Below are 115,343 nucleotides of genomic sequence, written 5' to 3'. Positions count from 1 at the left end.
ACTTGCATCTGTTGCAACTTTTTCTATGGCAAAGCCTGTAGCATATCAAATTGATCCAACACATACGGCAACTGTATTTAATTGGAATCACTTTGGTTTTTCTACACCATCTGCAAACTTTAGTGATATTCAAGGTACGATTAACGTAGATAATGCAAAACCTGCAAATTCATCTGTCGATGTAACTATTCCATTGTCTAGCTTAAATACTAACGTGAAAGCTTTGGATGAACATTTAAAAACAGCGGATTTCTTTAATGCTGAAAAATATCCAAACATCACTTTTAAAAGTACGAAAGTACAGGCTTTAGGTAAAAACAAATACAAAATTACAGGTAACTTAACCATTAAAGATGTAACTAAGCCTGTAGTGCTGGACGCTGTATTGAATAAACAAGGCGTACATCCTATGACAAAAGCTGAATCTATTGGATTTAACGCAACAACTTCATTTAATCGCTCTGCCTTTGGTGTGGGTGCATACGTACCAAACGTAGGTGACAAAATTACTGTAAACATTACAACTGAAGCTTCTGTACCTGCCACAAAATAAAGCTTGATGTAAATGTCTCATTACAGTGTCTGAGCATTAAAAAGCACCTCATTATAGAGGTGCTTTTTTTATTGGAATACGGGGGCGTTGTTTAGCTTAATCACGATTTAAAATGAGCATGCAACCAAAGCTAATAAATATTCCGCCAGTAATGCCATCAATTTTCTGACTTATTTTTTGATAGTAATGATTAATTTTAGATGTAGAAAACAAGACTGCAACTAATGCAAACCACAATAAGCTTTCAAAAAAGATTAATGCCAGTACGGAGCTTTGTTGAAGTAGTGTGGCGTCAGTATTAATTGCAAGGGCAAATACACTGCTAAAGTACACCAAAGCTTTGGGATTGGCCATGTTGGTTAAAAAGCCTTGTAGAAGTAATTTTTTACGTGATTTTAGGGCATTTGTTGCGGTGTGTTGTGCAGGTGTGCTTATTGCTGGTTTAAATGCTGACTTTAATAATTGATAGCCTAAGTAACAGAGATAAATGCCCCCGCAGACCATGAGCACTTGTTGAAGCCAGCCTATTTTTTGAAATAAATAATGTAAACCACTCACCGCGCAAATGGACCAAACCAGAATACTTAAAGCAATACCGAGCGCAGCACAAAGAGCATGTGATCGTGATTGACGAATAGCACTTTGCGTGACAAAGAAAAAATCAGGCCCAGGACTCATTAATGCAAATAGATGAATAAGGGCAATACTAATGAGCGCAGTCATGGTTGTTCGTCTTATGATTTAAGGTTGTTGAAGTTATAGGCGCTTTAAGAAGAAAAATAAAGTATTTGTTGAATTGCGTTATGCTGAAGTTGCAATTTTAGAAGTCGAGCATCATATTCTTGCTCCACCTATAAAAGGTGAAGACAAGACTAAATTTAAAACAAGACTAAGTTGAAGCGTGATATCTGAATTAGAGCGATTAAGTATTCGGATTGAGTGCTTGAAGCCATTGGCTAAATATACGACTTGCAATAACTTCTAACTGTGGCGCGTGAGCAATATTCTCTTGGCGTAGTGCAGGAATATTGATTTTGGCCTGAGTTAATTCGGCAGTATGACCAATCAGCCATTTTTCTAAGCTGTTACTGAGTACTTCCAAATGAAACTGTAATGCTAAAATTTGTGAGCCAACTGCAAAGGCTTGGTTTGGGTAAAGTTCAGAACTTGCAAGCAAAGTTGCCTGTGGGGGTAAGTCAAACGTATCACCATGCCAATGTAATACGGGCTGATGGGCTAAGGGTGCTAAGAGATTATTTTCAGTAGGATGGATGGAGAGTGTAGACCAGCCGATTTCTTTGCTATGTCCCGCATATACTTTTGCACCCAAAGCATGTGCAATTAACTGAGCACCTAAACAAATCCCTAAAGTAGGTAGATTTTTTTCCAAACGAACTTTGAGTAAGTCTATTTCTTGTTGTAAGAAAGGATAATTCTCAGTTTCGTATACACCAATAGGACCACCTAAAATAATGGTTAGGCCTTCATGTTCTAGTGCTTTACGTAGGTCATCTACACCTGCTTCAAAATAACGTACGCGATAACCCAATTGATAGCAGACGTCTTCAAAACTACCGAGGTCTTCAAAGGCAAGGTGTTGGATGGCATAAATAGTGTCTGAAAATACGTTACTCATGGTGTTATCTACATGAATAGGAGAGGTGAATAATGTAACGTGCTCGGCTAAAAATAAAAAGTGTAAGCATCTATGTATGTGTGATTTTATGTATGACGAATGCATTATGTCGTGAAGGAGTTGCACTGACTTGAAAAATGGCACAATTTTTATAGGGTTTTACAAATATTAAAAATTAAGCACAAGTGTATATGTATTTTAAATACATGAAGTGGCGAAAAAGTATACTTTTGATGTCAAACAAGCGAATTGGAATTAAAATTGCAACTGTTAATATGAACGCATAATTTCATATCTTAAGATTGACTTAAGGTGAATTAATAAATATATGAATAGTATAATAAAACCTAGAGAAAATAGTATGCGAAGAGAGGTTGAGCAGAATCGCGATGCGAGCTTGTTGCATGCGATTCATAAAATTTTATTAAAGGATTGGGATCCGCTTGGTATTGGATCACGACCTGCTATGTGTGATGAATACGACGAATTCTTACCTAAAATTTTTATGCTCATAAAGTCTGAGGTGAGTGAATCAGAAATTTTTGAATATTTGTGGCGTTTAGAAACAGTTGTTATGGAAAAGCGTGGTAATAAAGCACATACAGCACGCATTGCATCTTTACTCAAGCATATTAAAATTGATCCTTAACTGATTTTTATTTATCACTATATATTTTCAACTATTGTCCTATCCTATAAAAAAACCGGCATATCAAATGCCGGTTTTTTTATAGGTTTAAATATGATAAGGATTAGAATTTTTTCTCTACAGTTAGCATATAGCTTGGAATAGATTCATTTAAACGTGCTTGATATAAGCTACCGTCACTTACTTTCACTAAGCGTTCTTTATAATCTGTGCTAAAGATATTACGTGCATTTAATGAAGCTGACCAGTTGTTATCAAAACGCTTAGTAAAGCTTAAGTCTACCTTGACCCGTTCATTACGGGTACGGTTGTAGTTTTCTGCATTACTGCTGTTATTCAGTAGGCGTGTGTACTCAGGTGTGTAGTTGAGGTTTAAGCTACTAGAAACTCGCCAAGGTTGATAGTTATACGAAACACCTGTACTTGCCGTATAGGGCGCAACATCACTGGCTAAGCGTTTGGCACCATTTTCCTCTTCAATTTCGGCACGAACAGTTGATAATTGTGCATTTAACATGAATGAATGCCCATTATCAGTTTGTTTAAGCGCGTAACGACCTGCAAGTTCAACGCCGTATGTGGTTGCATTGTTTTGGTTGGTTGGGCGTTGTACAAAACGGCAACTAGGATCATTTGCTGTTGTACATACACCGCCTTGCGCATTTTCACTACGAATACTATTTTCAATATAGTCACTAATTTGACGATAGTAGGCCGTTAAATTCACACCACCTGCGGGCGTGTTGTAACCCAGGGTGGTTTCGTAAGCACTGATTTTTTCTGGACGTAAGAGTGGGTTACCACCTTGGTCAGGATTATTTAATGAGCCAGCATCAGCATCAGTAGAGACAGAAACAGTCGGCATTAATTGCTCAGCTCTTGGGCTACGGAAAGCTTGGCTTAAATTGGTTTGTAAAGACCATTGCTCCGTGAAGTCAAAGCGATGTGCAAGTACGGGGCTAAGGTTTTGGTCGCTGTAACTTACTAAGCCAGAACGATTAATCCATTCTTGGCGTGCGCCTAAAGTAAGGGTTTGGCGATCCGTAAACTTCCAACTACCTTCTGCATAAAGTGCGTAGCGCTGTTCGTCTAGGGTTTGTGCAATATTGCTGTCAAGCTCACTGCTTCGAAGGTCCGTACCAAATTTAATTTGCTTGGTTTCATTAAATTTACGTACACCATCATAAGCCAAACCATATTCATTGATTTGCTCATCTATGTAGCTTTGGCGTTTGCTTGAGCGCGTCGACTCAGTCTCATTTTGCTGTTCTATAGATAGGCGGATTTTGTCTGAATCACCTTTATCTTTGCGTTCATAGCGGGTGTTTAAACGAATACTGTCGTTTTTATCATTTTGAATTTGGTCTTGAGCATTACCTTCGCTTTCATTGTTACGATAGAACAATTCAGCAACCAGTTTCTGTTGATCATCAATTTGGTATTCGCCACGCGGTGCAAGCATTTGTGAGCTACGGTTGGTCGTGCGTGTTTGCGTTGTGGTTGTACCTGTTGCATTGGTTGTTTTGCTTACAGAGGTTGTGTCATTCCATGAACTATTTGCAGATAAGCTATACATCCAAGGATCTGTACGGCCATCCATTTGAATGCCAATATTTTTACGTTCTTCTTCTTTGCCTTTTGCCTTGGCTAAACCATATCCCGCACGAACAGAGCCACTGATACGGGTGTCATTTAATGGCTGTTTTAAAATAATATTAATCACTGCAGAGCTAGCAACAGAGGCTTGAGCTACGCTTGGCTGTTTCACAATTTCAATGCGGTCAATCATGTCGGGTGTGATGCTGTCGACCACAGACATACCGCCACGTGGGCCACCTTGTACAGGCTCACCATTAATTAAAAATACAGGTGCACCGCCACCACGGAAACGAATACTGCCATTACCGCCACGTGGGCCTTGACCTGGACTTGGTAGTTGAAAACCTGCAGCACGACGCAAGGCATCATTCACACTTTGGTCGCCAAATTTTTCCATTTCTTCACGGCTAATCACTGTTTTGGCTACAGCACTAATATCAGGGTCTTTCACTACGGCTGGTGCTTTTGCCACTTGAAAGGTCATGGTCGATAAAGTCTGGACAGGTGCAGGTGTAGCCTGAGTTGCAGTTGCTTCTGCATCTACAGCCCAAAGTGCTGGTGAAACTGCAAAAAGTGCACAGCTGAGTGCGCTATATTTAAATGATGTTGGCATGCATTTCATTATTGGATATACCAAATGTAATTTTGCGTAAGATTAGCTGAAAACTGTGGAGAAAAATGGAGGAAATCGGATTTTAAGCGACAGAATGCATAAAAAATTCACTCATAAAATCCATACAAATCTTAAGGATATGAAGTCTAAAAATACTGAACACGTATTTCGATTTATGGTCTTTAGCTCAAATGCATTGGCGCCGTAAAGGGTTTAGTAATGGATTCACAGCATGGCTGAATTGAAGCTGAAATTTAGGGTGGAGATATAAGTATTCAATTTTACATCTTGCTAAACCGTTGCTGATTTATAAGGTATATACAACGAACCAAAAAAAGTTCGCAGAATTAGTCACTATTTTTTCTGTGAAAACTTTATGAAAAATAGTGCTTAGGTTAAGATGAGCCATCATTTCGTAGAAGCATTTTGAAAAGCTATGCAACCTTTTGTTCTATATAACTCAGAGCAACGTAAAAAAGTTGAATTTGTACCTCGTAAAGAAGGTCACATCGATATGTATGTATGCGGCATGACTGTATACGACTATTGTCATATCGGTCACGCTCGGGTGATGGTTGCATTTGACTATATTATTCGCTTTTTGCGCAGTCAGGGATGGAATGTAAAATACGTACGTAACATTACCGATATTGACGACAAAATTATTAAGCGTGCCAATGAAAATGGCGAAAGTATTACGGCGCTAACTGATCGCTTTATTCAAGCAATGAATGAAGATGCAGAAAACCTAGGCTGTTTACACCCAGATGAAGCACCGCGTGCGACAGATTACATTGACCAAATGCAAAATATGATTGGTAATTTGGTTGATAAAGGTACAGCGTATCCATCTGCAAATGGCGATGTATATTTTGAAGTTGAAAAATTTGCCAAATATGGTCGTTTATCTGGTCGTAAGCTTGAAGATATGCAAGCGGGTGCATCTGAGCGTGTTGATGTAGAAGTTGAGAAAAAGCATCCGTTTGACTTTGTACTTTGGAAACATGCCAAAGAAAATGAACCTTCTTGGGCATCACCTTGGGGCAATGGTCGTCCGGGTTGGCATATTGAATGTTCGGCAATGTCGACTTGTTGCTTAGGCAACCATTTTGATATTCATGGTGGTGGTTCGGATTTAACTTTCCCACATCATGAAAATGAAATTGCACAATCAGAAGCATCTACGGGTGAACAGTATGTAAACTACTGGATGCATGTAGGTTTTATTAATGTTGATGGCGAGAAAATGTCGAAGTCATTGGGCAACTTCTTCACTATTCGTGATGTGATGGATAAGTTCCATCCTGAAGTTATTCGCTACTTTATTGTGTCTTCACACTACCGTAGTCCTGTGAATTTCTCAGACTTTGCACTTAAAGAAGCCAAAACTACGCTGACACGTTTCTACCATTCATTTAAAGCATATCAAGCGCTGTATGGCGATAAACTGGTTGAAACTTTAGATGAAGCACTGGTGGAGCGTTTTAATGCTGCCATGCGTGATGACTTTAATACAGCAGAAGCGATTGCGGTATTGTTTGAAATTAACAAAGCCTTGAATACTGCTGTAAAAGAAGAAAATGCATCTCAAGCAGAAATCTACTATGCAACTTTACGTCATTTGACCAATGTGTTGGGGCTAGTACAGTACAATGTAGATGAGTTTTTAAAGTCTGATATTGGCCAAGAAGCATTAGGTTTGTCTGAAGAGCAAATTGCAGATTTAATTCAACAACGTGTTGATGCGAAAAAGGCAAAAGAATTTGCGCGTGCAGATGAAATTCGTCAATCTTTGCTAGATCAAGGGGTTGTATTGGAAGATACACGCCAAGGTACAGTATGGCGTCGTGCTGATTAATTCAGCAAACGAATGAAAAGAGTGTTGACAGTAATGAAAAAATCTCTATAATTCGTTCCCATATTGCGGGAATAGCTCAGTTGGTAGAGCACAACCTTGCCAAGGTTGGGGTCGCGAGTTCGAGTCTCGTTTCCCGCTCCAAAATTTAAAAAACCTTAGTCTTACGGACTAAGGTTTTTTTTTGCGTCAAATTGTTAAAACAAGGTGTGAAGTCTTAAAAGTTGAACATTTAGAAACGTTCAATTTCAGGAGATATGCTAAAATAGCCAAAATTATTCTTAGTTTATGACAACAACTCAGACCTGATTATTGGGAATGAGTGAAAAAGGTAAACCGACTTTGAATCCACAAAATATGCCAAATCAAATTGATTTCCAGAAAACAGCTCTAGAAACACTGAGCATCGAGCGCCATGCACTAGAAGTATTGGCGAATGAAATAGATGATCGCTTTAGCAAAGCCTGTGAAATCATTTTGCAGTGTAAAGGCCGATTAGTCATTAGTGGTATGGGTAAGTCAGGCCATATTGGCCGTAAAATGGCTGCGACTTTTGCCTCTACAGGCACACCTTCATTTTTTATGCATCCTGGTGAAGCGGGTCATGGCGATTTAGGCATGTTGGTGAAAGGCGATGTGCTCATTGCAATTTCATACTCAGGCAAGAGTGATGAAATTATGATGCTGATGCCATTGATTAAGCATGTGGGCGTACCACTTATTACTATTTCAGGCCATGACCGTGGCCCAATGCCACAAAATGCTGATGTTGCTTTAACTTTGGGTGATATTCAAGAAGCATGTCCACTTGGTTTAGCACCGACATCAAGCACGACTGCCACTTTGGCATTGGGTGATGCTTTAGCAGTTGCCTTACTTGAAGCACGTGGCTTCACTTCAGATGATTTTGCACGATCTCATCCTGCAGGTGCTTTGGGTAAGCGCTTGTTGTTACATGTAAAGCATTTAATGCATACAGGTGATGAGTTACCAAAAGTATTACCAGAAACACCAATGAATAAGGTGTTGTATGAAATTTCAAATAAGCGTTTAGGCTTAACCACAATTGTTGATGCCAATGATAAGTTGTTGGGTATTTTTACAGATGGTGACTTGCGTCGTTTAATTGATAAACAACAAGGTTTTGATGTGAATTTACCTGTATCCGAGGTTATGATTCAGCATCCTTCAACGATTTCAAAAGAAGCGCGTGCTGTAGAAGCACTTGAGCAAATGAATGTGAAGAAAATTAACCAATTTGTTGTTGTGGATGACGAAAATAAAGTCATTGGTGTCATTGGTATGCATGATTTGATTCAAGCTGGGGTAAATTAATTAATGGCATCTTATGTGTTATTAGAGCAAGCGCGTCATGTAAGTGCGTTGGTGCTAGATGTAGACGGAATTCTAAGTGATGGTTTTGTAACACTCACCAATACAGGTGATGAGCTGAAATCATTTGATATTCGTGACGGATTGGGCATGAAATTGGTTCAGCAAGCTGGAATCAAAGTCATCATCATTACAGGCCGTAAAAGCAATATCGTTGAAAAGCGTATGTCTGATTTGGGTGTGGACTTGGTGTACCAAGGCCGTGAAGATAAAGGCGTGGCACTACGTGAAGCATGTGCACAGCTGAATCTTGACCCACAAGAATGCTTGTATATGGGTGATGATTGGCCGGATTTGTCTGCTTTTGCAATCGCTGGAATGAAAGTCACTGTGCCGAATGGCCATGTTGAAGTTCGTCGCCGTGCTGATTTAGTTACACAAGCAACAGGCGGTCGTGGCGCAGTACGTGAAATTTGCGATATGTTGTTGGTAGCCAAAGGGGTTTATCAAGAACTACTTGAAAAATATGCCAGTGCCCCGAATTAATAAACTAAACATTCATTAAATGTGGATAAATGCCCCGCTTATGGATACAAAATTTTTATATGTGACTGCTATTGCAATTGCAGCTGTAAGCGGTGGTTATTACTACTACAGTGGTAAAGGCAATAAACTTCAGGCTGAATCTTCACGCAGTATGAATTATTCTGCGGACAATATTCATCTGACACAAACCGATGAGAACGGCAAGCTATATGTCCGTGCTCAAGTCGATCGACTTGAGCAAAACGTACAACAGAAAACCGCACAATTGTCGAATTTAAATGCTTCTACTTATACCAATGGTCAAGTTGACGCGACTTTTTTTGCAAAAACAGCCAATGGCTATAATGACAATGAAAAAGTTGTGCTAAAAGATCAAGTAAAGGCAACAAAATTGATGGCTGAAGGGCAAATGCAATTTACAACTGATGAGTTGACGGCATTTCCTAAAACCCGTGAAATTGAAACCAATAAACAAGTTTTGGTGCAATCACCACAGGCTGAGTTCGTTAGTAATGGACTTAAAGCAAATCTAAATGATGGGCAGTACGAATTTTTTAATATTCGAGGAAAGTATGAACCTAAATCTTAAATCAAAATTATCAACAGCATTCTTAAAGCGAGTTGCGTTATTAGGTTCATTGGCTGTCGTTTCTGTGGGCGCATTTGCTTTACCTTCAGACCGTAATCAGCCAATTTCATTGGTTGCAGACCGTGCAACTTTTAATGAAAAAACAGGTGTAACCACCTATTCAGGAAATGTGATTATTGAGCAAGGTACAATGAAGTTACAGGCTAACTCGATTGTAGCCAACCTCAATAGCGGTCGCAAAATTAGCTCTATTACGGCTACAGGTAGCCCAGCGTATTTCCAACAAAAGACTGATCCAGTAAAAGGCCTAGCAAAGGGCCAAGCGCAAAAAATTATTTATAATGCCGAAACAGGTATTATTACCTTATCTGGTAATGCTTTATTAGAGCAAGAAGGTGCATCTATTCGTGGTGCTAACCTCAAATACAGCATGAACAAAGGCGATATTGTTGCCGAAGGTACCCCAAATAAAACGGGTTCTGAAGGTGGTCGTGTGAAAATTGTGATTCCACCATCAAGCGCTAAATCATTCCCAGGAGCAAGTGATTAATGGATCAATCTGCTCATAAGGTACAGACTTTATGCATTAAGCATTTAGCAAAAAACTATAGCAAACGTTGGGTGGTAAAAGACGTTTCTTTCAATATGCAAAGTGGTCAAATTGTTGGCCTGCTTGGGCCAAATGGTGCAGGTAAAACCACGAGCTTTTACATGGTGGTCGGGCTAGTAAGAATGGACAAAGGTGAAATTCATTTAGATGATTTAGACCTGTCTGATCTAGCCATGCATGAGCGTGCTCGTAAAGGAATTGGTTACTTACCGCAAGAAGCTTCTATTTTTAGAAAATTGACAATTTCTGAAAATATTATGGCGATTTTGGAAACGCGTAAAGACCTGAATAAACAACAACGTCAGCAACGTTTACAAGAGCTTTTGGCGGATTTCAAAATCACGCATATTAAAGATTCTTTAGGTATGAGTGTGTCGGGTGGTGAGCGTCGTCGTGCTGAAATTGCACGTGCTTTAGCAGCCGATCCAAAGTTCATGCTATTGGATGAGCCATTTGCTGGTGTCGACCCTATTTCGGTGGGGGATATTAAAGACATTATTCGCACCTTAAAAGACCGTGGAATTGGTGTATTAATCACGGATCATAATGTACGTGAAACTTTGGCAATTTGTGAGCATGCTTACATTGTGAGCGAAGGTGCAGTGATTGCTGAAGGCTCGCCAACTGAAATTCTAGAGAATGAAATTGTTCGTAAAGTTTATCTTGGAGATGACTTTACCGTTTAGATACATAAAAAACCTCAAAAATGTGACTTATGTCATTGTTTTGGGGTTTTTAAATTATTAGAATAATAAGAATAATCAGTAAAAAGATAAAAATATTTGCTGATACAGTATACACTTGATTAAAAAATAGAATTGTTCAAAAGAGCGTTAATAAAAGTAGAAAGGATTGGGGGCATCATAAAATATGATAACTAAAAGAGGGAGCTTTGTTATTTTGCTTTTACCATTCTCTATATCTATGGTACATGCAGAGTCGACAAGCAAAGATTATTTACACTCTTTTAAAGACGGAATTAGTCAGATTTTTTCACCAAAGCCGACTCGTTCAGCCGATAAAATAGACATTACTGAGCTCAGTAAGTTTCCACTTGATACATCTCGTGTAGCTGAACTTCCAGTGATTGGGCGTGCAGACAATGCATCATTAACACAATATGGAAATATTGCGCCACGTCGATTAAGTTTTAAAGAAGCTGTACACATAGCTGTACAGCGACGCCCAGAAATCACTCAATCTATTTCGTCTGTAGCAGAGCAGGCGTCAAATATCGATTTAGCAAAATCTAAATACTATCCACAACTTTCGGGTGGCTTGCAAACAGCCGATCTCACCAAAGGTGAGCGTGGTGGTCAGGTCGTTTCATTGAGTGCGTCACAAATGCTTTACGATTTTGGTAAGGTTAAAAGTGGCGTAAATATTGAAGAAGCCAAGATGTTGCAGCAGCAAGCACGAGTATTGGTCAGTTTAGATGAAATTTCTTATGATGTTGCAAGTGCAATTGTTAATGCAAAACGCTATCAAGAAATCACCAACATTGCTCGACAACAGATTAAAGGCATTGGGCGTATTGCAGAAATTGCAAATCTACGTGCAAAAGCTGGGATTAGCAGTCAAGCCGATCCAATTCAAGCACAGTCAAATTTAGAAGCTGCTGAATCTAATTTAGTGGTACAAGAAACCCAGTTAAAACAGTACCAGCAACGCCTTAGAACCTTACTAGGTTTTGATGTATCCAATGTTGAGTGGGATATTCCAGATGAATTGGTGCGCAAAGCAGAATTGTACCAAGATCCAGATTTCACTCAAATTCCAAATATGATGTTGGCGCAATCTGGGGTAGAGGTCGCTAAACTTCAAAAGCAACAAGCCAAATTGAGTGCTTATCCAACCATTAATGTGCGTGGCAGTTTAAGCCAAGCTATAAATGGTCGTAACCCCAATAATAACAAGGATGATGGTTTCTATAATTCCATCATGCTTGAAGCAAGCAGTAATTTTTATCAAGGTGGAGCGATTGCAGCACAAACTCGTGCAGCGAGTTATGCTGAGGAAGCAGCACGTGCACAGGTCAATACATCTTATTTGGACGTATTGGATCAAGTTCGTTTAATCCGTGAACAAATTGAAAACAAAAAGCGTCAAATGTCTATTTTGGTACAGCGTCGTGAGACTACAGTGCGTACCAAAGAACTTTATCAAGAACAATATAAGCTAGGCACTCGAACTGTCGTTGATCTATTAAACGCAGAACAGGCCATTCATAGCGCAGCTCAAGAAATCGTTTCTTCTCAGTACGATGTTTATGCAGCACTTGTGCAATACATACAAGTGACAGGGCGTACACGTGCAACTTACGATTTAAATAATACGACTATTCAGGGGTTTGAAGTCCAGCCATGAGTAATACAATAAATTATCAGCCGTGGCTTCAAGCGGTGTTAAACATCGCTAAGCACTACCGCATAGAACCATCAGAAGAGCGTATCCGTTTACAATTGGATTGGAACCAGCACGCCAATGTAGATGAAATGCTCGGTGTTATGGCGAAGCAAATCGGCCTCAATGTACGTAAAAATAAATTTGATAGTAGTTTTTTAAATCCGTGGCGCTTGCCGTTGCTGATTGAGTTTAACAGTGGTGAAGTGGGGATTATCGAACGCATAGATGTGGACGGTAATGCTAGTGTGCAACTCAGTGGAGATGAAGGCTTATCTCAAGTTTTTCCAATTGAGCGTTTAAGTCATGGTGTGCGAAATATTTATATTTTGCGCCCTGAATCCTCTGTGCCAGACATGCGTGTCGATGAGTACATTAAGCCATTTGAAAAGAACTGGTTTTGGTCAATTGTACTAACAGACTGGAAGCGCTATATCGATATTATGTTTGCATCTTTAATGGCAAATATTTTAGCGCTTGCTACGGTCGTGTTCTCCATGAATGTGTATGACCGTGTAGTGCCATCGCAATCTATTCCAACGCTATGGGTCTTGGCAGGTGGTGTACTCATTGCAGCTATCTTTGAGTTTGCCTTACGTGTTGCACGTATTCACTTATCAGACATTATTGGTAAGCGTTCCGACTTACGTATTTCCGACCGTGTATTTGGTCATGCATTACGTATTAAGAATAATGAACGCTCAAAATCTACAGGTACTTTCATTTCACAAATTCGTGAGCTTGAAGGTGTACGTGAACTGGTGACTTCAACTACAGTTACAGCCATTGCAGACTTGCCATTCTTCTTCCTGTTCTTGGGGATTTTCTGGCTCATAGGTGGTAACCTATTTTGGGTGATGGTAGCCATTGTACCTTTAATGATTTTGCCAGGCATTTTTGCACAAAAACCATTGGCGCGTTTGGCACAAATGGGTATGCGTGAATCCGCTATTCGTAATGCGATGCTGGTAGAAGCTGTACAAGGTATTGAAGATATTAAGCTTTTGCGTGCAGAATCACGCTTCCAAAACCAATGGAATCACATGAATGAAGTGTCTGCCAGTGTCAGTATGGAACAACGTAAAATCGTTGGTCTGATGAGTGCATGGACACAAAAAGTACAAGGTTTGGCCTTTGCAATTGTGGTTTTGGTGGGATGTTTTGCGGTAATGAAAGGTGAGATGACCACAGGTGCATTGGTTGCTTGTTCAATTTTATCTTCACGTATGTTGGCACCTATTTCACAGCTCACAGGTGTATTGGGTCGCCTACAACAAGCCAAAGTTGCAAAAACGGGCTTAGATGAACTGATGAAACGTTCAGTCGATCAACCTGACTATTCACATTTGGTACATCGTCCAGTGATTCAGGGGAACTATGAGCTGAATGGTGTAGTTTTCAAATATGGTGAAGATGACCCACGTCCTAGCTTGGTCATTCCAAAACTTGAAATTAAACCAGGTGAAAAAATTGCAATCTTAGGCCGTAACGGCGCGGGTAAATCAACCCTATTGCAATTGCTATCTGGTATGCAAACGCCAATTCAAGGCAAGGTCAAACTTGATGGTATTGATTTGGGCCTAATTGATCCATCTGACGTGCGTCGTGATATGGGTTTATTGAATCAAAACTCACAATTATTTTATGGTTCTATACGTGAAAATTTAACTTTAGGCGCGCCGTTGGCAACCGATGAGCAAGTGATGCAAGCATTACAACTCACAGGTGCATTGGCATTCGTTCAAGAGAAAAAAGAAGGTCTCGACCACGTTATTTTGGAAGGTGGCGTTGGTTTCTCTGGCGGTCAGCGTCAAGCTTTACTCCTTGCGCGGTTATTAATTCGTCAACCCAATATTTTGTTATTAGATGAACCAACAGCAGCAATTGATGATGTCTCTGAAAAGCAGTTGATCAATCATTTGAAGCTGTACCTACGCAATAGAACGATGATTGTGGCAACGCATCGTCGTGCTGTGTTGGAGTTGGTTGATCGAATTATTGTGGTCAATGACGGAAAAATTGTGATGGATGGTCCACGTGACCAAATCCTTAACCAATCTGGTGGTGCGCAAAACCGCGGTACGGGAGCAAGCACATGAGTGAAAATAATCAAGAAATACAGCGCTCAAACAAAGTTTCGTATCAAGAGCCACCATTACCTAAAGCCAGTCTGATTATTTGGATTATCTGTATTGGTTTATTGGTGATATTGGTTTGGGCGTGGTTGTTTAAGTTGGAAGAAGTGTCAACGGGCACAGGTAAAATTATTCCATCTTCAAAAGAACAAGTTATTCAGTCTTTAGAAGGCGGTATTATTACCAAAATGAATGTGCGCGAAGGCCAAATTGTGGAGCAAGGTCAGGTTCTTGCACAGTTAGACCCAACCCGTTTAGAGTCCAATGTAGGCGAGTCAGAGTCTTTATTGATAGCTTCACGTGCAACCTCGGCGCGTTTACGTGCGGAAGTAAATGGTACGCCTTTAAGCTTTCCACCTGAAGTACAGCGTGATCCAAAATTAGTACGTGAAGAAACCGCGCTTTACCAAAGCCGTCGTGACAACCTTGAACAATCACTGGCGGGTTTAAAGCAGTCTTTACTATTAATTGAAGAAGAATTAGCAATGACAGCACCACTTGTTGCTAAAGGTGCAGCCAGTGAAGTGGAAGTGATTCGTTTAAAAAGTCGTGCCAATGAATTACGCAACCAAATGAATGACGTGCGAAATCAATATTATGTGAAATCGCGTGAAGAGTTGTCTAAAGCCAATACTGATGTGGAAACACAACAACAAGTGGTACGTGGTAAGTCTGATACTTTAAGTCGCACCACCTTTAAGTCGCCTGTACGCGGTGTAGTGAAAGAAATTGATGTGATGACCTTGGGTGGTGTTGTACCACAAAATGGCAAGCTGATGACTATTGTACCGTTGGATGAGCAACTCTTGGTTGAAGCGCGTATTTCACCACGAGACATTGCATTTATTCATCCGGGTCAAGAAGCCTTGGTAAAAATCACCGCTTATGATTATTCAATTTTTGGTGGACTAAAAGGTAAGGTAACTGTTATTTCACCAGATACACTGCGTGATGAAGTGAAACAAGATCAGTTCTATTACCGTGTTTATATTCGTACAGACAGTGATAAATTAGTGAATAAAGCTGGCAAAAGCTTTGCAATTACACCAGGTATGGTGGCGACTGTAGATATTCGTACAGGCCAAAAAACAGTATTGGATTATTTGGTTAAACCGTTTAACAAGGCACGTGAAGCATTGCGTGAACGTTAATCCAAACTAAGTTAGCTTTGTTTTTATACAGCCTCCGCATGCGGGGGCTTTTTCATCTCTGCCAAAAATAAAAACACGTTATAATTAGGCGTTTGGATTTTACTTTGTAGACGTTATGCCATTTACCATTGCCAGTCAGGTCAGCTTTGAAGAAGACATAAAAAAAAGTCGCTTTCAAGCGATTGCTGTGCCTGTTGAAAATGAACAGGACGTTAAAGATTTTTTAGAATTAAACAAAGATGTGAGTACAACACATCAATGCTGGGCATGGAAAATTGGTCATCATGTACGATTTAATGATGATGGTGAACCTTCGGGTACAGCAGGACGTCCAATTTTAGCGACGATTGAAGGCAATGAGCTGACCAATATTTTGGTTTTAGTCAATCGTTGGTATGGAGGCATCAAATTAGGCACAGGTGGCTTGGTGCGTGCTTATGGCGGTTGTGCTGGGCAGTGCTTACTACTGGCAGAAAAAATTGAATTAATTGAAAAGAAAAAAGTAAGTTTCAGCTGTCAGTTTAATGAATGGGCAATTTTTCAATACGAATTGAATCAGCAACAAATTGAATATACTGAAGAATATACTGCAACTGGTGTAAGCGTCATTGCGCTGTTGCAAGTCCATCAAATTGAGCCACTGACTTTAAAAATTCAAGATGTAAGTCGAGGCCGTGAGCAATTAAAAGTGATTGAAGACATACAAAATGACTGAGCAAGATCCTTTACTGAAATATCGTGAACAGCATAAGCATCGTTTAAATTATATGCCTTGGTTGTACTGGAACTTAAAACCGAAAAACCGCGTATGGGCAGAGCAATGGCAGCAAGAATACCAAGCTTATCTGATGGAGATGGAAACAGTAGAAATTGGCAAAAACTGTTTTATTTCACCGTTGGCACATATTTTTGCTGAACCTGGCCGTAAAATTATTATTGGTGATAATACCTTTATTGCAGCGGACTGTACCTTGCATGGCCCATTGGATATTGGGAATGAAGTTGCCATTAACCACCATTGCATTTTAGATGGCGGTCGAGCAGGGATTAAATTACATGACCAAGTTCGTATAGCTGCTTATAGCCATCTATATGCGTTTGACCATGGTATGGATTTAGAGCAACCTATTTATCAGCAAGCTGTTCGTTCGCAGGGTATTGAAATAGGGCGTGATGTATGGCTTGGGGCGCATGTGGGCATAAAAGATGGCGTGACCATACATGAACAAGCCGTGATTGGTATGAATAGCATGGTGACCAAAGATGTAGAAGCTCGTACGATCGTGGGAGGAAATCCTGCGAAATTTATACGTTTTCGGGATTAAGCATGAAAAAAGGCGGGTGCAAGCTAGGAAAATCATACACAAAAGCCTGCACAGTCTTAAAAACTTGTGATACTTTAAAAATAACAACAACAGATAGCCCAAAAGAAGCAAGAGAGGCTAATGATGAAGCGTGTTATTGCTTGTATAGATTCTTCGCCGTGTATAAATGCATTGGCTGAAGCTGCCGTTTGGATTGCCAAACAAACCCAGCGTGAACTGGTGTTACTGCAAGTACTGGACTACTATCCAGCCAGTTATCACTTGGGTGAAATCAGTGGCGTGATAGGTTTTGAAAGTAATGCAATGCTCCTTAAAGAGCTGGCAGAGCTAGAACAAAAACAAAGCGAATTGGCACAAGATTATAGCAATAACTTGCTTAAGCACATTTCAGAACTCATTCATGAAAAACATGACCTACAACCTGCACATATTCAGCTCAAGGGTGATTTTTTAGAACAAAGCTTTAAGGAACTCCGAAGTGACGATATTGTTGTCATTGGTCGAGTAGGTGAGCGCTCTGCGGAACGCAATAAGCCAATGGGGAGCAATGTTGAAAACTTCATCCGTGGTGCCAAATGCACAGTCATGACCGTGGGCGCTAGCTTTAAACCACCGACACGGTTTATTTTTGCCTACGAATATTCACCTACTTGTGTAGATCTCATGAAGCGTATTGCACAAAGTGATTTACTGCGTTTATTGCAATGCCATTTACTCTACGTTGGCGATCATCCTGAAATTTTAAATGAACCTTTGCAGTATCTGCAAAATTCGGGACTGGATGTGGTCACTGAGTATCGCTATGGTGATGTAGCTGAAAATATTTTGTCTTATCAGCAAGAACATGCGATTCAACTGATTGTATTAGGCGCCTTTAGTCACAGTAAAATTCATCAATTCTTTTTGGGAAGTATTACGACGACAATTTTCCGTAACTCAACAGTTCCTTTGCTAGTGGTAAAGTAAACTTGATTTAATTGAATTGAGTGATTTATTGAATTTTTGGTGTAAATAATAGCCAAAGTTATCCTCACTTACTGTGGATAACTTTGTGACTAATATTTGTAAGCTAATGTTTTTAAATAAATAAAAACAAAAGTTTGTTTTTTGTACAATTGTGTTATTTTACAATTGCAATTGCAAAACCGTCATGGCCTTTGCTACCAATTGTTTGCAAAGCAGTGCTTGATAATAAACGTGGATGGTTTTGCATTGCGCGGAACATGTCGCGAATACCTTCAATACTAGGCTTATGATTTTCTGGATTTAAGATTTCACCGGCACGAATCACATTGTCTAATACAATAATTGTTCCTGAGTGCGAAAGCTTCAAACTCAGTTCTAAATATTCAGGATAGCTTTGTTTGTCAGCATCGATAAAAATAAAATCAAAGGCTTCAGTGTCATCAGGTAGAGAACGTAAAATATCTGCAGCACGACCACATTTAAGCTCAATGGTTTGAGCTAAATTGGCACGATCAATATTTTCTTGGCCTAAGGCTGCATGTGTATCACGACCTTCAATCGTCAGAATATAACCATCTTCAGGTAGGGCACGCGCCAGCCACATTGTGCTATAAGCCGCAAATGTTCCAAGCTCTAAAACACGTTTGCATTTGTTCATTTGAATGAGCATTTGCAATAGCATCCCTTGATTGGGTGCAACAGCAAGGTGGTCTGGGAAGCCACGTTCTTCTGTGTGTTTTAGAGTTTGAGTCAGAATAGGATCTTCTGGAATTAAATGTGAATCGATATACGTATCAATGTCTGTCCACATTTGTTGCATAACTTGAGCACCTCATTTTTGATGCAGACATTTTAAACCTTTCCCGCTGAAGCGCAATTTTTTGAAGCGGATCTCTGCGTATATACACAAAAAAATAGCCTCCGAAGAGGCTATATCATCACATTGTCATGCATTAGTAATTACACATAGAGCTACGACTACTTAAATCAGGCCCCCAGGTACGATAACCTTGGGTATCAATATGAATTTGCCCAGATGCATATAAACCTAATCCCATATTTAGGCTTTGTCCATGTTGTGACCAGAATTGGCATAATTTGAATTTGGAGTTTTCAATATATGCATAATCTTCTGGCTGCGGATATTCTGGGCCAATACGGAAATCGATGGCTGAGTTATAAAGGTGACGTGAAGAACTTGCACCACCAGCACATTGGTTTAAAGGCAAGTCACGATATACAGAGGTCACGCTAAAGTCGGTCAGTACGTTGGCTGCGATTAAGTATTTAAATACACGAAGCGTTGGAATTTGATTGGCCCAAAGCTCACGACTGGGCACCATGTATTGTTCTCGACCACATTTTTGCCAATCTCGCGCAGTACGCATTAATTCAAAGCTAGGAATAATATTTCCCACGCCATTTTTTTCTAAAAAAACTTCATATTCCCGCACGCGACGTAAATGATCTGCAACAGCAATCCAGTTGTTATACGCATAGGGCACAGTTTTAGGAGGAATGGGGCGCTGAAAACTAACACGCTCTTGTGGTATGAAAATACGTTTTCCTGATGGATCTGTAATGATCTGTCCTTTTTTAGGAGAAGATGTACAGCCAACAAAAACGATAGGGACTAATACAATACCGAGTAGTCCCTTTATCAAATTCTTCATTATAGAAAACAATTATTTATAAACTCTTATTATTTTAATCCAAATTAAGTGAAAAAAATGGAAAATATTGCAATCAAATGTGTGCTTTGGGTATAAAAAAGATCAGCAGAGGCTGATCTTTTTTATGACTTGGTAACGGACGATTACTTTTCTAAGTATTGTAATTTGTCTGTTTTACCATTCCACTCTTCACGGTCAGCTGGCTGATCACCAATTTGTGTGATGTTTGGCCATTTTTGTGAAAGTTCAGTATTCAGCTCAAGGAACACTTCTTGACCTTCTGGAAGCTCATCTTCAGAGAAAATAGCATTTGCAGGGCACTCTGGTTCGCATAGTGCACAGTCAATGCATTCATCTGGATTAATTACAAGGAAGTTTGGACCTTCATAGAAACAGTCTACTGGGCAAACTTCTACGCAGTCTTGATATTTACATTTAATACAGTTTTCAGTGACAACAAAGGTCATGGCGACAGCTACCTAAAAATATGGTTCTAATAACTAATGCTGTATTTTAGGCAAAAATACCCCTAACTAACAATTCCTTTTATTGATATTTATTATATGCAAGGCTGTTAAATTTGATAAAAACTGAACAATTTGATCGAAAAGTGCCTGTAATGAGAATCATCTGCAAAACCTACGGATCATTTGAAGATACGTAGGTTTTTGTTACATATTAATTAGGCTTTGAGTTGGTCCTTTAAAGCATAGAGTTGTTGTAACGCCTCACGGGGACTGAGATTATCGACATCTAAGTTCTTAAGAATTTCAAGCGCAGGCGATGCTACTTCAACTTCGACCACACGCTCTATAATTTCAGGCGTTGCAAGCGCGCTAAACAAGTCATTTTGTACGCCTTGATTGAGCTGTTGCTTCTGCTGTTTTTCCAAAATATGTAAACGATTTTGTGCATCTTTAATTACACTGTTTGGAATACCTGCTAATTTTGCCACTTGTAAGCCATGACTCTGACTTGCAGGGCCGTGTTGTACTTTATGTAGCAAGATTAAATTACCATTCAATTCCTTGGCTGTAACATGGAAGTTTTCAATGGCAGCTTCTTTGCCCAGTTCGGTCAATTCAAAATAATGCGTAGCAAATAAACATAAGCATTTAATGCGCTTAGTCAGATCATTTACACATGCCCATGCTAAAGATAAGCCATCATAAGTACTGGTACCACGGCCAACTTCATCCATGAGCACCAAAGACTGATTTGTCGCGTGGTGCAAAATTTGTGAAGTTTCCGTCATTTCCACCATAAATGTCGATTTGCCTGTAGATAAATCATCTGCTGAGCCAATACGTGTAAAGATACGGTCGATTGGACCCAATAGCGCCGATTTTGCAGGAACATAACTACCACAGTAGGCCAGTAAAGCAATCAGTGCCGTTTGACGCATAAACGTCGATTTACCACCCATATTTGGCCCTGTAATAATGGCCATACGGTGATTGAAATCAAGACTGGTGTCGTTGGGGGTGAAGGCAGCTTTGCTGAGTGCTTCGACCACAGGATGACGGCCTGCTTGAATTTGCAAACCAATTTCAGGACTAAACTCTGGTCGTGCCCAATTTCGCAAACGGGCTTGATGAGCAAAGTTGGTCAACAAATCAATTTGAGCAATGGCGCTGCTCATCATTTGTAAGTGTCCAATATCTTGGCGTAGCTCTTCGAGTAGCATTTCAAAGAGCATTTTTTCACGCGCCAAAGCACGTGATTCACTAGAAAGAACCTTGTCTTCAAAAGATTTGAGCTCTGGGGTGATATAACGCTCAGCATTTTTTAAAGTCTGTCGACGAATATAATGATCTGGTGCTTGTTCGGCTTGAGCCCGTGTGAGCTCAATATAATAACCACTGACACGGTTATAGCCGATTTTTAAGGTAGAAATTCCTGTATTTGCACGCTCTTGGATTTCGAGATCAATTAAGTACTGGCCAGCATGATCACGAATTTTACGTAATTCATCTAGCTCGGTATCAAAACCTTCGGCGATCACATTACCATCACGAAGCAGTACAGGTGGATTCTCCACAATAGCGCTCATAAGGCGTTCATGTAGACCGTGAAAATCACCTAACTCAGTATTTAATTCAAGCAAAAGCTGAGATTGCTTTTGCTCGATCAGTGGCAATAAGGCATGGCGCAAATAAGGGATTTGTGCACAGGCTTGACGTAGTTGAACCAAATCACGTGGGCGTGCACTGCCTAAGGCCACTCGACTGAGGACGCGTTCAATATCGCCAATCTCTTTAAGTACTAAACGCGTAGGGACTTCATGGCAACCTTGTAAAAGTGCCTGCGTTGCATCGAGGCGGGCATCCAGTAGAGCTGTATCACGAAGTGGTTGCATCAGCGTTCGACTGAGTAGACGTCCGCCCATTGCAGTTTGGCAGTCATTAATCAATTGAAATAACGAGGTGCCATGTTCAAATAAGGGTTCAATCAGTTCTAAATTACGACGTGTAACTGGATCAAGCGCAATAAAGTCTGTGCTTTGTTCTAACTGAATTGAGCGAATATGTGGCAAAGCGGTTTTTTGAGTCTCTTTGGCATAATGAATAAGCGCCGCTGCAGCCGCTTTTGCCAAAGGTAAATGATCAATACCAAAGCCTGAAAGTGTAGATACACCCAATTGGTCGCATAAAGTTTTTTGAGCATTGTTCAGATTAAAATCGACATTTGGGCGCTTAGTTACAGGGCAGTCTAGTTGGCGTTTGGTCTGCTCTATGATGTTTTGGTCAATGACGTTTTCATCAATAATAATTTCACTTGGCATTAAACGTGAAAGTTCAATGCTCAGTTGTTCGATATTAAATTCGAGTTGCTGTACTTTAAAAATACCAGCACTCAAGTCAAGCAGTGCAATGCCAATTTGATTTTGTTGGATGCATAAAGACACTAAGTTTGAGCTTTGATGTGCGGTTAATAGCGCATCGTCTGTCAGTGTGCCTGGTGTAATAATACGGACAACGCCGCGCTCTACAGGGCCTTTACCTGTCACTTCACCAATCTGTTCACAAATTACAACGGTTTCTCCTTTTTTAACCAGTCGTGCTAAATAACCTTCAGCAGCATGATAGGGTACGCCTGCCATTGGAATAGGTTCACCATTGGCTTTGCCACGATGTGTAAGCGTGATGCCTAAGATTTTGGCTGCTTTGTGGGCATCTTCAAAGAACAGTTCATAAAAGTCACCCATACGGTAGAACATTAATGAATGCGGGTGCTGCATTTTGACGCCCATGTATTGTTGCATCATTGGGGTCAAGCTGGAAAGATCAGCCATAAGTTCTGAACTGGTCATTGAAAAAAATCCTTCATCCTTTGTAAAGTGAGTACAAACTCAAATATGACGTAGCGTACAGTACAGCGGAGTCATTGCTCAGCTAGTGCAATTACTGTATTGGCTTTTTCATTTATTTGTAGCGCAAAAGCGAATGTGCAAGTTTAGCAAAATTCAAAACAGAGCAACATGCTCGTTTTATGGGAAATATAGAGTGCTTTGAATGGCGGGTGAAAAACCATTCACTCCTGCGAGTGATAATTGATTTGTTGTGCACGTTTGCATTGTATGATGATGTGCCTCATACAATGCAAAGTTATGATGTGCTAATGCTTAGGCAGCCGTTTTTTTCGCAATAAAATATTGGTTGCGCCCGTGTGTTTTAGCGTAGTAAAGCGCTTGGTCTGCTTGTTGAATAAAGGCAGTCATGTCTTGATCAACCGTTGGAATAGTACTGGCAATACCAATACTGACGGTCACTAAGCTTGAAATCGGGCTCGCTGGGTGTGGTAAGGCTAATTTTTGAATCCGTTGAATTAAAATGCGAGCGAGTGCTTCAACTTTTTTTTCGTCAAACATTGGGAAAAGAAGTAAAAACTCTTCACCGCCATAGCGGGCTGCCAAATCATTACTACGAGAGCTTAAATTATCAAGCTCTTTCGCAATGATCTGTAGGCATTCATCACCTGCAATATGCCCTAAGTGATCGTTATAATTTTTAAAGCAGTCAATGTCGACCATGAGTATGCTAATGGGGGTTTGATGTCGTATTGCATAGCGCCATTGCTGATCCAGAATGAGCGATAGATGACGACGATTCGCTAATCCTGTGAGAGAGTCAATTTGTGAAAGGTGCTCAAGTTGCTTAGCTTGCTCATCCATTTCTAATTTGTTGAGCTCGATAATACAGTTTTGCAAATAGTTTTCACGGTGCTGACGGTCAATCGCGTATGCCAAAGACATACCTAAAAAGCTACTAAACGTGTAGGTACGGTGTAAAAAAGTCCAATCAATGTCATATTGTAAAAAATGTGTACCCGCAATCCCAATAAGACCGCCGACCCAGCCCGCAATGAGAGCTGTATAAAACCGTAGCCCTACAAAGCCATAAATGATCACAACGGCATACATCATGGCTGCATGTAATAGTGAGTTGTCATTTCCATGACCAATAATGGTGACAGTCATAAAAGATATAGTGACCGCACCCATACAGCCAAAGCCTGTATAGAGGTCAAAATAACGGTTTAAACATTTAAAAAAAGACAGAATCCATGCAAAGAGGACGATGACGCCAACCCATGAATAGAGCGCAAACCAACGAAACACAATGGGATCATTTTGAATGGTTTGATAAATACCATAACTTAAGAAAGCATATAAAAAGAAGATAATAGGGGCGCGGAAGCGAAATTCATAAGCAGCCTCTGCTCGATATTGTTGCCTGTAGGCTTGTTCTAGGCTGGGTGAAAAATGTACATAATTAAGCCCTTTGGAAATAATTTCTTCAATTTTGTCGCGACTTAAAAGTTTTGACCCATATAGTTTCATTGGATACTGCCAAATTTACACTAATTTTATTTGTAGGTACGGGGTACAGCTCCGTACCTCCTTTTTATCTTCATGTATTACTTATGCTTAGTATTAACATAAAGCTTCTTGAGTTAACAAGCGCAAAAAATAGCAAAACAAAACATAACATATCAAATTAGTGTGAATTACTTAATGGAAAGCGATTGAAATTGAATTTATTGCTGATTAAAAGTAAAAATATAGCGATAAATGGTCAAAAATAGCTGAAAATGTCCTTGTTTAATCTAGTGTTTGGATTATGATCGAAAACAGATCCGCAATAAGAAATCAAATGAGGGCAGGGATATGACTTCAGTCGTGCGTGGTTACGAAAACCAACTAGAAATTACACCGCATAACACGTGGTCACAGCAATTCTGGGATGAATTGATTCCACATAAAAATAGAATTAGTGAGCACCCATTCTTTAACGATATGGCCAATGGGCAGTTAACGCTCGAAAGTTTCCGTTTTGCTTTATTACAGTTTTACCCATTGGTAGCGCATTTTCCATCTTACATGGGATTAGGGCTGTCTAAAGCCACCAATTTCTCAGATGCAGGTGTAACAGAAGCGCGTGATTGGCTAATTCAAAATATTAAAGTTGAAGAGCGTCATCTGAACTGGTATCGCGACTGGGCTGGCGGTTTTGGTATAACGGTTGAAGAGCTAGATCAGGTACAACCGACAGCTGCAATGAATGCAGTAAATCACTTTTTGTGGAATATCAATACGCGAGGGAGTCTGGTTGAAAGCCTAGCTGCAACCAATCTTGCAATTGAATGGGCGACAGGCGACTGGAGCGGTAAAGTGTATGCTGGAATTAATGCCTACACAGATCATCCTGAAGTTAATATTAATAAACGTAGCATTGCGTGGTTACGTGCGCATGCACATTATGATGATTTACATCCTTATGAAGCAATGGAGCTGATTAAACGAATTTGTGATAATAAGCCGGCCTTGCAACAACAAGCCCTACGTGCAGTAAAAGAAGGGTTGGCGTATTATGAATTGGCTTTGGATGAATGCAGTAAAGTGCAGGCTCGAACTTTGAAGCTAAATTAATTTATACTTAAAGCTACGACATAAAAAAACCGATCAAAAGATCGGTTTTTTTATTTGCGATCCAATAGGCTATTTGGGTTTATATAGGCCAAGTTCTGTTAAATGTAGACGTAAAATACGGCGTAGTTCGAGTACTGCTTCGGGTGTTTCTTGAATAGAATGTCCACCTTTTAACACCACTTCAGAAACGGCTCCGTTTAAATGAGCACTTTTATAAGGAACAATGCCATCTGTAATCAGTGCTGGGTCATTACTACCGCTAATATTGCCAATAATTGAGTGAAACTTTAAGCCTGGACGTGGATTAATATCGTCTGTAAGTTGCATGAAGTTTGATTTATGGCTTAAGTCACTTGGACCATTTTGTATTAAGCCTTGGTCGACTTGTTTTAACAAGTCTTTCAAATCTTCTTCCTGCGTCAGTACATCTGCAAAAGCAGATAGAAATGCGCCTGGTAATTTAATCACTTTACGGGCAACTTTGGTAAACCAGCGGTCTGCATAGTCTGTTCCGCGGTGCGGTGATGCCAAAAAGATTGCACGATTGAAGTTAGGAATGTCGTTCATCACCATGCGTTGTTTGACTACAGGTATTTTTTGATATTGATGCAACTGGCGAGAGCTCATTTTTTTGAGTGCTTCATTGCTAATATCTGCGTCACTCACTAAAAGACGCGCAATAATACCTCCCATACTATGACCAATTAAAACTGCATCTTTTTTTGCCGTACTTTTAGGATCGACTCTTGCAAAAGCTTGGGTTAGAAGTGCATAAATTTGGAAGCGACTTTCAATAATTGGCATATTTGTGGAATAGAACACTTGCCAGACTTGATAATGCTCCCTTAAAACATTATCTCCCATAATATCATTGGTCAGGCGGATCCATGCTTCTGGACTACTGGCTAGACCGTGTACCAATACAATCACTTTTTTATCTGGATTGTAGGGTTCTAACATATAGAGTTGTGGCATCGTGATATTTTCATCACGGTCAATTAGCGATAAATAGGCGGCTTTACCGAGGTTATTTTCTGCTAACCATAAACCATAGGGTGCTGAGAAATTGGCCGCCAATGGGTAGTTTTTGGATGCAACATTCAGTGTTTCATATTTATAAGGATCGTAAACCTTAATCACGAAATCTGGGCTATTTAAAATAGCATCAATGGAGTTGCCTTGTAGGGGTTCTGCGGTCAAGGTGGCAGCCAGATAACGCGCCGTATTGATGTTGGGGTTAATGTTATTTGGATATTTATAATCCATTGGATTAATAATGTATTTGTTTTTAGTTCCTTCAGGTTTTTTATCTTCAGGTAACACAATTAAGAACTCGGCACCAAAACCATCTCGGCGGGTGATAGAGCGTAAGCCAGAGAAGTTAAGATTATAAGTTGACATTAACTGCTCAACTTTGCTGTTTTGTAGGCCAGCATAATGGCTGTAATCGATACGATAGCGACTTTTCCCTACTTGAATTTGTGTAACAGCCTCAGCTTGAGCATGGTAGGTGGTATACAGTCCAACGAGTTTTGCAATTCCTTGATTATAGAAATCGCGGATTTGAACTTGTCTGTTGTCAAAAATACGGTCTTGTGGCGCACGCTGGGTTTTGAACATATAGGCATAGCTATAACGAATGCTACGATCGAGCATATTCATTTGTTCTATTACACAGTTCTGTAAATTTTGCTTTTCAATGGCCTTTTTTTCTTCTGAACGGGTACTAGACAGCACACTAGACTTACAGGCAGAAGAATCACCAAGTGCGATAGCTTTTGCTAAATAGAGTTCACTGGCTGCAGAGTAAATTTGCTCATCTTGTATTTGGGGGATTTTTTTAATTTCACCAATACATTGTTCTGGTGTGTCGGTACAGCTTTTGGCTTCACGTCCACTCATAGACAAAACGTTGAGTGTTGCTTCACTGAGTTTACTGCGTGACAAAATACTGTCACGTTCATTAGCAATACTGACATTTAAGGCTTGGTTCTTCACGCTGACGACCTGACAGCCAGACAGTAAAGAAGTTGTTAATAATACGCCGAGCAGTAATTTATTCATTTTATGCTGCATCTTCATGCGATTTTGAGGGGAATTATTTTAAATCATACTGCAAGTTGAATTTTTTTCAATTCGCCATAAATAAAAATAGGCCAAAAAATGGCCTATTTTTAACAATATAGATTAACCCGCTTTTGGTGGGTTCAATACTTGCCACACATTCCAGCGACCTTGCTTTTCAATTTCTTGAATCAAGCGGTCAGCTACGTCAGCTTCTTGAGGGTATTTAATTTTGTAATTACGCAAGATTTGAACAGCATTTTTCTTTTGTTCCATTGCGATGTAGTTGTTAGCTGCAGAAAGATAAGCTTCTTGTACGCCAGCTTTCATTGCTTTGTCTAGGTATGGAATTGCTTCGCGTTGACCGCCACCTTCAGATAAACCAAAACCAAACCAGAAGTTTGCTTCGGCATCATCTTTGTTAATTTTTAAAATACGCTGTGCATAGTTTAATGATTTAGTGGTGTAAACAGAACCTAAGTCTAGGTTACGTGCCATAACGCTTGCTTTGAATGCGCGAACTAGAATGTCAAAAGAAGCATTATCTTTTGATGCTAGCGTATCAAGTTGCTGAGTCACTTGTTTAAGTTTTAACTCAAAACCTTTGCGTTCATTACGTTGCACAAAACGTGGTGGATAGTGGCGTGCTTTGCCTTCTACTAATTGTAAGAAATCATCAATTTCTGTGATGTCAATTTCGTTGTCACCAGCAAGGACTGCATATTTCATTGTGCGTACTTTGCTGTTGACGGTTGGAATAATTAAACGATTGGTATCTAGCGTTAATGTTTTTGATGGATCGCTTGCTAGATTAACATTCATTTTTGTTACGGGTTGCGCCGCAGCTTTTTGTAGATTGATTTCAAATGGAGGTGGTGCATCATAATTAAATGGATTAAGTGCATAGAATGGTGGTGTAAGTTCAGGTTCTACAAACACCATTGAACCTTTAGGTACATTATTATTTTTATTGGTTGGTGCGCTTCCACATGCAGCAAGGGTTAAAGCAAGACAAGCAACTGCCAAGGGCTTAAGCATCATAAGAAATCTTCCATTTAAATTATTTTAAAATGTTCATCAATTGCATATTCGCCAGTCTATTTAAAGTCTGGCGAACATGCAAGCCAGCAACTTGATCCTTCCTGATCATTTGCTGTAAAGCTAGGCTTTTGATTGTTTACTTTGTGCTTCACACTCACGTCGTGCTTCTTCAATGATTTTTAACTCTTCTTCACTGAAGGGCTGTTCATCTAAAGCTTGTGTTTTAAAGCTCGGATCAAGCAAAGATAAGCGATGGCACAAGGAGTTCATGCGCTGTTCATTTAGCTGAATCCGCTCCAATAACACGCGCATACCATCTAAGATTGGATCTGACTGATCCTGTGTGGTGGCATAAGCTTGGAAACCAATGCTTTCGGCGTAGTTATTGCGACGCGCTTCTTTGTCGTCTTTTGATTTGTCTTTGGTAATAAAACGTGCAGGACTGCCCACAGCTGTCGTTTCTGGTGGAACTTCTTTGGTCACCACAGCATTTGAGCCGACTTTGGCATTTTTACCCACAGTAAATGGCCCAAGGATTTTTGCCCCTGCACCAATCACAACACCATCTTCTAAGGTTGGGTGACGTTTACCCTTGTTCCATGTTGTACCGCCTAGGGTAACACCATGATAAAGGGTAACATCATCGCCAATTTCAGCTGTTTCACCAATCACGACACCCATGCCATGGTCGATAAAAAAGCGTCTACCAATTTTAGCGCCAGGATGAATTTCAATACCAGTTGCAAAACGACTAAAAGAGGAAAGTAAGCGTGCTGAGCCTTTACAGTCTTTTTTCCACAGTTCATGTGCAACGCGGTGCATAATGAGTGCGTGAATACCTGGGTAGGTGGTTAAGACTTCAAGTGTATTGCGAGCGGCAGGATCGCGCGCAAATACAGCTTGTATATCCTCTTGGAGCTGTTTAAGCATTAGTGTTGATCCTCATCATTTTTTGATTTTTTCCATGTGCCATTATTGAGTGCTTGTACACGGCTAAAAATACCACGGAGCAAATGATATTCCATACGGTCTAATTGAATTCGGCCAAATAAACGACGCAAACGCAAAGGCAATAAGCGTGGATTTTTTGGGTCCATAAATTCAATGTCTGCCAGCATTTTTTCAATATGCGGGTAAAACTGTTCCATTTGCTCATGTGTTACCAGTGGCTCATCCCATTGCATATCAACATCATCTGTCACATGCATTTTGGCTTCTGGATCTGCAATTTTAGCAGTAAATTCCATGGCTGCCATCCGCATTTCATAACAAATCACTTGAATTGCTTGTGCAACATTCAGTACGCCGTAATCGGTGTTTACTGGAATGGTGACATGGTAGTTCGCCATCGCCAATTCTTCATTGGTTAGACCGCGGTCTTCACGACCAAAGATGACAGCCACTTCTTGTTGTTGGGTGGCTACAGCTTTCAGTGATAATTCTGCTGCAGGACGTGCATCCAGTAATGGCCAAGGAATGGTGCGACTACGTGCGCTGGTACCAAATACAATATGACAGTCTTTGATCGCATCTTCTAAGGTTTCAACAATTTCAATTTGTTCAATTAAATCGGTTGCGCCAGCAGCCAAAGCATCAATGTCAGGATGTGGGTAGGTTTTAGGTGCGACTAAAACCAACTTTACTAAGCCCATCGTTTTCATAGCACGAAGGGCACTACCAATATTGGCAGGTAAAGTGGTGTTTACCATAACGATGCGGACATGGGAGAGATGCGCTGAAACAGCTGCATTGTCAATTTGACTCATTATTGTTCCAAATTAAATAATTAAACATTTAAATTTTGCTGTGAATGGCAGTAAAGCTTATGAAAATTGATTCATCGTTTCAGCCTGATATTGATCCATCGCATCATCCATCGTCATATTTGACGGTGGGGGCGGAATTTGTACTGGCTGAGCTTGCTCATAGCTGACGGCTTTGGCTGCTTTTGATTTCACATGGTATTCGATATGCAAAGATGCTTTACCAAAATAATCACGTAGCTTTGATAAAAGCTCATCAAGAGGTGCAACTTTCCAGTCTATGCCCAAATGCAGTTCTGCGCTGGCATAGTCAAAGTCGACCAATAAATGCACAGGGATGTGGGTAGACATATCGACATTGCAATAAGGATGCAAAATGTTTTGCATGTCTTTGCTCAGGGTAGCACTCAGGTGCTCTTTGTCTAAAGTAATCTGAATACTGTTGGCACGCTTTTGGCGAATTTCATTTAAGCTAAAGGCTTTGGTTAAACGGCCCATAGGACGATCATAACCTTCGCGTTCATAGATTTCGCCTTCAATGACGACGACTTTTTCATTTTGAACAATATCTTTAAAGCGTTGGAAGCGTTCGTGATTTGCTGAAACTTCAATTCGTGCTGTGCCGTCATCCAAGGTAATCATCATGCGATTTGGGAAGTTGGCTACATCGACCACGAGACCTGCAAATACTGTGGTGACACCACGACGTGTAGGCGTAAGTTCATTAATGCGCTGTGAAATAAATGATTTCAATTCAGGACGATAAACATCGATCGGGTGGCCAGTCAGGTAAAGACCAAGTGTGTCTTTTTCACCTTTTAAGCGAACTTCATCCGACCAAGGTTTTACAGGCTTAGCAGGCTTACGTTGAACTTCTTCAACTTCGCCAAATAAGTCCATAATGCCAGTTTCTCGGTTTGAGCGTGCTTGTTCGGCTGCTTGCACGGCTTCTGGCAATTGTGCCATGAGGCTTGAGCGTTCTATGCCTAAGCAGTCGAGTGCACCTGCGCGAATGAGTGCTTCTAAGGTGCGCTTATTAATTTTCTTTAAATCAATACGATGACAGAAATCAAATAAGTCGCGATATGGGCCTTCTTGCTTGCGTGAGTCAATCACGGATTGCATTGCGGCTTCACCCACACCTTTGATTGCGCCTAAACCATAGACAATCGTTTGTGGGTCACTGGCATGGAAATTATACAAAGACATATTGACTGAAGGTGGTAATACTTCCAGTTTATTGCTACGACAGTCATCAATTAAGAACACCACGTTGTCGGTGTTTTGCATTTCCGAAGTCATTACTGCAGACATAAACTCTGCAGGATAGTGTGCTTTTAACCATGCTGTTTGATAAGCAACAAGGGCATAAGCTGCAGCATGTGATTTGTTAAAACCATAGCCTGCGAATTTTTCCATATAGTCGAAGATATGGTTGGCTGTATCTGTATCGATGTCTTTAAGCGCCGCACCTTCAATAAAGATTTGACGCTGTTTTACCATTTCTTCAGGTTTTTTCTTACCCATGGCACGGCGGAGTAAATCGGCGCCACCAAGTGTATAGCCAGCACAGAACTGTGCTGCCTGCATTACCTGTTCTTGATACACCATAATGCCGTAAGTCGGTTCGAGTACTTTTTCGAGCAATGGATGTAAGTATTCAAACTCACCGCCGTGCATACGGAAAATAAAGTCTGGAATCAGATCCATTGGGCCTGGACGATACAGCGACACGAAGGCAATAATTTCTTCAAATTTGCTTGGACGCGCTTCCTTCAGCATTTTTTTCATACCGACGGATTCAAACTGGAATACCGCGGTCGTGTTTGCATCGGCAAACACAGCGTATGCATCTGGGTCGTCTAGTGGAATATAAGAAATGTCGATTGGATCAGTAATATCTGGACGTGCATTAATATGCTTAATGGCATCTTCAATTACGGTCAGGTTTCGTAGACCCAAAAAGTCGAACTTAACTAAACCTGCGGACTCAACATCGTCTTTATCAAATTGGGCAACACGGGCAGTACCATCGGCATCACACATAACCGCTGAATAGTCAGTTAGTTTGGTTGGTGCAATAACCACACCACCTGCGTGTTTACCCGTGTTACGTGTAATCCCTTCGAGTTTAAGCGCCATTTCCCAAATTTCTGATGCATCATCAAAATCTGGGTTAGAAGGATTGGTCACCACATCTTTAAGCTGTGGCTCAGCTTCAATTGACTCTTCTAAGCTCAAGCCCAAAGGTTTCGTTGGAATGAGCTTAGAGATTCGATCGGCCAAACCGTAAGATTTACCCAAGACACGTGCCACGTCACGAATCGCACCTTTGGCCGCCATCGTACCAAAGGTTGCAATTTGCGATACTGCATCACGTCCATAAGTACGTGCTACATAGTCAATGACACGGTCACGACCTGCGATACAGAAATCGACGTCGAAATCGGGCATCGATACACGCTCTGGGTTTAAGAAACGTTCGAATAGTAGGTCATAACGCAGTGGATCAAGGTCGGTAATTTTTAAACTATAGGCAACCAATGAGCCGGCACCTGAACCACGCCCCGGGCCTACAGGTACGCCATTTCCTTTAGACCATTGAATGAAGTCCATGACAATCAGGAAGTAGCCAGGGAATCCCATGTCTAAAATAATTTTAATTTCAAACGCCAGACGTTCATCGTAAGGCTTGCGAATGTCTGCCCAATCATCGCCACGTTGTGCGAGTGGGTAGAGGAATTCTAGGCGTTCATCTAAGCCGACTTCACACAAGTGTGCAAAATAAGTGTCGATGGTGTGACCATCTGGAATTGGGTAATCTGGAAGGTCATGGAAACCTAAGCGGAGTGTGACATTACAACGCTGAGCAATATAAAACGTGTTTTCAATGGCAGTTGGGATGTCGGCAAATAACTCCGTCATTTCCGCTGCAGTTTTGAAATATTGGTCTGGGCTGTAGTTTTTAGGGCGACGGCTGTCTCCTAAAACATAACCATCGGCAATACATACACGCGCTTCATGTGCTTCAAAGTCTTCGGCTGTAATGAAGTGCACATCATTATGTGCAACTACGCCAATATTGTATTTTTTTGCGAGTTTTACAGCTTCTTGAATAAAGTCTTCTTCACCCGAACGATTGGTACGTGTTAAGGCTAAATAAACACGATTGCCAAATTTTGAAATCCATTCTTCCAGTAAAGGCTCGGCTTTTTGCGGATTGGATGTCATGAGCATTTTGCCGACATCACTGTGCTGGCCAAGCAAAACGATTAAATCGTCGTGTTGCTCTAAAATCCAGTCTTTTTGTACGCAAGGAATATCAAGTTGTTGGCCACGAATATAGCCTTCAGAGACTAATTCTGTCAGGCTACGCCAACCTTTTTTGCTCATGGCCAATAAGCTAACACGATGCTCTGCATCATTTAAACGAAGGGTAGAGCCAAAAATTGGCTTAATGCCTTTGTCTAAACATTTTTTATAGAATTTAACAGATGCATGTAAATTGGACAGGTCTGTAAGGGCCAAGGCTGGCATTTCATCTGCAGCTGCAGCTTTTACTAGATCAGGTATACGTACAATAGATTCGGTGATTGAAAATTCTGTATAAATACCAAGATGTACAAAGTGCATAGATGAGTCCCAGCGAAAACAGCTGATTATTTTAGCATGCTCTAGAGTTAAACTTACGTTTATTGCATGGCTTTCTACAGTTTTATCGGTTCACTGTTTACGCAATAAACGCAGATCGAAGTTGGTGTTCAGCAAGCAACTCCTTGATTAATTGAAAATGCGCTTAATTTTCCATTTTTAAAATTAAAAGCTAAGTTGCTTATATAGGGTAAATCATAGTTTTGCGGTTCTTTTAAAACCCTTTTAGCCTTTTGGGGTGGGAGTAAAATGACATAAGCGATTTCATTTGAATTGGCTAATTTTGCGCTCTTGGGAAAATCTTTTTGAAATTGCTGAAAGGTATATCGGGGCGTAATAGAAATTTGACCCATTTGAATTTTATCGTAGATTTGAGAGCTATTACTCCATTCCATCCAAACCTTTCCTTTGGTTTGACCTAATTGGGTAAAACTGTTTTTATTTTTATAAAATGATTCATTTTTAATTTGAGGATTATCCTCAGCATAAATTTCAAACCTTAAAAACTTAGCTTGGGTTGATGCGTGGAATTCGGTATTACTCGTACAATCAGAATATTCATACTTGAGTCTGACGGGATTTTTGCCGATTAGAACATTTGCTTTTGCTGCAGTTACAGGTGATGCTAAATCTTCGCCATTGACTTGAATACTGGTGACATAATTATAGTCAGCGATTGAGGCAGAAATTGTTGTGCAAATGGTTGAACCAATAATGAGTGCTGGAAAGAGTTGATAGGTGAGTCGCATAACTGTCCTTTTTTTAATTTTGTTGGGTAGGTGTTTCAAAGCATAAGTCTATTTATGTTAGGTCTATTGATTCATTCATTGAAGGAATTTTGGACTTTAGGCATAAACATGAAAATGGCAGAAAAATGATATATTTTTGCTCAGGTCTTGAAATATATTTGTTTTTGAAGTCTTCGCGGAATTCGGATTTATTATTTTATAATTCATGTATTTATAGTGATTTAAGTGAGGGGTGAGTGATATTTTTTCTAATTTACATAAATTCTGAAAGAATAAAATAATATCGACAAAATTAAACCCTCCGAAGAGGGTTTTAAAATGCAAGGGCTGACGGCTTAACGCATTTTAGATAGCCAGTCACCCAAACTTTGCACAATCTGCACCAAGATTAATAGGACGATAACGGTCAAAATCACCACGCTGGTATCGAAGCGTTGATAACCATAAGAAATGGCCAAATCACCAATACCGCCAGCACCTACAGCACCTGCCATAGCAGTTGCACCAATTAAACTAATGGTGGCTGTTGTAAGATTTAAAATGAGCGAACTACGTGATTCAGGCAGTACAAATTTAAAAATAATTTGTAATGGTGTCGCACCCATCGCTTGAGCAGATTCGATAATCCCTTCATTTACTTCAAGTAAAGAAGTCTCAATTAAACGACCAATATAAGGACCGACATAAATCGTCAACGGAACAATGGCTGCCCACGTACCGATCGAAGTGCCCACAATCACTTTGGTTAATGGAATGACCGCAATTAACAAGATAATAAAGGGCAAAGAACGTAGCGCATTTACAATCGGGTTAAGGCCATGATAGACCACGCGGTTAGGTAAAATACCTGTAGGGCGAGTCACAAATAAAATAATGGCTTGAATAAAGCCCCAAATACAACCAAACAACATGGCAAAAAACACCATGTGGAAGGTTTCTTGCAGTGCTGTTACAAACTGATCAATTGAAAGTGAACTTTTCCAAAAAGGAGCCGTTACTTCAGTGAGCCATTGAACAATCATATCTCTCATGCTTGGACTCCTGATTGTTCAACTTGTACACCACTATTTTCAAGGAACTGTAGGGCTTGCTGAATTTGACTTGCATCGCCAAGTAATTGAATAAACATTTGTCCAATTACAGAACCATTAATTTCAGTCATGTTGGCAAATAGAATATTTAGGCTGACATCAAAGGTTTTAATCACGGCTTGAATAACAGTTTCTTGAGCAGAACTGCCTAAAAATTTTAAGCAATAAATACTATTATGATTTTTATTTTCAAGATTATTCAAGATGTTAATCGGCAGTTGTTGCTGCAGTACAGTTTGAATAAAGGTGCGGGTAGTTGGGTGCTGTGGTTGGCTGAAAATGTCCAATGTAGAGCCCATTTCAATGACTTTACCTTGTTCCATCACCGCGACATAGTCACAAACACTTTCAATCACATCCATTTCATGGGTCACCATGACAATGGTAATGCCTTGCTCTTGATTAATCTTTTTTAATAAAGCTAAAACAGACTGAGTGGTTTGCGGATCTAGTGCAGAGGTTGCTTCATCACATAATAAAATTTTAGGATGATTAGCAAGCGCACGGGCAATCCCGACACGTTGTTTTTGACCGCCAGAAAGTTCATCTGGGTAGGCATTTTTCTTGTGTGTAAGATCAATAAATTCGAGTAATTCTTCTAAGCGTTTTTGACGTTCAGCTTTAGAAACACCCAATAATTTGAGGGGGAGTTCAATATTTTCTGCAACGGTTTTGGTTTGCAGTAAATTGAAATGCTGGAAGATCATACCAATGTTGGTACGTTCTTGGCGTAATTCAGAAGCACTTAAGGCAGTAAAATCTTTATTGTTAATAAAGATTTGCCCTTGGCTTGGGCGTTCCAAAAGGTTGATTAGGCGAATAAGCGTACTTTTGCCTGCACCGCTGTAGCCAATCAGACCAAAAATACAGCCAGCCGGAATCTCAAGATTGATTTGATCCAGCGCCTTAACAGTTTGACCTTTAAGCTCAAAGTGCTTAGAAATGTCTTTAAATTGAATCATATCGTCAAAAGCTTTAAATAAAAGAAAAACAGGCAAAGTAAATTTGCCTGTTTAGATGTGCAAAGTATATTACTATTTTGCGTCTGTAAGATAGCTTACAGGTTTATTTACATCAACTTTTGTACCGCCAAAGTGATCTTGTACATATTTGCCTACAGCAGCAACATGGTAAAGCTCACCAACTTTTTTCAATACTGGGTCATTTTGACGATCAGCTGCAACCGCTAAAACGTTAACGTTCATTTTTGTGCTTTGGTCAATTGGCTCATAATAAATCGCATCTTTTAATACGTTTAAGCCACCTTCCATTGCCAATGTATTACCCAATACAATCGCATCTACTTCGTCTTTAACACGTACAGCAGTTGCCATTTGAATTGGTTTAATTACAATTTTCTTCGCATTTTCAGCAACATCTGCTGTTGTACCTTTAACGTTGTCAAAGTTAGCTTTTAGTTTAACTAGGCCAGCAGATTGTAAAAGTAACAATGCGCGAGATTCGTTTGCACCATCATTTGGAATGGCAATGGTTGCACCTGTTTTAAACTCATCCAATTTTTTTACTTTGCTTGAGTAAATACCCATTGGCTCTAAGTAAGTTGTAGAGAGTGGAGCAATTTTTTCTTTGTTACTGTCATTGAATGCAACCATATATGCGTATGATTGGAATGCATTGACATCCATTTCATGGTTCGCAACTGCTGTGTTCATAGACACATAATCGGTAAAGTTTTTAACTTCAAGCTTAATGCCTGCAGCTTTAGTTTCTGGCAATGTTGCAATATAGCGCCATACATCTGCGTCTGAGCCTGTAGATGCCATAGTTACTGTTTGAAGTTCAGCTTTTTTTTGTGCGGTATCTGTAGCAGGGGCTTCTTGTTTACCACAACCTGTTAGAACAACAGATGCACCGAGCACTAAACCAAGTAACTTTTTCATGTTTTCACCCAAGTAAATTAAATTTTGGCGTTCAACTTACATATCATAAATGTAGAGAGATTAAATTAAGCGTGAAATCAGTCAAACTGACTTATAACCGCAAATTGTATATGGCTCAAATATTGTTGCAATTAGATTTCAGTCTAAATAAAAGAGAGAGTTTTATATACAAAGTAATTGTAAATAAAAGAATTTAATTAGGCTGAGCCCTAAATTGCTGAAATATAATAGCAATAATTTAATATGCAATATAGTGATGAAAAAATCTATATTTAGCACTAATAGTGCATAAAAGCTTTGAAATTTAAGTAAAATAATATGAAAAACAATATATTGTCTTTATTGAATTTGATAAGTGGATGAAATATGAGCTTATTTGGTGCTTTATAAGATTTTTGGCATTGTTATGCAGAAAAATGCATATCATCACGATATGTTTATTTTGAGTCTTTTATTTTCTTTACTTATTTGTTTAAGCCATTCGCAGAGTTCGTATGAGAAGGCCTTAATTTTATGTATAGAGATGGATCCGTAAATTTGAACAACTCCTATAAGTGATATTCTGCTCCTCAAATGATGTTATAAACATCAATATATGGAGTATTTTATGGCACGTAGACCAAGAAGAAATCATTCAAATGATTTTAAAGCTAAGGTAGCACTTGCTGCGATTAAAGCAGAAAAAACACTTGCTGAATTGAGTGCTGAGTTTGATGTTCATCAAAACCAAATTATTGACTGGAAAAATCAATTGATCTCAGCTTCCTCGCAAGCTTTCGATCAATCAAAAGCTCCAACAGAACCACCCATCGATCTAAAAAAACTACATGCAAAAATCGGTGAGCAGGCATTAGAAATTGATTTTTTAGAAGGTGTGTTGAAGAAACTGGGCCGCTTCAACCACAAAAGTTAATCGACGACTCACTTCAGATTTCAGTATCTAAGCAAGCTAAGCTGCTGAAAGTCTCCCGTGGTTGTTATTACTATCGCCCAAAACCTGTGAGTGCATCAGATCTGAAGCTGATGCGATGTATTGATGAATTACATATGCAATATCCTTTTGCAGGCAGTCGTATGATGCGTGATTTGTTGAATCGTCAAGGACATCATATAGGACGACGTCATACACGTACTTTAATGAAGAAAATGGGTATTCAGGCGTTATATTGCAAACCAAATTTAAGCCAGGCTAATCAAGCTCACCGTAAATATCCATATCTGCTCAAAGGATTGGCTATTCAGCGCAGTAATCAAGTGTGGTCTACGGATATAACGTATATCCCTATGGCAAAAGGCTTTGTTTATTTATGTGCTGTGATTGATTGGCATAGCCGCAAGGTACTTGCGCATAGAGTATCGATTAGTATGGAGGTGGATTTTTGTATTTCGGCTTTAAATGAAGCGATTGAAAAATATGGTCGACCTGAAATATTTAATACAGACCAAGGCAGCCAGTTTACCAGTGATGCATTTATTGATGTATTGAAATCAAATGGCATTCAAATCAGTATGGATGGTAAAGGTCGATGGGTAGATAATGTGATGGTTGAACGATTATGGCGGAGCGTTAAATATGAAGAGGTGTATCTCAAAGCTTATAGCAGTGTCACAGATGCGAAAAAGCAATTAAGTGCATATTTTGAGTTTTATAATTTGAAACGACCTCATTCGAGTCTAGACAAAATGACACCAAATGAGTTTTACTATGATCAGCTACCCCAACAAAACAAGGTGGCTTAACTAGAGCGGAATATCACTTATAAATACGCTTTTAGTTGTTCAAACAAGTGGGACCACCTCTTATCACAGAGTTTCAATCGAAGGTCGTGCAACTCGGTGTGAGTTGAGTTGCACTTAAAACGCTACTTATTTTATTCAATCATTTGTATGCGTAACATGAAGAAATTAAACCAATTTAATCATGATCACTGACGGGTAGAAAATTAAAAGCAGGTGTAATCTTGAAAGCATCATTTGATTTACCTGCATAGATTTGGGATTGATCTTGTCCTAATTGCAATACTTTGCATTGACCATTACTGAAATCAATCTCTTTTAAATCGACCCAAAATACATTTGGCGATACTGCCGACTCAAAGAAATACAGCATTCTTTTGTGATCGGCCACGGTTCGCCAGCGCGTTGAAGAAATATTTGGTTCTTCCGCTGTATTTAGCCCAAAAGGCACAGAGGCATTGCGGATGACACTGAATACACTGGCCAATGCATCGTTTGGCTCGGCTTTTTTAGGAATAGCGTTGATATAAAAAGACGCACGTGCAAAACGGTCAGCTGCACGGTTAGTACCTGGAAGCATGACTGTGCCACCAATTTGTTTCCAATACTGATTGAGTGCCAGTTGTTGGTCAAAAGTAGGGGAATAGGTCATCACTTGATATTCACGGTTATGGTGAATCACTTGTTTACCTTGAATATATTCAATAATTGCACTGTCGCCACTGGCATCGGAAATAGATAGGTGCAACGATGCTAAGCGGTTTTGCCCTGGAACTTGGTCTGAGATCACTGCAAAAGGTTCAGTTTCCATAAATTGTATGGCTTCTGCGACGGTTGCAAAATTATCTAAGACATATTGCGCCCATAGTGAAATGCTCAGCGTGGGTTTTGTATTTTTAATGCGTTTCGGGTATTCGGATTCGACCAGCCAGAGCAGGTTGGCACATAAGCCTTTTTCGTTCATTCCATCTGTGGTGGCAATGTCATAGCCAGTGGCAACCACTGATCCATATTTTGCTGTCCATTCAATCGAGTTTGCGCCAGCTGATCCATTTCTTTTAATGTTATTGGCTAAGATCCATAAATTGGTGCCTACATCGACTTTCTAATCCATAGAACGATCTGTCATATTTTGTTGTTCGTCACCTAAATATACGACACGTGTACACGCCATAGTGATCTCTATTGTAATTAAGCATCTATTTCATAATAGTGCTTTTTTTATGATTTTTGCATTATTTTGCTTGATTTATAATCGTTATTTTTTTGAGCAGATTGGCTAGATCTATTTGGCTGTATCCACATTATAAATTTCGCAAAACGAGTGTTTTATATATTGATACAGCACTGCAAAAGATGATTGTCTTGATTGTTTTGTTAAAGCGAGAAGAATGACTTCTAGCAAAATGGAATGTGTAAATAGTCACTGCGCTGAACTTCATAGAGTACATGACGGTTTAATGGGTGATCCGCTGGTACTAGCGGATGATTAAACTCACGTACTTTTTCCATGCCAATACGTTGCATGACACGTTCTGATGGTGTGTTTAAACTTGCCGTAAATGAAATGACCTTATCTAATCTTAGGTTTCTAAAAGTGTGTTTCAGTACGGCTTTTGCACCTTCGGTGGCATAACCTTGATGCCAATATTGTGGCAGTAAGCGCCAGCCAATTTCAGGGGCATCGGCTATTTCAAACTTAGGGGGATGTACATGTAAGCCGATAAAGCCAATAAATTCACCTGTGGCTTTCAACTCAACGGCATATAAACCCCAACCGGGTGTTTCGATTGCATCGCGTAGGTGCTGCATAAAAGCAGTAGCTTCTGAAGCATTGAGTTTTTTTAGAAAATAACGCATGACGTCGTCATCTGCACACATTTGGAGGAATGGAGCAGTGTCAGAGTCTTGCCGTTGGCGGAGGATTAGGTGAGGGGTTGTATTTTAAAAATCATTAAAGCTGAGTCTAGGGAAGCTTCATTAAATAGAATGTGATTCACTATGCTAATAGCAAAGTAAGATGATTTTATAGTGAGCTATTTGGTCTTTAGAAAGGGATTTTTGGGTCTCTGAAAATGAACTGATTAGGATGTAAATCTGATTCTACAGCTTTTAGAGTTCTTGAATTTAAGAGTCTTTCTGGGTCTTTCTTTATTGAATCCATAATTTTTTCGCTTTGAGTTTTTGAAATTTTATCCGTGAATTCATTTGCAATGAAATTTAGTTTATCTTGCAAGTATTTATAAAATTCAGGTGGTAGAAGGTAATTTTTACTAATAATAGCGCCTTGTTTTAGAGTAATACGGCTTGGGCGCATCTTATTTATGTGTGTATAATTTATATTTGAAATCAAAATAAAATTAGGTAATTTAATATAGATTAGATGATCTCTATCCGCTATTGTCAGTAAGTCAATATCAATAGTTCTTGTAAAGTAGGCATTAAGGTTTGACTTTGTACATTTAAAATCAGCTATAGCACCACCTTCTAATGGTATTAGATGTTGTTCATATATACCTAAGTTACTTGAATTCCCTAATATATATTCTCGAAGAGTTGATTCAGCATTTTCAATCTCTGAACTCTTATCTGTGTCATGAATTTCAGTTAAATATATTAAAACTCTCCAAGATAATCCTGCACAAAATCTGCTTAACTGTTTGCTGTATGGAAGGTTATAAGTATGAGATTTTCTGTTCATGTAAGGATGAAAGATAGTATCTGCAAAATATGATTCGTCATTGGATAGAAGATCCTCACATTCTTTACACAATAATTTGGTTTTAATGATGTCTTGGCATCTAAGATTTGGTTTGTTTATGTCCCTTAAATATCCTGTCGCAGAGGTTTTGATTAGCCAACGACCAATAAATTTGGGGATAATATGACTCTCAATGAGCACTTTTTGTTTTTTACATAGTCGACAAGGTTTCATTTTTAGTAATTATGATTTTATATAAGGTATTAAATTAACACTTTAGCTTCATCAAAAAAACCCGCATTTAGCGGGTTTTTTTAGACTTAATCTTCTGCGAGAAAAAATTAAGCATTTTCGCGAGCAATTGCACGGTAACCAATATCTTTACGGTATTGAACACCATCAAAAGTCACTTTTTGGCAAAGCTCAAGCGCTTTCGCTTGCGCTTCACCAATTGTATTGCCAAGAGCCGTTACGCAAAGTACACGACCGCCAGCAGTTACAATGTCACCATTCTCAAGTGCTTTTGTACCTGCATGGAATACTTTTGCATCCGCCATTTCTGTGTCTAAACCAGAAATCACATCACCATTGCTAGAAGTTTCTGGGTAGCCACGTGACGCAAGTACGATACCTACAGTCTTACGCTCATCCCACTGCGCTTCCGCAGGTAAGTTACCTGCAATACCAGCTTCAACCAAATCAACTAAAGATGATTTTAAACGCATCATAATTGGCTGAGTTTCAGGGTCGCCAAAACGACAGTTGAACTCGATCACTTTAGGTTGACCTTGTTCATCAATCATCAAGCCTGCGTATAAGAAACCTGTATACACGTGACCGTCTTTTTTCATACCTTCAACGGTAGGACGCATCACTTCATTCATGGTTTTTTCAAATACGTCAGCCGTCACAACAGGCGCAGGAGAGTAAGCACCCATACCGCCTGTGTTTGGACCTTGGTCGCCTTCAAAGATACGTTTGTGATCTTGTGAAGTTGCCATAGGCAAGATGTTGTCGCCATCAATCATACAAATGAAAGATGCTTCTTCACCAGCAAGGAATTCTTCGATCACAACGCGTGAGCCAGCATCACCAAATTTGTTGCCTGCAAGCATGTCATCAATCGCATCAAATGCTTCTTGATTTGTCATGGCAACGATCACGCCTTTACCTGCAGCAAGACCATCAGCCTTGATTACAATTGGCGCGCCATTTTTTTCTACAAATGCTTTCGCTGCATCTACTTCTGTGAATACGTCATAGAAAGCAGTTGGAATGTTGTGGCGTTTTAAGAAGTGCTTGGCAAATGCTTTAGAACCTTCAAGCTGCGCAGCAAATTGAGTAGGACCCCAAATTTTTACACCCGCTTCACGGCAAGCATCTACAACGCCATTTACAAGCGGTGCTTCAGGACCAACCACGATTAAATCAACTGCATTGTTTTTTGCAAAGTCGATAATCGCTGCATTGTCTAAAATGTTAAGCGCAACATTTTCGCATTTATTTTCAGTTGCAGAACCCGCATTACCCGGTGCTACAAATACTTTTGCGACTTTGTCATCTTGTGCGATTTTCCATGCAAGTGCATGTTCACGACCGCCATTACCCAAAACTAAAATATTCATCGGTTCATACTCCATGAATCGAAAATGACATAAAGTCCTCAGCCTAAAAATAGGAGAGGACTTTATGCAAGATTAGAAATCTTTTAGCCCTAAATTGATTAAGGCTTTTTTGAAACGTCTTTGCTTGATCGGCACGTCGGAATCTTTCCAGTATACATTCAGATAAGGGAACAGACCTTCGGTTGGACCTACTTTTGTTAAGGCAAAAGTAGGCAAAACCATTGTCATCCGCAAAACTCGTCATATTTGATCTATGACCTCATTTTTCGCAGAAACAGGATATATTGAAATAAATCCTGCCTCAAACAATTGCGGATGACGGGTACGCGTATCAACTTAGATCTTGTTCCACAAAATCATGTATTAGTGGCGGAAGTGACGCATGCCAGTGAAGACCATTGCAATACCAGCTTCATCAGCAGCAGCAATCGTTTCTTCATCACGCATAGAACCACCCGGTTGGATAATGCATTTGATACCAGCTTTGGCAGCGTTATCAATACCATCACGGAATGGGAAGAATGCATCAGATGCCATTACAGCGCCTTCAACCACTAAACCAGCATGTTCAGCTTTGATTGCAGCAATACGAGCAGAGTTCACGCGGCTCATTTGACCTGCGCCCACACCAATCGTTTGACGGTTTTTAGCATAAACAATTGCGTTTGATTTAACGTATTTCGCAACTTTCCAAGCAAAGATCATGTCATCGATTTCTTGTTCAGTTGGTGCACGTTTAGTCACAACTTTTAAGTCATCTTTCGTGATCATGCCTAAGTCTTGGTCTTGAACCAATAGACCACCATTTACACGTTTGTAATCTAACTGAGCTTTACGTTCAGTGATTGCAGGAAGTTCGCCACATACAAGTACGCGTACGTTTTTCTTCGCGCCAGTTACTTCAAGCACGCCTTCAGCAACGCTAGGAGCGATGATCACTTCAACGAATTGACGGTCAACAATTGCTTGAGCAGTTGCAACGTCTAATTCACGGTTGAATGCAATGATACCGCCGAATGCAGATTCAGGGTCGGTTGCGTATGCAAGGTCATAAGCAGCTTGAATGCCGTCAAGTGATACTGCAACGCCACATGGGTTTGCGTGCTTAACGATTACACAAGCAGGTTTAGCGAATGATTTAACACATTCAAGTGCAGCGTCAGTGTCTGCAATGTTGTTATAAGATAATTCTTTACCTTGTAACTGTTTTGCAGTTGAAACAGATGCTTCAGTTGCTGTGTCTTCTACATAGAAGGCAGCAGATTGATGCGGGTTTTCACCGTAACGTAGATCTTGAGCTTTGTTTAATTGCGTGTTGAATGTACGTGCAAATTTGTCAGCAGTACCTTCTTCTTTACCTACGCGAGCGCCTAAGTAAGATGCGATCATACCGTCGTATTGAGCAGTATGTTCGAATGCTTTAACTGCTAAGTCAAAACGTGTTGCGTAAGATAAAGCACCCTCAGCTTTAAGCTCAGCAATCACAGTTGCATAGTCAGCAGCATTTACCACGATACCTACAGAAGCATGGTTTTTAGCAGCAGCACGAACCATTGTTGGACCGCCAATGTCGATATTTTCAATCGCATCTGCAAGTGAACAGTTTGGTTTAGCCACAGTCGCAGCGAAAGGATAAAGGTTAACAACAACTAAATCGATTGCATCGATGTTGTGTTCAGCCATCACAGCTTCGTCTAGACCGCGACGAGCTAAGATACCGCCATGAATTTTCGGATGCAATGTTTTAACACGGCCGTCCATCATCTCTGGGAAACCAGTGTGCTCTGAAACTTCAACTACAGCCACATTATTGTCTTTCAACAATTTGTATGTGCCGCCAGTAGATAAAATTTCTACCCCTAGAGCAACTAGGTTTTGTGCAAATTCAACAATTCCGGTTTTATCGGAAACAGAGATTAAAGCGCGTTTAATAGTCATGATCTTCGTCACAGTTATCAAGGAACAAATTAAATCAAAAAAGGCAAATGCAAGATAAAAAAAATGCCTGCGGAAGCCGCAAGCATTTTATCACTTATTCGCTCATTAAACCGTGAGCTTTTAACTTTTTACGTAAAGTGCCACGGTTCAAACCGAGAATCTCGGCAGCGCGTGTTTGATTACCACGCGTATACTCTAGAACTACAGATAAAAGAGGTTTCTCCATTTCTGCTAGCACCATGTCGTACACTTGAGAAGGTTGCTCACCTTGCAATTGTGCGAAGTAATGGCGAACTGCGCGATCTACGTGAATACGAAGAGCGACATCAGATTGTGCAGTAAAAATAGGAGATTTGCTATTCATGCGAATTAATCCGAAAAATCAAAATATCACTTGGGTAAAGTGATAGTTATAAAGTGGTCTAAAATTTAAATGAACTCCGTTTTAGATCCTAAAACGGTTGGTTCTAAAACTGTACATTTAGCATGCCACAATCTGTCAACTTGGTCGAAAAATAAGCGTAACAATAGTTAAATATATGTTACGGACCATTTTAAAAACAAAAAAATCTGCTCTATACGCGATATATATATAAGGCGCATTTCGCTGATGTTCTATTTGTATTAAAAAGACTGAAGAGATTGCAGCACAAAGCTTTCGTGGCGCGTATCATACCATTGTCTAAGAAAAAGTGAGCAAGAAAACTGCATTTTTTTTTAATTTTTTTTGCAATTTTTAATAGTTTTTTTCAATTTTACGGGCGAATGATTTCTAAAGTATAGCTGTCGAAGCTTTTACGTGCATGCGAGAGCTTAAAATTGAAGTTATATGGTGTGTTGCTTGGTATGCGTTGAATACCTGTAAGGCTGTCTGTGAGATAGTCTTTAGGTTGAATGTTGTAAACTGCAAATTCTTGTCCGTTGTGTTTTAGCTCTACACGAATGATTGGCAGTAATAGGCTACGAGTGTGATGATTGATAATTTCACCTCTAAATAAGACTTGGTCTTCACCATCAGCTTTTACACGTACTTTCTTTAAGTTAACTAAATTGTAGTGCTCTTCAAGCTTTGAACAGGTAAATACTTCACAGATACCATTAAAAGCACTGCTCATGATAGGGCTGTTTTTTAAATACTGTGGGTTAAACCAAAAGAACTGAAAGAGCAGTACGCTAAAGAGTAGGACGTTAACTGTTGTCCAACCTATATAGCTAAGTACGGAACGTTTTTTTTCTACTTCCGTATTTTCAGACCAGTTTAAAGCAGGGAAGTTGCCAATTGGGTCTGTACTAAAATAGTTAAGGTTATTAAGGTAAGTGCGGAGGTCAATATTTGAGTTTTCGACTTTTTGATCAAATATTGCTAGTAGTCTATTGCTATAAATGTTGGTTGCAATTTCAGCTTGATCTGCCTCTAAGTTGATTTGTGCAACATCTATAGGTTCAGCCGAAATAGGGGCAGGTTTTTTTTCAACAGCGTTAAACATCTGGACGTTGTCACTTTGGACATCGACCAGATGTGATAATGCATTAAATGTATGGGAACATTTTGCACAGCAAACCATACCCTGCGAGATCGTCAACTGAGCGACAGATATGCGGTAAGTGGTCGAACAAGATGGACAAAAGGTCTGTTTGTTGCTCATAAATGCTTTTACATAAAATGATTAATACGAGTGACGTTTTCCAGAGATTCTGCACCAGTATTCGTCACGTTTTTCGACCTTTAATATATCAAAGAATTTACTGTAAATGTTAGAAACATCAGCAACTTGCTCTTCAATTACACCTGCAAGTGCGAACTCTCCCTCAGATTTAATTAAAGTTGAGAATTCTTCGGCAAGCATCATTAATGGGCCTGCAAGAATGTTTGCAACAAATACGTCAGCTTTTTCATTTTTAAGCTCAGAATTGAACTCTTCTGGTAGGCCGACATACAGACGATCAAGAACACCATTTAGTTCTGCATTTTGTTTTGTTGCTAAAACAGCTTGTGGATCGATGTCAGTTGCATAAACTTTTTTTGCACCCAACAATAATGCAGCTACGCCTAAAATACCTGAACCACAACCGTAATCGATGACAATTTTATCTTTTACGTCAGTTTGACCTAACCATTGTAAGCATAAGAATGTGGAAGCATGGTTACCTGTACCAAATGCTAGGCCCGGGTCGAGCTTAATATTTACAGCATCGGCTTCAGGTGGTGTCATCCATTCAGGCACGATCCAGTATTTCTCACCAATTTGAATTGGCTCGTAAGCATCCATCCATGTGCGTTCCCAAGCTTGATCTTCAATAAACTCATGGCGTAATGGTGCTTCTGGCATTTGGGCAGTAATAAATGTTAATAAAGCATCAACATCAATTTCTTCGCCTTCTTCTTCGGCGTAGATACCTGTCACAATGACTTTGTTCCAAAGCGGTGTTTCACCCGGAAGCGGTTCTAATAAATCCTGATTTTCAGCATCATCTAAAGTTACGCTGACAGCACCTAGTGAACTTAGTAGTGTTTCTGTGAAATCTACTTGTGCTTGATCAACAGTAATATGAATTTGTAGCCACTTCACAGTTAAGAACCTAATCGTATTATTTAAAGAGCTATTGTAGCGGAACTTCATGAACTCCGACTATAGCTTGACGGGCTAACATAAAAATAAAAGGATACTAAAAACGTATCCTTTTATTTGTTTGGGCTTGAGTGAGTAAATGAAACTAAGTTAGTTGGGTTGAGTTTCAACTTCTGTTGGGGTAAAAGCTGCAAATTTATTGAGCAACAGACCAAAGAGTGCGGCAAAGATATACATAAAAATTGAATAAACCGCTGCAGGCATTGCAATCGCTGTATTCATTAGTACAGTCAGTGCGATAGTCATAGCTAAAGTGCTATTGTGAATACCAATTTCAAAGGCACAGGCGCGGGCTTGTGCACTATTAATACCAAATAGGCGCGGTACAAAATAGCCAATACATAAGCTACAAATACAAAATAGCGCAGTTGCAATACCAACTTGAGAAATATATTCACCAATATTCTGCCGTTCTGCCACTATTGCACCAATAATGATTAAAACCAGAAAAATCACGGCAAATATGCGTAAAGGTTTGTTGAGCTTTTCGCTTAGGCGTGGTGAGTAATGGCGAATGAGCATACCAATGGCAACGGGTACAATAATAATGCTAAAAACTTGTAAGATTTTAGAGAACTGTAAGGTGATTTGTTGACCATCTTGCAGAAAGTGGGAAATCGCAAAATTGACAATTAAAGGTAAAGTAAACGCGGCAATCACTGAGTTAATGGCAGTGAGGCTGATATTGAGCGCTAAGTCACCTTTAAATAAATAGCTAAATAAGTTGGCTGTACTCCCGCCTGGTGAGGCAGCTAAAAGCATGAGTCCGACAGCGAGTAATGGGGGTAATGCCAGTAGTTTACATAGTAAAAATGCAATACTCGTAAGTACGATGAGCTGGCAACACAATGCAACAAGAACAGCTTTAGGGTGTTTTCCGACGCGAGCAAAATCTTTTAAAGTGAGCTCTAGGCCAAGTCCAACCATAATAATGGCAAGTGCTAAAGGGAGTAATATCGTAATAATTTGTGAGTTCATCCTTGCCTCGTTTGTTAATTTTTTCGAACTTAGTAAGCAGTGTTAAGTGAGCAAGCTCCTTGGTTGTGGATTGAAAGTTGTATTTAATTTCTTGTTGTTGCGAGATTTGATCTCAGATTTTTTATGGATTGCCTCAATCTGGTTGAGGCATGATTTGTTACTTCTTAAATAGTGTGTCGTTTGTGCAAGATTGAATACTGTATTAAGGCTTAACTTGGTTGCTGAGTAAATTGCTCTTTTTGCGCGTTAAGATATAGCCAAATCCAAAAGCGAATAAATACATATATATGGAATATACACCAGCAGGGATGGCAATGGTGGTACTAGATAGTACGGAAATTGCAATCGTGATTGAAATGGCAGTGTTGTGAATACCAATTTCAAAAGTACATGCACGGGCTTGTCGTTCTGTTAAGCCTGCTAAATGTGGAACCAGATAGCCAATAAACATACTGCTAAAGCAAAAAATTCCGACTGCAATACCAACATCGACAAAATATAAAATCACATTTGAGCGTTCACGGAACAGTGCATAAATAAAAATTGCGGTGAGAAATAAGATACACAGCATCCGCATGGGGCGATTACATTTTAAAGCAAGGTGTGGAAAATAATGGCGAATAAGCAAGCCAATACACACTGGGATAAAGATGATCAGAAAAATATAGGCGAATTTATCGGCCTGTATGCCAATCGTTGTATCAGACTGCATAAAGTAGTGTAATGATAGATTGACAATAAAAGGCAGGGTAAAGGTGGTAATAATTGAGTTAATAGCAGTTAAGGTTAAATTTAAAGCCACATCACCTTTAAATAGAAAACTCAGTAAATTAGCAGTCGGGCCACCCGGTGAGGCAGCTAAAAGCATAAGCCCAACAGCCAGCAATGGCTCAAGAGCTAAAACGACGCAAATAAAGAATGCAATGCTGGTTAAAATGACCAGTTGGCAAAAAAGAGCCAAAAAAATAGCTTTAGGATAACGCCCTACACGTAGAAAATCTTTAACCGTTAACTCTAGGCCTAGCCCCATCATCATAAAAGCCAAGATGACGGGTAGGAAAAAAACAAATACACCCGAATCCATGGAATATCCTTATTTTTATGTTCCTTCTGGATTGAGTTTAAACAAGTTTTCTAAATAAGCAACAAAGAAAAAGGGCGAAAATTAAGCATTTTGCCCCTTAGTTTGGATGGAGTGTGAACTATATTACATTCATATATTAAAAATTATCGGGGACTGGGTGGTGCAAAGCCTAAAGCACATTTACCTTTCACTTCTTTACCATCTACTGTAATTGATTTGGCGTTTGCATCACTATGACATGCCGAATTCAGCTCGGCTTCTGTGCCTAGTAGTTTAGTTTTGCTGCTAGAGAAAAACTGAGGCTGGCAGGTCCCATTCCAAATAATGCCGCGATAAGCAAAACTAACTTGATCGCCCTGGGTTTTGCCTTTACACACTTGTTGATACTTTTGTGCATCATAAGTGCTTTGAACTTTGTCATTTGCAGAGGCTGTAAATGAAGTTAAACATAAACCATAAAGCATGGCTGAAAGAAAAATATTCTTATACATGGCCGTTGTCCTTAAGTTTTTGTTGGAACACACTCTAGATTAATAAATAGTCAAAATAAAACAACCGCTATTGCGTTATGAAGAGGATATAAATGTTTTAAATTGCTGAATTTTGCAAATTACGTACAGGCTTAAATGGATTTAATGTGCTTTTGTGTAGTGAAAATAAGATAAAAAACGACTGAATCAGTCAACTTATAAGTGAAATTTTGCTATAATCTTGGGTCATCCATTTTTTGAAATCTCTCCATACCACTATGCATTATCCTAAAGTTTACGATGTCATTGTTATCGGTGGCGGTCACGCAGGTACCGAAGCAGCTCTCGCTGCGGCTCGCATGGGTCGACAGACTTTGCTTTTAACTCATAACATTGAGACTTTAGGGCAGATGAGCTGTAACCCAGCCATTGGTGGTATTGGTAAATCGCATTTGGTGCGTGAAATTGATGCCTTGGGCGGTGCGATGGCATTGGCTGCCGATAAAGGCGGTATTCAATTCCGTATTTTAAACTCACGTAAAGGTGCGGCAGTACGTGCAACACGTGCGCAAGCTGACCGTGTACGCTTTAAAGCGGCAATTCGTGAAACATTAGAAAACCAAGCGAACTTAGATATTTTCCAGCAAGCTGCTGATGACCTCATTGTAGAAGGTGATACCGTTAAAGGTGTGATCACACAAATGGGTGTTCGCTTTGATGCAAAAACTGTCGTATTAACTACGGGTACATTCTTGGGCGGTGTGATTCACATCGGTCTAAACAATGCATCGGGTGGTCGTGCGGGCGATCCGCCTTCAATTTCGTTGGCTGCGCGCTTACGTGAATTGAATTTACCTGTAGGTCGTTTAAAAACAGGTACACCACCACGTATTGATGCACGTTCTGTCGATTTTTCTGTAATGACAGCGCAGCCGGGCGACTTCCCATCTCCGACGATGTCATTTATGGGTGATGCGTCTATGCACCCAGAACAAATTAACTGCTATATCACGCATACCAATGAACGCACACACGACATTATTCGTGGCGGTTTAGATCGTTCACCGATGTATACAGGTGTAATTGAAGGTGTAGGTCCACGTTACTGCCCATCAATTGAAGATAAAATTCATAAATTTGCCGATAAAGACTCACACCAAGTATTCCTTGAGCCTGAAGGTCTGGATACTCATGAGCTATATCCAAACGGTATTTCAACATCACTTCCTTTTGATGTGCAGTTTGAATTGGTTCGTTCAATCCGTGGTATGGAGAATGCACACATTCTTCGTCCGGGTTATGCAATTGAATACGATTATTTCAACCCACAAGCATTGAAATTCTCTCTTGAAACCAAAGCAATTAATAACTTGTACTTTGCTGGTCAAATTAACGGTACAACAGGTTATGAAGAAGCGGGTGCACAAGGTTTACTTGCAGGTTTAAACGCTGCGCGCCGTGCATGGGATCAAGAGCAATGGACACCAAAACGTGATGAAGCGTACATGGGTGTATTGGTTGACGACTTAATTACATTAGGTACGAAAGAACCGTACCGCATGTTTACCTCACGTGCGGAATACCGTTTGATGCTACGTGAAGACAATGCGGATCAGCGTTTAACTGCGATTGGCCGTGAAATGGGTCTGGTAGATGATGCGCGTTGGGATTCGTTCTGCCAAAAAATGGAAGCGGTAGAAACTGAAAAAGGCCGTTTACAGCATCTTTGGGCTGCGCCAAACAACCCATTGGGTAAAAAATTCGTTGAAATGACAGGTGATGATCTGTCTAAAGAAACTAACGCAATTGATTTGTTAAAACGTCCAAATATTAATTTTGCTCAAATTGCTGAGCTTACAGGTTCAGAAGTGTCTGCATTTGTGGGTGAGCAAATTGAAATTGCAGTGAAATATGCGGGTTATATTAACCGTCAGCAAGAAGACGTTGCGCAAATGAAGCGTTTGGAAGATACCAAAATTCCTGCTGATTTTGATTATGACGCAGTTTCAGGTCTTTCTCGTGAAATTACCATGAAGCTTAAAGGTGTGTTGCCTGAAACACTTGCACAAGCCAGCCGTATTCCGGGTGTTACACCAGCGGCGGTTCAATTGGTGATGATTACGATTCGTAAAAATGCCAATGCTAAAAAATCTGCTTAAGATTTCAAGTTGAAATGGCTTTGTTGCACAAACCTATCTGTAAAGGCTTTTTCAGCGATATAATTTTCAAATGAAGAAGCCTACACACAAAATCTACCGCACAACCAATTGGCCCGCATATAACCGAGCACTCATGAGTCGCGGAAATATTGCCATTTGGTTTGATCCTGCTACGCAATGGTATGCTCCATCAAAAGGCAAACAAGGGCGAAATCAAACCTACTCCGACGCAGCTATCCAATGCTGCTTAATGATTAAATCTCTATTCCGTTTGTCTTTACGTATGGTCACTGGCTTTGTGCAAAGTCTGATTAAACTTTGCGGATTAAATTGGACCGCACCAGATTACAGTACGCTTTGTAGAAGACAAAAGCATATTGATATTGCAATCAGCTACCAAAAAAGTAGCGATGGGCTGCATCTACTCGTAGACTCTACAGGCATGAAGTTTCTAGGTGAGGGCGAATGGAAACGCAAGAAACATGGAGCTGAATATCGTCGCCAATGGCGTAAACTACATATTGGTATAGATGCCAAAACCCTACAAATACGCGCTATTCAGCTCACAACCAATAATGTCAGTGATTCACAGGTGCTTGGTGATTTACTTAATCAGATTCCACAAGATGAGCAGATTGACTCTGTTTATACCGATGGAGCTTATGACACCAAGCAATGCCGTCAGGTCATTGCAGATCGGCAAGCGCATGCGGTGATTCCACCTAGAAAAAATGCGAAACCATGGAAAGATACAAAGAGTAGCTCGCTAGAGCGAAATGAATTACTTCGAACAGTTAAACATTTAGGCAGGACATTATGGAAAAAATGGTCAGGCTATCATCGCCGCAGTTTGGTGGAAACCAAGATGCATTGCATCAAATTATTAGGCGATAAATTAATGGCAAGAAGCTTTCCTAGTCAGGTGAATGAGATCCATGCACGTGTAGCAGTCCTTAACAGATTTACGGAATTAGGTCGCCCACTTACCCAAGTTACGCCTTAAATTTGGATCAATTAGGGGCGCTTTGCATTTCAAATCTTTGTGCAACAAAGCCATATTGAAGTAGAAGATTATCATACATATTATGTGGGGGATATTGGTATTTGGGTTCATGATATGGGTGGGTGTAAGGTATCTATCGGAATCTGATTTAAGTAGCATTTAAAGTGTGCGATCAGTGCATAATTTCAGGATTCGATGCGTTTTATAATAAATGGTGGCCTTTATGTTTCTTAAATGTAGTTTCAGGAAATTTTGGCGATCAAGGTATTTCATTCGCATATTATGCACGATTATTTTAAATACTTCGTTTTAAATAATCAGATGGGGATAAATCTTTTATTTTGAGTTTTTATTCTTTGGAAGCAATCAACATAATTTTTAAACTGATGGAAAATCTTTGCTAAAATACTCAAAGTTCCAAATTTTGATCATTCCAATGTCATGCTAACTCATTGAACTTGACACTTAAACCACTCAAAACATCGCTTGCCCACATTGTCATCAATACATCATCAATTGTTAAGAAGAGCAATATATTTAACTATGTGAGCACATTTTATTTATGGTGTGAATACATTACCAATGAATCCAAGCAAACCATGCAACAAACAGTTGCTGATTTTCCTGCCAATGATAATCAAATCAATACGTTTGCTGAGTTAATAGTTACGAACAATTCGTGCAATATTTGATTATAAATTCTGATTTCGGTGTGGCAGGCTATTCGCGTTTTAATGGCTTAGCCTTTAACTTCTTCTTCGACTTTATCGTCAGCACTGTCCATGCCAAGCTTTTTAAGTTTGAGTGTCAGCGTATTGTCACCAGTCTTGAAGTCCAGCCATATGGTGCTTACGGCCACGGGGTTGCTGTAAAGTATCATTGATTAGTGCGCAATTTCTTGGACTGTAAAGCTCATTATAAATATTTATTAGTAAGTAATTATTTGATTGTAATACATTTTAAAACCAGAAAAAACACGGATAGAATTTTCAACAGCACAGCATTTTATCTGAAATCATATTATCTATTGTTTTTTGTTATAGCTGTATAGCTAGAAGCTTTGTTTTTATTAAGTTGCTGTTTTTTAGTAATAAAATTAATAAATAAGACTTGAAATGTATTGTTATGCAACCTTTTGCTTATAAGTTTCATTAAGTTTGGCTTATAAATTAAACTTTAATCCGACTATTGTAGTGGTATTTATTGTGACTCAATCGGCAGAGAATGCACACACAGTCAGATGTGGCTGTGTGTGTACTACGGATGGAGTTAGATCATGGCACAAGTACAAACGAGGAAAATACAGAAAATTTTAACGGTATTTTTGTGTTTCTGGGTGGCGTTTTTTGAAGGTTTTGACCTACAGGCACCTGGGATCGCGGCGAAAGGAATTGCAGCGACATTTTCATTAGATCAGGTACAAATGGGCTATGTGTTTAGCTTAGGGGTATTTGGTATGTTATTCGGTGCATTTTTTGGTGGCCGTGTAGCAGATTATTTAGGGCAAAAGAAAGTGTTGATGCTTTCAATTGCAATCTTTGGCGTATTTATGACAATCACTGCATTGGCGCCAAGTGTAGAAATATTATATGCAGCTCGCTTTTTTACAGGCTTAGGTTTGGGGGCTGCTATGCCAACCATGATTTCAGTGGTGGGTGATGAAGCAACTGAAGCAAACCGAGGTAAATTAAACAGCTTGATGTATTGTGGCTTACCTGTAGGTGCAATCTTTGTTGCAAGCTTGGCTATTATCTTTAAAGATATTTCTTGGCACACATTATTTTTAATTGGTGGTTTAACACCTTTAGTATTGCTTCCATTTATGGCAGTTATCTTAAAAGATAAGCGCAAAGAAAAGATCGAATCAGTAGTGGCAGAAGCTGTGCCGCCAATGGCGCAAGTGCTTTTTGCAGAAAATCGTTACAAATACACATTGCCGCTGTGGGTAAGTTTCTTCTTTACCCTAATGGTGAATTACATCTTAATCAGTTGGTTGCCAAACTTACTGATGGAGCAAGGCTTAGAAAAATCACAAGCATTCATGATTATGCTGATTTTCCAAGTAGGTGCGGTTATTGGTACGCTTGGCCTAGGTTACTTACTTGACCGTTTAAAATTGTGGCAAATGGCTGTGATTATCTATATCGGTCTATTTATTGCGGTATTAATTTTATTCACAACCAAATCCATTCCATTGTTGGTATTTGCAGGCTTAATTGGGGGTATTTTCTCTACAGGCGGTCAATCGATTCTGTACGGCATTTCACCAATTTTCTATAACTCAGCCGGCAAAGTAACAGGTGTAGGCAGCGCAATTTCTCTTGGCCGTTTGGGCGCGATGACAGGGCCTCTGCTGACAGGTAAAATTTTAGCGCTCGGTTTGGGCACGACAGGTATCTTGCTTGCAAGTGCGCCGGGGATTGTGCTTTCAGCGGTGGCTGTGGCAGCGTTATCTGCTTATAAATCGAGTAAAAAATAACGCGAATTGTTGTGGTAAAAATTGAGATATAAAAGGAAGCTTTGGCTTCCTTTTTTGTGGAATCTGACATTCAGGCTAAGTTAGAATATAAAAATAGCATCAGCAAATACTGAGTTTTTGCTAAAATCATTTGATTCACTCAAGATATAAATATTCATGGCTTATCAACTTATTCAACTTTCTATTCAGGCAACCGACAATATTAACTGCCCGCACTGCCAGCAAGCCGTGATTAATTGGTCAGAAGAGCAGTATGTACAGCCGTGTGAGCACACGTTATTTATCGCTATGGATATTGGTTTTGAATACATTACGGATGAATTTGAGCATACTTTGCGCCGTACTGTAGATGATATGCATGCCAATGACGATCAAGTGGTGGTGATTGAGGAACTAACAGCATCAAGTTATCCAGATTTTGTTATTTATCAGTCAGATTTAGGTATTGATGGTTACTTGCGCTATGTGGGGATTACTGCTTAATGCACTAAGGTTTCAATAAAAAAGGCTAATCCGAAGATTAGCCTTTTTTATTGCATGAGCCGAAAGAATTAGCTTTCTAATTCTTCTTCAACTTCATCGTCGGCACTGTCCATGCCTAGCTCTTTGAGCTTACGGGTAAGCGTATTACGTCCCCAACCTAAAAGCTCAGCTGCATGACGTTTACGACCACGGGTTTGCTGTAATGCGGCATTAATCAGTGTGCGCTCAAACATAGGTGTGGCAATGTCTAGAATCTTCATTTCGCCATTTTTAAGCTTTTGTACCGCCCATTGGCCAAGTAGCTCGTCCCAATGGTGAATTGAAACACGATCTAAAGTATTTGGCGCAGGCGAACCTTCACCACTTTGGTGAATTGGAATTTGTTTGAGTTCAGAAGGTAAATCTTCAGGATAAACCTCACGACCTGTAATCATCACTGTGAGCCAGCGACAAGTATTTTCCAATTGGCGCACGTTGCCTTGCCAAGGCAGTTTTTGCATATATTCTTGCGTTTCAGGACGCAATATTTTTGGACTGACGCCCAATTCTTTACCTGCACGCGCCAAGAAATGCTGCGCAAGCATAGGTATGTCTTCGCTACGGTGTGCAAGTTTTGGAATGTGAATACGAATCACGTTCAGGCGGTGATACAAGTCTTCGCGGAAGCGACCTTCATGAACAAGTTTTTCAAGGTCCTGATGGGTTGCAGCCACAATACGTACATCAACCTTTACAGGAATATGTCCGCCTACGCGGTAGAACTCGCCATCGGCCAATACACGTAGTAAACGTGTTTGGGTTTCAAATGGCATATCGCCAATTTCGTCTAAAAACAGCGTACCGCCATTGGCTTGTTCAAAGCGACCTTGGCGTTGTGTATTTGCACCCGTAAATGCGCCTTTTTCATGACCAAACAATTCTGTTTCAATCAAATCTTTGGGAATAGCAGCCATGTTGAGTGCAATAAACGGTTTGCTACTACGCGGAGAGTGGCGATGTAACGCATGCGCAACCAACTCTTTACCTGTACCAGATTCACCATTAATGAGTACCGTAATGTGCGATTGTGATAGACGACCAATAGCACGAAATACTTCCTGCATTGCAGGAGATTCACCAATAATTTCAGTGGATTGAATGGGTTGAACGGTTTTTGCAGATTCTTGTTGTTGAAGCTTCGCAATATGCAAAATTGCACGATTGACCAAGGCTAATGCTTCATCAATATCAAAAGGTTTTGGTAGATATTCAAAAGCACCAGTTTGATAGCTCGACACGGCAGATTCTAAATCTGAGTGCGCTGTCATAATAATGACAGGAAGATCGGGATGACTACCTTTGACTTTGCCTAGGAAAGTCAAACCATCAATACCGGGCATACGAATGTCAGTTAAGATGACATCGGGTGCATCTACACTAAGTTGATCGAGTGCAGATTGAGCCTCTTCAAAGCTGGTAACATCAAAACCTTCTTCTTTAAATGTTTTTTCTAAAACCCAGCGCATCGCGCGATCATCATCGATGACCCATATTTTATTTCGCGACATGTCCTGACTCCCAAGGTAAATATAAGCTAAAAGTTGTTTTGCCGGGAACAGATTGGCATTCAATCATTCCGTTGTGTTGATGCATAATATTTTGCGCAATACTGAGGCCTAAGCCTGTACCTTTAGCACGTCCAGTCACTAAAGGATAAAACACAGATTCTAAAATTTCTTCAGGTACACCTGGGCCGTTATCTTCAATGTCAATGCGTACAGCAGAGCGTTTGAGTACACCATTTATGGTAACTAGGCGCTGAATACGCGTGCGAAGAATCAGTTCTGGTTGGTGTTCTTCAAAGAAATCTTTATTTTCAGTCATGGCTTGCACAGCATTAACGCTAATGTTGAGCATGACTTGAATAAGTTGGTCGCGATCGGCCATGACATCGGGTAAAGAAAGGTCATAGTCACGTGTGATTTTTATTTTCTTTTTGGTTTGGTTCGCAATGAGGGCACGTACACGTTCTAAAGGCTCGTGTACATTGGTTGGTTCATAGCTTGGAAGTTGGCGTGAACCCAGCATGGTGTCGGCCAAATTACGCAAACGATCGACTTCACTAATAATAATGTCGGTAAATTCACTGTACTGAGGGTCATTTAAACTACGAGCCAAAAGCTGTGTTGCACCGCGGATGCCCCCCAATGGGTTTTTAATTTCATGTGCCACGCCACGAATCAGTTGGCGTGCGACTTGATGTTGCTGAATGAGATTCTCTTCTTTAGAGATTTTGAGCATTCGGTCAATTGGATTAAGCTCAATAATCAATAAAGGGTGATATGACTTGCCTGAACTTAAAAGCGACACCGTGTAATCAACATGAATGTCTTTGAAGTTCACATTAATCGTTGCTTCGCGTCGTGTATAAGGTTGCCCAGATTGTAGAGTGTTGTTTAGGGCTTCTTCTGTATTGAATTCATCATTGGGCATGTGCAATAAATGAAGCACAGGCAGGCCTTCAGCCCGAAGTAAACTGATGTCAAAAAGTGCTTCACATGACGAATTTAAGTAATAAATATTGAGATTACTATCGACCAGTAAAATCGCTGTGGTTAAATTATCTACTAATAGCCGATAATCGATGGTCATAGGTTGATCCATTAGCGGTGGGTGTTCTGTTTTAAAATGGCGCAATGGCATCTTCATAAGGCATTCTGTTTTCAGTAAACGGACTGAATTGATGCAGAGTAAGCAAAATGCACGCCAACTTTTCTAAAAGAACGCCAAATTTGAGTGCTGAATTAAAAGAATGTGCCGAAGTTGGCCTTTAATTTAAATGTATAGCGAATAAAAAAAGGGCTGTAAATAAAATATGGTTCAAAATGGTGCATTTTTAATTATATGGATGAAATTATAGCATTATTTTGGTGCATGATATAAAGAGTGGCCTTTTCACCTATTTTTATGCAAAGAAAAGACATACAATACGCGCATTCTAGTGGAGCGCAGATTCATGAAATCCCCCAAAGTCGGTTTTGTTTCTTTAGGTTGTCCTAAGGCATTGGTTGATTCCGAACGAATTTTAACTCAGTTAAAAACTGAAGGTTATGATGTTGCATCAGATTATGATGGTGCAGATTTAGTTGTTGTAAATACCTGTGGTTTTATTGAATCTGCAGTACAAGAGTCTTTAGACGCCATTGGTGAAGCAATGAGCGCGAATGGTCGCGTGATTGTGACAGGTTGTCTAGGTAAAGACGAAGACAAAATTCGCCAAATGCATCCAAACGTCTTAAAGGTGACAGGTGCTGCGGCATATCAAGAAGTTATGGAAGCGGTACATGAGTACGTTCCAGAGCCACCAAAACATAATCCATTCATTGACCTTGTTCCAGAACAAGGGATTCGTTTAACACCAAAACATTATGCATATTTGAAAATATCAGAAGGATGTAACCACCGTTGCACATTCTGTATTATTCCAAGCATGCGTGGTGATTTAGTTTCACGTCCAGTGGGCTCGGTATTAAGCGAAGCACAAGCACTCAAAAATGCGGGTGTAAAAGAAGTTCTTGTCATTTCACAAGACACTTCTGCATACGGTGTAGATACAAAGTACAAATTGGACTTTTGGAATGGCCAACCTGTAAAAACTAAGTTTTACGATATGTGTGAAGCTTTAGGGCAGTTGGGTATTTGGGTTCGTTTGCATTATGTCTATCCGTATCCGCATGTCGATGCTGTGATTGATTTGATGGCACAAGGTAAAATTCTTCCATATTTGGATATTCCATTCCAACACGCAAGTCCTAAAATCTTGAAGTTGATGAAACGTCCTGCGCATAGTGAAAATACACTAGAGCGTTTAAAAGTATGGCGTGAAAAATGCCCAGACTTAGTCCTTCGTTCAACTTTTGTTGTAGGTTTCCCTGGTGAAACTGAAGAAGACTTCGTGATGCTGTTAGATTGGTTAAAAGAAGCACAGCTAGACCGTGTGGGTTGTTTTACATACTCACCTGTTGAAGGTGCTACAGCAAACGATCTGCCAGATCATGTGCCTGAAGAGATTAAGCAACAACGCTATGAACGCTTCATGGAAGTTCAACAAGAAATTTCTGCAGCGAAACTGCAAAAACGTATTGGTCAAACCATGACAGTGTTGGTTGATGATTTAGAAGATGAGTTCCCAGTTGCAGTTGCACGCTCTTATGCGGATGCACCTGAAATTGATGGTAACGTCTTTGTTGAAGATATCGATAAATCATTGATTAAGGCAGGTGATTTGCTTGAAGTGGAAATTACCGATGCAGATGAATATGACTTATATGCGAAATTAATTCGTATTAAATGATTCACGAAAAATAATTGAAATTAAATAATTCGGAGTTGATGATGCTTGATTCTAAAAAACCGCGTTTTGGTCGCATTCTTCTAAAGCTTTCTGGTGAAGCTTTGGCAGGCAATAAAGATATGGGTATCGATGCACAAGTGCTCGATCAAATGTCACTCGCAATTGCGCACCTTGTTGGTTTGGGTGTTCAAGTGGGTATCGTTGTTGGTGGTGGTAACTTATACCGTGGCAGCCAGTTACAAAAGGATGGCCTCGTTGGTCGTGTAACAGGCGATCAAATGGGTATGTTGGCAACTGTAATGAATGGCCTTGCATTACGTGATGCTTTGGTGCGCCGTAATATTAAAACGCGTTTGATGTCTGCATTGCCAATTGGCGCAGTAGTAGAATCATATTCAAGCCGTGATGCAATTCGTCATTTAACTCGTGGTGAAGTGTGTGTATTTGTTGCGGGTACTGGTAACCCATTCTTCACTACAGATACAGCAGCATGCTTACGTGGTATCGAGATTGAAGCAAACTTAATCTTAAAAGCAACTAAAGTTGATGGCGTATACAACAAAGATCCAAGCAAATACGATGATGCTGTGAAATACGATGCTTTGACATTTGACCAAGTGTTAGATGAAAAATTAGGTGTAATGGATTTAACAGCAATTTGCTTATGCCGTGATCATAACGTGCCACTTCAAGTATTTGACATGAACAAAGCAGGTTCATTGTTGTCTGTAGTGATGGGTGAAAAAGAAGGTACTCACGTTACGAACTAATGTACGTGGGGCCGAAAGCTCTCTATACTACAGATTATATTTAGTTATACCTCATTTAAAATTTAGTAAGGAAGATCTTATGATTAACGATCTTAAAAAAGACGCCGAAGAACGCATGAACAAGTCGCTGGAGTCTTTAGAGCATGGTTTTGGAAAAGTACGTACAGGTCGTGCGCACCCATCGATCCTTAACGGTGTTATGGTTCCTTACTATGGTTCTGATGTTCCATTAAATCAAGTTGCAAACGTAGGTGTTGAAGACTCACGTACACTATTGGTTCAACCATTTGAACGTACAATGGTTGCTGCAATTGATAAAGCAATTCGTGAATCTGACCTCGGTTTAAACCCGATTACTGCTGACGCGATTCGCGTGCCAATGGCAGCACTAACTGAAGAAACACGTCGTGATATGCAAAAAGTTGCGCGTAACGAAGCTGAAAATGCAAAAGTTGCGATTCGTAACATTCGCCGTGATGTTTTAGGTGATATCAAAGCATTGTTGAAAGAAAAAGAAATTTCTGAAGATGATGAGCGTCGTGCTGGTGATGACATTCAAAAAATTACAGACAAATTTGTTGCTGAAGTGGAAAAACGTTTAGCTGCAAAAGAAGCTGAATTAATGAAGGTCTAATCTTGAATGACCGTTTCTGAAGAAAATTCCAGTCTTCCAAAACATGTTGCCATCATTATGGATGGCAACAATCGTTTTGCCAAAAAAAATCTAATGCAAAAAGGTGAAGGTCATCGTTCTGGTAAAGAGATCCTAGATCCAATTGTAGAGCATTGTCGACAAGCGAATATCCAAGCATTAACTGTGTTTGCATTTTCTAGTGAAAACTGGAAACGACCTCAATTTGAGGTTGATTTGTTGATGAAATTGTTAGAAGAAACAATTCATGAACAATTGCCACGTATGGAAAAATTTAACATTTCGCTTCGTTTTATCGGAGATCGATCACGTTTATCTCCAGAATTACGTGCACTCATGTTGCATGCCGAAGAAAGGACTGCTAACTTCTCTAGCATGACGCTGACCATTGCGATAAGTTATGGCGGTATGTGGGATATGGCGCACGCTGCACAGCAGATTGCGGCCGATGTTATGGCAAACAAATTAACGCTTGATGCAATAGATACCGATGTATTTGGTCGCTATGTCAGCATGAGTGATTTACCTGCAGTAGATTTGTTAATTCGTACAGGTGGAGATTTCCGTCTATCGAACTTTCTATTGTGGCAAGCCGCTTATGCAGAATTGTATTTTACAGATACATTATGGCCAGAATTTACCGTTGAAGAATTAGATGATGCTTTTGCAGTATTTGCAGGGCGTGAACGCCGCTTTGGTAAAACATCAGAACAAGTTCAACAAGCGTCACTTGAGAATTAATAAATGTTAGAGCGGATTATTACCGCATTGGTGCTAGTTGCGGTTGTACTGAGCTGTATGTTTGCTTCGTCTTCGCATTACCCAATGTTTGTGCTGATGATCATTGCAGCTGGGGTTGCTGGCTATGAGTGGTTTAAACTCATGCCTAAAAAATCTAAGAATGTAAATAAACTGCTTGCATGGGGCTATGGTTTAGTCACTGCTGCGATTTCTACCTTAGCATTAAGCTATAATGATGTGGCTTTATTACTTTGGGCAGCCTCGATTTTGACGTGGTTGCTCAGTGTTTATTGGGTGAAATCTTATCCAGAATATGACGGTTGGTATAATCCAACGCTTAAAGTCATAGGTTTGGTTTTGGTTTCAGCTGCTGTTACAGCCATTTTCTCTGTTTGGCAGAGCTCACCGTGGTGGCTCATGTACTTATTCCTGTTGGTTTGGGGTGCAGACAGTGGTGCTTACTTCGTAGGACGTAAGCTGGGTAAAAAGAAACTCGCACCCGATGTGAGTCCAAACAAATCTTTAGAAGGTTTGTATGGTGGTGTGTTTACTGCAATGTTAATCGTGGTTGTAGTTGAGGTGGTTTATCTTGACTTAAGCTTAGCAGAACATGCTTTATTCCTTATTTTATCTGTGATTACCGTATTTAGCTCAGTATTGGGTGATTTATTTGAATCGATGATTAAACGTCGTGCTGGCATTAAGGATTCGGGTCGAATTCTTCCTGGTCATGGCGGTGTGCTCGATCGAATTGACTCATTATTGGCTGCTGCCCCAATTTTTGCTGCGGGCATATATGTTTTAAAACTTCTTGGCGTAGATTTATAAATGTCTCAATCTGTTTGTATATTGGGTGCAACAGGGTCGATAGGTCAAAGTACCTTGAAAATCTTGGCGCAACATTCACAAGAGTATTCCGTTTTTGCAGTGACTGCGCAGAGCAGACTTGCAGAGCTGGTAGAAATTTGCAAACAGTACCGACCGAGATTCGCTGTTGTACCATCCTCTAAAGTAGATGAATTACGACAGCTCCTTGTGGCAGAGCAATTGGCTGACATCGAAATTTTGGCTGATGAAGCAGGCTTAATTGCTGTTGCTTCACATTCAGATGTTGATGTGGTGATGGCAGCAATCGTTGGTGCGGCTGGTCTGCTTCCGACTTTAGCTGCTGTAAAGGCAGGTAAGCGAGTTTTACTTGCCAACAAAGAAGCATTGGTGATGTCGGGCGATATCATGATGCAAGCTGCTTTGGATCATCATGCGACACTATTGCCTGTAGATTCTGAGCACAATGCTATTTTTCAGTGCTTACCTCAAAATTATTTTCAGGCCGAACGAAATGGTCAACCTAAACTGGGTGTGTCCAATATTTTACTGACCGCGTCTGGTGGTCCATTTCTAAACCATAGCCTAGAACAATTACATTCGGTGACACCTGCGCAAGCATGTAAACATCCAAATTGGTCTATGGGGCAAAAAATATCTGTAGATTCTGCTACGTTGATGAATAAAGGTTTAGAGTTGATCGAAGCCTGCCATTTATTTTCAATTGAAGAACATTTTGTAACAGTTGTTGTGCATCCACAGAGTATCATCCACTCTATGGTGCAATATGTAGATGGTTCGACCTTGGCACAAATGGGTAATCCAGATATGTGTACGCCAATTGCACATGCTTTGGCTTGGCCTGAACGCATACAAACGCATGTTCCAGCATTAAATGTATTTACACATTCGCAATTAAATTTTGTTGAGCCTGATACAACTCGATTCCCTGCGCTTCAATTGGCACGTCAAGCTATGAAAGTAGGTGGAACTACACCTGCGATTTTAAATGCAGCCAATGAAATTGCGGTGGATGCATTTTTAAAGCAAAAAATTGGATTTATGCAGATCCCTGCGATTGTTGAGCAAACATTGAATCAACTGGCACATCAGGCTGCAAACAATCTGGATGTGATTTTACAAGCAGATGCTGAAGCGCGTGCAATTGCACAACAATTGGTGACCAATAAAGGAAGTTAGTATGAGCGCCTTGTTTATTATTGTGGCTGCAATTCTGTTGTTGGGGCCCTTAATTGCAATACATGAGTTTGGTCATTATTTTGTTGCACGTAAACTTGGCGTAAAAGTGTTGGTTTATTCCATTGGGTTTGGGCCAACTATTCTGAAATGGACTTCTAAGAAATCAGGGATTCAATACCAGCTTTCGGCATTGCCATTAGGTGGCTATGTCAAAATGCTAGATGAGCGTGAAGGCAATGTTGCAGAAGAGGATTTACCTTTTGCATTTAACCGTCAGCATCCTTGGAAGCGAATTGCAATTGTAGCTGCTGGGCCATTAATTAATTTGGCCTTAGCCGTGGTTTTGTTTTGGGTACTTTTTTTACCTGCACAAGAGCAATTAAATACACGTGTAGGTAAAGTGTTGCCAAATACACCTGCTGCAACAATGCAGATGCATACAGGTGACAAAATTACTGCAATTGATGGTACACCTGTAAGTACATGGGAAAAGCTCAATTATGCGTTGGTTGACCGTGTAGGTGAAACAGGCAGTATTTTGGTGACAGCGGATCGTGCTGGAGAAGTCAAAAACTTTCAATTGCCTATCCAAGGTTTTCTTAAAGATCAATCTGAATCACCTTTAGATATTTTAGGTTTTGTTCCATACCGTCCAGTAATTCCAGCGACTGTCACAAAATTGAGTGATGATGGGGCTGCGATTCGCCAAGGCATGAAGGCTGGAGATCGTATTGTTGCGATTGATGGTCAAAAGATGAATGATTGGTTTGATGTGGTACAAGTGGTAAAAGGATCACCAGAAAAGTTATTAAAGATTGATGTATTGCGGGATCAAAAAATTGTGCATTTAGAAGTAATGCCACAAGGTCAACGCGATAATATGGGTAAAGTCACAGGTGTGCTTGGGGTGCAAAGTGACCCTGGTAAAGTTGTGATTCCTGCAGAATATAAGCAAACAATTCAATACACACCAGTTGAAGCGTTTACAATGGCGCTAGATAAAACAGGTCAACTTTCGAGTATGATTCTGAACTCCATTGTAAAAATGGTTCGAGGTATGATTGGTTTAGATAACTTATCTGGCCCAATCACGATTGCAAAAGTGGCAGGCCAAAGTGCAGAAATGGGTTGGCAAACCTTTATCTCATTTATGGCACTCATGAGTGTGAGTTTGGGAATTTTAAACTTATTACCTATTCCGATGCTGGATGGTGGTCATTTAGTTTACTATTTTATTGAATTAATTCGTGGTAAACCTGTTTCTGAACAAATACAATTGGTTGGACTGAAAATTGGTATGGTACTGCTGGGTAGCATGATGCTACTCGCACTCTTCAATGATTTTATGCGTTTATAAGCGTAGATGACGAAATAAATTTAACAGCGGAAAAGACTGGCATGCAGCACACACATTTATTTATGCCTTTGGCACTCGTTAGTGCAATGGCAGCTACACAACAAATATATGCAGCGGATGATTTTGTAGTACAAGATGTAAAAGTAAACGGACTTGTCCGTTTAACACCAGAAAGTGTGTATGGCATGTTGCCAGTCACTAGTGGTGATCGTGTCAGCGATTCTTCAATAGCAAATGCAATTCGTACTTTATACGCAACAGGACTTTTTGATGATATTAAAACATCACAAGAAGGCAATAACCTGATATTTACAGTTGTAGAACGTCCTGTTATTTCTAAAATTGAGTTAAAAGGCAATAAGCTGATTCCTAAAGAAGCCTTGGAAGAAGGCTTAAAAAAAATGGGTCTAGCTGAAGGCGAAGTACTGAAAAAGTCTGCATTGCAAATTGTTGAGACTGAGCTTGAACAGCAATATATGCAACAAGGCCGCTATGATGCTGATGTTAAAGTAACAACGACTGCAAAACCAAATAACCGTGTTGATCTTTTACTGGAATTTACTGAAGGTAAAGCTGCAAAAGTTTTTGATATTAATATTATTGGTAATACAGTATTTAAAGATGCTGATATCAAGCAAGCCTTTGCTGTGAAAGAAAGTGGTTGGGCATCTGTTGTTTCACGTAATGACCGTTATGCACGTGAAAAAATGGCAGCCAGCCTTGAATCATTGCGCGCAATGTATTTGAACAAAGGCTACATCAATTTCAATATTACCAATTCAAGTTTGAACTTGAGTGAAGACAAAAAGAACGTCTTTATTGAAGTATCAGTAGATGAAGGTGAGCAGTTTAAATTTGGCGAAACTAAATTCTTAGGTGATGCGCTTTACTCTGAAAAAGACCTTCAAGCATTACAAATTTATAAATCGGATGAGCTGTATTCACAAGAAAAAGTGAACGCAGTGAAGCAACTATTACTGCGTAAGTATGGTAACTCTGGTTATTACTATGCTGAAGTCAATGTGGTGCCACAAATCAACAATGAAACAAAACAAGTTGATTTAAACTACTACATTAATCCAGGTCAGCAAGTTACAGTTCGACGCATTAACTTTACCGGGAATAGTAAAACTGCGGATTCTGTATTGCGTCGTGAAATGCGTCAGATGGAAGGTGCATTGGCAAGCAATGAAAAAATTGATTTGTCAAAAGTACGTTTAGAGCGTACTGGCTTCTTTAAAACTGTAGATATTAAACCTGCCCGTGTACCAAATTCACCAGACCAAGTGGACTTAAACATTAATGTTGAAGAACAGCACTCAGGTACAAGTACACTTGCTGTTGGTTTCTCGCAAAGTGGCGGTGTGACTTTCCAAGCAGGTTTAAGTCAAACTAACTTCTTGGGAACAGGTAACTCAGTTGCGATTGATTTATCACGTTCAGAAACACAAGATTACTATAACTTAAGTGTTACAGACCCGTACTTCACTATTGATGGTGTACGTCGTGGTTATAACATGTACTACCGTAAAACCAAGCTAAACAATGACTATAACGTAAACAACTACGTTACAGACAGTTTTGGTGGTGGTATTAACTTTGGCTATCCAATTGATGAAAACCAAAGTATTAGTGCTGGTTTAAACATTGATAGTACTAAAGTGACAGCAGGTGCGTATGTATCAACTTATGTGCGAGACTACTTATTAGCCAATGGTGGTAAGACCACAAATACTTCAACCTATTGTTTGGTTGAATTGGAAAAAGATCCAACTACAGGTGAAATGGTATGTCCACCTGGTAAATTGTCACCGAAGTATGGCTCAGCATTTGAGGGTGATTTCCTAACCTATAACTTAAACTTAGGTTGGTCATATAACACATTAAACCGTCCAATGTTCCCAACCAGCGGTATGTCACATCGTGTGAATGCTGAAATTGCGGTACCGGGCAGTGATGTTGAATATCAAAAACTAACTTATGATGCGCAAGCCTTCTTCCCGCTGGGTAAAGACTTTGTATTACGTGGTTATGGTAAGTTGGGTTATGGTAATGATTTACCGTTCTTTAAAAACTTCTATGCAGGTGGTTTTGGTTCGGTACGTGGTTATGATAATAGTACTTTAGGCCCTAAATATCCTGGCGTTCAATACAGTGAAACACATCAGAAAGATTGGGATCCTGAAGAAGTTGGTGGTAATGCCTTGGTGCAATTTGGTACAGAGCTAGTGCTTCCAATGCCTTTTAAAGGTGATTGGGCACGTCAAGTTCGTCCTGTATTGTTTGCTGAGGGTGCACAAGTCTTTGATACACAGTGTAATGTGTCATCAGAAAAGATTTATCTCGATGCAACACTTGCAGTGGATGCTAAAAAGTACTGTGAAGACAATTTTGGCTTTGATGCAAAAAATATGCGTTATAGCGTAGGTGCAGGCTTTACATGGATTACCATGATTGGTCCATTATCGTTGAGCTATGCATTCCCATTGAATGAAAAAGCAGGCGATAACACGAAGAATATCCAGTTTGAAATTGGCCGTACGTTCTAAGTACGGTCCATTTCGGAATAAGTGATGGAAGTTAAAATGAAAATAATACTTAAAAGCCTATTCGCCCTTAGCGTATTGGGCTCTACTGCTGTACATGCCGCAGGCTATGGTGTGGTAGATCTAGAGCGTATTGTTGAGCAAAGTGCATATTTGAAACAGCAAAATATGTCTTTTCAGCAACAAATTAAGCCCCAAACAACACAGATTGAAAATCTGAGCAAAGAGCTTGAAGCTATGCAATTAAAAGCACAACAAAGTGCAAATAAATTGTCAGATGCGGAAAAGCAAAAACTTGCTCAGCAATATCAAACTAAGTTAAGCACTTTAAATGCTTTGCAGCAAAAAGTTCAAGCTACGGTACAGTCGAATATTCAATCGATTAACCAAGTTATGGACTCAAGAATTAAGCAAGCAGCTGAACAATTGCGGAAGGAAAATAATCTGGACGTGGTTTTGAATAAAAATTCAGCGTTAGCTTATGACGCTAAGTATGATTTAACTGATAAAATGATTCAAAAGGTTAATGCAATTAAGTAATCGATGAATCCTGAACAGTTAAGTTTAAAACAGCTCGCCGGCCTCGTGCAAGGCGAAGCTGTTGGTAATGCAGATTTACGACCCAAAGGTTTGGCTAGCCTTGAGCATGCACAGCCAGAGCATATCGCATTTGTAAATGCAGAAAAATATCTTGATCAAGCTAATCAATCTCAAGCCGGCGCACTGATTGTCACGGCAGAGCTTAAAGCACATCTCAATTCAGCCCAGCAAAACTTTATTGTGGTGGCTAATCCATATCTTGCCTTTGCCATATTGACCCATGTGTTTGAAAAAAAGAACACAAAAACGGGTATTGAAGCGACAGCCCAAATCCATCCATCTGCCATGATTGCCGAAACAGCCTATATTGGTCACTATGTTGTCATTGGTGAGCATTGTGTTGTGGGTGAGCATACTGTTATTCAAGCACATGCAACTTTAGATGATGATGTTGAGGTGGGGAGGGATTGCCTAATTGAATCACATGTTACCTTAATGGGTGCGTGCAAATTGGGTGATCGTGTTCGTATTCATGCAAATACAGTGATTGGTAGTGAAGGTTTTGGCTTTGCACCTTATCAAGGCAAATGGAACCGAATTGCACAATTAGGTTCAGTACGTATCGCAAATGACGTACGTATTGGGTCAAATTGCAGTGTTGATCGTGGTGCAATGGATGACACAATTTTGGAAGAAGGTGTCATTATCGATAACCTTGTGCAAATCGCACATAATGTTCATATAGGTGCGCATTCGGCTTTAGCTGCAAATATTGCAATCGCAGGTAGCACAACCATTGGCAAAAATTGTATCATTGGTGGTGCTAGTGCAGTCTCAGGGCACCTTAAAATTGCGGATAATGTGACTTTGACAGGAATGTCAATGGTGACAAATAATATTTCTGAAGCTGGAAAGTATTCTTCTGGTACAGCGTTGTTTGAAAATCAGAAATGGAAACGCACAGTTGTTCGTATGAGACAATTAGCAGATGTGCCATTGACCCAGCTGGTCAAACGACTTGATCATATGCAAGCTCAAATTGAGTCCCTTGAATCAACTTTTAAACTGCGTAAATAATATGATGACTGAGTCGAATACACCTGCATTCACGAAACCAGAGTTGCCAATGAGTGCACAAAAAATTCGTGAATATCTTCCACACCGCTATCCATTTTTGTTGGTTGATCGTGTTACTGATATCACTGAAAATAGCATTGTTGGTTATAAAAACGTTTCAATCAATGAAGAGTTTTTACAGGGACATTTCCCAGAATTTCCGATTATGCCGGGTGTGTTAATTGTTGAAGCAATGGCGCAAATTTCAGGTATTCTTGGCTTCGTAATGAACAATAAATTACCAACACCGGGTAATCTATTTTTATTTGCTGGTGCCGAGAAAGTGCGTTTTAAAAAGCCAGTCGTTCCAGGTGATCAATTGGTGTTAAAATCTGAACTTGTCATGCAAAAACGTGGTATTTACAAATATAATTGTATTGCTACTGTGGATGGCATAGTCGCAGCAACTGCGGAAATTATGATTTCGCATCAGAAAATAGAGCAAGCATGAGTAATAACGAATTCATTCATCCCACCGCTATTATTGACTCATCAGCAGTCATTGCTCCAGATGTGAAAATTGGCCCTTATTGTATTATTGGTCCAAATGTCACAATTGGTGCGGGCACCCAACTGCATTCACATGTTGTGGTTGGTGGTTATACCCGTATTGGTGAATACAATGAAATTTTCCAATTCGCAAGTGTTGGAGAAGTCTGTCAAGACTTAAAATATGCAGGGGAAGAAACTTGGTTGGAAATTGGTGACCACAATTCGATTCGTGAGCATTGCAGCTTGCATCGTGGCACAGTTCAAGATCAAGGTCTGACAAAAGTGGGTAGTCATAACCTATTAATGGTGAATACACATATTGCACATGATTGTGTGGTCGGTGATCACAATATCTTTGCAAACAATGTAGGTGTTGCAGGGCATGTGCACGTGGGCGACTATGTTGTAATTGGGGGTAACTCAGGTATTCACCAATTCTGTAAAATTGATTCTTACAGTATGATTGGTGGTGCATCACTTATTTTGAAAGATGTCCCAGCGTATGTCATGGTGTCAGGAAATCCTGCACATGCATTTGCAATGAATATCGAAGGCATGCGTCGTAAGGGTTGGTCGAAGAACGTGATTCAAGGTCTTCGAGAAGCATTTAAGTTGATTTATAAATCAGGCTTAACCACGCAAGAAGCTTTAGATAAAATTCGTGCAGAGATTTTACCTGAAGTATCTGAAGCGCAATTACTAATTGATTCATTAGAGCAGTCAAAACGTGGTATTACACGTTAAGCTTTAATCTAAAAAAGACCGCCATGAGGCGGTCTTTTTTATGGGTGTTTAACAGAAAATTTAACGTACATTATCTGCTATAACATCTAAATTATTTAAAGTATTTGGCTTCTTCAGACTGCGGGTAGCTCTTAAGTAACTTTTGTTTGTACTGCGTTGCTTGTGCTGTGTTGTGATCGACATCTTTTGCAATGCTATACAGCTGATAAAGTGCTCTAGAAGCACGTGCTGAATTTGGGTATTGGTTTGCGACAATGCTGTAATTTCGCTTAGCCTCGCTAAAATTAGATGGCTCTATCGCAACGTTAAACTCGGCCAGCCAGAAATGAGCATTACTGATATAAACGCTGTTTGGATTGTTTTTGATAAAGTTTTGCATTGGTGCAATGGCTTTTTTAGCTCCGCCTTGTTTATAGGCATCTAATGCTACTGTATATGCAGCTTTATCTAACTCATCGGATTTAACTGCAATTGGAGCAGTTTTTGTTGTTGTAGGTGTAACGGTTGATTTTGCAGGAACAACAACAGCCGATGTTTTAATCGTTGGGGTTGGTGTATTGTTCACTGGCGCAGTTTTTAAGGTGTTGCTGGTGCTGGGTGCAGTACCTTGTTGGTTATCCTCCTCGGGCGTAGCGCTTTCTTCTGAAGGCTCTACTTTTTGTTGTAATGTTTCTAGGCGTTGATCCAAATCAGCATAACGGTTATTTAATTCATTTTTAAGTTTTTCAATTTCGTTATCATGCTCTTCAATTTTACCGCGTAAAGTACGAATGTCATTTTCAAGCTGTTGATTTTTCTGCATGAGTTGCCAATTTAGATTGGTGGTTACCGTTTCACCTGAGCCTGTAGAAATAGCGGCTTGTGTATTGTTAGGTGCGTAACTCGCCGAATTTTGGCTTAAACCCCGTGATTCAATTGGAATATTGGCAAAAACGGGTGCGGTGCAGCAAAGAAGCAGTGTGCCGAGCGCATGTTTTTTTAACATAATTTAAGTTCCATATAGTCTTTTCATTAGCTACTCAACTTCAGTTGAGTCAGGCATCATGTTGATTTTCAATAGACACATTAAAAACGCCAACTTCATTAAATGCAATACGCATTTTCATGCTTGTTGTGATGAAAGGTAAATAAAATTCATTATGATGGAGATGGTATTTTTCTAAAAAATCCTTATTTTGATTTAAAAATAATCAAACGAATAAATGGTTTAGCTAATTTATGTCAGAGTGCTTGCAAGTTTAATAAAAATCTCTATACTCTGTTCTTGCAATGGTAGCCCTGCTGGTTACTTCGCAATTGTACTCTACGAACCCCGCCAGGACCGGAAGGTAGCAACGGTAGTAGAATTATGATGTGCCGAAGTTTTGCTGGTAGGGTTGCCACCAGTTTCTTTTATTATTATAAAAATTAAATCCTCTCTTTTATTTTCTCAATTTTACTTCTTTAATCAAAGTCTGTATCTGATTTACGTTTAATTGCCTTCATAATCGCATCCATTTCAAAACCTCGATACATTAAGAATCTAATTTGCTTTGCTTTTAGCTTTTGATCTGTCGCCACATCAGTTCCATACTTTTTTACTTTAAGTTCATAGGCCTGCTGTACCCAATCGGTTTCTTTTAGTTCATCTTGTATCAGCTGATGATCAACCTTTTTATTTTTTAATTTCATTTTAATTTGATTCGGGCCTTTGCCTTTACGCATTTGGCTCGAGAGCATCATTTCTGCAACACGCTGGTCGCTCTGATAGTTTTCACGTGAGAGCTCATCGACCAGTGTAATGACCTCATTGCGATCTTCTGCATATAGGGCAAGCTTTTCAATTAATTCGGCTTTAGAGAACTCTTTACGTGTAAGCACAGCAAAGGCGTAGGAGCGTAAGCGTGTGCCTTTTAGTCCGGGCTTAGTTTCCTTCACTGGGTCTGCAAATAAGCCATCTTCTGCTTTAAATGATGGGTTATCTGTTTCTTTGGGGTTATTTTGCGTTGTTGTGGCGGATTCTTCTTCACCAAACTGTTGTTTGAGCGCTTCATAATCGAGGAGTTTAGGAAATTTTGGATCGGTCATATCAAAAGTGGCATATTGCTGAACAATGAAAAACGCCCCGTAGGGCGTTTTATAGTTTAACCTGATTTAGATGTCATTATGCATCTAGAAAATCTGGTTCTTCTTCGTCTTTATCTTCAACAACAGGAGTACCTGTGGTCAGAAGTTGCTCACGGATTAATTTCTCAATCGTTTGTGCTAATTCTGGATGTTCTTCAAGATGGCGAATGGTATTGTTTTTACCTTGGCCAATCTTGTCGCCTTGGTACGAATACCAAGCACCCGCTTTATGTACGATGTCTTGTTGTACAGCAAGATCAATCAATTCACCAAGGTGGTTAACACCTTTGCCGTACAAAATTTGGAATAGTGCTTCACGGAAAGGAGGCGCCATTTTGTTTTTTACTACTTTGACTTTAGTTTCAGAACCGATGATTTCATCACCTTCTTTCACTTGGCCAATACGACGGATATCTAGGCGTACAGATGCATAGAATTTTAATGCATTACCACCAGTTGTAGTTTCTGGGCTACCAAACATCACACCAATTTTCATACGAATTTGGTTAATGAAGATAACCATACAGTTTGAGCGCTTAGCATTACCTGTAATTTTACGTAGTGCTTGGCTCATTAAGCGTGCTTGTAGGCCCATGTGCGAATCGCCCATTTCACCTTCAATTTCAGCACGTGGCGTTAATGCAGCTACAGAATCGACAACGATTAAGTCAATTGCACCAGAACGTACAAGCATGTCTGCGATTTCAAGGGCTTGTTCGCCATTGTCTGGTTGAGAAACCAATAGGTTGTCAATATCTACGCCAAGTTTGCGTGCATATTGAGGGTCAAGTGCATGTTCGGCATCGATAAATGCACATGTACCACCTGCTTTTTGACATTCAGCAATGGCTTGAAGTGTCATGGTGGTTTTACCTGATGATTCAGGACCATAGATTTCAATAATACGGCCTTTTGGTAAGCCACCAATACCTAGCGCAATATCAAGTGTAAGCGAGCCCGTAGACACTGCTTCAACTGCTTGTGTGGTATTGTCGCCTAAGCGCATTACTGTGTTTTTGCCGAATTGCTTTTCAATTTGGCTTAAAGCTGCGTTTAACGCTTTGCTTTTATTATCATCCATCTTACAACCTCAATACGATGTCACTAAACAATATACTCAAGTGGATGTATTTACTTTAAACCTTTTCCACCAGCGTATAGTGACAGAATTCATCCTGATTAACTATACCTATCACAGTGTGTGCGACACATTGTGACGCGTCATTCTACATCATCATGATACGACCATTGCTGGTCAAACATCTGATCATTTTCTTTTTTAAATTTACCAATATCACGACGATCTTTTTTGCTAGGTCGGTGATCTGGTCGAGCTAGATTATGCAACTTTCTTTGTGATGCAAGCAATTCCCGTTTGGCTAAACTCACTTCCGTTTCATCATAAAGTAGCTGAGCAACAGGAGCAGGGCCACGTACATCAGAGAGTGATTTTACTACAACGGTCTTTTTCTCAATGCCTTGTTGAATGGTGAGTTCCATTCCTACACGTACTTCACGTGAGACTTTTACGCGCTCACCATTTTGGTGGACTTTACCACCTTCTATGGCATGTTTAGCAATAGAGCGGGTTTTAAAAAACCGTGCAGCCCAAAGCCATTTGTCTATACGCATTCCAACCGCATCTTCGGCTAGGTTTGACTTACGCATATTTTTTGAGTTCCTCAGCTTGTTGTAAAATAGGGATGAGATCTGTTAATGCATCGAGCATTGGATAATTGAACGAATCGCGTGGTGCTTTATGTGAAGACGGTTGGCGAATACTAAACAAAGCATCTATTCCGTAGCCTTGCGCACTTTTTAAGACTTTTTCCGTATCATCAATAAAATAGCAATGTTTTGGGTTAAAAGGGTGACGTTCATGCAAAGCTTGCCAAAATTCATTAAATTCTTTGGCATGACCGACGGTTTCACTACTGATAATGACATCGAAGTAGGCGGCAAGCCCTGTTTCTTCTAACTTAAAAGCAAGGCCAGCTGTATCAGCATTGGTGGCCAGCCAAATCGGGTACTGATGCTGTTTTAAATATTCGAGTAATGCGATACAGCCTGCACGTTTTGCGACCTTATGTTTCTGTTCAATTTGCATCGCTAGCACATCTACGCCAACTTGTGAGGTCCAAAAGCGTGATGAGTACCATTTTAAGGTATGATTATGTTGTTGATAAAAATTGAATAAAGTCTGAGTGCTTTGCTCTAGACTACATTGGTGTAGCTCGGCATAACGAATGGGTAAGAGCTCATTCCAAATAAAGTCATCGTAGGCAAGATCAAGGAGCGTGCCATCCATATCAAAGATGATCGTTGGCTTTTCTGAATAATTTGACATATATAGGGCATTCTATGTTTAAAACTACAGCAATACCGCAAGACCCGACAATCTTACAGTTGATGCCCATTGTGACACAGGCATGTGAAATTTTGCGAGAAGAATATCGCCAGTATTGTGTCGGTGGTAATTTTGAGGTGCTGAAAAAGTCTGATCAATCACCTGTCACACAGGCGGATTATCGGGTAAATGCTTATATTTGTGAGCAGTTAATGAACTTGTCTGACTTGCCTATTTTGTCAGAAGAAGGTGAGCAGGATTTACGTCGGCAATGGTCTGAGTTTTGGTTACTTGATCCTTTGGATGGAACCAAAGAGTTTTTACATCAACGGCCTGAATTTACCATTAACCTGAGTAAGGTCTCAGGTGCAAATACGGTTTTTGCAATATTGGCCATACCAGGTGCAGGAGATGTTTATATCTGCCCAGAACAGGGAATGCCTCTAAAATATAATATTGATAGCCAACAATGGTTTGAATACGATGTTCAAACAACAACTGTAGTGCAGGTTGGTTTAAGTCAAAGCAGTCAAAACAAACCTAAGTATGCAGAATATCTGCAAGCTTTGTCGCAATTGACAGACTATGCGGTATTTAAGGCGGGAAGTGCGTATAAGTTTTGCATGATGCTAGAAGATCGTGTGGATATTTACCCGAGATTTCATCCAACCTGCGAATGGGATACCAGTGCGGGTCAATGTTTGATCGAACGCATTGGTGGTGGCTTACTTGATTTTAAAGGTCGTCCCTTTGTTTATAATCAGCGTGAGAGCTTGTTAAATGGCGGTTTTATCGCTTTTAAAGATGACAATATGAAAAAACTTGCTTTACAGGCACTTGAGTTAATGCAGATCAGCGATTGAGCTAAAAACTGTTCATGCTATAGTAATGCAAACGATTGTGCATTTGATGTGTTATGGCTTTAGATCTGCTTCCTCCTAGTATGCTCAAGGCTCTAGATTTATTGCCTGATGCTAAAACTCCAGTGACTTTATTTACACGACACTCGATTCGTGAAGTGGTTACTGGTCAAGGATTAGCAGGCTATGATTTACAATTGACCAATCAAGGCCGTGATTTGGCACAAGCTTGGGGTGAGTATTTAATTGAAAATACGGACCGGGTTATTGAGCATTGCATTTCAAGTCCTATTCAACGTTGTGTAGATACCGCTGCGCTGATGATTGAGGGTGCGGATGCAAAGTCTGTTGCAGTAAATACGCATCATATTGAAATTATTGAGCAAGGCTTATTGGTCGAGCCAGGAAGTTTTGTTTTAGATATTAAACAGGCAGGCCCATACTTTAAAAAGCAAGGTGCATTAGGCTTTATCAATAGTTTTGTAAATAATGCTTTACCAGGCATGAAACATCCTATTAATGGTGTCGTGGATGTACTGGAATTGATATATAACACGCATCCAAGTAATCATTCGGGTTTAAGCCTAGCGGTGAGCCATGACACGATTTTGGCGGCTATATTGGCGGTTATTTCGGGTAAGCATGGGATTACACGTGAAGAATGGCCAAAGATGATGGAAGGGCTATTTGTGTGGTTTGAGGGAGATATTTTTCTCGAATCCAAGCTGAAGTGGATTTGGCGTGGCCAATTAAATGAACTCAATATTGCAGATTTTCAACCGCAAACCTAATACATGTATTAAAGCGCATTAAAAATCTAGTGCTTCATTCTAAAAGTAATGTAAAAAGCTCAATATATATCTATTGAGCTTTTTTTATAGTTGATGATTCATTTAAATTTTAGCTTTGATTCGTTTTGGATAATCATTCAGGTTAATGTAGCGTCCAGTATCATTTAAAGGCCAAATCGCTGTATTGGTTGCGGTGTTTTGCTGATGAATGCGGCTGTATTTATCAGCGGCAATCAAAGTCGCAATCTCATGCTCAGCAAGGGTATAAGCCTCGACAACCTCTTGCGGGTATTGGGTGCGTTGATAAAACTGGCTTTCTGACTCACCTGAATGTAAGGCAAATATACGTTCAATTGCAGGTAAATAAACGCCATAAGCCAACCATGCATCAACCCCTTGTGAGGCTTGTATTTCGGCTGTGCCTTTCATATTAGAAATGACTTTGGATAAAATATCTTTTTCGCCTTTGGCACTAAAATAGTTGATGTATTGCTGTTCGGTCTGTTGAAATTTTTCAAGTGTGGGTAGAAATTTGTCAATCATGCTATGAATATCCCAAAGGATGGTGTTATCAACATACAATAGATCGATTTGGAATACCATAAAAAAAATATGGGATTATTGGGTTTGGAATGATATTGGTTTGATTTAAATTATGAGGGAATAGCTTGGTTTTTAGATGATACAAAAACAAAAAAAGCCCAAAAATGGGCTTTTTTCACTGCGACAAATTAGTTAGCTAACGCTTTAACTTGTGCATTTAAACGGCTCTTATGACGAGCAGCTTTGTTTTTATGGATGATGCCTTTATCAGCCATACGGTCGATTACAGGTACAGCTTTTTTGTAAGCTTCTGTAGCAACAGCATAGTCACCAGCAGCAATAGCAGCTACTGTACGTTTAAGATAAGTACGAACCATAGAACGTAAGCTAGCGTTGTGTTTACGTGCTTTAACGTTTTGACGAGCACGTTTTTTTGCTTGAGCAGAGTTTGCCACTCGTGCACTCCTTGAATTAGATTGGTCTGGGCGGGCTGAAATTACATCTGAAAACCAACATCAGAAGAACTATCACCAGCCCGTAAACAAGTGCCATATTGTGATTAAACTAAGTGCTTAAGTCAAGTCTTGACATGCTTTGACAACATTTTAGATGAAGAAAATGTCCTAAGAAAAGCGTAGATTAGTCATGTTTAGAGGATATTGTATAAAAAATGAGTAAATCTATAGAAAATGCAATCGTGATCGGGGCAACAGGTTTGGTGGGTCGACGACTAATTCAGTCGCTGAGTTTGTTGGACGACTGTAGCAATATTACAGCTGTTGTTCGAAAAAGAGATACGCAACTGAATCAAACGGCTAAAGTGCAACAATTAGTGCTAGATGATTTTTTAAAACTCAATAAACAAGATGTGATGGCATATACACATGCATTTAGTTGTTTGGGCACCACAATGAAACAGGCAGGAAGCAAAGAAAAATTTTATCAGACGGATTTTAGTATCAATGCACATTTTGCGGAATTACTAGAATATTCGCCAACACATTTTATTTTGCTCAGCGCTTTAGGTGCAAATAGCCAATCGCCATTTTTTTATAATCGGGTCAAAGGCGAGCTAGAGTATTATGTAAAAAGTTTAGATTTGTGTTGTACCTCCATTATACAGCCCTCATTGCTTTTGGGAGAGCGAGAAAGTTCACGTACCTTAGAAGATGCTGCACAAAAACTGTATAGACGCTTTTCGCATTTCGTACCCGATTCTTTTAAATATAAGCCAGTGACAGCCGATCAAGTGGCTCATACTATGGTCGAGGTAGCACATACGCAGACCGAAAAATTTCAGATTTATGATAATTTACGCATACAAAAAACCAAATGAGGGGAAATATTGTGTCTACAGTGCCATTTGTGACGTGTGACTTACTCGATGACAATCCAGAAAAAAATATTCAAGTGATGTGCCCATCATTAGACGGAAAGTTTTTTAAGAGCTATGGCGGGCGTAAAAGCTTTAGTGGCCAAGTGGTTACAGTGAAATGTTTTGAAGACAATTCGCGTGTAAAAGAACTATTGGCGACGAATGGGCAAGGTAAGGTGCTGGTTGTTGATGGTGGTGCTTCCATGCGTTGTGCACTGATGGGTGACATGATTGCAGAATCAGCAGTAGAAAATCACTGGAATGGCGTGATTATTTATGGTTGTGTCCGTGATGTAGATGCAATTGCAACTTTAGATCTTGGTGTACATGCTTTGGCTGCGATTCCACAAAAAAGTAACCGTAAAGGCTTAGGTGAAACGGATGTTGCACTCAGCTTTGGCGGTGTTGTTATACAGTCAGGCCAATTTATTTATGCAGACAATAACGGAATTGTGATTGCAGAAGAAGCTTTGGTTCAACTTTAAGTTGTAGAAGTGGATGTGGTCTGTCAGGTCTACGATGTATATGCCTGATTATAAATTGAATGTAAGCGCTCAATAAAATTTTAGATAGCACAGTACTGAAGTGGTGCTGTGCTATCAGTCATTAAGTCATTTTCTGCTGAGCGTCACCTTTTAAAGTGACCTGCCATAAAAATACCAATACATAAAACGAAAAAGGATGAGATCTATGCTCCATCAAATTAAAGTGATTCAAGCAATTGCCTCTGCTGTATTAGAAGGTGGGCGGGGTACCAATGGAACAGCTCATCCTAAACAACCAGAAAAGGCCCTGAAACTTTATGAATTTGAAGGTTCACCGTTTTGTCGCCGTGTGCGTGAGGTAATGACGACACTCAATTTAGATTATGAAGTATATCCTTGCCCCAAAGGTGGTGAGCGTTATAGAACTGAAATGAAAGCATTGGGTGGGCGTCGCCAATTTCCATTTTTAGTTGATGACAATACGGGGACGCAACTATATGAATCGCAGGCGATTATTCATCATTTATTTAAACATTATGGCAAAACAGGCCAAACACCAAAACAATATTCACATTACCCTAAAGTACCTGTTCTAGCCTTAGCGGGAACTGTGGTAAATGGTGCGCGTGGAGTTTGGGTTAATAAAAAGATATTAAAACGTGAAGCCCCTGAAAAGTTACTAGAATTGTGGGGCTTTGAAGCGAGTCCATTTACACGTATTGTGCGTGCAGAGCTGACTGAGTTGGAGTTGGCCTTTAAGTTTCATAACGTATCCAAAGAACGTTGGCAAGATCAAGGCATGGCAATTTTACGTTTAAAGCCAGGTCAATATGTACCACTCGAAGGTGGAAAACGTGAGCAAGTGCTGAAAGTGATGGGAGATAATATTCAAGTCCCATACTTGGTAGACCCAAATACTGGCGTAAAATTATTTGAGTCGGCGAAAATAGTGAAGTATTTGCGTACACAATATGGTGTGTAAATCAAATACAGGCGTAGAATAAAAAAACATTGTTAATTTAGAGCAGTATGTAGCGTATATTTCAACTTTTATGTGTCATCGCTTTAAAGCCGAGGATAAAAAGAACATTTCGCAATATTGCTCCTTAAAAAGTAATTAAATTACTTATTTCTAGGGATATTCTTAGAGCAATAAATTGATTACTTTAAGAAAATTTTGGGGTGGTAGATAAATGGCTGTTTCTGATGTGATATTACCAGTTCCTGTATTAGTGGTCGAAGATGAAGAGATTATTCAATTTAGGCTACGCCAAATTTTGACGGAATTGGGTTATAAACCCGCTGACTTACTCTTTGCGAAAAATGTGAAGGAGTCTTTTCAGATTATTGAGGAACAACCTATTTCACTGGCTTTGGTCGATTTAGGCTTACCTGATGGGAATGGTCGACAAATTATTGAAAAGCTTCGTGCTATAGAAAGCAGTGCGATGATTTTGGTGATTTCTGCATGGAGCACTCAAGAAAGTTTGTTTGGTGCAATTAAGGCAGGAGCGACAGGTTATGTGCTCAAAGAGCGTGATGACGCTGAAGTGCTGTTGTCGATTCGGAGTATTTTGCGTGGTGGTGCGCCAATTGATCCGTTTATTGCCCGTGAAATTTTAAAGCAAATTGCAGTTGATGAACAAGGACAGTCTGAGCCTGAGCAGGTTGGTGTAGTTGATGCGGAGCAGGTATTACTCACTGTACGTGAAACTGAAATTCTCAACTTGGTTGCACAGGGATTGAGTAATCGAGAAATTGCAGAGCAATTGTGTGTCTCACGGTATACCGTTGAAAGTCATATTAAGCATATTTATCGTAAACTTTCCGTAACAAAACGAACGAAAGCTGTCAGCGCTGCTCGCTCTTTAGGAATTTTATGAGATGAGTAAGCTAAAATTTACATGCTTACTGTTATGGTTTCTCTGTAGTTTTAGTTTCGCCAATGAAAATTTTGTAATTAATCAACACTGCCAAGTTATTTTAAAAGACATTCAAAAAGTACAAACACCTTCTATAGATGTAATTCCTACTCAAGGTTGGGAAAAGGTAACGAAGTTACCAAATCGGTGGTCAAATAAAGGAAGGTGGAAAGATTATGTTGGTGGTGTATGGTATCGGGTACAGTGGCATTGGGAATGCCAAAATCATGCGAAATTAAAAGAACCTATCGCATTTTCGCTTGATTATATTAATGTTGCAGGCGCCTTATATCTGAATGGAGATATGTTGTGGCGTGACCAAAACTTGGTCGAACCGTTGTCTAAAAGTTGGAATATTCCACGGTCTTGGATCTTACCTATTTCAGGCTTACGCGCTCATGAAAATGAAATCATGATTTATGTCACGGGCTATGCGGACATGAGTGCAGGGATAGGTAATATCGACTTTAATAATGTTGTCGAAAATAGTGCGATGATTCGACAAAAAACATGGGATTATCGAACGCTTTTTCAAATCAACGCAATCTTATCGAGTACTTTGGGCATTATCTGCTTAATTATTTGGTTATTTCGTCCTAAAGAAACCAGTTTTGGCTGGTTTGCTTTAAGTTCGTTGTTTTGGGTGCTTTTCGTTACTAATATTCTTATTTCTGAAACGGCGCCATTTCCGAATACTGTGGTCATGATTAAATTTAACATGATCTGTTTAGCTCTATATTTACTTACTTTTAGTACTTATTTGGTGCGTTTTATTGAGCAAAAACATCCCAAAATTGAAAGAGTAATCTTCTGTATTACTATAATCTGTCTTCTCGCAATGGTTTTGACGGGTTTAAGTACACTCAATTTAGTTGTTGTGCTGGTATTGCTTTTTTACATGCTACTGTTTCTATGTACTTATTTTTATTTATGTATTGTTGCTTTTCGCACGAAACGAGGTGATTTTATATTTTTAGCATGTTGCATGACAGTTGTATTGCTATTGGGTATATTTGATTTGGTGGTATTTGTGGTGGGTGTGCCTTATGAAGTGACATCACTTACGCCATATACTTCACCTCTTGTTATGATTTTTATTGTAGTGATGTTAGGGGTTAGGCTGAACCGAAATATTAAAAAAGTCGAAGATTTTAATAATTATTTAGCAACTAAAGTAGAAGAAGTCAGTGCAAACTTGAGTAAAAGTTTAAATGAACAACATCAGCTCGAATTGAGTAATGCGCGTTTACACGAGCGTATGGATTTATCTCATGATTTGCACGATGGTTTAGGTGCATCACTGGTACGTTCTATGATTATTGTCGACCAGTGTGAACATCAAATACCGAATCAACAGTTTTTATCAATGTTAAAACTTTTGAGAGATGACTTACGTCAAATTATTGATACTGGATCAGCTGAAGGGAGTCGAGTGCCTGATTCACCAGTTTTATGGCTTGCACCTGTACGTTATCGTTTTAATTTACTGTTAGATGAGTTAAATATTCGTGTTGCATGGCATGTTGCGCCATCTTGGGTATTTCAGCCTACCGCATTACAATGTTTAACACTCATTCGAATTTTAGAAGAAAGTTTGGTGAATGTCGTTAAGCATAGCCAAGCAACGTCAATTGTGGTGAGCTTAAACTTTACAGCAACGCAACAACTTGAATTAACGGTGCAAGATGATGGCGTTGGTTTTGATGTAGAGTGTGTGAATCAAAACGGTATGAGTATTGGGGTACGTAGTATGAAAACTCGCGCTGAACGCATGGGTGCAACTTTTTCAATTCAATCTGCATCTGGTTGTACTCGTATACAAGTACTAATTGACGCCCCCATTGATGAGAATGATTCATCTGTATAAATGATGATATTGATGTCTAAGTTGAACGATTGAAGTGATTTGAGCTTAAAAATGAATCCAATGAAGAGAATGGCCCTTCATTGGATGATTCCTTTAGCTTAGAACAAAATATGTAATCGGCTAAATCGTCAATGCTGTTATTTATTCGGCATCGTCCGTTGGAGCAAGCATAACAATCGATTCATTCAGTAAATGTGCGATATCTTCCAAAATGTCATTATCTGCAAGATTTTCATCTAATAAAATGAGTTCACCATCGGCAAGGCGTTTTAAGTAGCTTGCAGAAGCATCTGAAGTACATATAGCTTCGCCATTGGCCCAAAATAGCAATTGGCCATCTTGTTCGGTATAAAGTAGGCGTGAAGCAGGTTCCATCAGCAATTGATAACCTTGCTCAAGTACGGCCTCTAAGTCACCTGTACCAATTTCTTCAGCTTCAGGAATGTTGTCTAAATATTTTGGTTCAGACATCAAGCTCATGATGGCATCTTCTAAAATATTTGAGTTTTGCAAATGCTCAAAAAGTTTAGTTTTTAGATATTCCAGTTCATTTTCAGTCACTTGACCAATCGCACTTTGTTGATCACGAATAATATCAAGCAATGGATTTTTTAAAGCACTATTTTCTGAAAATTTATCGCTCACACGATCCATCATGTCGGTTACATTCGGCATGCGGAAGCCAAATGAGTAGGTGAGGCAGTCATCTTCAGCAACGCCGTAATGTGCCAAACCTGGTGGTACATACAATAGATCGCCAGGTGCTAAAACTTCATCAAAATGAATGTCCATTTCTGGTAATAGGCGTAGAGGCTGGCCTGCAACAAACTCTGTATCTGCATTACACATTTGACCTAACTGCCAACGGCGATGCCCATAGCCTTGAACTAAAAATACATCATAAAAGTCAAAATGCTTGCCCACTGAGCCACCTTGCGGTGCGTATGACACCATAATGTCATCACGGCGCCATTGTGGAATGAAGGGGAATTTTTTCCATAAAGCTGCCAAATCAAAAGAATAATGATCTACAGCTTGGATGAGTACAGACCAAAGCTTGGGCATTTTTTGGAAGTCAGCTTTGATTAAAGGTGAAGATTTTACAGACCATTGATTTGGGTCTTTGTCTTTTTGCTTAATTAGACGTGCATTGACGTTTTCATCAAGTGCCAATTCCATAATATCGCTTGGCTCTAAAATATCAGCAATTTCAGGAAGCGCATTACGTACAAGGAGCGGTTTTTTTTGCCAATATTCGGCAAGGAATTGCTCAGCGCTAATACCGCCGAGCACGTCTAAAGGTTGGGACATGATGCAAATTGCCTAGAAAATTTCAGGTATTCTCGCTTGTGTGCATGGCATGTGCAAGTTCAAAATGATAGCTTTTAAAGCCTTGCTCCTCGCTGAGGTGGAAATCAATTAAATGCTCGATGAGTTTTTCGACATAATGATGAATACTATGATGATCTGCATCAGAGGTATAAGTTTTCAACAGTAAGCGGTTATTTTCAGTGATCACTGAATGTTGATATTGATGATCAAATTGTTTAATCAGTACATTCAATTGGTCGGTTTTATTTAAGTCATATGTTCTTTCCGCTAAGCTAATCTCATAACGATCTGGATAAGCATAGATATCAATAAACACCTTAAAATCTTTAACATCTAAGTCAAAAAATAAGCAACTGAGCAATTCAGCATAATCATTGCGTGCATGAAAATTAATCGATACTTTATGTTTTTTATAGTCAATATTAAATAGATTTCTTAATGTTGAAACTTGCTTGTTGAGTTGGGTTTTGATCTGAACACCATGTTTGTAAATTTGCATAAATGCATTTTGATATTCAGGTGTTTGCTGGATAATTTTGTCGATTGATTCGTATTCTGACATATCTTTGAGGCCTAAAAATTGTGAAGTAATAAATGAACTAAAGGTTTGTAGAAATAAAGAAACATTATTATTCTTGGCTTCTACAGCACATGCAGTTAGCCAAAGGCTGAGTGTAGGATAAGCAAGTAAGGTACATTTATTGTGCTGTTGCCATGTTTCAAAAGTTGCTGCTGAAACACTCACAGTACTAGGTTCACGTCCATTTTGAGTCAAATAAATAATATGCCAGTGATCTTGATGTGCTAAATTTAATTCTTGGGCATAATCTTTAAGTTGATTCGGCTGATCAGTGGCATAAGGTTTATTTTCAATACAAATACCGAAGCTTTGTGCGCTGTCTATATATGGAATTTCTAAATAAATATCCATGCGACGTTGCGTTTGGTTGCGAAAGGTTAAGACTTCGATAGCTACTTTGGCACGTTGAATGTCTAATAATAAATAGTGCGATGCGTTGGTCAGTTGCTGTAAAAATAAAGACAGAAAAATATGACCTTGAGCATGATCTCCTTTTGGATTAAGCAAGTCAGCAATCATGCGACTCAACATTAATTCATCGGTATAAATATAATTAAAAATAGAAAAATTGGGTGCGAGTTGTTGCGCATATTTGCTTTTGGCAAGCGCTAAGGCTCTGAGCTCATCTGAAACTGAGCGGAGTAAATGTTCGATATTTTGCATGGGAGTATTCCAATTTTAATATTTTACAGCACGCATGTACTATAAGTTTTATGCACACCATTTCTAATAAGTAAAAGTACTAATTGTTTGTTTTATCGAAGTATATCTGAAAATTTCAAACCCATGTTAGCTTAATGGTGGCCCAATATGCTTGGGTATACACGATGAAATAGCGCTTTAAAATAATCAGATTTATTGTGCTATTTGGCTACCAGCACATGCTTTCTATTGTGGATGTACCTTGCTCGACGTCAAACGAACAATCACAATACTGGCATTATCATAAGGCTTATGTTGTTCGAGTTTTTCTTTGAGTTGTAGTAACCAATTTGCCAAAGATAGATCGGGCTGAAGCAAAGGCCAGTCAGAGCATGCCAATGATTGATAGATGCCATCTGTACAAATGACCAAGGCCTCATTTTCAGTTAAAAACTGCTCTTGTAGTGGTGATATGCATACTTCATGGCTGTCATCAGCACAAAAGTATTGGGTGAGCATGTCATAACAACTAGCATAGGACACTCTATTTTGAATGTCGGTTGGTGCAAGAAGTTCTTCAATAAAACTATGGTCACGTGTAAGTTGACGCCATTGGGGCGTTGCTTGTGCGAGTGAATAAAGATAGGCACGACTATTGCCCAAATGCTGTATCTCAATAAATTGTGATTGACTGTGTGTGAGCGTAATCAGTGTTGTACTGGTGCCGTGGTGCTCAGGCAGTTGCGAGAAATATTGGCAAAATTGTTGCTGTAAAAGGGCAAAGTTGAAAGGGACTTGCATTGACTGATTTTGATCGACCAATTGTAGAATTTTTTTAGAGGCGAGCTGTGCCTGAGGGCTTTGGCTGACACCATCAGCAAGTGCAGTACACCATGCTTCATGTATGGGATATATACGACGTTTACTCAGGATACGGTCATGTTGTAGCACTTTATGCGCAATCAACATGGCATCTTGTTGTTGTGGTGATTTGAACTTGAGTGAAAAACCTTGTAATTCAAAGTTCAGGTCGTTCATAAATTACTCCGCATCAAAATATGGCAGAGTGGTTACGCCTTTGCGCTTTGCTTCGCGGCCTAATTTATAAAAATAATTTAAAAAAACAGCGCACTTAAATACTAAGGCGCTGCCTATTAATTTGTTTTAGACGTCGTACTTAGAAATTAAGGTACTAAAATCTTCAGTTCACGCAAAATCTGACAAAGTTTAATCATTGGCATGCCCATTAACGTGGTTTGATCATGGCCAATCATTTCTTCAAACAAACTAATCCCCAAGCTTTCACACTTAAAGCTACCCGCACAGTGTAAAGGTTGTTCAACGTCTACATAGCGTTCAATTTCAGGCAAGCTCAGTTTGCGGAACTTCACTTTATAATGTTCGATCAAGGTCTGTTCAAAGCCAGAACTCGCATGTTGTACGCTGAGCGCCGTACTAAAGTAAACAATTTTGTCCGAGTTGGCTTGTAATTGTTTAATGGCTTTTTCTGTGCACAGTGGCTTGCCAATAAAAATATCGGGAGCGCCTTCACGCCAAGCGACTTGGTCCGAACCAATCACGATCGCATCTGGATATTGGCTACTAATACATTTGGCTTTTTCAAAAGCCAGTCGTTTTGCCAAATCATCCGCATGGTTTTCACCGCGCGGCGATTCATCTATATCAGGTACGATTGAACGGTAATCAATCCGTAAACGATCCATTAAATCTTTACGGGTTTGGCTAGAGGAGGCCAAAATGATTTCGGGAGTACTCATTACACTGCATATTCCATAAGTACATCAAGCGGTACATAAGACAGCACAGCTTGATGACATGCTTGTATTTTGACAGGTGGGGCAATGCCAGCTTGGTATGCTTCCACCCAACGCGTCACACAGATGCACCAAAAGTCGCCGGGTTGTAAACCTGGAAAACCAACTTCTGGTAATGGGGTGATAAGGTCATTTCCCGCTTTTTGCGAAAAATTAAGAAATTCAGAGGTCATTTGTGCGCACATGGTGTGCTGGCCTAAATCCGAAACGGCTGTATGACAGAAACCATTACGAAAAAAACCGGTAATGGGATCAAAACAACAGCTGGCCAAAGGCTCACCTAAAGCGTTAAGACGATTAAGATGCGGGTCTGGATGAATAGACATAGGCTTTGAATCTTGCTCTGATTTTTCCCTATGATAGCAAAACTTTAAGTTTGGATGCCTTTTCTGCAAAAGAAGCTAACCTTTTTTCGTATAATCATTTAAAATCTTCGCGTTTTGATATCAATAAAGAGAGCAATGCATGAACTTTCAGCGTATGACTGATCTTGATTTAGCGGGTAAGCGTGTTCTAATTCGTGAAGACTTAAACGTACCTGTTAAAAATGGCGTGATTACAAGTGATGCCCGTTTACGTGCGGCATTACCAACAATTAAAGCAGCCCTTGCGCAAGGTGCAGCTGTAATGGTGTATTCACACCTTGGTCGTCCTGTTGAAGGTGAACCTAAAGCGGAACAATCGCTTGCTCCTGTAGCGGCATACTTAACAGAAGCTTTAGGCCAAGAAGTTAAGTTAATCACTGAATACTTAGATGGCGTTGAAGTTGTACCAGGTCAAGTGGTATTACTTGAAAACTGCCGTTTTAACGTTGGTGAAAAGAAAAACAACCCAGAATTATCTGCAAAATATGCAGCACTTTGTGATGTCTATGTAATGGATGCATTTGGTACGGCTCACCGTGCAGAAGCATCAACTGAAGGCGTTGCACGTTGTGCAAAAGTTGCAGCTGCAGGTCCTTTATTGGCAGCTGAATTAGATGCTTTGGGTCGTGCGCTACAAACTCCTGAAAAGCCAATGGTTGCGATTGTTGCGGGTTCTAAAGTATCAACTAAGCTTGATGTATTAACATCACTTTCAGATATTTGCGATCAATTGATCGTTGGCGGTGGTATTGCTAATACATTCTTAGCTGCTGCTGGCTTTAACGTGGGCAAATCACTTTGCGAAAATGATTTGATCGACACTGCAAAAGCAATTGCTGCCAAAGTATCTGTACCACTTCCTACAGACGTAGTTGTGGCAGATGCGTCAGAAATTAATTTTGATGACTTCTTAGGTTCATTGGCTGCAGCGAAAGCAGTTGTGAAAAAAGTTGAAGATGTAACTGACAACGACATGATTTTGGACGTTGGCCCAGAAACAGCGAAAGCATTTGCTGAAATTTTAAAAACTTCAAAAACAATTCTGTGGAATGGCCCAGTAGGCGTATTTGAAGTTGATCAGTTTGGCGAAGGTACTAAAACATTATCTTTAGCGATCGCTGAATCTGCTGGTTTCTCAATTGCTGGTGGTGGCGATACTTTAGCTGCGATCGACAAATATGAAGTTGCAGACAAAATTGGTTATATCTCTACAGGTGGTGGTGCATTCCTTGAGTTTGTAGAAGGTAAAACACTTCCTGCAGTTGCTGCGCTTATTGAGCGTGCATAAGCATTTCGTCTTTGATTAAGACTGAAATACAAAAAAGGGCTGACAATTGTTAGCCCTTTTTTTATGGCCGTTCATTTTTCAGTCATAAAAATGCAATATTTCTGCAATAAAATTTTCTACGAAGTTAATCATCAACCCGTAGGACAATGTGATGAACCTAAAACTGGCACTTGCAGCAGTATTAATTGCGCCTTTAGCATTAACAGCGTGTGCAAAAAAAGATGCAGCTCCACATGATGCGACTGAAGCATCTGCTGCAGTTACAAATGACAAAGTGACGCCAGAGCAACAAGCGGCAATTGACTCTTTAGATAAACCAGTCTTGGACGAAAAAAATACGGATGTACCTGCAGAAATTGCGAATGCACCTGCAGATGAGGCGACAGCAGACACTGAGCAAACAGAAGCTTCAGCAGCAGCTCACTAAAATTGCTGACATTATTTTAAAAGTCCCTGCATAAGCAGGGATTTTTTATATAAAAGTTGGTTTTTTTGCTGAATTGAAATGATTGTGCATGTAGAATATGTCGCATTACCTGGGAGGACATTATGGCTCTTATTTCATTGCGCCAGCTCTTGGATCACGCCGGCGAACACAACTACGGCGTACCAGCGTTTAACGTAAACAACTTAGAACAAATGCGCGCTATCATGTTGGCCGCAGACGAAACGAATTCACCTGTAATCGTACAAGCTTCTGCTGGTGCGCGTAAATATGCAGGCGCTCCATTCTTACGTCACCTTATTTTGGCAGCAATTGAAGAATGGCCGCATATTCCTGTTGTAATGCATCAGGACCATGGTACAGACCCTGACGTATGTCAGCGTTCTATCCAATTAGGCTTCTCATCAGTAATGATGGACGGTTCTTTGGGTGCAGACGGCAAAACACCAACAACTTACGAATACAACGTAGACGTAACTCGTCGTACAGTTGCAATGGCGCATGCGTGCGGCGTATCAGTTGAAGGTGAAATTGGCTGTTTAGGTAGCCTAGAAACTGGTATGGCTGGTGAAGAAGATGGCGTAGGCGCAGAAGGCGTTCTTGACCATTCACAGCTTTTAACTTCTGTTGAAGAAGCAACTCAATTCGTTGCGGATACGAATGTAGATGCGCTTGCTATTGCAGTAGGTACGTCACACGGTGCTTACAAGTTCACGCGTCCACCTACAGGCGACATCCTAGCGATTGACCGTATTAAAGAAATTCATGCGGCATTGCCAAACACGCATCTTGTAATGCATGGTTCAAGCTCTGTTCCTCAAGAATGGCTTGCAATCATTAACCAATATGGCGGCGACATCAAAGAAACTTATGGTGTTCCTGTTGAGCAATTGGTTGAAGCAATCAAACACGGTGTTCGTAAAATCAACATCGATACAGATTTGCGTTTAGCGTCTACTGGTGCAATGCGCCGTATGATGGCTGAAAAACCAAGCGAATTTGACCCGCGTAAATTCTTTGCTCAAACTGTTGATGCAATGAAACAAATCTGTGTAGACCGTTACACAGCATTTGGTACAGCTGGCAACGCTGACAAGATCCGCCCGATTTCTTTAGAGAAAATGGTTGATCGTTATAAATAATTTGTCATAGATTATTTATCAGCAAAAGCCCACAATATGTGGGCTTTTCTTGTATTGATAAGAAAAAATATAAAATATCGCTTGATAGAGGATACACCATCATGGAATTGATATTTGCAGCTGCGCTGTGCAGTGTGGCGGTATCTATAATCTTAAAAATATGCCGAGATCGAGGCTTAGTTCCAATGCAAATGATTGCATGGAATTATGCGATGGCCAGTGTATTGACCTATTTATGGTTTAAGCCAGATTTAGTCCATGTGTCAGTCGAGCATACACCATGGTGGTTGATTACCGTTTTAGGCATATTGCTCCCTGCAATTTTTTTCTGTTTGTCTAAATCATTGCAAAGCGCAGGTATTTTAAAAACCGAAATTGCCCAGCGTTTATCGGTGGTGTTGTCATTGCTGGCAGCATATTTCATTTTTCATGAAGCCTTTAATCAGCTGAAAATTTTGGGCATTATCATGGGGGTTTGCGCCGTATTTTGTATATTAGATTCACATAAAAGCAAACAGTTGAATCATGGTGCAAAACCGATGGCTTTTATTTCGCTTTTAGCGGTTTGGGTAGGTTATGCACTCATAGATGTATTGCTGAAATATACGACAGGCTTGGGTTTACAATTTTCAGTGACACTGAATTTGATGTTTATTTTTGCCTTTGTTTTGTCCATGCTATACATCATTGTTAAATATAAAAGTATGGGAACATGGCAAAATATTGGAGCAGGTTTACTACTTGGCGTATTAAATTTTGCCAATATTGCCTTATATGTGAAAGCACATATGTTATTGAAAGATTCGCCAGCAGTCGTATTTGCAGGCATGAATGTATTGGTGGTGATGCTCGGTGTGCTCAGTGGATTATTTATCTTTAAAGAGCGTGTGAAGCCCATTGTTGCTTTGGGTTTAGCTTTAGGCTTAAGTAGTGTTTTGTGCTTGGCCTATGCGATGTAAAAAATCATGCATAACTGGAGGAAGTTATGCATGATTTACTGTAGGCTGTTACATTTTCTAGATTATTCTTTTTGCATTATTTTTATTGTCGTTAAGCATTAACTCAACGCATTACTTAAGTCATTTAGTGACTATGTGGCGTTAATTTACTTTTGACCCATGACAAGTAGCTGTTCATCGCATGAATAGGATTTTGTATTAAATCGCCTGTTTCAGCAATGCCAAGTAATTGACCTTGTGCCTTACATTGAGGGCAAGCAGGGTAATGGTGTTCTTGTATTTGATAAGGGTGCATATAGCAGGTATTACAATGGGTACATTCAAACTTCATTGGTAGGTTAAACAGCATAGACATGAGTATTCCCCTTGATTGAATATAAAAGTATTTAATAAAAAGCAAAATATAGGCCAAAAAATAAACACATAGATTTATGTTTTGGCTAAAGCATTATTTTTAAAAGAATATTTTAACTATTTAAAGATCGGCTGAAGCCTTGTAAATAGCTTTTGATGAGGGGGATGGGGTGTTTAATAAAGTCTTGTGTCTCTACTGTGCCTTGTAATTGTCCAGGTTGCTGACATTGAGGGCAGTGTGGATAAAAAAGGCGCGCTTTTGCTTGGTAGGGTTGTAGATAAATGGATTTACATGAAGCGCAATAAAATTTCATCGGTAATTTAGGTGCAACAAACATGATAATTGACCAAGATATTAAGTTGCGCAAAATATACTCGATTTATGTTTAAAAAATAAGTCCTAAAATGACATGAAAGAGGGAATAATCCCCCTTTCGTCGCTTTATTGAAAATATTATAGCTTGGTGAATATTTCTTCTTGGCTCAGGCGTGATTTAGGTAGTTTGGCGTTGAAGTCTTTTTCACTGCGGTAGCCCAAGGTTAATAATACGGAGGGAATTAAACCTTTCTCAACAAGCTGTAGCTCATCGCTTATAATATCCTCATCAAAACCACCAATTGGTGTTGCATCCACACCTTCAATACCTGCAGCTAAAAGCATTTGGCCAAGGGCAATAAAGGTCTGATTTTCGGCCCAGCGCTGAATATCACCTTTTTCGTTGCGATAAAAATTCACATAGCCCGTACGGCTGTCTTTTTGCCCTTGTTTGGCTTGCTCATCTTTAAAGCGTCCGCTTGCTTCATCACGGCTCAGTAAGTGCTCAAGGTGCGTTTCGCTAATATCGGCTTGGGTACAAAATAAAATGGTATGTGATGAGTCGAGTACTTTTGGTGCATTGTAGGCATATTTACCCACCAAGGCTTTTGCAATACGTTCTTTCGCGGCACTATGATCGGCAATAAAAAAGTGCCAAGGTTGAATATTGATAGAAGAGGGTGTCAAACGAAGAATTTCAAGTAAACGTGCAAATTGTTCTGGTGGAATTTTCTTGTTTGGGTCGTAAGCTTTAGTGGTATAACGACTTTTTGAAATATTGAGCAAATCCATGATGAAGCCTTCCAGAACGGTCTAAAATAATGATTTTATTTTAATATAAAACTTTGGGGTGAGTTCTTAAATATCTATATACATTTGGATGAATTCGGTAGTGTTTTTTAGCACCTTCAAATTTATTTAAATCAATGATTAATTTTTGGCTTAGTAATATTTGAATCGTTGGATTTTTAGGGTCAAAACCCAGTTCAAGTACTTGTTTTTCTGTAAATAGAGACAAAAAGTATTTTTCATCATGACTTAATTGGTTCAATGCATCTTGTATATCTTTATGTGCGCTTTTTAGTCGGTTTTTTTCATTCAAATGGCCGTGAAATTTATGTAAAAATTCATACAGTATTAAAGCTGTGCTTACTAAGTAAATGAGTAGCAATGGGGTTTTAATGATTGAGATCACGTATGTGAGTGCAGGGTCGAGATCAATAAGTATGACAATAAAAAGCAGTATTAGAAAAATATTGAAAATTTTATTGGTTTTAGAAAAGTCTAATTTCATTGTTTCAATGATAAGTTTGATTTTTCTAATAATCTCAATATTTACAGTTTACTACAAGTATTCTATTAATAACTTTGAGCAATGAATTGATATAAAATCTCTATTGGCAGAATCTACCAAAAGGCGTTTAATCAAAGGATGTCTCTTCTCCTGCACTGAGCAAGTAAATGATAGATTACACAAACCACTTTAAACGTAAATTAAAAACTCAGCAGCAAATTGGCCTCTGGGTTGGGCTTGCAGATGCTTATGGGACAGAAATTGCTGCCAATGCCGGCTACGATTGGTTACTCATTGATGGTGAGCATGCGCCGAGTGATTTGCGTACAACCTTATCACAGTTGCAAAGTATTGCAGCCTATCCTTCACAAGCAGTAGTCCGCCCGCCGATTGGTAGTGTGCAATTGATAAAGCAATTATTAGATATTGGCGCACAGACTTTGTTAATTCCAATGGTGGAGTCGGTTGAGCAAGCTGAACTGATGGTTAAAGCAGTTCGTTATCCGCCAGAAGGTGTGCGTGGCGTAGGGGCTGCATTAGCACGTGCAACACGCTGGAACAGTATCCCTGACTATTATGCAACTGCACATGAAAATATTTGTTTATTAATTCAAATTGAGTCTGTAGAAGGGCTTGCCAATTTAGATGATATTTTAAAAGTAGAAGGGATTGATGGCATTTTTATTGGTGCAGTAGATTTATCTGCAACAATGGGCTATGAAGGTAATCCGAACCACCCTGAAGTACAAAAAGCCGTGATTGATGCTATTCAGTGCATTCGTGCATCTGGTAAAGCAGCAGGTATCTTGTCTACACAACATGAAGCAACCGAGCAGTATTTAGCCTTAGGTACAGAGTTTGTAGCAGTCGGTGTAGATACCAGTGTATTAATGCAGTCGCTAAGAACTTTGCTTCAGCGTTACAAACCAGATGTAGAAGAGGTACAAGTTTCTGCAGGTTATTAAGCAGTCGAGCGTTAAAATTGTAATGCTGAATTGCACACATTATGCGCTTTCATGTCTTGAATTTTAGGCATGAAAGCACCTGTAATAAAACACAATATTTTTTAAAGCGATTGAATAAAACAGTGAAGAATAAGAAAAAAATAAGCGCTTTTATACTGATTGTTTAAAAAATGTTACAAGTTAAATTTGCTTTGTTAAGTTAAAAAATGTATAAAAGAATAACTAATAGGCGGGTATTGTTCCTGCTTTTCTATTTATATAGCGGTTTGTGATTTATATAAAATCTAAGTGAGTTGCTTAGATTGCATCTAGTAGTTAGTAATACAGAATAATTCCTCTATCTGCGTTAATTTATCTCTTTGCGTGATTGTCACAAATGCTCAACTTTGAGTAATTGTAATGAAAAAATTAAATGAATGGCATATTGCCAGCCAGTCAAATGGCGGTCAAATTAATGTGAAATTGGTACCTATGCAACGCCAACAAAATACACCGAATGGTTTTGTTTGGGTGGATGTAGGTCAAATGATTGAATTAGAAACTGGCGAAACTTTTGCTTTAAATTTGGATGGTAAAAGTTTTTATACTGGTCCAAATCAATTGTATCGCTTAAGTCATTAATCTGATATCAAAATACTGTTTATACAGTATTTCAAAAAACGGTAACTTGAATAGTTACCGTTTTTTTATGCTTGAATTTATGTCGTGCTATACGCTGACAGTATCCGCTTCAAGGCTTGGTGTTTGTTTTGGGTGCTGAATTACGGTGGCGATATTGCGCTGCACGATGCTCATCTGGAAGTCTTGGTCCTTGTGCAAACAGCTTCTCGCGTAAGGTGCCTTCACGATATGCTGTTGGATAAACGCCTCTACGTTGCAATTCGGGAACAATATAAGTCACAACATCTTCAAAGCTCTGATGAGCCAAAATATATGCGAGGTTAAAGCCATCAATTCCTGTCACATCAATCCACTCTTGCAGTCGATCTGCAACCGTTATTGGTGAGCCAACAATGACAGGCCCATTACCACCGACACTGGTCCAGTGTGCAATTTCTTCAATGGTCCACACTTTATTTGGATCTGCTTCAACATAAGACTGCAACATTGATTGAATGGCATTGGTCTGAATATATTCGACTTGGTCTGTGGCTTTAAATTGAGCAAAATCGACACCTGACCAACCCGATGCAGGCGTCAAGCCACCATCGTAACTGCCATATTGTTGATATTCACGAAATTTAGCTTGAGCTTTTTCATCAGTTTCATCTACCACAATTGCCAACATGGTGTAGATCAGTACAGAGTTTGGATCTTTGCCTTCTTGGGCTAAATTATGGCGAATACCTGAAGCTAATTTTTTAACAGCGACTTGTGTTGGTGCAGAAATAAACACACATTCAGCATTTTGACTGGCAAATTTTTGCCCACGTGCTGATGCGCCAGCTTGATATAAAACGGGAGTACGCTGCGGTGACGGTTCACAAATATGAATGCCTGGTACGCTAAAATATTGCCCTTCATGTTGAATAGGGTGAACTTTTGTATGATCTGCAAAGATGCCTTTTTGCTTATCACGTAAGACAGCATCATCTTCCCAAGAACCTTCCCAAAGCTTATATAAAACCTCTAAGTATTCATCCGCAATGTCATAACGATTGTCATGGCTGACTTGAGTTTTTAGGCCTAAATTTTTTGAGCCACTTTCTAAATAAGATGTCACGATATTCCAGCCAGCACGGCCTTTGGTAAGATGGTCTAAGGTACTCATACGCCGTGCAAATGGATATGGATGTTCGAATGAAATAGAGGTCGTTACCCCAAATCCTAAGTGCTGAGTTACGGCAGCCATTGCTGGTACAATTTGCAAGGGATCATTGACAGGGACTTGTACTGCACCTGTTAAAGCGTGTTCAGCTGAACCATGATAAACATCGTAAATACCTAAGACATCGGCAATAAAAACACCATCAAAGATGCCACGTTCTAAAATTTTGGCTAAGTCAGTCCAGTATTCTAAATCTTTGTATTCGGTAGAGCGGTCAAGCGGATGTCGCCATAAACCAGGCGATTGGTGGGCAATGCAATTCATTTCAAAGGCATTAAAGCGAATTTGTTTTGTCATCATGTAATCTATATGTAGAGCTTGCTTTTATATTAAGAAAAATATACGGATACGTTATGAATAAAAAAATGAATGTTTATCATATAATTGATATAGCAATAATTGTGATTTATAAATAAGTCTTTAAAATTAACTTAATATTTATTTAAGATATTGAAATATATGTTTAATTTGTGGGTTGTTGTTTTTGGGTTATTTGAGATTTATGTTTAATTATTATTAAATTGTAAGGAAGAATGACATTATTATGAAATAAAATATATCGGTATTTTGTATTTTAAATAAAGTGATTTGGTTTGAAGATTAATATATAAAAAATCAAAATAAAAAGTGCTAGCTTAATTATAAATAACCATTTGAGCATTGAAAAAATGACATCAAAAATTGAAATTAAATTAAAAGATGCACAAAATATTCCTCGTGATTTTTATCATTCTGACGATTTAGCCAATGTGGTTCGTAGCGATGAAGAAGCAATAGCAATTGCTGAAACTTTGGCACATGAATTTGCCAAAGAGGCTTCAAAGCGTGACCATGAAAGACGCTTACCTTTACAAGAGGTACAACGCTATTCTGCCTCTGGGCTATGGGGGATTAACGTACCACGTGAGTTTGGCGGTGCAGGCGTAAGTTATAAGACGCTGGCAGAAGTCGTCAAAATTATTTCGAGTGTAGACTCTTCTTTGGGGCAAATTGCCCAAAACCACTGGGCTTTTGTAGAGCATATTCGCTTAGATGCTCAACCTGAGCAACAAGCTTTTTTCTTTGAGCAAGTATTACAAGGCAAACGCTTTGGCAATGCATTTTCGGAAAAAGGTTCAAAAAACGTGGCTGAGCTCACTACGCGTATCGATTTTGAAGCAGATCATGCCCTTATTAATGGGCAAAAATTCTTTGCAACAGGGGCCTTACTTGCGCATTGGGTTCCCGTGGTTGCAGTTAATGATGGAAAACCTTATGCAGCCTTAGTGCCACAACACACACCAGGCTTAACTATCATTAATGACTGGAGTGGCTTTGGGCAACGTACAACTGTCAGTGGTTCAGTGCTTTTAGACAATGTGAAAGTTGATTTAAAGTATGTTGTACCAATCCATCAGGCATTTGAGCGTCCTACAGTTGCTGGTGCAATTTCACAATTTATTCAATCTGCGGTCGATGCAGGTATCGCCCGTGGCGCGATTCAAGAAACCATTGACTACGTGCGTCAGCATGCTCGTCCTTGGATTGATTCGGGTTTAGAGCAGGCTGTACAAGACCCATATACCATTGCCAATATTGGTGAAATAAAAATTAAATTACGTGCAGCAGAGGCTGTATTAGATTTAGCTGCAGTGGCAATTGATAAAGCTTTGCAAGAACCTACAGAAGAAACGGTGTCTCAAGCGACTTTACTCACGGCTGAATCTAAAGTGCTGACCACTGAAATTGCACTTTTGGCAGCCAATAAGCTGTTTGAGTTGTCAGGTACACGTTCAACTTTATCTGAGCTGAATTTAGATCGCCATTGGCGCAATGCCCGTACCCATACGCTACATGACCCTGTACGTTGGAAATTAAATCTTGTTGGAAATTATTATCTTAATGATGTTGCTTTACCCCGTCATGCTTGGAGCTAAGAGGAATTAAATATGAGCATTCAAAATAATCAAAATTTATCACTCGGTGCTGATTACGAGCAGGTTGCGACAAAATTTCGTCCTATTTTTCAGCAGATTGCTTTAGGTGCATTAGAGCGTGAAATGCAGCGGAAGCTACCATTTGACGCTATTCAAGCTCTAAAGCAAGTAGGCTTTGGTGCAGTACGTGTACCAACGGCATTTGGTGGTGACGGACTATCTCAACAGCAACTGTTTCGCCTATTGATTGAATTAGCGAAAGCCGATTCAAATGTGGTGCAAGCACTGCGTGGGCATTTTGCCTTTGTCGAAGACCGATTAAATGCGCATAAAGATCAAGATCAAACGATATGGTTTAAGCGTTTTGTACAGGGTGATTTGGTGGGCAATGCTTGGACGGAAATTGGCCAAGTTGAAATTGGTGATGTTGCTACACGAGTGACGGCCAATCAAGATGGACAATTAAGTGTGAATGGGCAAAAGTATTATTCAACCGGCACTATTTTTGCGGATTGGATTGATCTTTTTGCTTTGGATGAAACCCAAAATCAGCATGTGATTGCAGCAGTTGCTACAAAGGATGCAGGGGTAAAAATTAGCGATGATTGGGATGGTTTTGGCCAGAAAACCACGGGGAGTGGTACTTTAACCATTCAAGATGTGGCCATTGAGCGCGATCACATTTTGCCATTTGAGCAGCGTTTTAAGTACCAAACTGCATTCTATCAAGTGGTGCATCTCGCAACTTTGGCAGGTATTGCACACAGCGCAGTGGCGACTTTTAGCGAAGAAGTTCGTCAGCGTACACGAATCTTTAGTCATGGCAATGCAGATTTAGTCCGTGATGATGCGCAAATTTTACAAGTCATTGGTAAAGCTTCAGCTCAAGCCTATGCCAGTGAAGCTATTACATTAGCTACAGCAAAAGCTTTGGATGCTGCTTATCTGAGTCATTTTCAGTCGGATGCCACCTTCGAGCAACAGGCCAATGACCGTGCTGAATTGGAGTCATCCCAAGGTCAGGTTGTTATCTCTGAATTGGTGCTTAATTTAAGTACAGAATTATTTAACAGCTTGGGTGCATCGGCCAGTAGTACGGCTAAGCAACTGGATCGTTTCTGGCGTAATGCACGTGTGGTATCTTCACATAACCCACTTATTTATAAGCAAAAGGTGATTGGAGATTGGGTAATTAATCAAACGGCCTTACCTTATGTTTGGCAAATTGGTAATAGCCCTGTAGCGAAGCAAGCTGAAATTGCAGCTTAATCGTACACATTTGAATAAGCAATAAAAACTGTCATTCGGCAGTTTTTATTGCTTTGAGAACTTATGACTCAATTTTTGAATAGTAGTAAACGCACTGTTGAATTTAAAGCATTTAGATACGAAATTTGCTATGTGATGAGGAATGTCGAAACTGGTGTAAATTTAATACGACCATGTGCTGAGTTTTAAGGATGGTGGGCTTGTATGATTTTGAGGGGATATTTCTAAAATTTGCGCCTCATGTGCACGCCAGTCGCCTAATACAATACGTTGTTTATGTGCAACTTGGTGAATGGCTGGGCGGTGTGTATGACCATGAATTAATACATCGACATGAGCCAAAGCATTTTCAACGGCCTGTTGATTCACATCCATCACTTCATAGCTTTTAATTTGATTGGCTTGTTGGCTTTTTTTGCGAAAGCCATGTGCTAATTTTTGTCGGAAGCTTAAAGGTGTTTTTTTGAGTAAGCCTAAAATGAGTGGGTTACGAATTACTTTACGAAAGCGTTGGTAGGATAGGTCATCGGTGCAAAGGAGATCACCATGTTCAATGCGATACCGTGTATTGCCAATTTGTAGCGTAGAGATTTCTTTGAGCAAAGTACCATGGAATTGGTTCAGAAACTTTTGCCCTAAGGCGAAGTCACGATTACCTACAACAAAATAAACCTGATTGCCTGATGCATGAAAACTTTGCAAGGCTTGTACAATTTCATCTAGCCATGGGGCACTGTAGTCATCGCCAATCCACGCATTAAACCAGTCGCCTAAAATATACAGCTGGGTTTGCTGGGTTTTATAGTGTTCTAATAAATCCAAAAACCCCCGAACGAGTCGAGGGTGATCGGGTGACAAATGTAAATCAGCGATAAACAGATAGGTCACAAATCTTTTCCTTATCATCCTCAAGGTTTCTCTAAATAGAGAAACCTTTTCATTACTCCATTTTAAAGCGATGCTTTAAAACTCATAAAGAATGGAGAGGACGTTTTTTATTCAGCAATGATTTTTGCAGATTCGATCACTACGTTTTCAAGCGGAACGTCAGCGTGGTAACCACGGTTACCTGTACGAACGCCTTTAATTGCGTTAACTACGTCTAGGCCTTCAGTTACTTTACCAAATACTGCATAACCCCAACCTTGAGCATTTTTGCCAGAGTGGTTAAGGAAAGAGTTGTTGCCAACGTTAATAAAGAATTGTGCAGAAGCAGAGTGAGGTGCTTGTGTACGTGCCATTGCAATTGTACCAAGGTCATTGGTTAAGCCGTTGTCAGCTTCGTTTTCAATTGCATCGCGTGTTGCTTTTTCTTTAAAGTTTTCATCCATACCGCCACCTTGGATCATGAATCCGTCGATTACGCGGTGGAAAATCACGCCGTCATAGAAACCGTCACGAACGTATTCTAAGAAGTTAGCTACAGTTTTTGGTGCTTTTTCACTGTTAAGCTCAAGAACAATACGACCTTTATTGGTGTTTAATTCGACTTGAGGAAAACTCATTGTGTAATCTCCTAATCATGGACAACAAAGCCATGGGTTTTTTGGTTGTGAGAAGCATAAGCAAACTGTAAACTACAAGGCAAGTAAAAACGTTATTTTCTTTGTAAAATAGATCAAATATCGTTTAAGGGGCTGTAAAACATTCATAAATCATCTGGCAGATCAGCTAGAATGATGAAGGTTTAACAAACCCAATTTATCCCTATATTTTTTTTCATCAAAAGTGATTTTTTAACTATGAAGCCGAATGATGTTGTTTCAACACTGCCAAATAACCCGACACCAAGTAATAATGCGTCTGTCGATGCTGCGCAGCAAGAACAACAGCCTGGCTTAGATTTTGTTCGTCAAATTATTACGGACGATTTGGCTACTGGCCGTTCAAAACAAGTTGTTACACGCTTCCCACCAGAACCAAATGGTTATCTACATATTGGCCATGTAAAAGCAATTTGCTTAAACTTTGGTATTGCACAAGAGTTTGAAGGTTTATGTAACCTTCGCTTTGATGACACTAATCCTGATGCAGAAGAGCAAGAATACGTAGATGGTATTGCCAACGACGTAAAATGGTTAGGTTTTGATTGGAATGGCGAACCACGCTATGCATCAAGCTATTTTGATCAGCTGTATACATGGGCTGTGCAACTGATTGAACAAGGCGATGCATACGTAGATTTGCAAAGCCCTGAAGAAATTCGTTTAAACCGCGGTAATTTTGTCGATTTAGGCAAAAACTCACCACAACGTGATGCGTCGGTTGAAGAAAACCTTGCACGTTTTGAGCAAATGCGTAACGGCGAGCTTGGCGAAGGTAAAGCTGTACTGCGTGCCAAAATTGATATGGCATCTCCAAACGTTCACATGCGTGATCCAATTTTGTACCGTGTACTGCATTCTGAACATCACCAAACAGGTGATAAATGGAAAATGTACCCAATGTACGATTATGCGCATCCTTTATCCGATGCGATTGAAGGCATTACGCATTCATTGTGTACATTAGAGTTTGTAGATCACCGTCCATTCTATGACTGGGTTGTAGAAAAAGTTAAATCACCTGCAGTACCACGTCAGTACGAATCTAGCCGTTTAAATGTCGACTACACTATTACTTCTAAGCGTAAATTACGTCGTTTAGTGGATGGCGGTTTTGTAAATGGTTGGGACGATCCACGTTTACCAACAGTTGTGGGTATGCGTCGTCGTGGTTTTACAGCAGAAGGCTTACGTGAGTTCTGTAAGCGTGTTGGTGTAACTAAAGTGGATGGCAGTATTGTCGATGTTGCAATGCTTGAATTCTGTATTCGCCAATCTTTAGAAAATACGGCAAGCCGTGCAATGGCGGTGTTAAATCCACTGAAAGTGACTTTAACCAACTTGCCACAAGACATGGACTTGGTACATGCACGTCATCCAAACGTAGATATGGGCGAGCGCGTAATTCCGTTAACGTCTGAGCTTTACATTGACCGTAAGGACTTTGAAGAAGTTGCACCAAAAGGCTTTAAACGTTTAATTCCGGGTGGTGAAGTTCGTTTACGTCATGCGTACGTGATTAAGTGTGACGAAGTGATTAAAGATGAAAATGGTGAAGTGGTTGAGCTGAAATGTTCAATTGATCCTGAAACTTTAGGTAAAAACCCTGAAGGGCGTAAAGTAAAAGGCGTTGTACATTGGGTTTCTGCAAGCAAAGGTGTAAAAGCCGAAGTTCGTATTTACGATCGTCTATTTACAGAAGCAGATCCTGAAATCAGTGAAGATTTCTTAGAAAACTTAAATCCAAATTCGTTAACGATTGTGGAAGCTGTAGTTGAACCTTCATTGGCACAAGTACAAGCTGAAGATCGTTTCCAATTTGAACGTGAAGGTTATTTTGTTGCAGATCAACACGATTACAGCAATGAAAAACCTGTGTTTAACCGTATTTTGGACTTAAAAGACAGCTTTAAGCCAGGTAAATAATTTACACCATCAAATGAAAGGGTAGCCAAAGGCATGTTGAGTGAAAACTAGCGTCTAACATGCTTGAGGTTCGCCTCCGATCTTGATTCAAAAGCTCAACCTCGGTTGGGCTTTTTTGTGGAATCTAAATCTAAGGTGAGCAGATGATTGTTCGAGATAAAGCCAATAGTTTTAAACTGTTATTTGCTTGGCATGGCACAATTTTACCCAAAGTTGTGCCTGCACTGGCTATTGTGGTCCTAATATCAGCTAGTTTGGTGTATTTAAATGCACGCCATTATGTGAATATGCCCGAAGTACCTGCCATTGGATTTACAATTTTTGGTGTGATTCTTTCGATTTTTCTGAGTTTTCGAAATACAGCATGCTATGACCGCTGGTGGGAAGGCCGTAAATTATGGGGAGCATTGATTGCTCAAACGCGCCATATCTGTCGCGATAGCCATGTGTTACCTGAGACTTCACGCCAATTGATGATGCTGAGAGTCATGCAGTTTAGTGCTTTGTTACGTGATCGTTTGCGTAAGCAAGATATGTACTTTAGCCAAACGCAAGTGGCCTTAGGATTGAATGATCAGCAATGGCACAAACTTCAAAACCATTTTAATGCACCGCAATATTTACTTGAATTGGTGCAGCAGGACTTAGCCAAGTTGTATCAGCAAGGCACTATCAGCGATATTATTTATCAAGCTGTGAGCCAGCATGTGGTGGCTTTGGGGGATATTCACGCGGGTTGCGATCGGATTTCATCAACACCCTTACCATTTTCATATTCGGTGTTGTTGCATCGCGCCGTATATTCATTTTGTTTTATTTTGCCTTTTAGCTTAGCCACCAGTCTTGGCGTATGGACACCCATTATCGTGGCGCTGATCGCCTATTTGTTTTTAGGTCTAGATGCATTAAGTGCAGAGCTAGAAGAACCCTTTGGCGTGCAAGAAAATGACTTGGCTTTGGATGCCATAGTACGTGGGGTAGAGCGTGAAATGCTGAGTTCCTTGGATTTGGAGCTACCACCACCTGTAAGTGCGACAGCCAAAGGAAATCTGCTCTAAGGTTTTATGGTGAGTGAAATTGAGCGATTTTGGTATCGCTCAATTGAATGCGTTCAACCTTAGGTATATGAATTAAATCGACTCAAAGTTAGCTTGATGTTTATGCATGAAACTGGTGATTTTATAGTGTCGCGGCTTATACCAGCTTTGTTCAATGCTTTTAAGATTATAGCTACCAATGGTCAGGCTCTGTTTGGCGCGGGTAATGGCGACATATAACAAGCGCTTTTGTTCTTTATACAGCTGATGACCTTCATTTTGATGGAGCTGTGATTCACTATTTTGTTTTTTGACGACCATATAGCCAGGGAAATTTTGATGGGTTAAGTCTGGCAAAATGACATGATCAAACTCAAGCCCTTTGGAGCGATGAATCGTACTGACAATTAGTTGATCATTTGGAGTGATGAGATCAGACTCTTTTGCGGTTTGATAGAAGGGAATCGCTTCATCAAAATATTGATACGGGTTATGAATATGCTCAAAATGATAATTTGCATGGTTGAGCAGTTTGACTCGAAGTTGTTCAATACTTGTATCTATATGCGCTTCATAAAGCTGAGGATTAAATGCTTGCATATAGTGTGTATAAAGCTTAAATAGTTGCTGAATTTTAAAATCACCATTACGCCGTATACTATATTGTGCCAAATTCCAGAGCGGGCTAAAGTTTTGGTTAAATACGTTTAAGCATTTTTCAGCTTGTGCGATATAAGCACTTAGCGCTGTTTCATTCTGTTGAATTTTAGCCAGTAAGGGGTTTAATAGTGCGCGACCTGCTTTTACATCATCTAAGGCATTGTGGCTGTTTTCGCCGTCTAATTTAAAATGTGCCAATAAATGCCCAAGTTTATAGCTGTCTAAATTTGGAAACAGCTGGCGCGTCAGTTCTAGCGTACAAAATTTATGTTGGCTAAAAAATATGTCTGATAATTCGGGTGCATAACGCTTTAAATTCTCAGTCAGCATGGCCTGATCAAACTTTAAATTATGAGCAATCAGTGCTTTGTCATGACTAAATTGCATAAATGTATGTAGCTGTTGTTTGGCATCTAAACCATGTTTTGCCAGTACAGACGCATCAATCCCATGAATTTTATAACTTTCGCTTAAGTCCTGATCCGATAGGCAATATAAATTAAGCTCTTGATCTTGCGTAACAGCTGCAATTTGAACAATATCATTTAGGGCGAGATCAAGCCCGGTGGTTTCTGTATCAAAATAGGCAAAGCTGTTGTTTTGTATATGTTGGATTAAACACTGCTGTTGATGCTGATAGCAGTCGCTAATGTTAATGAAATTATTGAGCCAACAACCATGCTCGCGTAGTTCATGAACCAACTGAATAGTAGCAAATTGTGCTTCAGTCTCTTTTAAATGTGTAGGTTTATAGTGCTGAATATTGCCAAAGCGCCACAACAGACGCGCCCAGGCCAAACGATTTTCAGGGTCTTTTAATGCACTCACAAAGGCCATAAAGTCTAAATAAAACTCACGGCTTAACAAATCATTTTGTGCAACAAAAAAATGCCTTAACTCTTGCTGATTGAGTTGATCTGAAAAGGCATCGGCTTGACGATTGGTCGACAGCAAAACGGCGGTAGATTCATCTTTTTGGTTGAGCATGTGAATATGACGAATGAGGTCGGCTGTATGTTCAGTATCAAATTCACGGTGCAAGTGCAGTAAGGCACGTGGATGTGCTTTTTTGTGGGCACGTGCTGTGATTTTATAGGTTGAATCTAGGCTAGATGCCATGTACTGATTAGACAGTTGAACGAGATTGTCTGGACTACGGTAGTTTTCTTCCAATACATGTACATTTTGCCCTAAGCGCTCTTGGGTTAATTCTACAGATGCACCTTGAAAACGATAAATCGATTGATTGACATCACCTAAAATTAAAATATGGGCATCTTTGGCAGTGAGATGGTCGACCAAAAGCCAATGCAAAGGCGAGAGGTCTTGTACTTCATCAATTTGAATCCATCCATAGCGTTTGGCCTTAGGCTGATTTTGTAGCACGAGCGCATCTATTATAAGGTCATCATAATCATAAAAATGATAGTGTTTTTTGAGTGCTTGATAAGCCTCATTAAAATATACCGCCAAGACAAATGCATATTTAACGCAGTGATCAGGAATGTTCTGATCAAGGGTACGTAAGCGGCTTAGAATATAACTTTTCTGTTCAGGTTTTAAAAAATGCCGTGCTTCAGAGATTAAGGGCAAACATAAATTGCGAATCGCTTCCATATTCCATAGAGCGTATGGATCTTCATTTTTAAAAATACTGTAATGGCAGTAGTTGAGTGCTTGAGGATCAAAGCCATCGAGTGCATTTGCTTTAAGCTCATAGCGGGTTAAACAATGTTGTAACTGAACCAAAACCTCATGATGTGGCTGAATGAGTAATGCATTTAATTGTTCTAAGGCTTGGCGTATGAGGCGTTTTTGCAGTTCTTCATTGATTAAGTCACGATGCTGGCTGTCATAGTGCTTCATTAATAATTTGAAGCAAAAGGCATGTAGATTGCCAATAAACAATTGTGGAAAATTTTTAGCCAAGCGAGCAGTGACTTTCTCTCGCATATTTAAGCCTGCACGGTTGGTAAAAGTCAGACATAAAATATCATCGGCTTTTACATTACGCGCTAGAGCTTGCACAATACGCTCGGTGAGGACTTCAGTTTTACCACTTCCTGCAGGGGCTAAACATGCATGATAGCCTTCGCGCAGTTGAATAACTTTGAGCTGATCTGCATTAAACTGAAGCATCATAAAAGACCCAAACGCTAAAACTACAATGTCGATAGCACAAGCTTATGATTTTAAGTGGAATCAGTCTATAAAACTTAAGAAAAATAAGGCATTTTAATCGTCATGATGTAACGGATATTTGGGCTATACCTATTCAAAAATAGTAGGTGAATAGTTGCAGTATAATTCGAATGTGACTTAGCGATTCTTTTGTTGCTGATTGCGAAAATCGAAATACTGTTTCAGTCTATGATTGGCTTTATCGCGTAATTTTTTCTTAATATACAACACAAGTGCAAAGCTAGTTGTAGTAAGCGTTAAGAACATGCTATTCATAAAGCTCATTGCAGAGCTGACATAGCCAATCGTCGTGAGGCGATTCATCATACGGTACACTTGTGGGCTACTTTCGACGCCTGTGATTGCCCATGTGCACAAATGCTCACAGTTATTGGTAATGAGGTGATAATGGTTTTCGTGCATACGTGAACGCATACGGCGAACAACTCGACGACCAGTAAACTTAGGTTGGCTATAGTGCTGAACGTCGATATGTTTGCCACGGCTAAATTCATCAATTGAAGTGATTTCAATGGGATGCTTTTTAAATAGATGCGCGAATCCAGAGTAATGAATTACTCTGCCGCGACCTGCGTAAATGCCGTGATGACTATAACCAAAATGTTTGACGATTAAATGTGCCCCTAAAGGAAACCGTCTGCTCTGCTGATGCATGTCTACGTTCGCCAATAAAGTTACAAGTGTATTGTTAGGCTTTTAGTCTACTTCTTTTTTGTGAATTAATCGACTCTTTAGGCTAGACTTTGTTTGAGCATTCGACAGGTGAACAGCATGTATAAACCGACGCTATGGTATGGCCTTGTGTTGAGTTGGGTCGGCATAAGTATGGCGCTACAAGCAGATGCTGATATAGAGCAGTGGCATGTGTCTGAACCTATTCAGGCAGATGTTGTGAAAGTCAAAAATTTTAAAGCCCTCAGCTTACATTTGTATCAGAGCAATGGTGAGCCTTATGCGACTTTAACGCATTTGGCTAAGCGAATGCGTCAAGCATGTCAGCCCTTAAGTTTTGCAATGAATGCAGGAATGTTTCACAGCGATTATTCGGCAGTTGGATTATATGTTGAAGATGGCCAGCAACTTCAATCCTTAAACAGAGCCACGCAGGGCTATGGTAACTTTCTGATTCAGCCGAATGGGGTGTTGGCTTGGAATGATCAGGAAGTTCGTTTACAGAGCACTGCGGAATATGCAAAAAATACTTTTAATCCACGTTATGCAACGCAGTCAGGCCCAATGTTGGTCCATCAAGGGCAGATCAATCCTAATTTTTTAAAAGATGTCAGCTCATATAAAATTCGAAATGGTGTCGGATTGAAAAATCAGCAGTTATATTTTGTAATTAGTAATCAGCCTGTGACTTTCTATCAGTTTGCAACTTTCTTTAAGGAAGCACTGGGCGTTGATGATGCATTATATTTAGATGGGTCATTATCCAGTGCTTATATTCCTGCATTGAACAGACATGATGCATGGAGGCGATTGGGGCCAATGTTGGCTTATAGCGAATTTGAGCCATGCAATAAGGTGTTTGTAGACTCAAACTAAAGAAATTTATGTACATGGAAGCAAAGTATCGAAGTTCGAAGATTTACTTTGAGAATTACAGGTTGGTGGCTATTCTTTCATTAAATTAAGAAAACTACTTTGTCGGCTACAGTATTCGATTGCTTCTTGTTTATTCATGGCAGTGACTTGCTCTTTAAACTGTTGTTTACGTGTTTTAATTTGAAGATCAGACATTTGCATCTGCTTGGATATTTTTTCGATGTTAGTCCAATAATTTTGGCATTCTTCGGTTAGGCGTTGGCATCCTGTCAGTATAAAACTGAGGCTTCCGAGTAACATCAATAGATGGAGTTTCATCGCAAATATCCCTGATTTCTTATAATTTTTCATTATTGTGCATCATCATAACAAAAAGATGAAAAAAATTATAAACAAAGCAGTCATTTAGCTAAGAAGACGAAAGCTTGGGTTTGAATTGCCAAAATTATAGACATTAAAAAAGGCATTTCATGGGGATGAAATGCCTTTTTGTACAATCTACAATTTAGTGCAATGGTAGATGTTGTAGCTCATTGAGCTCTTTACGACTATAGCCACGAGAAGCTAGAACTTTCTTTATGCCAAGAATGACATCTTCATCGGTTGCTTTTGCAAGCGCTTCTAGAAGTTGTTCATTAGATTTGCATGAGCAATCATTTTCAACGCAAGCAATTTGGTTTTTATGCCCGTTTTCCTGTTCAGTTGAGAACAATTTTTGCCAAAAACTCATAGAGCCTTCATTTATGACCTTCGATAGAACGAAATATAGTCAATCTGTAAAATAATACAAGTCTACCAAAGTGATAAAAGCACCAGTTGAACTCTAGATTTTCCGATTAATCTAATGAACATGAACGAAATAAAGAAAGTATAGGGGGCTTGTATATTTTAACTTACTTATTTTTAAGTAATAAAAAAGAGCTTAATGTTAAGCTCTTTGGGTTATGCTTTTATGACATGAAATGTTTTGTTTAAATCTTTTCGAGTAACACACCAGATTCTACATGATGCGTATACGGGAATTGATCGAACATTGCGAATTTTGTGACTTTGTGGGTTTTTGACAAGGTTTTTAAATTGTCATGTAAAGTGTCTGGGTTACATGAAATATAAATAATGCGTTCGAAGCGTTGAATCAGTTTTAATGTTTCATCGTCGATACCCGCACGTGGTGGATCAACAAAAACTGTGTCGAAGTCATAAGTTGAAATATCAATATTGGCTTCTTGTAAGCGACGGAATTCACGTTCGCCATTATAGGCTTGCGTAAAGTCTTCGGCAGATAAACGTGCAACTTGGATATTGTCTACACCATTTTGCTCGATATTCCACTGTGCAGCATAAACCGACGATTTTGCTAATTCAGTTGCCAATACACGGTTAAAGCGCGAAGCCAAAGGCAGGGTAAAGTTACCATTACCACAGTAAAGTTCAAGTAAGTCTTTATTGGACTGTTGAGCGACATTACATGCCCATTCCAGCATTTTTTGACAAACTTTTGCATTTGGCTGAGTAAAGCTATTTTCAATTTGTTTGTATTTATATTGGCGATCGAATACTTGTAATTCTTCTACGACAAATTCATTTTCTAAAACAAACTTTTGACCACGGCAACGGCCAATCAGTTGAATGTTCAATTCCTGAGCCAAAGCTTTGGCAGCCACTTCCCATTCTGGCTCAAGCTTGCGATGGTAAAGTAAAGACACCAGCATTTCGCCACTAAGCGTTGCCAAAAAGTCGACTTGGAATAAGCGTGCAGACAGCATAGGATCTGCTTCCAAAGCTGTAAGTAACTTCGGCATTAGGGCATTAATGCTCTGATCTGCAATAGGAAACTCTTTAATCTCTACAACTTTTTTCTTGTCATCTTCAGTACGTTCAAACATTGCATAGAACATACCGCCTTCTTTACGATGCCAAATACGGAATTCTGCACGCATACGAAAGTTTTGCTCAGGCGAGTCAAAAACTTCTAATGAAGGAGGATTAAATTCGGCAAATTGCGCTGAAATACGCTCAACTTTTGCATCAAGTTGTTGCTGATAAGAAGAAGTCATATACAGAAAAAATCACATGTATGTTCAAAACAGGGATGGTAACAAAGTTTGAACTTGAAGGGTCAAATTATTCTAAAAATGTTGCAAGAAACTCACTACTTTAGGATTTAACTGAATAAAAAACCGAAGCTGTACGTATACAACTTCGGCGATCCTTGCTCTGAGGAAGCGTGGATAAGTTAACTCATGGTCATGAGGCTCGCATTACCACCAGCAGCTGCGGTATTAATGCTAATTGCACGCTCAATGACAAATCGCTCGAGTGGAATGTCATATTGACCCGGTTCTAAACGAGTAATACCAATAATTGCACCATCACGGTTGGCGATATGTTGTTGTAGGCTTAGTAGTTCGTTCTTTGTTCCGTGGAGTAGCACCGCATCAAATTGTCCATTTTGGATGTCTCTAACAACGGCAATACGATTTGCTACAGCCTTTGGCATACTAGATAAGTACTTTAATATAAAAGTATTATCTGGAAGTACAGCAGGTTGGCATCCGACTTTAAATAGCGCAAGTAACTGTTGGATCTGATCCTGTTCTTGAGCTGCTATTGTTAGTACACGATGTCTAGGTAGTACCACATATTGGTTACTTTCACCCGTAGGACCTTGTAGTTCATAACTATGGCCTACACAAAAGGCAGCAGGAGTCTGAAGTTTAAATTGAGGGAAGGTTTTTTCTGCCCAAAGTTTAAATGCATCGTACAGTTCTTGCTGATTTGGCAAACTTTCAGCTGAGCCAACCGCGTATGGTGTTGCCAACTGTTTTTGGCTGCACTGTTGCATTAGTCGGTACACATAAATTGGACCACCAGCTTTTGGGCCAGTTCCAGAAAGACCTTCGCCACCGAAAGGTTGTACACCTACGACTGCACCAACAATATTACGGTTAATGTAAAGGTTTCCGACTTCTGCATGTGAAATGACGGTTTGAATCGTTTCATCAATACGAGTGTGTAAGCCCATGGTGAGGCCATAACCTTTAGCATTAATTTGCGTGAGTAGTTGATCAAGTTCGCCGTATTTGTACGTAATAACGTGTAATACAGGACCAAAAACTTCGCGTTTTAAATCATCGAGATTTGGAAGCTCAATTAGGGTAGGTGGTACAAAAGTGCCTTGCTGTAAATCCGTCTCGTCATTATTACGCATGATTTGATGAACTTTATGACCTTTGGTACGCATATTAGCAATATGCTGATCAATAATACCTTTTGCTTCACGATCAATCACAGGGCCAATATCTGTACTTAAGAGATAAGGTTGACCCACTTGAAGCTGTTTCATTGCACCTTTTAACATGGTGATCACAGTTTCAGCATTGTCTTCTTGTACACACAGTACACGAAGTGCAGAACAGCGTTGACCCGCACTGTCGTAAGCAGAATTCACCACATCTAACACAACTTGTTCTGTCAGTGCAGATGAATCGACGATCATGGCATTTTGGCCACCTGTTTCTGCAATTAACGGAACGGATTGGCCAGTTAGGCTTAAACGCTGAGCAACAGTTTTTTGTAAAATACGTGCGACTTCTGTTGAACCTGTGAACATGATGCCATTAATTCGTGCATCTGCACTTAACTTCGCACCGACAGTTTCACCGCGGCCAGGTAACAGTTGTAATACGGCTTTAGGTACACCAGCATCCCATAAAATTTGCACGGCTTGTGCTGCAATCAATGGGGTTTGTTCGGCAGGTTTTGCTATAACGGTATTACCTGTAACTAAGGCCGCTGCGATTTGACCACTGAAAATTGCCAGTGGGAAGTTCCACGGGCTAATACACAAGACTGTACCTAATGGTTCAATCTGTGTTGCAGGTTCAAGGTTCACCATTTGTGCTGCATAGTAACGCAAGAAATCTACAGCTTCACGTACTTCTGCAATGGCATTGGCATAGGTTTTACCACTTTCACGGCACAGTAAAACCATTAATGGCTGTAGCTGCGCTTCCATGCTGTCGGCTGCACGTTGTAAACATGCCGCGCGTTCATTTTTCGCTAAGTTTTTCCAAGCATCTTGAGCGGCAGTTGCAGAACTTAGTGCAATATCGACTTGTTCTAAGCTGGCTTCTGTTACATGACCAACTAAATCTAGATGATTTGCAGGATTTAAGATTGGAAGTGCAGTGCTTTCAGTTTCTGAATGTAAGTTTTCACCCATTGGTAATGCTTGCCATTCAACTTTACTAAGTTCTTGGGCTGTTAAATCGAGCGCCAATAAATCACGGTCATTGGCTAAGTCTAAGCCAGTCGAGTTGTTTCGCTCAGTACCATACAGATGAATTGGGTAAGGAATTGAAGGGTGCTTTAAGCCAGCTTGGCCTTCAAGTTTCGCTGAGTGTTCAATGGTTTGACGTGGATTTTCAATCAAATCATCAATTTTTAAAGTTTTGTCTGCAATTCGATTCACGAAAGAGGTATTTGCGCCATTTTCTAACAGGCGACGAACTAGGTACGCGAGTAGAGTTTCGTGGTTGCCAACAGGTGCATAAATACGGCAAGGAACACCCAGTTTATGGTCTTTTTTATCACCAACAACTTGTTTGTAGAGTGGTTCACCCATGCCATGTAAGCATTGGAATTCATATTGACCCACATAATATTTCGCAGGATCTGCCAATTGGTAGATTGTTGCTAAAGTTTGCGCATTATGGGTGGCAAATTGTGGGTAAATTTGATCAGGAGCTGCCAAAAGTTTACGTGCACAAGCAATATAAGACAAATCGGTATGTACTTTACGGGTAAATACAGGGTATTCATCCATACCATCAATTTGTGCTTTTTTAATTTCGCTGTCCCAATAAGCACCTTTAACCAAACGAATCATTAAGCGTTTATGGCTACGTTTGGCAAGATCAATGACATAGTCAACGACATAGAAACAGCGTTTTTGGTAGGCTTGAATCACAAAACCAATGCCTTTCCAATTGTTCAGCTTTGGTTCGAAGCAAAGGCGTTCAAGCATTTGTAATGAAATTTCTAAACGCTCTGTTTCTTCAGCATCAATATTTAAGCCAATGTCGTATTCTTTAGCCAATACAGCAAGGTTTAAAACTTTGGCATACAGTTCATCTTGTACACGGGCAATTTGCGAACGTTGGTAGCG

Annotated in this window: 102 protein-coding genes, 1 tRNA gene, 1 other RNA gene and 2 pseudogenes (2 of these 106 only partly in view); 52 read left to right on the top strand and 54 right to left on the bottom strand. The window is 39.7% G+C overall.

Annotated elements, in window-relative coordinates:
- Positions 1–553: the 3' portion of a YceI family protein gene (locus tag C9E88_RS10125; RefSeq protein WP_106985437.1), read on the top strand. 32 nt of this gene lie to the left of the window's left edge; the window shows 553 of its 585 coding nt (coding positions 33–585); its start codon lies off the left edge, out of view; it ends in the stop codon at positions 551–553.
- Positions 554–649: 96 nt separating this feature from the next.
- Here C9E88_RS10125 and C9E88_RS10120 read toward each other — a convergent pair whose 3' ends face one another.
- Both C9E88_RS10120 and C9E88_RS10115 read right to left on the bottom strand, forming a co-directional pair.
- The gene (locus C9E88_RS10120; RefSeq protein ID WP_106985438.1) at positions 650–1,276 is read right to left on the bottom strand and encodes a LysE family transporter; all 627 of its coding nucleotides are present in this window, start codon (positions 1,274–1,276) and stop codon (positions 650–652) included.
- Between the two features lie 199 nt (positions 1,277–1,475).
- Positions 1,476–2,189 carry a glutamine amidotransferase gene (locus C9E88_RS10115; RefSeq protein ID WP_106985439.1) on the bottom strand — a complete coding sequence of 238 codons (714 nt, stop codon included), beginning with the start codon at positions 2,187–2,189 and terminating at the stop codon, positions 1,476–1,478.
- 361 nt (positions 2,190–2,550) lie between these two features.
- On the opposite strand from C9E88_RS10115, the gene C9E88_RS10110 reads away from it, so the two are divergent.
- A complete protein-coding gene (locus tag C9E88_RS10110; RefSeq protein ID WP_106985440.1) occupies positions 2,551–2,838 on the top strand; it encodes a hypothetical protein in 288 nt (95 codons plus the stop codon).
- Positions 2,839–2,941: 103 nt separating this feature from the next.
- Here the strand turns inward: C9E88_RS10110 and C9E88_RS10105 are convergent, their stop codons facing one another.
- Positions 2,942–5,059: a TonB-dependent receptor plug domain-containing protein gene (locus C9E88_RS10105; protein WP_106985441.1), complete on the bottom strand. Its 2,118-nt coding sequence runs from the start codon at positions 5,057–5,059 to the stop codon at positions 2,942–2,944.
- Positions 5,060–5,486: 427 nt separating this feature from the next.
- On the opposite strand from C9E88_RS10105, the gene cysS reads away from it, so the two are divergent.
- The 13 genes from cysS to C9E88_RS10040 all read left to right on the top strand — a co-directional run bounded on the left by cysS (position 5,487) and on the right by C9E88_RS10040 (position 17,962).
- A complete protein-coding gene (cysS, locus tag C9E88_RS10100; protein WP_106985442.1) occupies positions 5,487–6,908 on the top strand; it encodes a cysteine--tRNA ligase in 1,422 nt (473 codons plus the stop codon).
- Positions 6,909–6,973: 65 nt separating this feature from the next.
- Positions 6,974–7,049 (top strand) — tRNA-Gly (locus tag C9E88_RS10095).
- A 213-nt stretch (positions 7,050–7,262) separates the two neighbouring features.
- Positions 7,263–8,240: a KpsF/GutQ family sugar-phosphate isomerase gene (locus C9E88_RS10090; protein WP_106985468.1), complete on the top strand. Its 978-nt coding sequence runs from the start codon at positions 7,263–7,265 to the stop codon at positions 8,238–8,240.
- 3 nt (positions 8,241–8,243) lie between these two features.
- On the top strand, positions 8,244–8,783 hold the full coding sequence (locus C9E88_RS10085) for a KdsC family phosphatase (RefSeq protein ID WP_106985443.1): 540 nt from the start codon (positions 8,244–8,246) through the stop codon (positions 8,781–8,783).
- 40 nt (positions 8,784–8,823) lie between these two features.
- Positions 8,824–9,372, top strand: coding sequence for an LPS export ABC transporter periplasmic protein LptC (lptC, locus tag C9E88_RS10080; protein ID WP_106985444.1), 549 nt, complete (start codon positions 8,824–8,826; stop codon positions 9,370–9,372).
- Positions 9,356–9,922 carry a lipopolysaccharide transport periplasmic protein LptA gene (gene lptA, locus C9E88_RS10075; RefSeq protein WP_106985445.1) on the top strand — a complete coding sequence of 189 codons (567 nt, stop codon included), beginning with the start codon at positions 9,356–9,358 and terminating at the stop codon, positions 9,920–9,922. Before lptC ends, lptA begins: the two co-directional genes overlap by 17 nt.
- Positions 9,922–10,668: an LPS export ABC transporter ATP-binding protein gene (gene lptB, locus C9E88_RS10070; RefSeq protein ID WP_106985446.1), complete on the top strand. Its 747-nt coding sequence runs from the start codon at positions 9,922–9,924 to the stop codon at positions 10,666–10,668. The genes lptA and lptB overlap by 1 nt, the downstream gene beginning before the upstream one ends.
- Positions 10,669–10,852: 184 nt before the next feature.
- Positions 10,853–12,349, top strand: coding sequence for a TolC family outer membrane protein (locus C9E88_RS10065; protein ID WP_106985447.1), 1,497 nt, complete (start codon positions 10,853–10,855; stop codon positions 12,347–12,349).
- Positions 12,346–14,484, top strand: a complete 2,139-nt coding sequence (locus tag C9E88_RS10060) for a type I secretion system permease/ATPase (RefSeq protein WP_106985448.1) — start codon at positions 12,346–12,348, stop codon at positions 14,482–14,484. Before C9E88_RS10065 ends, C9E88_RS10060 begins: the two co-directional genes overlap by 4 nt.
- A complete protein-coding gene (locus tag C9E88_RS10055; RefSeq protein WP_106985449.1) occupies positions 14,481–15,671 on the top strand; it encodes an HlyD family type I secretion periplasmic adaptor subunit in 1,191 nt (396 codons plus the stop codon). The genes C9E88_RS10060 and C9E88_RS10055 overlap by 4 nt, the downstream gene beginning before the upstream one ends.
- A 115-nt stretch (positions 15,672–15,786) precedes the next feature.
- Complete coding sequence (locus C9E88_RS10050; RefSeq protein WP_106985450.1) at positions 15,787–16,386, top strand: IMPACT family protein; 600 nt, start codon at positions 15,787–15,789, stop codon at positions 16,384–16,386.
- Positions 16,379–16,996, top strand: coding sequence for an acyltransferase (locus C9E88_RS10045; protein WP_106985451.1), 618 nt, complete (start codon positions 16,379–16,381; stop codon positions 16,994–16,996). The genes C9E88_RS10050 and C9E88_RS10045 overlap by 8 nt, the downstream gene beginning before the upstream one ends.
- A gap of 123 nt (positions 16,997–17,119) precedes the next feature.
- Positions 17,120–17,962 (top strand): universal stress protein, encoded by an 843-nt coding sequence (locus C9E88_RS10040; RefSeq protein ID WP_106985452.1) that lies wholly within the window; start codon positions 17,120–17,122, stop codon positions 17,960–17,962.
- 154 nt (positions 17,963–18,116) lie between these two features.
- Here C9E88_RS10040 and C9E88_RS10035 read toward each other — a convergent pair whose 3' ends face one another.
- From C9E88_RS10035 to C9E88_RS10015, 5 genes are all read right to left on the bottom strand, one after another.
- Positions 18,117–18,782, bottom strand: coding sequence for an O-methyltransferase (locus C9E88_RS10035; RefSeq protein ID WP_106985453.1), 666 nt, complete (start codon positions 18,780–18,782; stop codon positions 18,117–18,119).
- A gap of 133 nt (positions 18,783–18,915) precedes the next feature.
- Complete coding sequence (locus C9E88_RS10030; RefSeq protein WP_106985454.1) at positions 18,916–19,635, bottom strand: D-Ala-D-Ala carboxypeptidase family metallohydrolase; 720 nt, start codon at positions 19,633–19,635, stop codon at positions 18,916–18,918.
- Positions 19,636–19,778: 143 nt separating this feature from the next.
- Positions 19,779–20,102, bottom strand: a complete 324-nt coding sequence (fdxA, locus tag C9E88_RS10025; RefSeq protein WP_106985455.1) for a ferredoxin FdxA — start codon at positions 20,100–20,102, stop codon at positions 19,779–19,781.
- 215 nt (positions 20,103–20,317) lie between these two features.
- Positions 20,318–22,948 carry a DNA mismatch repair protein MutS gene (mutS, locus tag C9E88_RS10020; RefSeq protein ID WP_106985456.1) on the bottom strand — a complete coding sequence of 877 codons (2,631 nt, stop codon included), beginning with the start codon at positions 22,946–22,948 and terminating at the stop codon, positions 20,318–20,320.
- Between the two features lie 312 nt (positions 22,949–23,260).
- On the bottom strand, positions 23,261–24,478 hold the full coding sequence (locus C9E88_RS10015) for a GGDEF domain-containing protein (RefSeq protein ID WP_106985457.1): 1,218 nt from the start codon (positions 24,476–24,478) through the stop codon (positions 23,261–23,263).
- 327 nt (positions 24,479–24,805) lie between these two features.
- Here C9E88_RS10015 and C9E88_RS10010 point away from each other — a divergent pair, with 327 nt between their 5' ends.
- Positions 24,806–25,567, top strand: a complete 762-nt coding sequence (locus tag C9E88_RS10010; protein WP_106985458.1) for an iron-containing redox enzyme family protein — start codon at positions 24,806–24,808, stop codon at positions 25,565–25,567.
- 69 nt (positions 25,568–25,636) lie between these two features.
- Here the strand turns inward: C9E88_RS10010 and C9E88_RS10005 are convergent, their stop codons facing one another.
- From C9E88_RS10005 to C9E88_RS09965, 9 genes are all read right to left on the bottom strand, one after another.
- Positions 25,637–27,631 carry an alpha/beta hydrolase gene (locus C9E88_RS10005; RefSeq protein ID WP_372658444.1) on the bottom strand — a complete coding sequence of 665 codons (1,995 nt, stop codon included), beginning with the start codon at positions 27,629–27,631 and terminating at the stop codon, positions 25,637–25,639.
- Positions 27,632–27,754: 123 nt separating this feature from the next.
- Complete coding sequence (locus tag C9E88_RS10000; RefSeq protein ID WP_106985459.1) at positions 27,755–28,672, bottom strand: ABUW_2363 family tetratricopeptide repeat lipoprotein; 918 nt, start codon at positions 28,670–28,672, stop codon at positions 27,755–27,757.
- Positions 28,673–28,792: 120 nt separating this feature from the next.
- On the bottom strand, positions 28,793–29,602 hold the full coding sequence (gene cysE, locus C9E88_RS09995; protein ID WP_106985460.1) for a serine O-acetyltransferase: 810 nt from the start codon (positions 29,600–29,602) through the stop codon (positions 28,793–28,795).
- Positions 29,602–30,438: an RNA methyltransferase gene (locus tag C9E88_RS09990; protein ID WP_106985461.1), complete on the bottom strand. Its 837-nt coding sequence runs from the start codon at positions 30,436–30,438 to the stop codon at positions 29,602–29,604. Before C9E88_RS09990 ends, cysE begins: the two co-directional genes overlap by 1 nt.
- A gap of 57 nt (positions 30,439–30,495) precedes the next feature.
- On the bottom strand, positions 30,496–34,068 hold the full coding sequence (dnaE, locus tag C9E88_RS09985; RefSeq protein WP_106985462.1) for a DNA polymerase III subunit alpha: 3,573 nt from the start codon (positions 34,066–34,068) through the stop codon (positions 30,496–30,498).
- Between the two features lie 128 nt (positions 34,069–34,196).
- Positions 34,197–34,835 carry a hypothetical protein gene (locus tag C9E88_RS09980; RefSeq protein ID WP_106985463.1) on the bottom strand — a complete coding sequence of 213 codons (639 nt, stop codon included), beginning with the start codon at positions 34,833–34,835 and terminating at the stop codon, positions 34,197–34,199.
- 335 nt (positions 34,836–35,170) lie between these two features.
- The gene (locus C9E88_RS09975) at positions 35,171–35,866 is read right to left on the bottom strand and encodes a methionine ABC transporter permease (protein ID WP_106985464.1); all 696 of its coding nucleotides are present in this window, start codon (positions 35,864–35,866) and stop codon (positions 35,171–35,173) included.
- Positions 35,863–36,888 (bottom strand): methionine ABC transporter ATP-binding protein, encoded by a 1,026-nt coding sequence (locus tag C9E88_RS09970; RefSeq protein WP_106985470.1) that lies wholly within the window; start codon positions 36,886–36,888, stop codon positions 35,863–35,865. The genes C9E88_RS09975 and C9E88_RS09970 overlap by 4 nt, the downstream gene beginning before the upstream one ends.
- Before the next feature lie 72 nt (positions 36,889–36,960).
- Positions 36,961–37,827 (bottom strand): MetQ/NlpA family ABC transporter substrate-binding protein, encoded by an 867-nt coding sequence (locus tag C9E88_RS09965; protein ID WP_106985465.1) that lies wholly within the window; start codon positions 37,825–37,827, stop codon positions 36,961–36,963.
- A 607-nt stretch (positions 37,828–38,434) separates the two neighbouring features.
- Between C9E88_RS09965 and C9E88_RS09960 the strand changes: the two genes are divergently transcribed.
- Positions 38,435–39,567, top strand: a protein-coding gene (locus tag C9E88_RS09960) for an IS3-like element ISAba14 family transposase (RefSeq protein ID WP_223155595.1) whose coding sequence is annotated in 2 segments (ribosomal slippage) — positions 38,435–38,687 and positions 38,687–39,567 — 1,134 coding nt in all. Because the reading frame shifts where the segments join, the coding sequence is not laid out codon by codon here.
- 175 nt (positions 39,568–39,742) lie between these two features.
- Here the strand turns inward: C9E88_RS09960 and C9E88_RS09955 are convergent.
- The 11 genes and pseudogenes from C9E88_RS09955 to C9E88_RS09905 all read right to left on the bottom strand — a co-directional run bounded on the left by C9E88_RS09955 (position 39,743) and on the right by C9E88_RS09905 (position 51,011).
- Positions 39,743–40,738 (bottom strand): annotated as a pseudogene (locus C9E88_RS09955) (linear amide C-N hydrolase).
- Positions 40,739–40,962: 224 nt separating this feature from the next.
- Positions 40,963–41,445, bottom strand: coding sequence for a GNAT family N-acetyltransferase (locus C9E88_RS09950; protein WP_264766843.1), 483 nt, complete (start codon positions 41,443–41,445; stop codon positions 40,963–40,965).
- A 166-nt stretch (positions 41,446–41,611) separates the two neighbouring features.
- Complete coding sequence (locus C9E88_RS09945; protein ID WP_137287924.1) at positions 41,612–42,499, bottom strand: hypothetical protein; 888 nt, start codon at positions 42,497–42,499, stop codon at positions 41,612–41,614.
- 107 nt (positions 42,500–42,606) lie between these two features.
- The gene (purD, locus tag C9E88_RS09940; RefSeq protein ID WP_106986710.1) at positions 42,607–43,890 is read right to left on the bottom strand and encodes a phosphoribosylamine--glycine ligase; all 1,284 of its coding nucleotides are present in this window, start codon (positions 43,888–43,890) and stop codon (positions 42,607–42,609) included.
- A 363-nt stretch (positions 43,891–44,253) separates the two neighbouring features.
- Positions 44,254–45,828, bottom strand: coding sequence for a bifunctional phosphoribosylaminoimidazolecarboxamide formyltransferase/IMP cyclohydrolase (gene purH, locus C9E88_RS09935; RefSeq protein ID WP_106986703.1), 1,575 nt, complete (start codon positions 45,826–45,828; stop codon positions 44,254–44,256).
- Positions 45,829–45,922: 94 nt separating this feature from the next.
- Positions 45,923–46,192, bottom strand: a complete 270-nt coding sequence (gene fis / locus C9E88_RS09930; protein ID WP_001086304.1) for a DNA-binding transcriptional regulator Fis — start codon at positions 46,190–46,192, stop codon at positions 45,923–45,925.
- Between the two features lie 391 nt (positions 46,193–46,583).
- A complete protein-coding gene (locus C9E88_RS09925; RefSeq protein ID WP_106986704.1) occupies positions 46,584–47,474 on the bottom strand; it encodes a DUF3426 domain-containing protein in 891 nt (296 codons plus the stop codon).
- A 21-nt stretch (positions 47,475–47,495) separates the two neighbouring features.
- Entirely contained in the window at positions 47,496–48,398 is a 903-nt protein-coding gene (prmA, locus tag C9E88_RS09920; protein ID WP_106986705.1) for a 50S ribosomal protein L11 methyltransferase, read from the bottom strand.
- 150 nt (positions 48,399–48,548) lie between these two features.
- On the bottom strand, positions 48,549–49,436 hold the full coding sequence (locus C9E88_RS09915) for a bile acid:sodium symporter family protein (protein ID WP_106986706.1): 888 nt from the start codon (positions 49,434–49,436) through the stop codon (positions 48,549–48,551).
- 202 nt (positions 49,437–49,638) lie between these two features.
- Entirely contained in the window at positions 49,639–50,520 is an 882-nt protein-coding gene (locus C9E88_RS09910; protein ID WP_106986707.1) for a bile acid:sodium symporter family protein, read from the bottom strand.
- Between the two features lie 143 nt (positions 50,521–50,663).
- On the bottom strand, positions 50,664–51,011 hold the full coding sequence (locus tag C9E88_RS09905; protein ID WP_106986708.1) for a hypothetical protein: 348 nt from the start codon (positions 51,009–51,011) through the stop codon (positions 50,664–50,666).
- A gap of 257 nt (positions 51,012–51,268) precedes the next feature.
- On the opposite strand from C9E88_RS09905, the gene mnmG reads away from it, so the two are divergent.
- The 4 genes from mnmG to C9E88_RS09885 all read left to right on the top strand — a co-directional run bounded on the left by mnmG (position 51,269) and on the right by C9E88_RS09885 (position 57,114).
- Entirely contained in the window at positions 51,269–53,149 is a 1,881-nt protein-coding gene (gene mnmG, locus C9E88_RS09900) for a tRNA uridine-5-carboxymethylaminomethyl(34) synthesis enzyme MnmG (RefSeq protein WP_106986709.1), read from the top strand.
- Between the two features lie 70 nt (positions 53,150–53,219).
- Positions 53,220–54,152 carry an IS5-like element IS17 family transposase gene (locus C9E88_RS09895; RefSeq protein WP_099475569.1) on the top strand — a complete coding sequence of 311 codons (933 nt, stop codon included), beginning with the start codon at positions 53,220–53,222 and terminating at the stop codon, positions 54,150–54,152.
- Between the two features lie 1,276 nt (positions 54,153–55,428).
- Positions 55,429–56,631, top strand: coding sequence for a 3-(3-hydroxy-phenyl)propionate transporter MhpT (gene mhpT, locus C9E88_RS09890; RefSeq protein ID WP_106984837.1), 1,203 nt, complete (start codon positions 55,429–55,431; stop codon positions 56,629–56,631).
- Between the two features lie 156 nt (positions 56,632–56,787).
- Complete coding sequence (locus tag C9E88_RS09885; RefSeq protein ID WP_106984836.1) at positions 56,788–57,114, top strand: hypothetical protein; 327 nt, start codon at positions 56,788–56,790, stop codon at positions 57,112–57,114.
- A gap of 68 nt (positions 57,115–57,182) precedes the next feature.
- Here the strand turns inward: C9E88_RS09885 and glnG are convergent, their stop codons facing one another.
- Positions 57,183–58,661, bottom strand: coding sequence for a nitrogen regulation protein NR(I) (gene glnG, locus C9E88_RS09880; protein ID WP_106984835.1), 1,479 nt, complete (start codon positions 58,659–58,661; stop codon positions 57,183–57,185).
- On the bottom strand, positions 58,648–59,757 hold the full coding sequence (gene glnL, locus C9E88_RS09875; protein ID WP_106984843.1) for a nitrogen regulation protein NR(II): 1,110 nt from the start codon (positions 59,755–59,757) through the stop codon (positions 58,648–58,650). Before glnL ends, glnG begins: the two co-directional genes overlap by 14 nt.
- A 352-nt stretch (positions 59,758–60,109) precedes the next feature.
- On the opposite strand from glnL, the gene rimO reads away from it, so the two are divergent.
- The 12 genes from rimO to lpxA all read left to right on the top strand — a co-directional run bounded on the left by rimO (position 60,110) and on the right by lpxA (position 72,430).
- Positions 60,110–61,447 (top strand): 30S ribosomal protein S12 methylthiotransferase RimO, encoded by a 1,338-nt coding sequence (gene rimO / locus C9E88_RS09870; protein ID WP_106984834.1) that lies wholly within the window; start codon positions 60,110–60,112, stop codon positions 61,445–61,447.
- Between the two features lie 41 nt (positions 61,448–61,488).
- Entirely contained in the window at positions 61,489–62,217 is a 729-nt protein-coding gene (gene pyrH, locus C9E88_RS09865; protein WP_106984833.1) for a UMP kinase, read from the top strand.
- Between the two features lie 79 nt (positions 62,218–62,296).
- Positions 62,297–62,851: a ribosome recycling factor gene (gene frr, locus C9E88_RS09860; RefSeq protein WP_106984832.1), complete on the top strand. Its 555-nt coding sequence runs from the start codon at positions 62,297–62,299 to the stop codon at positions 62,849–62,851.
- 6 nt (positions 62,852–62,857) lie between these two features.
- Positions 62,858–63,610, top strand: a complete 753-nt coding sequence (uppS, locus tag C9E88_RS09855) for a polyprenyl diphosphate synthase (protein ID WP_106984831.1) — start codon at positions 62,858–62,860, stop codon at positions 63,608–63,610.
- 3 nt (positions 63,611–63,613) lie between these two features.
- A complete protein-coding gene (locus tag C9E88_RS09850; protein WP_106984830.1) occupies positions 63,614–64,438 on the top strand; it encodes a phosphatidate cytidylyltransferase in 825 nt (274 codons plus the stop codon).
- Entirely contained in the window at positions 64,439–65,635 is a 1,197-nt protein-coding gene (ispC, locus tag C9E88_RS09845; protein WP_106984829.1) for a 1-deoxy-D-xylulose-5-phosphate reductoisomerase, read from the top strand.
- A gap of 1 nt (position 65,636) precedes the next feature.
- Complete coding sequence (gene rseP, locus C9E88_RS09840; RefSeq protein ID WP_106984828.1) at positions 65,637–66,992, top strand: RIP metalloprotease RseP; 1,356 nt, start codon at positions 65,637–65,639, stop codon at positions 66,990–66,992.
- Positions 66,993–67,033: 41 nt separating this feature from the next.
- Positions 67,034–69,541, top strand: coding sequence for an outer membrane protein assembly factor BamA (gene bamA / locus C9E88_RS09835; RefSeq protein ID WP_106984827.1), 2,508 nt, complete (start codon positions 67,034–67,036; stop codon positions 69,539–69,541).
- 36 nt (positions 69,542–69,577) lie between these two features.
- On the top strand, positions 69,578–70,078 hold the full coding sequence (locus tag C9E88_RS09830) for an OmpH/Skp family outer membrane protein (RefSeq protein WP_106984842.1): 501 nt from the start codon (positions 69,578–69,580) through the stop codon (positions 70,076–70,078).
- 3 nt (positions 70,079–70,081) lie between these two features.
- Complete coding sequence (gene lpxD / locus C9E88_RS09825; protein ID WP_106984826.1) at positions 70,082–71,155, top strand: UDP-3-O-(3-hydroxymyristoyl)glucosamine N-acyltransferase; 1,074 nt, start codon at positions 70,082–70,084, stop codon at positions 71,153–71,155.
- 4 nt (positions 71,156–71,159) lie between these two features.
- A complete protein-coding gene (gene fabZ / locus C9E88_RS09820; RefSeq protein WP_171356300.1) occupies positions 71,160–71,645 on the top strand; it encodes a 3-hydroxyacyl-ACP dehydratase FabZ in 486 nt (161 codons plus the stop codon).
- A complete protein-coding gene (gene lpxA, locus C9E88_RS09815; protein ID WP_106984824.1) occupies positions 71,642–72,430 on the top strand; it encodes an acyl-ACP--UDP-N-acetylglucosamine O-acyltransferase in 789 nt (262 codons plus the stop codon). Before fabZ ends, lpxA begins: the two co-directional genes overlap by 4 nt.
- Positions 72,431–72,521: 91 nt before the next feature.
- On the opposite strand, the gene C9E88_RS09810 is transcribed toward lpxA, so the two are convergent.
- The gene (locus C9E88_RS09810; protein WP_106984823.1) at positions 72,522–73,418 is read right to left on the bottom strand and encodes a YbgF trimerization domain-containing protein; all 897 of its coding nucleotides are present in this window, start codon (positions 73,416–73,418) and stop codon (positions 72,522–72,524) included.
- 291 nt (positions 73,419–73,709) lie between these two features.
- On the opposite strand from C9E88_RS09810, the gene ffs reads away from it, so the two are divergent.
- Positions 73,710–73,806, top strand: an RNA gene (gene ffs / locus C9E88_RS09805) — signal recognition particle sRNA small type.
- A gap of 67 nt (positions 73,807–73,873) precedes the next feature.
- Here ffs and C9E88_RS09800 read toward each other — a convergent pair.
- The 4 genes from C9E88_RS09800 to C9E88_RS09785 form a co-directional block, all read right to left on the bottom strand.
- The gene (locus tag C9E88_RS09800) at positions 73,874–74,497 is read right to left on the bottom strand and encodes a regulatory protein RecX (protein ID WP_106984822.1); all 624 of its coding nucleotides are present in this window, start codon (positions 74,495–74,497) and stop codon (positions 73,874–73,876) included.
- A gap of 76 nt (positions 74,498–74,573) precedes the next feature.
- Positions 74,574–75,617: a recombinase RecA gene (recA, locus tag C9E88_RS09795; RefSeq protein WP_106984821.1), complete on the bottom strand. Its 1,044-nt coding sequence runs from the start codon at positions 75,615–75,617 to the stop codon at positions 74,574–74,576.
- Between the two features lie 140 nt (positions 75,618–75,757).
- The gene (locus C9E88_RS09790; protein WP_106984820.1) at positions 75,758–76,204 is read right to left on the bottom strand and encodes an RNA-binding S4 domain-containing protein; all 447 of its coding nucleotides are present in this window, start codon (positions 76,202–76,204) and stop codon (positions 75,758–75,760) included.
- Positions 76,197–76,883 (bottom strand): HAD-IA family hydrolase, encoded by a 687-nt coding sequence (locus tag C9E88_RS09785; RefSeq protein ID WP_106984819.1) that lies wholly within the window; start codon positions 76,881–76,883, stop codon positions 76,197–76,199. Before C9E88_RS09785 ends, C9E88_RS09790 begins: the two co-directional genes overlap by 8 nt.
- Before the next feature lie 14 nt (positions 76,884–76,897).
- Between C9E88_RS09785 and C9E88_RS09780 the strand changes: the two genes are divergently transcribed.
- On the top strand, positions 76,898–77,746 hold the full coding sequence (locus C9E88_RS09780) for a 3'(2'),5'-bisphosphate nucleotidase CysQ family protein (protein ID WP_106984818.1): 849 nt from the start codon (positions 76,898–76,900) through the stop codon (positions 77,744–77,746).
- 53 nt (positions 77,747–77,799) lie between these two features.
- On the top strand, positions 77,800–78,534 hold the full coding sequence (locus tag C9E88_RS09775) for a histidine phosphatase family protein (protein ID WP_106984817.1): 735 nt from the start codon (positions 77,800–77,802) through the stop codon (positions 78,532–78,534).
- A 102-nt stretch (positions 78,535–78,636) separates the two neighbouring features.
- Here C9E88_RS09775 and C9E88_RS09770 read toward each other — a convergent pair whose 3' ends face one another.
- The gene (locus tag C9E88_RS09770; protein WP_106984816.1) at positions 78,637–79,077 is read right to left on the bottom strand and encodes a hypothetical protein; all 441 of its coding nucleotides are present in this window, start codon (positions 79,075–79,077) and stop codon (positions 78,637–78,639) included.
- Between the two features lie 188 nt (positions 79,078–79,265).
- Positions 79,266–79,532, bottom strand: a complete 267-nt coding sequence (gene rpsT / locus C9E88_RS09765) for a 30S ribosomal protein S20 (protein WP_106984815.1) — start codon at positions 79,530–79,532, stop codon at positions 79,266–79,268.
- A gap of 215 nt (positions 79,533–79,747) precedes the next feature.
- Between rpsT and C9E88_RS09760 the strand changes: the two genes are divergently transcribed.
- From C9E88_RS09760 to C9E88_RS09740, 5 genes are all read left to right on the top strand, one after another.
- A complete protein-coding gene (locus C9E88_RS09760; RefSeq protein WP_106984814.1) occupies positions 79,748–80,413 on the top strand; it encodes a Rossmann-fold NAD(P)-binding domain-containing protein in 666 nt (221 codons plus the stop codon).
- An 11-nt stretch (positions 80,414–80,424) separates the two neighbouring features.
- On the top strand, positions 80,425–80,937 hold the full coding sequence (gene rraA, locus C9E88_RS09755; protein WP_106984813.1) for a ribonuclease E activity regulator RraA: 513 nt from the start codon (positions 80,425–80,427) through the stop codon (positions 80,935–80,937).
- Positions 80,938–81,142: 205 nt separating this feature from the next.
- On the top strand, positions 81,143–81,919 hold the full coding sequence (locus tag C9E88_RS09750) for a glutathione S-transferase N-terminal domain-containing protein (RefSeq protein ID WP_106984812.1): 777 nt from the start codon (positions 81,143–81,145) through the stop codon (positions 81,917–81,919).
- Positions 81,920–82,130: 211 nt separating this feature from the next.
- Entirely contained in the window at positions 82,131–82,820 is a 690-nt protein-coding gene (locus C9E88_RS09745; protein ID WP_106984811.1) for a response regulator transcription factor, read from the top strand.
- Between the two features lies 1 nt (position 82,821).
- Positions 82,822–84,726 (top strand): sensor histidine kinase, encoded by a 1,905-nt coding sequence (locus C9E88_RS09740; RefSeq protein WP_106984810.1) that lies wholly within the window; start codon positions 82,822–82,824, stop codon positions 84,724–84,726.
- A 141-nt stretch (positions 84,727–84,867) separates the two neighbouring features.
- Here C9E88_RS09740 and C9E88_RS09735 read toward each other — a convergent pair whose 3' ends face one another.
- From C9E88_RS09735 to C9E88_RS09715, 5 genes are all read right to left on the bottom strand, one after another.
- Positions 84,868–86,037 carry a ribosomal protein uL16 3-hydroxylase gene (locus C9E88_RS09735; protein WP_106984809.1) on the bottom strand — a complete coding sequence of 390 codons (1,170 nt, stop codon included), beginning with the start codon at positions 86,035–86,037 and terminating at the stop codon, positions 84,868–84,870.
- Between the two features lie 22 nt (positions 86,038–86,059).
- Positions 86,060–87,301 (bottom strand): PDDEXK-like family protein, encoded by a 1,242-nt coding sequence (locus C9E88_RS09730; RefSeq protein ID WP_106984808.1) that lies wholly within the window; start codon positions 87,299–87,301, stop codon positions 86,060–86,062.
- 225 nt (positions 87,302–87,526) lie between these two features.
- Positions 87,527–88,318 (bottom strand): PP2C family protein-serine/threonine phosphatase, encoded by a 792-nt coding sequence (locus C9E88_RS09725; protein WP_106984807.1) that lies wholly within the window; start codon positions 88,316–88,318, stop codon positions 87,527–87,529.
- A gap of 146 nt (positions 88,319–88,464) precedes the next feature.
- Positions 88,465–89,058 carry a Maf family protein gene (locus C9E88_RS09720; protein ID WP_106984806.1) on the bottom strand — a complete coding sequence of 198 codons (594 nt, stop codon included), beginning with the start codon at positions 89,056–89,058 and terminating at the stop codon, positions 88,465–88,467.
- The gene (locus C9E88_RS09715) at positions 89,058–89,441 is read right to left on the bottom strand and encodes a DUF2237 family protein (protein WP_106984805.1); all 384 of its coding nucleotides are present in this window, start codon (positions 89,439–89,441) and stop codon (positions 89,058–89,060) included. Before C9E88_RS09715 ends, C9E88_RS09720 begins: the two co-directional genes overlap by 1 nt.
- 139 nt (positions 89,442–89,580) lie before the next feature.
- Between C9E88_RS09715 and C9E88_RS09710 the strand changes: the two genes are divergently transcribed.
- The 4 genes from C9E88_RS09710 to C9E88_RS09695 all read left to right on the top strand — a co-directional run bounded on the left by C9E88_RS09710 (position 89,581) and on the right by C9E88_RS09695 (position 93,314).
- Complete coding sequence (locus C9E88_RS09710; RefSeq protein ID WP_106984804.1) at positions 89,581–90,768, top strand: phosphoglycerate kinase; 1,188 nt, start codon at positions 89,581–89,583, stop codon at positions 90,766–90,768.
- A 151-nt stretch (positions 90,769–90,919) separates the two neighbouring features.
- Positions 90,920–91,195 carry a hypothetical protein gene (locus C9E88_RS09705; protein ID WP_106984803.1) on the top strand — a complete coding sequence of 92 codons (276 nt, stop codon included), beginning with the start codon at positions 90,920–90,922 and terminating at the stop codon, positions 91,193–91,195.
- A gap of 122 nt (positions 91,196–91,317) precedes the next feature.
- Entirely contained in the window at positions 91,318–92,355 is a 1,038-nt protein-coding gene (fba, locus tag C9E88_RS09700) for a class II fructose-bisphosphate aldolase (protein WP_106984802.1), read from the top strand.
- A gap of 101 nt (positions 92,356–92,456) precedes the next feature.
- Positions 92,457–93,314: a DMT family transporter gene (locus C9E88_RS09695; protein ID WP_106984801.1), complete on the top strand. Its 858-nt coding sequence runs from the start codon at positions 92,457–92,459 to the stop codon at positions 93,312–93,314.
- A 124-nt stretch (positions 93,315–93,438) separates the two neighbouring features.
- On the opposite strand, the gene C9E88_RS09690 is transcribed toward C9E88_RS09695, so the two are convergent.
- The 3 genes from C9E88_RS09690 to C9E88_RS09680 all read right to left on the bottom strand — a co-directional run bounded on the left by C9E88_RS09690 (position 93,439) and on the right by C9E88_RS09680 (position 95,278).
- A complete protein-coding gene (locus C9E88_RS09690) occupies positions 93,439–93,669 on the bottom strand; it encodes a hypothetical protein (RefSeq protein ID WP_106984800.1) in 231 nt (76 codons plus the stop codon).
- A 453-nt stretch (positions 93,670–94,122) separates the two neighbouring features.
- The gene (gene nfsB / locus C9E88_RS09685) at positions 94,123–94,776 is read right to left on the bottom strand and encodes an oxygen-insensitive NAD(P)H nitroreductase (RefSeq protein ID WP_106984798.1); all 654 of its coding nucleotides are present in this window, start codon (positions 94,774–94,776) and stop codon (positions 94,123–94,125) included.
- A gap of 40 nt (positions 94,777–94,816) precedes the next feature.
- Entirely contained in the window at positions 94,817–95,278 is a 462-nt protein-coding gene (locus tag C9E88_RS09680; protein WP_106984797.1) for a super-infection exclusion protein B, read from the bottom strand.
- 167 nt (positions 95,279–95,445) lie between these two features.
- On the opposite strand from C9E88_RS09680, the gene hpaI reads away from it, so the two are divergent.
- The gene (gene hpaI, locus C9E88_RS09675) at positions 95,446–96,243 is read left to right on the top strand and encodes a 4-hydroxy-2-oxoheptanedioate aldolase (RefSeq protein ID WP_106984796.1); all 798 of its coding nucleotides are present in this window, start codon (positions 95,446–95,448) and stop codon (positions 96,241–96,243) included.
- Positions 96,244–96,642: 399 nt separating this feature from the next.
- Positions 96,643–96,864 carry a transposase gene (locus C9E88_RS09670; RefSeq protein ID WP_106984795.1) on the top strand — a complete coding sequence of 74 codons (222 nt, stop codon included), beginning with the start codon at positions 96,643–96,645 and terminating at the stop codon, positions 96,862–96,864.
- Positions 96,865–96,973: 109 nt separating this feature from the next.
- On the opposite strand, the gene C9E88_RS09665 is transcribed toward C9E88_RS09670, so the two are convergent.
- Entirely contained in the window at positions 96,974–98,368 is a 1,395-nt protein-coding gene (locus C9E88_RS09665; protein WP_106984841.1) for an LLM class flavin-dependent oxidoreductase, read from the bottom strand.
- 452 nt (positions 98,369–98,820) lie between these two features.
- On the opposite strand from C9E88_RS09665, the pseudogene C9E88_RS09660 reads away from it, so the two are divergent.
- Both C9E88_RS09660 and C9E88_RS09655 read left to right on the top strand, forming a co-directional pair.
- Positions 98,821–99,987, top strand: a pseudogene (locus C9E88_RS09660) (SfnB family sulfur acquisition oxidoreductase); the annotation flags it as partial.
- Between the two features lie 12 nt (positions 99,988–99,999).
- Positions 100,000–101,256, top strand: a complete 1,257-nt coding sequence (locus C9E88_RS09655) for an acyl-CoA dehydrogenase family protein (protein ID WP_106984793.1) — start codon at positions 100,000–100,002, stop codon at positions 101,254–101,256.
- Between the two features lie 162 nt (positions 101,257–101,418).
- Here the strand turns inward: C9E88_RS09655 and C9E88_RS09650 are convergent, their stop codons facing one another.
- Both C9E88_RS09650 and C9E88_RS09645 read right to left on the bottom strand, forming a co-directional pair.
- Positions 101,419–102,144 carry a UDP-2,3-diacylglucosamine diphosphatase gene (locus C9E88_RS09650; RefSeq protein ID WP_106984792.1) on the bottom strand — a complete coding sequence of 242 codons (726 nt, stop codon included), beginning with the start codon at positions 102,142–102,144 and terminating at the stop codon, positions 101,419–101,421.
- A 107-nt stretch (positions 102,145–102,251) separates the two neighbouring features.
- A complete protein-coding gene (locus C9E88_RS09645) occupies positions 102,252–102,761 on the bottom strand; it encodes a peptidylprolyl isomerase (RefSeq protein WP_106984791.1) in 510 nt (169 codons plus the stop codon).
- Between the two features lie 237 nt (positions 102,762–102,998).
- Between C9E88_RS09645 and C9E88_RS09640 the strand changes: the two genes are divergently transcribed.
- Both C9E88_RS09640 and C9E88_RS09635 read left to right on the top strand, forming a co-directional pair.
- Positions 102,999–104,726 (top strand): glutamine--tRNA ligase/YqeY domain fusion protein, encoded by a 1,728-nt coding sequence (locus C9E88_RS09640; protein ID WP_106984790.1) that lies wholly within the window; start codon positions 102,999–103,001, stop codon positions 104,724–104,726.
- 143 nt (positions 104,727–104,869) lie between these two features.
- Positions 104,870–105,784, top strand: coding sequence for a bestrophin family protein (locus C9E88_RS09635; RefSeq protein WP_106984789.1), 915 nt, complete (start codon positions 104,870–104,872; stop codon positions 105,782–105,784).
- Between the two features lie 72 nt (positions 105,785–105,856).
- On the opposite strand, the gene C9E88_RS09630 is transcribed toward C9E88_RS09635, so the two are convergent.
- Positions 105,857–108,565 (bottom strand): UvrD-helicase domain-containing protein, encoded by a 2,709-nt coding sequence (locus C9E88_RS09630; protein WP_106984788.1) that lies wholly within the window; start codon positions 108,563–108,565, stop codon positions 105,857–105,859.
- Positions 108,566–108,742: 177 nt separating this feature from the next.
- The gene (locus C9E88_RS09625) at positions 108,743–109,279 is read right to left on the bottom strand and encodes a lecithin retinol acyltransferase family protein (protein WP_106984787.1); all 537 of its coding nucleotides are present in this window, start codon (positions 109,277–109,279) and stop codon (positions 108,743–108,745) included.
- 117 nt (positions 109,280–109,396) lie between these two features.
- Between C9E88_RS09625 and C9E88_RS09620 the strand changes: the two genes are divergently transcribed.
- Positions 109,397–110,173 (top strand): phosphodiester glycosidase family protein, encoded by a 777-nt coding sequence (locus tag C9E88_RS09620; protein ID WP_106984786.1) that lies wholly within the window; start codon positions 109,397–109,399, stop codon positions 110,171–110,173.
- 69 nt (positions 110,174–110,242) lie between these two features.
- On the opposite strand, the gene C9E88_RS17910 is transcribed toward C9E88_RS09620, so the two are convergent.
- The 4 genes from C9E88_RS17910 to putA form a co-directional block, all read right to left on the bottom strand.
- The gene (locus tag C9E88_RS17910) at positions 110,243–110,368 is read right to left on the bottom strand and encodes a hypothetical protein (protein ID WP_264766842.1); all 126 of its coding nucleotides are present in this window, start codon (positions 110,366–110,368) and stop codon (positions 110,243–110,245) included.
- Positions 110,369–110,678: 310 nt separating this feature from the next.
- Entirely contained in the window at positions 110,679–110,903 is a 225-nt protein-coding gene (locus C9E88_RS09615) for a hypothetical protein (RefSeq protein ID WP_106984784.1), read from the bottom strand.
- A 241-nt stretch (positions 110,904–111,144) separates the two neighbouring features.
- On the bottom strand, positions 111,145–112,230 hold the full coding sequence (gene trmA, locus C9E88_RS09610) for a tRNA (uridine(54)-C5)-methyltransferase TrmA (RefSeq protein WP_106984783.1): 1,086 nt from the start codon (positions 112,228–112,230) through the stop codon (positions 111,145–111,147).
- Positions 112,231–112,409: 179 nt separating this feature from the next.
- Positions 112,410–115,343, bottom strand: partial view of a trifunctional transcriptional regulator/proline dehydrogenase/L-glutamate gamma-semialdehyde dehydrogenase gene (putA, locus tag C9E88_RS09605; protein ID WP_106984782.1) — the 3' portion only. The gene runs 813 nt beyond the window's last position; 2,934 of the gene's 3,747 nt are visible here — the last part of the coding sequence; its start codon lies off the right edge, out of view; the stop codon is at positions 112,410–112,412.

The organism is Acinetobacter cumulans (assembly GCF_003024525.3).
Classification (GTDB): Bacteria; Pseudomonadota; Gammaproteobacteria; order Pseudomonadales; family Moraxellaceae; genus Acinetobacter; species Acinetobacter cumulans.
This window is presented reverse-complemented; position numbering and strand designations above follow the sequence as displayed.

Excerpts from the sequence above, each read along its gene's own strand:
- cysS (WP_106985442.1), top strand. The coding sequence starts at position 5,487 with ATGCAACCTTTTGTTCTATATAACTCAGAGCAACGTAAAAAAGTTGAA.
- C9E88_RS09780 (WP_106984818.1), top strand. The coding sequence starts at position 76,898 with ATGTTTAAAACTACAGCAATACCGCAAGACCCGACAATCTTACAGTTG.
- nfsB (WP_106984798.1), bottom strand. The coding sequence starts at position 94,776 with ATGGATTTGCTCAATATTTCAAAAAGTCGTTATACCACTAAAGCTTAC.
- C9E88_RS09735 (WP_106984809.1), bottom strand. The coding sequence starts at position 86,037 with ATGTCCCAACCTTTAGACGTGCTCGGCGGTATTAGCGCTGAGCAATTC.
- C9E88_RS17910 (WP_264766842.1), bottom strand. The coding sequence starts at position 110,368 with ATGTCTGATCTTCAAATTAAAACACGTAAACAACAGTTTAAAGAGCAA.
- recA (WP_106984821.1), bottom strand. The coding sequence starts at position 75,617 with ATGGATGATAATAAAAGCAAAGCGTTAAACGCAGCTTTAAGCCAAATT.
- C9E88_RS10030 (WP_106985454.1), bottom strand. The coding sequence starts at position 19,635 with ATGAAGAATTTGATAAAGGGACTACTCGGTATTGTATTAGTCCCTATC.
- rimO (WP_106984834.1), top strand. The coding sequence starts at position 60,110 with ATGAAATCCCCCAAAGTCGGTTTTGTTTCTTTAGGTTGTCCTAAGGCA.
- C9E88_RS09720 (WP_106984806.1), bottom strand. The coding sequence starts at position 89,058 with ATGAGTACTCCCGAAATCATTTTGGCCTCCTCTAGCCAAACCCGTAAA.
- C9E88_RS09715 (WP_106984805.1), bottom strand. The coding sequence starts at position 89,441 with ATGTCTATTCATCCAGACCCGCATCTTAATCGTCTTAACGCTTTAGGT.
- lpxA (WP_106984824.1), top strand. The coding sequence starts at position 71,642 with ATGAGTAATAACGAATTCATTCATCCCACCGCTATTATTGACTCATCA.
- C9E88_RS10045 (WP_106985451.1), top strand. The coding sequence starts at position 16,379 with ATGACTGAGCAAGATCCTTTACTGAAATATCGTGAACAGCATAAGCAT.
- C9E88_RS09915 (WP_106986706.1), bottom strand. The coding sequence starts at position 49,436 with ATGAACTCACAAATTATTACGATATTACTCCCTTTAGCACTTGCCATT.
- C9E88_RS10090 (WP_106985468.1), top strand. The coding sequence starts at position 7,263 with ATGCCAAATCAAATTGATTTCCAGAAAACAGCTCTAGAAACACTGAGC.
- lptA (WP_106985445.1), top strand. The coding sequence starts at position 9,356 with ATGAACCTAAATCTTAAATCAAAATTATCAACAGCATTCTTAAAGCGA.
- purD (WP_106986710.1), bottom strand. The coding sequence starts at position 43,890 with ATGAATATTTTAGTTTTGGGTAATGGCGGTCGTGAACATGCACTTGCA.
- uppS (WP_106984831.1), top strand. The coding sequence starts at position 62,858 with ATGACCGTTTCTGAAGAAAATTCCAGTCTTCCAAAACATGTTGCCATC.
- C9E88_RS09680 (WP_106984797.1), bottom strand. The coding sequence starts at position 95,278 with ATGAAATTAGACTTTTCTAAAACCAATAAAATTTTCAATATTTTTCTA.
- C9E88_RS09705 (WP_106984803.1), top strand. The coding sequence starts at position 90,920 with ATGAACCTAAAACTGGCACTTGCAGCAGTATTAATTGCGCCTTTAGCA.
- C9E88_RS09770 (WP_106984816.1), bottom strand. The coding sequence starts at position 79,077 with ATGATTGACAAATTTCTACCCACACTTGAAAAATTTCAACAGACCGAA.
- C9E88_RS09775 (WP_106984817.1), top strand. The coding sequence starts at position 77,800 with ATGGCTTTAGATCTGCTTCCTCCTAGTATGCTCAAGGCTCTAGATTTA.
- C9E88_RS10010 (WP_106985458.1), top strand. The coding sequence starts at position 24,806 with ATGACTTCAGTCGTGCGTGGTTACGAAAACCAACTAGAAATTACACCG.
- C9E88_RS09640 (WP_106984790.1), top strand. The coding sequence starts at position 102,999 with ATGAAGCCGAATGATGTTGTTTCAACACTGCCAAATAACCCGACACCA.
- C9E88_RS09655 (WP_106984793.1), top strand. The coding sequence starts at position 100,000 with ATGAGCATTCAAAATAATCAAAATTTATCACTCGGTGCTGATTACGAG.
- C9E88_RS09800 (WP_106984822.1), bottom strand. The coding sequence starts at position 74,497 with ATGACCGATCCAAAATTTCCTAAACTCCTCGATTATGAAGCGCTCAAA.
- C9E88_RS09645 (WP_106984791.1), bottom strand. The coding sequence starts at position 102,761 with ATGAGTTTTCCTCAAGTCGAATTAAACACCAATAAAGGTCGTATTGTT.
- C9E88_RS10050 (WP_106985450.1), top strand. The coding sequence starts at position 15,787 with ATGCCATTTACCATTGCCAGTCAGGTCAGCTTTGAAGAAGACATAAAA.
- pyrH (WP_106984833.1), top strand. The coding sequence starts at position 61,489 with ATGCTTGATTCTAAAAAACCGCGTTTTGGTCGCATTCTTCTAAAGCTT.
- C9E88_RS09760 (WP_106984814.1), top strand. The coding sequence starts at position 79,748 with ATGAGTAAATCTATAGAAAATGCAATCGTGATCGGGGCAACAGGTTTG.
- C9E88_RS09850 (WP_106984830.1), top strand. The coding sequence starts at position 63,614 with ATGTTAGAGCGGATTATTACCGCATTGGTGCTAGTTGCGGTTGTACTG.
- C9E88_RS09975 (WP_106985464.1), bottom strand. The coding sequence starts at position 35,866 with ATGAGAGATATGATTGTTCAATGGCTCACTGAAGTAACGGCTCCTTTT.
- dnaE (WP_106985462.1), bottom strand. The coding sequence starts at position 34,068 with ATGCACTTTGTACATCTTGGTATTTATACAGAATTTTCAATCACCGAA.
- lptC (WP_106985444.1), top strand. The coding sequence starts at position 8,824 with ATGGATACAAAATTTTTATATGTGACTGCTATTGCAATTGCAGCTGTA.
- C9E88_RS09710 (WP_106984804.1), top strand. The coding sequence starts at position 89,581 with ATGAACTTTCAGCGTATGACTGATCTTGATTTAGCGGGTAAGCGTGTT.
- C9E88_RS09625 (WP_106984787.1), bottom strand. The coding sequence starts at position 109,279 with ATGCATCAGCAGAGCAGACGGTTTCCTTTAGGGGCACATTTAATCGTC.
- frr (WP_106984832.1), top strand. The coding sequence starts at position 62,297 with ATGATTAACGATCTTAAAAAAGACGCCGAAGAACGCATGAACAAGTCG.
- C9E88_RS09885 (WP_106984836.1), top strand. The coding sequence starts at position 56,788 with ATGGCTTATCAACTTATTCAACTTTCTATTCAGGCAACCGACAATATT.
- C9E88_RS09910 (WP_106986707.1), bottom strand. The coding sequence starts at position 50,520 with ATGGATTCGGGTGTATTTGTTTTTTTCCTACCCGTCATCTTGGCTTTT.
- C9E88_RS09950 (WP_264766843.1), bottom strand. The coding sequence starts at position 41,445 with ATGTGTGCAGATGACGACGTCATGCGTTATTTTCTAAAAAAACTCAAT.
- C9E88_RS09905 (WP_106986708.1), bottom strand. The coding sequence starts at position 51,011 with ATGTATAAGAATATTTTTCTTTCAGCCATGCTTTATGGTTTATGTTTA.
- mutS (WP_106985456.1), bottom strand. The coding sequence starts at position 22,948 with ATGACCAGTTCAGAACTTATGGCTGATCTTTCCAGCTTGACCCCAATG.
- hpaI (WP_106984796.1), top strand. The coding sequence starts at position 95,446 with ATGATAGATTACACAAACCACTTTAAACGTAAATTAAAAACTCAGCAG.
- mnmG (WP_106986709.1), top strand. The coding sequence starts at position 51,269 with ATGCATTATCCTAAAGTTTACGATGTCATTGTTATCGGTGGCGGTCAC.
- C9E88_RS09945 (WP_137287924.1), bottom strand. The coding sequence starts at position 42,499 with ATGAAACCTTGTCGACTATGTAAAAAACAAAAAGTGCTCATTGAGAGT.
- C9E88_RS10105 (WP_106985441.1), bottom strand. The coding sequence starts at position 5,059 with ATGAAATGCATGCCAACATCATTTAAATATAGCGCACTCAGCTGTGCA.
- purH (WP_106986703.1), bottom strand. The coding sequence starts at position 45,828 with ATGACTATTAAACGCGCTTTAATCTCTGTTTCCGATAAAACCGGAATT.
- C9E88_RS10115 (WP_106985439.1), bottom strand. The coding sequence starts at position 2,189 with ATGAGTAACGTATTTTCAGACACTATTTATGCCATCCAACACCTTGCC.
- C9E88_RS10065 (WP_106985447.1), top strand. The coding sequence starts at position 10,853 with ATGATAACTAAAAGAGGGAGCTTTGTTATTTTGCTTTTACCATTCTCT.
- C9E88_RS09620 (WP_106984786.1), top strand. The coding sequence starts at position 109,397 with ATGTATAAACCGACGCTATGGTATGGCCTTGTGTTGAGTTGGGTCGGC.
- bamA (WP_106984827.1), top strand. The coding sequence starts at position 67,034 with ATGCAGCACACACATTTATTTATGCCTTTGGCACTCGTTAGTGCAATG.
- C9E88_RS10110 (WP_106985440.1), top strand. The coding sequence starts at position 2,551 with ATGCGAAGAGAGGTTGAGCAGAATCGCGATGCGAGCTTGTTGCATGCG.
- lptB (WP_106985446.1), top strand. The coding sequence starts at position 9,922 with ATGGATCAATCTGCTCATAAGGTACAGACTTTATGCATTAAGCATTTA.
- C9E88_RS09635 (WP_106984789.1), top strand. The coding sequence starts at position 104,870 with ATGATTGTTCGAGATAAAGCCAATAGTTTTAAACTGTTATTTGCTTGG.
- C9E88_RS09830 (WP_106984842.1), top strand. The coding sequence starts at position 69,578 with ATGAAAATAATACTTAAAAGCCTATTCGCCCTTAGCGTATTGGGCTCT.
- C9E88_RS10035 (WP_106985453.1), bottom strand. The coding sequence starts at position 18,782 with ATGCAACAAATGTGGACAGACATTGATACGTATATCGATTCACATTTA.
- C9E88_RS10085 (WP_106985443.1), top strand. The coding sequence starts at position 8,244 with ATGGCATCTTATGTGTTATTAGAGCAAGCGCGTCATGTAAGTGCGTTG.
- C9E88_RS09730 (WP_106984808.1), bottom strand. The coding sequence starts at position 87,301 with ATGCAAAATATCGAACATTTACTCCGCTCAGTTTCAGATGAGCTCAGA.
- C9E88_RS10055 (WP_106985449.1), top strand. The coding sequence starts at position 14,481 with ATGAGTGAAAATAATCAAGAAATACAGCGCTCAAACAAAGTTTCGTAT.
- glnG (WP_106984835.1), bottom strand. The coding sequence starts at position 58,661 with ATGTCGCGAAATAAAATATGGGTCATCGATGATGATCGCGCGATGCGC.
- C9E88_RS10120 (WP_106985438.1), bottom strand. The coding sequence starts at position 1,276 with ATGACTGCGCTCATTAGTATTGCCCTTATTCATCTATTTGCATTAATG.
- fdxA (WP_106985455.1), bottom strand. The coding sequence starts at position 20,102 with ATGACCTTTGTTGTCACTGAAAACTGTATTAAATGTAAATATCAAGAC.
- fabZ (WP_171356300.1), top strand. The coding sequence starts at position 71,160 with ATGACTGAGTCGAATACACCTGCATTCACGAAACCAGAGTTGCCAATG.
- C9E88_RS09750 (WP_106984812.1), top strand. The coding sequence starts at position 81,143 with ATGCTCCATCAAATTAAAGTGATTCAAGCAATTGCCTCTGCTGTATTA.
- C9E88_RS09670 (WP_106984795.1), top strand. The coding sequence starts at position 96,643 with ATGAAAAAATTAAATGAATGGCATATTGCCAGCCAGTCAAATGGCGGT.
- lpxD (WP_106984826.1), top strand. The coding sequence starts at position 70,082 with ATGAATCCTGAACAGTTAAGTTTAAAACAGCTCGCCGGCCTCGTGCAA.
- C9E88_RS09665 (WP_106984841.1), bottom strand. The coding sequence starts at position 98,368 with ATGACAAAACAAATTCGCTTTAATGCCTTTGAAATGAATTGCATTGCC.
- C9E88_RS10060 (WP_106985448.1), top strand. The coding sequence starts at position 12,346 with ATGAGTAATACAATAAATTATCAGCCGTGGCTTCAAGCGGTGTTAAAC.
- trmA (WP_106984783.1), bottom strand. The coding sequence starts at position 112,230 with ATGACTTCTTCTTATCAGCAACAACTTGATGCAAAAGTTGAGCGTATT.
- glnL (WP_106984843.1), bottom strand. The coding sequence starts at position 59,757 with ATGGATCAACCTATGACCATCGATTATCGGCTATTAGTAGATAATTTA.
- C9E88_RS09725 (WP_106984807.1), bottom strand. The coding sequence starts at position 88,318 with ATGAACGACCTGAACTTTGAATTACAAGGTTTTTCACTCAAGTTCAAA.
- C9E88_RS09925 (WP_106986704.1), bottom strand. The coding sequence starts at position 47,474 with ATGAGCAACAAACAGACCTTTTGTCCATCTTGTTCGACCACTTACCGC.
- cysE (WP_106985460.1), bottom strand. The coding sequence starts at position 29,602 with ATGCTTAAACAGCTCCAAGAGGATATACAAGCTGTATTTGCGCGCGAT.
- C9E88_RS09695 (WP_106984801.1), top strand. The coding sequence starts at position 92,457 with ATGGAATTGATATTTGCAGCTGCGCTGTGCAGTGTGGCGGTATCTATA.
- C9E88_RS09745 (WP_106984811.1), top strand. The coding sequence starts at position 82,131 with ATGGCTGTTTCTGATGTGATATTACCAGTTCCTGTATTAGTGGTCGAA.
- mhpT (WP_106984837.1), top strand. The coding sequence starts at position 55,429 with ATGGCACAAGTACAAACGAGGAAAATACAGAAAATTTTAACGGTATTT.
- C9E88_RS09785 (WP_106984819.1), bottom strand. The coding sequence starts at position 76,883 with ATGTCAAATTATTCAGAAAAGCCAACGATCATCTTTGATATGGATGGC.
- C9E88_RS09630 (WP_106984788.1), bottom strand. The coding sequence starts at position 108,565 with ATGATGCTTCAGTTTAATGCAGATCAGCTCAAAGTTATTCAACTGCGC.
- C9E88_RS09990 (WP_106985461.1), bottom strand. The coding sequence starts at position 30,438 with ATGAGTCAAATTGACAATGCAGCTGTTTCAGCGCATCTCTCCCATGTC.
- C9E88_RS09790 (WP_106984820.1), bottom strand. The coding sequence starts at position 76,204 with ATGCGTAAGTCAAACCTAGCCGAAGATGCGGTTGGAATGCGTATAGAC.
- C9E88_RS09895 (WP_099475569.1), top strand. The coding sequence starts at position 53,220 with ATGAAGAAGCCTACACACAAAATCTACCGCACAACCAATTGGCCCGCA.
- ispC (WP_106984829.1), top strand. The coding sequence starts at position 64,439 with ATGTCTCAATCTGTTTGTATATTGGGTGCAACAGGGTCGATAGGTCAA.
- C9E88_RS09980 (WP_106985463.1), bottom strand. The coding sequence starts at position 34,835 with ATGCGACTCACCTATCAACTCTTTCCAGCACTCATTATTGGTTCAACC.
- C9E88_RS09965 (WP_106985465.1), bottom strand. The coding sequence starts at position 37,827 with ATGAAAAAGTTACTTGGTTTAGTGCTCGGTGCATCTGTTGTTCTAACA.
- C9E88_RS09615 (WP_106984784.1), bottom strand. The coding sequence starts at position 110,903 with ATGAGTTTTTGGCAAAAATTGTTCTCAACTGAACAGGAAAACGGGCAT.
- C9E88_RS09970 (WP_106985470.1), bottom strand. The coding sequence starts at position 36,888 with ATGATTCAATTTAAAGACATTTCTAAGCACTTTGAGCTTAAAGGTCAA.
- fba (WP_106984802.1), top strand. The coding sequence starts at position 91,318 with ATGGCTCTTATTTCATTGCGCCAGCTCTTGGATCACGCCGGCGAACAC.
- C9E88_RS10005 (WP_372658444.1), bottom strand. The coding sequence starts at position 27,631 with ATGAATAAATTACTGCTCGGCGTATTATTAACAACTTCTTTACTGTCT.
- C9E88_RS09740 (WP_106984810.1), top strand. The coding sequence starts at position 82,822 with ATGAGTAAGCTAAAATTTACATGCTTACTGTTATGGTTTCTCTGTAGT.
- C9E88_RS09690 (WP_106984800.1), bottom strand. The coding sequence starts at position 93,669 with ATGTCTATGCTGTTTAACCTACCAATGAAGTTTGAATGTACCCATTGT.
- C9E88_RS10000 (WP_106985459.1), bottom strand. The coding sequence starts at position 28,672 with ATGATGCTTAAGCCCTTGGCAGTTGCTTGTCTTGCTTTAACCCTTGCT.
- C9E88_RS10040 (WP_106985452.1), top strand. The coding sequence starts at position 17,120 with ATGAAGCGTGTTATTGCTTGTATAGATTCTTCGCCGTGTATAAATGCA.
- fis (WP_001086304.1), bottom strand. The coding sequence starts at position 46,192 with ATGAATAGCAAATCTCCTATTTTTACTGCACAATCTGATGTCGCTCTT.
- C9E88_RS10015 (WP_106985457.1), bottom strand. The coding sequence starts at position 24,478 with ATGAAACTATATGGGTCAAAACTTTTAAGTCGCGACAAAATTGAAGAA.
- rseP (WP_106984828.1), top strand. The coding sequence starts at position 65,637 with ATGAGCGCCTTGTTTATTATTGTGGCTGCAATTCTGTTGTTGGGGCCC.